At 66.4% G+C, this 112729-nt stretch carries 98 protein-coding genes and 1 pseudogene (1 of these 99 cut by a window edge); 53 read left to right on the top strand and 46 right to left on the bottom strand.

Translation table 11 applies throughout. The features are described from left to right. Position 1 precedes the first annotated feature (1 nt). From ACSLUQ_RS02975 to ACSLUQ_RS02965, 3 genes are read left to right on the top strand one after another with little or no spacing between them, the layout of a single operon-like run. Positions 2-109, top strand: coding sequence for a phosphoribosylformylglycinamidine synthase-associated small membrane protein (locus tag ACSLUQ_RS02975; RefSeq protein ID WP_417770819.1), 108 nt, complete (start codon positions 2-4; stop codon positions 107-109). 38 nt (positions 110-147) lie between these two features. Next, positions 148-822: a phosphoribosylformylglycinamidine synthase subunit PurQ gene (gene purQ, locus ACSLUQ_RS02970; protein ID WP_461807665.1), complete on the top strand. Its 675-nt coding sequence runs from the start codon at positions 148-150 to the stop codon at positions 820-822. Between the two features lie 43 nt (positions 823-865). Further along, a complete protein-coding gene (locus ACSLUQ_RS02965) occupies positions 866-1126 on the top strand; it encodes a DUF2164 domain-containing protein (protein WP_461807664.1) in 261 nt (86 codons plus the stop codon). A 4-nt stretch (positions 1127-1130) separates the two neighbouring features. Here the strand turns inward: ACSLUQ_RS02965 and yegS are convergent, their stop codons facing one another. Beyond that, positions 1131-2039 (bottom strand): lipid kinase YegS, encoded by a 909-nt coding sequence (gene yegS / locus ACSLUQ_RS02960; RefSeq protein ID WP_461807663.1) that lies wholly within the window; start codon positions 2037-2039, stop codon positions 1131-1133. A 121-nt stretch (positions 2040-2160) separates the two neighbouring features. On the opposite strand from yegS, the gene purL reads away from it, so the two are divergent. The 4 genes from purL (at position 2161) to ACSLUQ_RS02940 (ending at position 5529) form a co-directional block, all read left to right on the top strand. Next, positions 2161-4368: a phosphoribosylformylglycinamidine synthase subunit PurL gene (gene purL / locus ACSLUQ_RS02955; RefSeq protein WP_461807662.1), complete on the top strand. Its 2208-nt coding sequence runs from the start codon at positions 2161-2163 to the stop codon at positions 4366-4368. Positions 4369-4420: 52 nt separating this feature from the next. Continuing rightward, entirely contained in the window at positions 4421-4654 is a 234-nt protein-coding gene (locus ACSLUQ_RS02950; protein WP_417770824.1) for a BolA family protein, read from the top strand. A 63-nt stretch (positions 4655-4717) separates the two neighbouring features. After that, positions 4718-5050 carry a Grx4 family monothiol glutaredoxin gene (gene grxD / locus ACSLUQ_RS02945; protein WP_417770825.1) on the top strand — a complete coding sequence of 111 codons (333 nt, stop codon included), beginning with the start codon at positions 4718-4720 and terminating at the stop codon, positions 5048-5050. 200 nt (positions 5051-5250) lie between these two features. Then, positions 5251-5529, top strand: coding sequence for an antitermination protein (locus ACSLUQ_RS02940; protein WP_417770826.1), 279 nt, complete (start codon positions 5251-5253; stop codon positions 5527-5529). Positions 5530-5544: 15 nt separating this feature from the next. Here the strand turns inward: ACSLUQ_RS02940 and ACSLUQ_RS02935 are convergent, their stop codons facing one another. The 6 genes from ACSLUQ_RS02935 to ACSLUQ_RS02910 all read right to left on the bottom strand — a co-directional run bounded on the left by ACSLUQ_RS02935 (position 5545) and on the right by ACSLUQ_RS02910 (position 11741). Continuing rightward, positions 5545-6813: an Hsp70 family protein gene (locus ACSLUQ_RS02935; protein ID WP_417770827.1), complete on the bottom strand. Its 1269-nt coding sequence runs from the start codon at positions 6811-6813 to the stop codon at positions 5545-5547. Positions 6814-6919: 106 nt separating this feature from the next. After that, positions 6920-7840, bottom strand: a complete 921-nt coding sequence (gene ttcA / locus ACSLUQ_RS02930) for a tRNA 2-thiocytidine(32) synthetase TtcA (RefSeq protein WP_417771204.1) — start codon at positions 7838-7840, stop codon at positions 6920-6922. A 189-nt stretch (positions 7841-8029) separates the two neighbouring features. Beyond that, on the bottom strand, positions 8030-9028 hold the full coding sequence (locus ACSLUQ_RS02925) for an MBL fold metallo-hydrolase (protein WP_461807661.1): 999 nt from the start codon (positions 9026-9028) through the stop codon (positions 8030-8032). A gap of 161 nt (positions 9029-9189) precedes the next feature. Continuing rightward, a complete protein-coding gene (gene rpsD, locus ACSLUQ_RS02920; protein WP_417770829.1) occupies positions 9190-9807 on the bottom strand; it encodes a 30S ribosomal protein S4 in 618 nt (205 codons plus the stop codon). Positions 9808-10057: 250 nt separating this feature from the next. Further along, positions 10058-10885, bottom strand: coding sequence for a glutamate racemase (murI, locus tag ACSLUQ_RS02915; RefSeq protein ID WP_461807660.1), 828 nt, complete (start codon positions 10883-10885; stop codon positions 10058-10060). A gap of 37 nt (positions 10886-10922) precedes the next feature. Continuing rightward, entirely contained in the window at positions 10923-11741 is an 819-nt protein-coding gene (locus ACSLUQ_RS02910; RefSeq protein ID WP_461807659.1) for an RNA methyltransferase, read from the bottom strand. A gap of 179 nt (positions 11742-11920) precedes the next feature. Between ACSLUQ_RS02910 and ACSLUQ_RS02905 the strand changes: the two genes are divergently transcribed. Beyond that, positions 11921-12484, top strand: coding sequence for an HdeD family acid-resistance protein (locus ACSLUQ_RS02905; protein ID WP_461807658.1), 564 nt, complete (start codon positions 11921-11923; stop codon positions 12482-12484). Between the two features lie 36 nt (positions 12485-12520). On the opposite strand, the gene ACSLUQ_RS02900 is transcribed toward ACSLUQ_RS02905, so the two are convergent. Further along, on the bottom strand, positions 12521-13951 hold the full coding sequence (locus ACSLUQ_RS02900; protein WP_461807657.1) for a sensor histidine kinase: 1431 nt from the start codon (positions 13949-13951) through the stop codon (positions 12521-12523). A gap of 195 nt (positions 13952-14146) precedes the next feature. Further along, a complete protein-coding gene (locus tag ACSLUQ_RS02895) occupies positions 14147-14692 on the bottom strand; it encodes a putative pterin-binding protein (protein WP_417770834.1) in 546 nt (181 codons plus the stop codon). 242 nt (positions 14693-14934) lie between these two features. Between ACSLUQ_RS02895 and ACSLUQ_RS02890 the strand changes: the two genes are divergently transcribed. After that, positions 14935-16149, top strand: a complete 1215-nt coding sequence (locus ACSLUQ_RS02890; RefSeq protein WP_417770835.1) for an NADP-dependent isocitrate dehydrogenase — start codon at positions 14935-14937, stop codon at positions 16147-16149. A 105-nt stretch (positions 16150-16254) separates the two neighbouring features. After that, entirely contained in the window at positions 16255-16716 is a 462-nt protein-coding gene (locus ACSLUQ_RS02885; protein WP_461807656.1) for a hypothetical protein, read from the top strand. Between the two features lie 37 nt (positions 16717-16753). Here ACSLUQ_RS02885 and ACSLUQ_RS02880 read toward each other — a convergent pair whose 3' ends face one another. The 4 genes and pseudogenes from ACSLUQ_RS02880 to recA all read right to left on the bottom strand — a co-directional run bounded on the left by ACSLUQ_RS02880 (position 16754) and on the right by recA (position 22377). After that, positions 16754-17404, bottom strand: coding sequence for a cyclic nucleotide-binding domain-containing protein (locus tag ACSLUQ_RS02880; RefSeq protein WP_461808460.1), 651 nt, complete (start codon positions 17402-17404; stop codon positions 16754-16756). 93 nt (positions 17405-17497) lie between these two features. Next, positions 17498-18067: pseudogene (locus tag ACSLUQ_RS02875) on the bottom strand (ion transporter); the annotation flags it as partial. Positions 18068-18271: 204 nt separating this feature from the next. Next, positions 18272-20950 carry an alanine--tRNA ligase gene (gene alaS / locus ACSLUQ_RS02870; protein ID WP_461807655.1) on the bottom strand — a complete coding sequence of 893 codons (2679 nt, stop codon included), beginning with the start codon at positions 20948-20950 and terminating at the stop codon, positions 18272-18274. A 341-nt stretch (positions 20951-21291) separates the two neighbouring features. Continuing rightward, positions 21292-22377, bottom strand: a complete 1086-nt coding sequence (gene recA, locus ACSLUQ_RS02865; protein WP_417770838.1) for a recombinase RecA — start codon at positions 22375-22377, stop codon at positions 21292-21294. Positions 22378-22658: 281 nt separating this feature from the next. On the opposite strand from recA, the gene ACSLUQ_RS02860 reads away from it, so the two are divergent. The 6 genes from ACSLUQ_RS02860 to ACSLUQ_RS02835 all read left to right on the top strand — a co-directional run bounded on the left by ACSLUQ_RS02860 (position 22659) and on the right by ACSLUQ_RS02835 (position 29307). Then, a complete protein-coding gene (locus ACSLUQ_RS02860; protein ID WP_417770839.1) occupies positions 22659-23567 on the top strand; it encodes a PfkB family carbohydrate kinase in 909 nt (302 codons plus the stop codon). A gap of 179 nt (positions 23568-23746) precedes the next feature. Then, the gene (locus ACSLUQ_RS02855; protein ID WP_461807654.1) at positions 23747-24679 is read left to right on the top strand and encodes a pseudouridine-5'-phosphate glycosidase; all 933 of its coding nucleotides are present in this window, start codon (positions 23747-23749) and stop codon (positions 24677-24679) included. Positions 24680-24885: 206 nt separating this feature from the next. Continuing rightward, on the top strand, positions 24886-26067 hold the full coding sequence (locus ACSLUQ_RS02850) for a cell surface protein (RefSeq protein WP_417770841.1): 1182 nt from the start codon (positions 24886-24888) through the stop codon (positions 26065-26067). 127 nt (positions 26068-26194) lie between these two features. Continuing rightward, the gene (locus ACSLUQ_RS02845) at positions 26195-27136 is read left to right on the top strand and encodes a DUF6384 family protein (protein ID WP_417770842.1); all 942 of its coding nucleotides are present in this window, start codon (positions 26195-26197) and stop codon (positions 27134-27136) included. Positions 27137-27176: 40 nt separating this feature from the next. After that, positions 27177-28607: a coiled-coil domain-containing protein gene (locus ACSLUQ_RS02840; protein WP_461807653.1), complete on the top strand. Its 1431-nt coding sequence runs from the start codon at positions 27177-27179 to the stop codon at positions 28605-28607. A gap of 208 nt (positions 28608-28815) precedes the next feature. Further along, positions 28816-29307 (top strand): hypothetical protein, encoded by a 492-nt coding sequence (locus ACSLUQ_RS02835; protein ID WP_417770844.1) that lies wholly within the window; start codon positions 28816-28818, stop codon positions 29305-29307. A gap of 162 nt (positions 29308-29469) precedes the next feature. Here ACSLUQ_RS02835 and cckA read toward each other — a convergent pair whose 3' ends face one another. From cckA to flgB, 7 genes are all read right to left on the bottom strand, one after another. Further along, positions 29470-32013 carry a cell cycle histidine kinase CckA gene (gene cckA / locus ACSLUQ_RS02830; protein ID WP_461807652.1) on the bottom strand — a complete coding sequence of 848 codons (2544 nt, stop codon included), beginning with the start codon at positions 32011-32013 and terminating at the stop codon, positions 29470-29472. A 73-nt stretch (positions 32014-32086) separates the two neighbouring features. Further along, the gene (gene flhB / locus ACSLUQ_RS02825) at positions 32087-33160 is read right to left on the bottom strand and encodes a flagellar biosynthesis protein FlhB (RefSeq protein ID WP_417770846.1); all 1074 of its coding nucleotides are present in this window, start codon (positions 33158-33160) and stop codon (positions 32087-32089) included. Between the two features lie 4 nt (positions 33161-33164). Then, positions 33165-33938, bottom strand: a complete 774-nt coding sequence (fliR, locus tag ACSLUQ_RS02820) for a flagellar biosynthetic protein FliR (protein ID WP_417770847.1) — start codon at positions 33936-33938, stop codon at positions 33165-33167. 4 nt (positions 33939-33942) lie between these two features. Beyond that, entirely contained in the window at positions 33943-34209 is a 267-nt protein-coding gene (gene fliQ / locus ACSLUQ_RS02815) for a flagellar biosynthesis protein FliQ (RefSeq protein ID WP_417770848.1), read from the bottom strand. A 114-nt stretch (positions 34210-34323) separates the two neighbouring features. Then, on the bottom strand, positions 34324-34638 hold the full coding sequence (gene fliE, locus ACSLUQ_RS02810) for a flagellar hook-basal body complex protein FliE (RefSeq protein ID WP_417770849.1): 315 nt from the start codon (positions 34636-34638) through the stop codon (positions 34324-34326). Positions 34639-34686: 48 nt separating this feature from the next. After that, positions 34687-35097: a flagellar basal body rod protein FlgC gene (flgC, locus tag ACSLUQ_RS02805; RefSeq protein ID WP_417770850.1), complete on the bottom strand. Its 411-nt coding sequence runs from the start codon at positions 35095-35097 to the stop codon at positions 34687-34689. A gap of 58 nt (positions 35098-35155) precedes the next feature. Then, the gene (gene flgB, locus ACSLUQ_RS02800) at positions 35156-35563 is read right to left on the bottom strand and encodes a flagellar basal body rod protein FlgB (protein ID WP_417770851.1); all 408 of its coding nucleotides are present in this window, start codon (positions 35561-35563) and stop codon (positions 35156-35158) included. A 412-nt stretch (positions 35564-35975) separates the two neighbouring features. On the opposite strand from flgB, the gene ACSLUQ_RS02795 reads away from it, so the two are divergent. Both ACSLUQ_RS02795 and fliP read left to right on the top strand, forming a co-directional pair. Then, positions 35976-37478, top strand: coding sequence for a flagellar biosynthetic protein FliO (locus tag ACSLUQ_RS02795; protein ID WP_461807651.1), 1503 nt, complete (start codon positions 35976-35978; stop codon positions 37476-37478). Next, positions 37475-38272, top strand: coding sequence for a flagellar type III secretion system pore protein FliP (gene fliP / locus ACSLUQ_RS02790; protein WP_461807650.1), 798 nt, complete (start codon positions 37475-37477; stop codon positions 38270-38272). Before ACSLUQ_RS02795 ends, fliP begins: the two co-directional genes overlap by 4 nt. A 55-nt stretch (positions 38273-38327) precedes the next feature. Here the strand turns inward: fliP and ACSLUQ_RS02785 are convergent, their stop codons facing one another. From ACSLUQ_RS02785 to ACSLUQ_RS02760, 6 genes are all read right to left on the bottom strand, one after another. Beyond that, the gene (locus ACSLUQ_RS02785) at positions 38328-42164 is read right to left on the bottom strand and encodes a tetratricopeptide repeat protein (protein WP_461807649.1); all 3837 of its coding nucleotides are present in this window, start codon (positions 42162-42164) and stop codon (positions 38328-38330) included. A 142-nt stretch (positions 42165-42306) separates the two neighbouring features. After that, entirely contained in the window at positions 42307-43047 is a 741-nt protein-coding gene (locus ACSLUQ_RS02780; protein ID WP_461807648.1) for a MotE family protein, read from the bottom strand. Then, positions 43044-43535: a DUF6468 domain-containing protein gene (locus tag ACSLUQ_RS02775; protein ID WP_417770855.1), complete on the bottom strand. Its 492-nt coding sequence runs from the start codon at positions 43533-43535 to the stop codon at positions 43044-43046. The genes ACSLUQ_RS02780 and ACSLUQ_RS02775 overlap by 4 nt, the downstream gene beginning before the upstream one ends. Further along, positions 43532-44758, bottom strand: a complete 1227-nt coding sequence (gene fliM / locus ACSLUQ_RS02770; protein ID WP_417770856.1) for a flagellar motor switch protein FliM — start codon at positions 44756-44758, stop codon at positions 43532-43534. Before fliM ends, ACSLUQ_RS02775 begins: the two co-directional genes overlap by 4 nt. A 12-nt stretch (positions 44759-44770) precedes the next feature. Then, complete coding sequence (locus ACSLUQ_RS02765) at positions 44771-45280, bottom strand: flagellar basal body-associated FliL family protein (RefSeq protein ID WP_461807647.1); 510 nt, start codon at positions 45278-45280, stop codon at positions 44771-44773. A gap of 63 nt (positions 45281-45343) precedes the next feature. Then, positions 45344-45565 (bottom strand): hypothetical protein, encoded by a 222-nt coding sequence (locus ACSLUQ_RS02760; protein ID WP_461807646.1) that lies wholly within the window; start codon positions 45563-45565, stop codon positions 45344-45346. On the opposite strand from ACSLUQ_RS02760, the gene flgF reads away from it, so the two are divergent. Genes flgF through flgH form a run of 4 tightly spaced genes read left to right on the top strand, consistent with a single transcriptional unit; the run spans position 45564 to position 48879 of the window. After that, on the top strand, positions 45564-46301 hold the full coding sequence (gene flgF, locus ACSLUQ_RS02755; RefSeq protein WP_417770858.1) for a flagellar basal-body rod protein FlgF: 738 nt from the start codon (positions 45564-45566) through the stop codon (positions 46299-46301). The two genes, ACSLUQ_RS02760 and flgF, sit on opposite strands and share 2 nt — an antisense overlap. A 26-nt stretch (positions 46302-46327) precedes the next feature. Continuing rightward, positions 46328-47110, top strand: coding sequence for a flagellar basal-body rod protein FlgG (gene flgG / locus ACSLUQ_RS02750; protein WP_417770859.1), 783 nt, complete (start codon positions 46328-46330; stop codon positions 47108-47110). A 12-nt stretch (positions 47111-47122) separates the two neighbouring features. Continuing rightward, positions 47123-48106: a flagellar basal body P-ring formation chaperone FlgA gene (flgA, locus tag ACSLUQ_RS02745; protein ID WP_461807645.1), complete on the top strand. Its 984-nt coding sequence runs from the start codon at positions 47123-47125 to the stop codon at positions 48104-48106. Beyond that, complete coding sequence (gene flgH, locus ACSLUQ_RS02740; protein WP_417770861.1) at positions 48106-48879, top strand: flagellar basal body L-ring protein FlgH; 774 nt, start codon at positions 48106-48108, stop codon at positions 48877-48879. The genes flgA and flgH overlap by 1 nt, the downstream gene beginning before the upstream one ends. Before the next feature lie 183 nt (positions 48880-49062). On the opposite strand, the gene ACSLUQ_RS02735 is transcribed toward flgH, so the two are convergent. From ACSLUQ_RS02735 to ACSLUQ_RS02725, 3 genes are all read right to left on the bottom strand, one after another. After that, a complete protein-coding gene (locus ACSLUQ_RS02735; RefSeq protein WP_417770862.1) occupies positions 49063-50247 on the bottom strand; it encodes an HD-GYP domain-containing protein in 1185 nt (394 codons plus the stop codon). Positions 50248-50477: 230 nt separating this feature from the next. Then, a complete protein-coding gene (gene dksA / locus ACSLUQ_RS02730) occupies positions 50478-50894 on the bottom strand; it encodes an RNA polymerase-binding protein DksA (RefSeq protein WP_417770863.1) in 417 nt (138 codons plus the stop codon). A gap of 169 nt (positions 50895-51063) precedes the next feature. Beyond that, positions 51064-51477 (bottom strand): flagellar assembly protein FliX, encoded by a 414-nt coding sequence (locus tag ACSLUQ_RS02725; protein ID WP_461807644.1) that lies wholly within the window; start codon positions 51475-51477, stop codon positions 51064-51066. Positions 51478-51724: 247 nt separating this feature from the next. Here ACSLUQ_RS02725 and ACSLUQ_RS02720 point away from each other — a divergent pair, with 247 nt between their 5' ends. The 5 genes from ACSLUQ_RS02720 to ACSLUQ_RS02700 all read left to right on the top strand — a co-directional run bounded on the left by ACSLUQ_RS02720 (position 51725) and on the right by ACSLUQ_RS02700 (position 56451). Further along, on the top strand, positions 51725-52843 hold the full coding sequence (locus ACSLUQ_RS02720) for a flagellar basal body P-ring protein FlgI (protein WP_417770865.1): 1119 nt from the start codon (positions 51725-51727) through the stop codon (positions 52841-52843). Next, positions 52843-53199: a rod-binding protein gene (locus tag ACSLUQ_RS02715; protein WP_417770866.1), complete on the top strand. Its 357-nt coding sequence runs from the start codon at positions 52843-52845 to the stop codon at positions 53197-53199. The genes ACSLUQ_RS02720 and ACSLUQ_RS02715 overlap by 1 nt, the downstream gene beginning before the upstream one ends. 2 nt (positions 53200-53201) lie before the next feature. Next, complete coding sequence (locus tag ACSLUQ_RS02710) at positions 53202-53699, top strand: flagellar protein FlgN (RefSeq protein ID WP_417770867.1); 498 nt, start codon at positions 53202-53204, stop codon at positions 53697-53699. Between the two features lie 333 nt (positions 53700-54032). Further along, complete coding sequence (locus tag ACSLUQ_RS02705; protein ID WP_417770868.1) at positions 54033-54419, top strand: flagellar protein FlaG; 387 nt, start codon at positions 54033-54035, stop codon at positions 54417-54419. A 175-nt stretch (positions 54420-54594) separates the two neighbouring features. Then, positions 54595-56451, top strand: a complete 1857-nt coding sequence (locus ACSLUQ_RS02700; protein ID WP_461807643.1) for a tetratricopeptide repeat protein — start codon at positions 54595-54597, stop codon at positions 56449-56451. Here the strand turns inward: ACSLUQ_RS02700 and ACSLUQ_RS02695 are convergent. Beyond that, positions 56442-58685 carry an N-acetylneuraminate synthase family protein gene (locus ACSLUQ_RS02695; RefSeq protein WP_461807642.1) on the bottom strand — a complete coding sequence of 748 codons (2244 nt, stop codon included), beginning with the start codon at positions 58683-58685 and terminating at the stop codon, positions 56442-56444. The two genes, ACSLUQ_RS02700 and ACSLUQ_RS02695, sit on opposite strands and share 10 nt — an antisense overlap. Beyond that, a complete protein-coding gene (locus ACSLUQ_RS02690; protein ID WP_417770871.1) occupies positions 58682-59365 on the bottom strand; it encodes an acylneuraminate cytidylyltransferase family protein in 684 nt (227 codons plus the stop codon). The genes ACSLUQ_RS02695 and ACSLUQ_RS02690 overlap by 4 nt, the downstream gene beginning before the upstream one ends. Positions 59366-59589: 224 nt before the next feature. Between ACSLUQ_RS02690 and ACSLUQ_RS02685 the strand changes: the two genes are divergently transcribed. From ACSLUQ_RS02685 to flaF, 5 genes are all read left to right on the top strand, one after another. Next, positions 59590-60975 (top strand): flagellin N-terminal helical domain-containing protein, encoded by a 1386-nt coding sequence (locus ACSLUQ_RS02685; protein WP_417770872.1) that lies wholly within the window; start codon positions 59590-59592, stop codon positions 60973-60975. Between the two features lie 216 nt (positions 60976-61191). Beyond that, positions 61192-62580: a flagellin N-terminal helical domain-containing protein gene (locus ACSLUQ_RS02680; RefSeq protein WP_461807641.1), complete on the top strand. Its 1389-nt coding sequence runs from the start codon at positions 61192-61194 to the stop codon at positions 62578-62580. Positions 62581-62898: 318 nt separating this feature from the next. Continuing rightward, positions 62899-64287 carry a flagellin N-terminal helical domain-containing protein gene (locus ACSLUQ_RS02675; protein ID WP_461807640.1) on the top strand — a complete coding sequence of 463 codons (1389 nt, stop codon included), beginning with the start codon at positions 62899-62901 and terminating at the stop codon, positions 64285-64287. 113 nt (positions 64288-64400) lie between these two features. Further along, the gene (gene flbT, locus ACSLUQ_RS02670; protein WP_417770874.1) at positions 64401-64838 is read left to right on the top strand and encodes a flagellar biosynthesis repressor FlbT; all 438 of its coding nucleotides are present in this window, start codon (positions 64401-64403) and stop codon (positions 64836-64838) included. Beyond that, entirely contained in the window at positions 64777-65145 is a 369-nt protein-coding gene (gene flaF / locus ACSLUQ_RS02665) for a flagellar biosynthesis regulator FlaF (protein WP_417770875.1), read from the top strand. The genes flbT and flaF overlap by 62 nt, the downstream gene beginning before the upstream one ends. A gap of 269 nt (positions 65146-65414) precedes the next feature. Here the strand turns inward: flaF and ACSLUQ_RS02660 are convergent, their stop codons facing one another. From ACSLUQ_RS02660 to ACSLUQ_RS02650, 3 genes are all read right to left on the bottom strand, one after another. Further along, positions 65415-66950: a flagellin N-terminal helical domain-containing protein gene (locus ACSLUQ_RS02660; protein WP_417770876.1), complete on the bottom strand. Its 1536-nt coding sequence runs from the start codon at positions 66948-66950 to the stop codon at positions 65415-65417. 5 nt (positions 66951-66955) lie between these two features. After that, positions 66956-68839 carry a flagellar hook-associated protein FlgK gene (flgK, locus tag ACSLUQ_RS02655; RefSeq protein WP_461807639.1) on the bottom strand — a complete coding sequence of 628 codons (1884 nt, stop codon included), beginning with the start codon at positions 68837-68839 and terminating at the stop codon, positions 66956-66958. A 75-nt stretch (positions 68840-68914) separates the two neighbouring features. Beyond that, positions 68915-70330 carry a flagellar hook protein FlgE gene (locus ACSLUQ_RS02650; RefSeq protein ID WP_417770878.1) on the bottom strand — a complete coding sequence of 472 codons (1416 nt, stop codon included), beginning with the start codon at positions 70328-70330 and terminating at the stop codon, positions 68915-68917. A 280-nt stretch (positions 70331-70610) separates the two neighbouring features. On the opposite strand from ACSLUQ_RS02650, the gene ACSLUQ_RS02645 reads away from it, so the two are divergent. The 10 genes from ACSLUQ_RS02645 to ACSLUQ_RS02600 all read left to right on the top strand — a co-directional run bounded on the left by ACSLUQ_RS02645 (position 70611) and on the right by ACSLUQ_RS02600 (position 80681). Then, positions 70611-71456 (top strand): AAA family ATPase, encoded by an 846-nt coding sequence (locus ACSLUQ_RS02645; protein WP_461807638.1) that lies wholly within the window; start codon positions 70611-70613, stop codon positions 71454-71456. A gap of 25 nt (positions 71457-71481) precedes the next feature. Then, positions 71482-72045: a hypothetical protein gene (locus ACSLUQ_RS02640; protein WP_461807637.1), complete on the top strand. Its 564-nt coding sequence runs from the start codon at positions 71482-71484 to the stop codon at positions 72043-72045. A 426-nt stretch (positions 72046-72471) separates the two neighbouring features. After that, positions 72472-73050 carry a DUF2975 domain-containing protein gene (locus ACSLUQ_RS02635; protein WP_461807636.1) on the top strand — a complete coding sequence of 193 codons (579 nt, stop codon included), beginning with the start codon at positions 72472-72474 and terminating at the stop codon, positions 73048-73050. A gap of 9 nt (positions 73051-73059) precedes the next feature. Next, complete coding sequence (locus ACSLUQ_RS02630) at positions 73060-73284, top strand: helix-turn-helix domain-containing protein (protein ID WP_417770882.1); 225 nt, start codon at positions 73060-73062, stop codon at positions 73282-73284. Positions 73285-73393: 109 nt separating this feature from the next. Then, positions 73394-73945: a SixA phosphatase family protein gene (locus ACSLUQ_RS02625; RefSeq protein WP_461807635.1), complete on the top strand. Its 552-nt coding sequence runs from the start codon at positions 73394-73396 to the stop codon at positions 73943-73945. A 103-nt stretch (positions 73946-74048) separates the two neighbouring features. After that, positions 74049-75491, top strand: a complete 1443-nt coding sequence (locus ACSLUQ_RS02620; RefSeq protein ID WP_417771207.1) for a YcjX family GTP-binding protein — start codon at positions 74049-74051, stop codon at positions 75489-75491. After that, a complete protein-coding gene (locus tag ACSLUQ_RS02615) occupies positions 75488-76591 on the top strand; it encodes a YcjF family protein (RefSeq protein WP_461807634.1) in 1104 nt (367 codons plus the stop codon). Before ACSLUQ_RS02620 ends, ACSLUQ_RS02615 begins: the two co-directional genes overlap by 4 nt. A 121-nt stretch (positions 76592-76712) precedes the next feature. Beyond that, a complete protein-coding gene (locus tag ACSLUQ_RS02610; RefSeq protein WP_417770885.1) occupies positions 76713-77018 on the top strand; it encodes a hypothetical protein in 306 nt (101 codons plus the stop codon). Positions 77019-77128: 110 nt separating this feature from the next. After that, positions 77129-78304 (top strand): vWA domain-containing protein, encoded by a 1176-nt coding sequence (locus ACSLUQ_RS02605; protein WP_461807633.1) that lies wholly within the window; start codon positions 77129-77131, stop codon positions 78302-78304. A gap of 283 nt (positions 78305-78587) precedes the next feature. Then, positions 78588-80681, top strand: coding sequence for a methyl-accepting chemotaxis protein (locus tag ACSLUQ_RS02600; protein WP_461807632.1), 2094 nt, complete (start codon positions 78588-78590; stop codon positions 80679-80681). Between the two features lie 174 nt (positions 80682-80855). On the opposite strand, the gene ACSLUQ_RS02595 is transcribed toward ACSLUQ_RS02600, so the two are convergent. From ACSLUQ_RS02595 to ACSLUQ_RS02585, 3 genes are all read right to left on the bottom strand, one after another. Beyond that, positions 80856-81572 (bottom strand): phytanoyl-CoA dioxygenase family protein, encoded by a 717-nt coding sequence (locus tag ACSLUQ_RS02595; protein ID WP_461807631.1) that lies wholly within the window; start codon positions 81570-81572, stop codon positions 80856-80858. A 1-nt stretch (position 81573) separates the two neighbouring features. Then, positions 81574-82338, bottom strand: a complete 765-nt coding sequence (locus ACSLUQ_RS02590) for a TylF/MycF/NovP-related O-methyltransferase (RefSeq protein WP_417770889.1) — start codon at positions 82336-82338, stop codon at positions 81574-81576. Between the two features lie 75 nt (positions 82339-82413). After that, the gene (locus tag ACSLUQ_RS02585) at positions 82414-83865 is read right to left on the bottom strand and encodes an aminotransferase class V-fold PLP-dependent enzyme (protein ID WP_461807630.1); all 1452 of its coding nucleotides are present in this window, start codon (positions 83863-83865) and stop codon (positions 82414-82416) included. Positions 83866-84033: 168 nt separating this feature from the next. Here ACSLUQ_RS02585 and ACSLUQ_RS02580 point away from each other — a divergent pair, with 168 nt between their 5' ends. Further along, a complete protein-coding gene (locus ACSLUQ_RS02580; RefSeq protein ID WP_461807629.1) occupies positions 84034-84498 on the top strand; it encodes an Lrp/AsnC family transcriptional regulator in 465 nt (154 codons plus the stop codon). 389 nt (positions 84499-84887) lie between these two features. Here ACSLUQ_RS02580 and ACSLUQ_RS02575 read toward each other — a convergent pair whose 3' ends face one another. Next, a complete protein-coding gene (locus tag ACSLUQ_RS02575) occupies positions 84888-85664 on the bottom strand; it encodes an AraC family transcriptional regulator (protein WP_461807628.1) in 777 nt (258 codons plus the stop codon). Positions 85665-86050: 386 nt separating this feature from the next. Between ACSLUQ_RS02575 and ACSLUQ_RS02570 the strand changes: the two genes are divergently transcribed. After that, entirely contained in the window at positions 86051-87280 is a 1230-nt protein-coding gene (locus tag ACSLUQ_RS02570; RefSeq protein ID WP_417770893.1) for an MFS transporter, read from the top strand. A 252-nt stretch (positions 87281-87532) separates the two neighbouring features. On the opposite strand, the gene ACSLUQ_RS02565 is transcribed toward ACSLUQ_RS02570, so the two are convergent. Together ACSLUQ_RS02565 and ACSLUQ_RS02560 are read right to left on the bottom strand one after the other, a co-directional pair. Continuing rightward, a complete protein-coding gene (locus tag ACSLUQ_RS02565) occupies positions 87533-87853 on the bottom strand; it encodes a 2Fe-2S iron-sulfur cluster-binding protein (RefSeq protein WP_417770894.1) in 321 nt (106 codons plus the stop codon). A 146-nt stretch (positions 87854-87999) separates the two neighbouring features. Further along, entirely contained in the window at positions 88000-88404 is a 405-nt protein-coding gene (locus ACSLUQ_RS02560) for an Hpt domain-containing protein (protein ID WP_461807627.1), read from the bottom strand. Between the two features lie 831 nt (positions 88405-89235). Between ACSLUQ_RS02560 and ACSLUQ_RS02555 the strand changes: the two genes are divergently transcribed. Both ACSLUQ_RS02555 and ACSLUQ_RS02550 read left to right on the top strand, forming a co-directional pair. Then, entirely contained in the window at positions 89236-95133 is a 5898-nt protein-coding gene (locus tag ACSLUQ_RS02555) for an apolipoprotein A-IV repeat region-like domain-containing protein (RefSeq protein WP_461807626.1), read from the top strand. A gap of 267 nt (positions 95134-95400) precedes the next feature. Continuing rightward, positions 95401-97464, top strand: a complete 2064-nt coding sequence (locus ACSLUQ_RS02550) for a potassium/proton antiporter (protein WP_461807625.1) — start codon at positions 95401-95403, stop codon at positions 97462-97464. Between the two features lie 153 nt (positions 97465-97617). On the opposite strand, the gene ACSLUQ_RS02545 is transcribed toward ACSLUQ_RS02550, so the two are convergent. After that, entirely contained in the window at positions 97618-98601 is a 984-nt protein-coding gene (locus tag ACSLUQ_RS02545) for a ChaN family lipoprotein (protein WP_461807624.1), read from the bottom strand. 150 nt (positions 98602-98751) lie between these two features. Continuing rightward, positions 98752-99945: an acetyl-CoA C-acyltransferase family protein gene (locus ACSLUQ_RS02540; protein ID WP_461807623.1), complete on the bottom strand. Its 1194-nt coding sequence runs from the start codon at positions 99943-99945 to the stop codon at positions 98752-98754. On the opposite strand from ACSLUQ_RS02540, the gene ACSLUQ_RS02535 reads away from it, so the two are divergent. After that, the gene (locus tag ACSLUQ_RS02535; protein ID WP_461807622.1) at positions 99899-101866 is read left to right on the top strand and encodes a hypothetical protein; all 1968 of its coding nucleotides are present in this window, start codon (positions 99899-99901) and stop codon (positions 101864-101866) included. The two genes, ACSLUQ_RS02540 and ACSLUQ_RS02535, sit on opposite strands and share 47 nt — an antisense overlap. Positions 101867-101885: 19 nt before the next feature. Here the strand turns inward: ACSLUQ_RS02535 and ACSLUQ_RS02530 are convergent, their stop codons facing one another. Next, entirely contained in the window at positions 101886-102470 is a 585-nt protein-coding gene (locus ACSLUQ_RS02530) for a TetR/AcrR family transcriptional regulator (protein ID WP_461807621.1), read from the bottom strand. Positions 102471-102627: 157 nt separating this feature from the next. Between ACSLUQ_RS02530 and ACSLUQ_RS02525 the strand changes: the two genes are divergently transcribed. Then, the gene (locus ACSLUQ_RS02525; RefSeq protein WP_461807620.1) at positions 102628-103872 is read left to right on the top strand and encodes an MFS transporter; all 1245 of its coding nucleotides are present in this window, start codon (positions 102628-102630) and stop codon (positions 103870-103872) included. Between the two features lie 104 nt (positions 103873-103976). After that, a complete protein-coding gene (locus ACSLUQ_RS02520) occupies positions 103977-104279 on the top strand; it encodes a hypothetical protein (RefSeq protein WP_461807619.1) in 303 nt (100 codons plus the stop codon). A gap of 387 nt (positions 104280-104666) precedes the next feature. On the opposite strand, the gene ACSLUQ_RS02515 is transcribed toward ACSLUQ_RS02520, so the two are convergent. Beyond that, positions 104667-106166, bottom strand: a complete 1500-nt coding sequence (locus ACSLUQ_RS02515) for a CoA-acylating methylmalonate-semialdehyde dehydrogenase (protein ID WP_417770904.1) — start codon at positions 106164-106166, stop codon at positions 104667-104669. Positions 106167-106430: 264 nt separating this feature from the next. Between ACSLUQ_RS02515 and ACSLUQ_RS02510 the strand changes: the two genes are divergently transcribed. Next, positions 106431-107312, top strand: a complete 882-nt coding sequence (locus ACSLUQ_RS02510; RefSeq protein WP_417770905.1) for a LysR family transcriptional regulator — start codon at positions 106431-106433, stop codon at positions 107310-107312. A 14-nt stretch (positions 107313-107326) separates the two neighbouring features. Here the strand turns inward: ACSLUQ_RS02510 and ACSLUQ_RS02505 are convergent, their stop codons facing one another. Then, a complete protein-coding gene (locus tag ACSLUQ_RS02505) occupies positions 107327-108187 on the bottom strand; it encodes a DMT family transporter (RefSeq protein WP_461807618.1) in 861 nt (286 codons plus the stop codon). A 119-nt stretch (positions 108188-108306) separates the two neighbouring features. Between ACSLUQ_RS02505 and ACSLUQ_RS02500 the strand changes: the two genes are divergently transcribed. Continuing rightward, entirely contained in the window at positions 108307-109716 is a 1410-nt protein-coding gene (locus ACSLUQ_RS02500; RefSeq protein ID WP_461807617.1) for an aminotransferase-like domain-containing protein, read from the top strand. 29 nt (positions 109717-109745) lie between these two features. Here the strand turns inward: ACSLUQ_RS02500 and ACSLUQ_RS02495 are convergent, their stop codons facing one another. After that, positions 109746-110873 (bottom strand): Gfo/Idh/MocA family protein, encoded by a 1128-nt coding sequence (locus tag ACSLUQ_RS02495; protein WP_461807616.1) that lies wholly within the window; start codon positions 110871-110873, stop codon positions 109746-109748. Between the two features lie 343 nt (positions 110874-111216). Between ACSLUQ_RS02495 and ACSLUQ_RS02490 the strand changes: the two genes are divergently transcribed. Next, positions 111217-111837 carry a class I SAM-dependent methyltransferase gene (locus tag ACSLUQ_RS02490; RefSeq protein WP_461807615.1) on the top strand — a complete coding sequence of 207 codons (621 nt, stop codon included), beginning with the start codon at positions 111217-111219 and terminating at the stop codon, positions 111835-111837. A gap of 103 nt (positions 111838-111940) precedes the next feature. Next, positions 111941-112729, top strand: the 5' portion of a protein-coding gene (gene iolG, locus ACSLUQ_RS02485; protein ID WP_461807614.1) for an inositol 2-dehydrogenase. It continues 210 nt past the right edge of the window; 789 of the gene's 999 nt are visible here — the first part of the coding sequence; its start codon is at positions 111941-111943; the stop codon falls past the right edge of the window.

The raw sequence follows: 112729 nt of genomic DNA, 5'->3' as shown, positions 1-112729 counted from the left end.
CATGGACGATGACAGCGCCCGGGCGATCCGCTTTCTGCTGATCAAGGCCGCGTTGTTCATCGTTCTGCCGGCCGCGCTCGCGCTCGCCGCCGCGATCTTTCTGGTCTGACCCGTTTCCGCCCCGCGCTCCAAGGGAGACAAGACGTCATGAAGTCCGCCGTCATCACCTTCCCCGGCTCCAACCGCGAGCGCGACATGATGCACGCGCTCAGGCTCGCGACCGGTGTCGAGCCCGTCTCCGTGTGGCATGCCGACACCAGCCTGCCCGACGTCGACCTTGTCGTCCTGCCCGGCGGCTTTTCCTATGGCGACTATCTGCGCTCCGGCGCGATCGCCGCACGCGCGCCCATCATGGATGCGGTGCGCGACTTCGCGGCGAAGGGCCGCCTGGTGCTCGGCGTCTGCAACGGCTTCCAGATGCTCACCGAGGCTGGCCTGCTGCCCGGCGCGCTGATGCGCAACCAGGGACTGACCTTCGTCTGCCGCGAGGTTCTGCTGGAGACCGCCTCGACCGCGAGCCCCTTCACCCGCAACCTGACGAAGGGCGACGTCTGGCGCTGCCCGGTCGCCCACCACGACGGCAACTATTTCGCCGACGCCGAGACGCTGAAGGCGCTGGAAGACGCGGACCGCGTCGCCTTCCGCTATGCGAAGGGCACCAACCCGAACGGCTCGGCCCATGATATCGCCGGCATCGTCAACCAGGCCGGCAACGTGCTTGGCATGATGCCGCACCCGGAAAACTACGTCGACAGCCTGCAGGCGTCGACGGACGGCGCCGCCTTCTTCGCCGGAATCGCCGGGGCGCTGGAGACGGCGTAACGTCCTGCGCGCCCGCGGCCGCACTCCCGGAGGTCCGTGCCTTATGGCGAAACTCGAACTGTCCCGCGACGAGACCACGGCCATCGCCGACTGGCTGCGCACAGCACTTGAGGAAGAGACCGGCTCCGCCATCGGCCCGTTCGAGGCCGAAACGCTGGTCGGCGCCCTGGTGCGCGACATCGCCGGCCACTTCTACAACCGCGGCCTCCACGACGCCCGCGCGGCGATCTCCGCCCGCCTCGACGAGGTCGGCGAGATCGTCTACGCGATGGAACAGGCAAACGTTCTGGAGCGTGGGCGCTAGCCTCTCAGCCGGTCACAAAGCGGATCGCCCCCGGATCAACCTCGATCTCCAGCACTTGCGCCGCCATCGGCTCGCCGTCGAGATTGACCGCGAGGTCCTCGTCCGCCTCGACCGTCAGCCGCGTGAAGCGATGGGTGCGCGCATAGCCCTGAAGGCCCGTCTCGTTCTCCTTCACCAGACTGGAAAGAAGCGCCATCATGTGATCCGCGTCAGGCTTGGGAAACAGCGAGAGATCGAGCTTGCCGTCATCGACGCGGGCGTCCGCGCACAGCGCCACGCCGCCGCCGGCCAGTCGGCCGTTGCCCACCGCCAGCGCCATGAACTCTCCGTCGAAGGAAAAGCCCTCGCCCGAGATCCGCGCCCGCGTGGGCGTGAGCTCGGCGAAGCGGCTGGCGCCGGCGATCAGATAGGCCGCCCCGCCCAGCAGCCGCTTGGCGCGCGGATCGGCCTCGCGGGTGATTCTCGTCACCGCCCCGGCGCTGGCGACATTGACGAAGACCCGCCCGTTGATCCGCCCGACATCGATCGGCTTTGCCGCGCCCCGGGCGCACAGCAGCAGCGCCGAGCCCATGTTGTCCACCGGAAGGCCGAGGCCGGCGGCGAAATCATTGGCCGTCCCCAGCGGCAGCACCGCGAAGGCACAGGGCGGCGCGGGCCGCGCCTCGAGTGCTGCCGCCACCACCTGATTGAGCGTGCCGTCGCCGCCACCGGCGACGACCACATCTGGCAGGTCATCGCCCTCGCGCCCGACCACCTCGCGCGCGAAACGAGCCGCATCGCCAGCATCATAGGTCACCCGCACCTCCACCCGGTGCCCGCGCCCGCGCACCGCCTCAACCGCCGCGCGCACATCCTCGCGTTGCGCCGACTTGCCATTGAGGATCAGATGCAGATGCCGTTCGTCCTGCGCCATGGTGTCCGTTTTCCTTGCTTGCGAGAGGCCGCGAAATACCGCGGATGAATGTCTGCAATTCCATTTGTGCGCCCGGTTTGCTAAACGGGCGCATCTTCCGTTTCCGAGGTCCGAACCGAACATGATCCCCAACGACATCGCGATCACGCCCGAGCTGATCGAGGCCCACGGCCTGAAGCCCGACGAGTACGAGCGCATTCTGGCGCTGATCGGGCGGACCCCGACCTTCACCGAGCTTGGCATCTTCTCGGCCATGTGGAACGAGCACTGTTCCTACAAGTCCTCCAAGAAGTGGCTGAAGACGCTGCCGACCACCGGCGAGCGCGTGCTCCAGGGCCCGGGAGAGAACGCGGGTGTCGTCGACATCGGCGACGGCGAGGCGGTGGTCTTCAAGATGGAGAGCCACAACCACCCCTCCTATATCGAGCCCTATCAGGGGGCGGCAACAGGCGTCGGCGGCATCCTGCGTGATGTCTTCACCATGGGCGCGCGTCCCGTGGCGGCGATGAACGCGCTGCGCTTCGGCGCGCCCGAGCATCCGCGCACCCGCCACCTTGTCTCCGGCGTCGTTGCCGGTGTCGGCGGCTACGGCAACTCCTTCGGCGTGCCGACGGTCGGCGGCGAGGTCGAGTTCCACGCCCGCTACAACGGCAATTGCCTGGTCAACGCCTTCGCTGCCGGCATCGCCCGCACCGACGGCATCTTCCTCTCCAAGGCCGAGGGCATCGGCCTGCCCGTCGTCTATCTCGGTGCCAAGACCGGCCGTGATGGCGTCGGTGGCGCGACCATGGCCTCGGCCGAGTTCGATGAGACCATCGAGGAGAAGCGCCCGACCGTGCAGGTCGGCGACCCCTTCACCGAGAAGTGCCTGCTGGAGGCCTGCCTGGAGCTGATGCGCACCGGCGCCGTTGTCGCGATCCAGGACATGGGCGCGGCCGGCCTGACCTGCTCGGCGGTGGAAATGGGCGCCAAGGGCAACCTCGGTATCGACCTGGATCTCGACAAGGTGCCGGTGCGCGAAGAGCGCATGACCGCCTACGAGATGATGCTCTCCGAGAGCCAGGAGCGCATGCTCATGGTGCTGAAGCCGGAGAAGGAGGACGAGGCCAAGGCGATCTTCCGCAAGTGGGGTCTCGACTTCGCCATCGTCGGCGTCACCACGGACACGCTGCGCTTCGTTGTCCGCCACCAGGGCGAGACCGTGGCCGACCTGCCGATCAAGGAACTCGGCGACGAGGCTCCCGAGTATGACCGTCCCTGGGCGGAAACCGTGAAGCAGCCGACGATCCCGGCCTCCGAGATCGCGGAGCCGGCCGACTACGCCGCTGCCTTGCTGACGCTGGTCGGCAACGCCAACGGCGCCTCGCGCCGCTGGGTCTACGAGCAGTATGACACGCTGGTCCAGGGCAACACCATCGCCTCCCCGGGCGGCGATGCCGGCGTCATCCGCGTCGGCGACACGGGCAAGGCGCTCGCCTTCGCGGTCGACGTCACGCCGCGTTACGTCGAGGCGGACCCCTTCGAGGGCGGCAAGCAGGCGGTCGCCGAATGCTGGCGCAACCTGACGGCCGTGGGCGCGGAGCCGCTCGCGGCCACCGACAACCTCAACTTCGGCAACCCGGAGCGCCCGGAAATCATGGGCCAGCTCGTCGGCGCCATCAAGGGCATCGGCGCGGCCTGCGAGGCGCTCGACATGCCCATCGTCTCGGGCAATGTCTCGCTCTACAACGAGACCAGCGGCGAAGGCATCCTGCCGACCCCGGCCATCGGCGGCGTCGGCCTGCTGGCGGACGTGACGAAGCGCGCCACCGCCTCCTTCAAGGCCGACGGCGACGTCATCGCCGTCATCGGCGGCAATGGCACCCACCTTGGCCAGAGCGCCTTCCTGCGCGACATCCTGGGCGCGGAGAAGGGCGCACCGCCGCCCGTCGACCTCGCCGCCGAGCGCCGCCGCGGCGACTTCGTGCGCGACCTCATCCGCGAAGGGCGGGTGACGGCGGTGCATGACATCTCCACCGGCGGCCTCGCCGTGACGCTCGCCGAGATGGCCATGGCCGGCCGGCGCGGCGCGCGCGTCAAGGTCGAAGGACCGGCCCATGCCGCCCTCTTCGGCGAGGACCAGGGCCGCTACGTGCTGACGCTGAACGCCGAGGAAGCTGACAGCGTCGTCGAGGACGCCCTCGACGCCGGGCTGGAGATCGCCGAGATCGGCCATGTCGGCGGACAGGATTTGACGGTTGAGGACATCCTCACCATATCCGTTGCAAAGCTCGCCGAGAGCCACGAGACTTGGTTCCCGGACTACATGGAAAAGACGCGCCAGGACTAGGCGCACGGAGCCGGCGGCCGATGAGGGCGCCGGCGGGCACAAGGACAGCACTATGGCAATGCAGGCACGCGAGATCGAGGCTCTGATCAGGGAGACATTTCCCGATGCCCGGATCGAGATCCGCGACCTCGCCGGCGACGGCGACCATTATGCCGCCGTCGTGGTGTCGGAGGCCTTCCGCGGCAAGTCTCGGGTGCAGCAGCACCAGATGGTCTATCAGGCGCTGAAGGGCAACATGGGCGGCGAGCTTCACGCCCTCGCACTGCAGACGAGCGCGCCGGACTGAGCGCCGGCCGACAGCAGGAACGAAACGCCGGACCTTGGACCCGGCGGAACGAAAGGACTGACCATGAGCATTCAGGACTGGATCAAGAACGAGGTCGGCGGCAATGACGTCGTCCTGTTCATGAAGGGCACCCCGGCTTTCCCGCAGTGCGGGTTCTCCGGACAGGTCGTGCAGATCCTCGATTACGTCGGCGTTCCCTACAAGGGCATCAACGTGCTCGAGGATGACGAGCTGCGCCAGGGTATCAAGACGTTCTCCAACTGGCCGACGATCCCCCAGCTCTACGTCAAGGGAGAGTTCCTCGGCGGCTGCGACATCATTCGCGAGATGTTCCAGAGCCAGGAGCTTCAGCAGCACTTCACGGACAACGGCATCGAAATCCGTCAGTCCGCGTAAGGCAGAGGTTAACAAATTGTTAACAAGGGGCGGATCGCAGTCGATCCGCCCTTTTATTTTGCAATTTTTACGAACTAGGAAATTTTTGCCGAATCAGCCTAAGATGAACACAGAATGAATACCCGTTTCAGCTTCCACTCAGCGGATACGGGGTAGTCCTCGGTCGTACCAGGGGTTCCCGGCACCGAAAGGATTGACAGATGCGGATCGCGAAACTCGCCGTCACCGGTATTGCGCTCAGCCTTGTTCTGGGTCTTGGGTCAATGGCTCAGGAATCGGATGCGGGCCTTCGCCGCATCTCCTGCGTCAAGCTCATGGTCTTCGCGCCCGCCAACGGCATCAGCGACGCGGATACCTGCCGCGCCCATGGCGGGCTTGCCGAGGCCGGCGCCGCCGCCGCCCCCGCTGCTCTCGTCATTCTCGTGCGCAACCGGCCGGCCGGCTCCGACCGCGGCCTTACCGCAAAAACCGGATCGTAAGTCCCGCTCGGCGGTTCACGCCGGGCCGTATTTGCGCACCGCGTCGAGTGCAAGCCCCGCGCCGACGCTTCCAAACACATCGCCCTGCACCACGCGCGCACCGGGAAACAGCCCGGTCAGCCGCTCGCGCACGAAGGGAATGGATGCCGAGCCGCCGGTGAGAAACACCGACGAGATCGCCTCCGCCCCGACGCCAGCCTGTTTCAGGCAGCCGGCAAGCGCACCCTCGATGCCGCCAACGGACTGCCCGATCGCCGCGACCAGATCCGCGCAGGCCACCTCGATGTCGAGATCGGTGTCGCGCAGGGGAAACCGCAGACGGTGGAGATCCTCATCGGAAAGCGCGATCTTCGCCTCCTCCACCGCACCGGCGAGCGCGTGCCCCTGACGCTCGGCGACCAGTTCCATAAGCCGTTCCACCAGTTCGGGCCGCGCGGCATCCTGCCTCAGCGCGCGCATCCGCGTATCGACCTGCGGCGCGTAGAGAAAATTGATCCGGTGCCAGGTGGCCAGCTCGAAATAGGCCCAGTTCGGCAGGTCGCGTCTGGCATCGCGCGACGGCGTTCCGTAGCCAAGCGCAGGCATCACCGTCCGCAGGCTGAGCAGCCGGTCGAAATCGGTACCGCCGATATGGATGCCGGTGCTGGCCAGGATGTCATCACGACGGTCGGGCTTGCCGCGACGCTCCGGCGACACCCGCACGATGGCGAAGTCGGAGGTGCCGCCGCCGAGATCGACGATCACGGCGAGTTCCTCGCCCGAAACCGAGCGCTCATAGTCGAGCGCCGCCGCGATCGGCTCAAACTGGAAGGCAACGGAGCTGAAGCCGGCGGCGCGGGCAATCGCCTCCAGTTCCCCCTCCGCGCGCAAGTCGGCCTCCTCGTTGTCATCGACGAAATGCACCGGACGGCCAAGCACGACGGCATCAAGTTCCCTGCCGGCGGCGGCTTCGGCGCGGTGCTTCACCTGCCCCAGATAGAGGCCGATGATTTCCGAGAAGGTCCAGCGCTGCGCCTTGATCATGGTCTTTTCGGCCATGGTGCTGGATCCGAGCACGCTCTTCAGCGAGCGCATCAGCCGGCCTTCGACGCCCTCGACATAGGCACTCACGGCCTCACGGCCGAAGCGGACATGCGTGTCCTCGAAAGAAAAGAACAGCGTGCTCGGCAGCACCACGCTCTCGCCCTCCAGGGGAAGAAGATGCGCAGCCCCGGCACCGTCGAGGATAGCGGCGGTGGAATTGGACGTGCCGAAGTCGATGCCGCAGGGCATTTGGGTGGTCATGGTCGGGCTCCGGAAGAAGAGGCGCCGGGGAGGGCGGCGCGAGAAACACGAAACCGGGGAAGGTGCGCCCTCCCCGGCTCCAGCGGTTGGTCTGATATGGAAGGGTCTATTCGGCGGCGAACATCGCCTGCGTCATGGCAAGGCCGGCGCCGCAAGGATCCGCGTCCTCGCGCGCATCGGCCGGCGTTGCGGAGCCTTCCGGCACCAGGCCGGCGAAATCGAACAGGCGCGGATCGTGGAGATGCGAGGGACGCACGTTCGCAAGCGCCCGCGCCATCACCGAAAGCCGCCCGGGGTGGGCGCGCTCCCACTCCTGAAGCAGCTTCTTCACCTCCGCCCGCTGCAGCCCGTCCTGGCTGCCGCACAGGTCGCAAGGAATGATCGGAACATCAAGCGCCTTGGCGAAACGGGCGATATCGTCCTCCGCGCAGCCGATGAGCGGGCGCAGCACCATGAGATCGCCGTCGTCATTGACGAGCTTCGGCGGCATGGAAGCGAGCCGCCCGCCGAAGAAGAGGTTCATGAACAGCGTCTCCAGCGCGTCCTCCCGGTGGTGGCCGAGCACGATCGCCTGGCACCCCTCCTCGCGCGCGGTGCGGTAGAGCAGGCCGCGCCGCAAACGCGAGCACAGCGAGCAATAGGTCTTGCCTGCCGGGATCTTGTCCGTGACGATGGAATAGGTGTCCTCGCGCACGATCCTGTGGGCAATGCCGTGGCGCTCGAAGAACTCGGGCAGGATATGCCCCGGAAACCCCGGCTGCGCCTGGTCGAGATTGCAGGCCAGCAGGTCGACCGGCAGGAGGCCGCGCCACTTGAGATCGAGCAGGACGGCAAGCAGCGTATAGCTGTCCTTGCCGCCGGACAGGCAGACGAGCCATTTCGGCGTGGCGCCGCTCGCCTCCACCATGGCGGCGGAAGAGATCGTCTCGCGCACCTGCCGGAGCAGGCGCTTACGCAGCTTCTTGAAGCCGACCGACGAGGGTGCATCGCGAAACAGCGCCGGACAATCGCCCTGCGGCCCGTCCATGTCGTCCCGCACGCCCGGCTCATCGGGGGCGATCTGTACGGTCTCGAGGCTCGTCATCGCGCTGGCACCATGGTCCTTGGGGCGGAAAGTCGCGGCAACATGCCAAAGGCTGCGCGCCGAGGCAAGGACGGCCGCGCGGCCGTCCCCGTTCCCATGCTCCGATTGCCCGGCATCGCTCCCGCGACGGCCTCATCCCTCGGCGATGTACCGCCAGGCGTTGCCCTTCGCCTCCACACGGCCGACGCCCGGCCAGGGCAGATGGTAGCCGATGAGAAGCAGCCCATCGCTCGCCGCCCGGTCGAGCAGGGCCCTGCGCGTCTTCACCGCGACCTCCGGCACCTGATCCGTCGACGGCTGCCAGTCCGGCCGCTCAAAGGAGACAGCCGGATGGGTCAGTGCGTCGCCGGTGACGACGAGTTGCTCGCCGCCATCCTCGACGAGAACCGACATGTGTCCCGGCGTGTGCCCGGGAGTGGCGATCATCGTCACGCCGGAGACGACGGCGTGGTCCGCGTCAACACGGGTGACCTTCTCCGCGACCGCGCCGAGATTGCGCTGCGCCCCCAGGGCAAAGGAATGGATCTGCTCCGGGTTGTTGGCAAGGAAGTCCGGATCCATCCAGAAGTCCCACTCCACCGCGCCCATCAGGTATTCGGCGTTGGGGAACCGCTCGCTCTCGTCGAAGTCGTCGATCACGCCCCAGACATGGTCCGGGTGGCCGTGGGTGAGCACGACATGGGTCACCGCCTCCCGGTCGAGCCCGGCCTCATCGAAGCTGTCGGCGAGCTGCCCGGCCTCGGCGAAGAAGTTCATGCCGGCGCCCGTGTCGATCAGGATCAGCGCATCGCCCTTGCGGATCAGCGTGATGTTGAGAGCGCTGTGCCGCACGGCGCTGTCGAAGCCGGCGGCGGTCAGAAACGCCCCCCGCTCCTCCTCGCCGACATTGGCGGCAAGCGTCGAGGCCGGCAGCACCAGCGCGCCGTCGCTCAAGACGGTGAGCCGCGTGTCGCCAAGCGTCAGCGAGTGTGCCGCGTCCGCCGCCCGGGCGCCAGGCGCCACCAGCGGCAGCCCGGCTGTCGCGCCGCCCATGACAAGGCCGGCCCGCGCAACGAAGGGCGCGGCAAGCCCCGCCCCCAGCACCTGACGCCTTGAAACCCGCGGGTTTCCGCTTCGATCCATCCTCGACATCGCATCCTCCTCCCCGGCCTTGCGGTCGACTCGTTCCGCCCATCATATTCGACTTGGCGAATATCAAAAGCCCGCATCCGTGAAAGGCCGCGCGACGCGAAACGAAAAAGGGGCGCATCCTGCGATGCGCCCCTTCGGATTTCGCTTCGAGAAGCGACAGATCAACGCGAGTAGAACTCGACGATGAGGTTCGGCTCCATCTGCACCGGATAGGGCACATCGCCCAGACCCGGAACACGCTGGAACGTCGCGGTCATCTTGCCGTGGTCGGCGACGACGTAGTCGGGAACGTCACGCTCGGCGAGCTGAGTCGCCTCGATGACGATCGCGAGCTGGCGCGACTTCTCACGAACCTCGATCACGTCGCCGGGCTTGCAACGGTAGCTACCGATGTTGACGCGACGACCATTGACCTTGATATGGCCGTGGTTGACGAACTGACGAGCGGCGAAAACGGTCGGCACGAACTTGGCGCGGTAGACCACCGCGTCGAGACGGCACTCGAGAAGACCGATGAGGTTCTCCGAAGTGTCACCCTTCATCCGCGAGGCTTCCACGTAGGTACGGTGGAACTGCTTCTCGGAGATGTTGCCGTAATAGCCCTTGAGCTTCTGCTTGGCGCGCAGCTGCACGCCGAAGTCGGAAAGCTTGCCCTTGCGGCGCTGGCCATGCTGGCCCGGGCCGTATTCGCGGCGATTGGCGGGAGACTTCGGACGACCCCAGATGTTTTCGCCCATCCGGCGGTCAAGCTTGTACTTTACACCATGGCGCTTCGACATGCGCGGTTCCTTCGCTAAAGGCGTCTAAAGGAAACACGCCCTCCTTTCCTGCTGCCTTCCGGGCTGCAGGCGACAGGACTCCCGGCCAAACAGCGCCGGCGCGGGTGTCCACGGGTGTGTGAAATGCAAAGCGGGCCACCAAGGCCTGCAGAGCCCGGTCTGCCTAGCCCAAAGCCGGGGGTGAGTCAAACGAATGTCGCCGGAAACGGGCATTTGACCGCCCCCCGGGACCGCGGAATTCCGCCGCCCCTCAGCCCTCCCGCGCGAGCAGTCGGGCCAGCAGCCCGGCGAGGTCGCGCCCGTCGGTCGAGACCGCCGCGTCGCCCCCGCCCTTCCGCCTGCCGCCGACCGCTCCCGGGCCGCCGAGCACCTCGACGAGACGCCGGGCAATCGCCGGCGCCGGGTCGATCCACTCCACCGGCCAAGGGGCCAGTTCGGCCAGGACATCGACCAGAAGCGGATAGTGCGTGCAGGCAAGCACCACGACATCCGTGCGCCGCCCGTCCTTCTCGACGAAACAGGGGGCAATCTCGGCGGCGATCGCCGCCCGGTCCGCGACACCGCCGGCGAGACGGTCCTCGGCGAGTGCGGCAAGTCGCCTGGAGCCGACGAGCGTCACCGCCACCTCGGAGGCGAAGCGATGGATCAGGTCGAACGTGTATTCCCGCTTCACGGTGCCCGGCGTCGCCAGCACGCTGACAAGACCGCTGCGGGTGTGCTCGGCCGCCGGCTTCACCGCCGGGACCGTGCCCACCACCGGAATGTCGAGCACGGCGCGCAGCGGCGGCAGAACCAGCGTCGAGGCTGTGTTGCAGGCGATGACCACCGCACGCGGCCGGTGCGCCTCGACAAGCCCGCGCACCAGTGCGACGCAATGCGTCGCAAGCGCCTCCGGCTGCCAGTCACCATAGGGAAACCCGGCGCAATCGGCAGCATAGAGAAGCGGAAGCTCCGACGCTGCGGCGCGGATCGCCCGCGCCACGCTCATGCCTCCGACACCGCTGTCGAAGACCAGCACGGGCCGTCCGTCGGCCCGGTCTTGGCCGGCCTTGCCTGCGGTCTGCGGGGTGTCTGTCATGACATCCCTCCTCGCCGCCGATTGCGGCGGATGCGTGTCAGCTCTCGCCGGCCTCGCCGTCGACGCCCGCATCCTTGCGCGGTCGCGTCTTGCGGCCCTCGAGCGCGGCGATGACGCCGCGCAGGGTCTTCACCTCCTGATCGGTCAGCGAGGCCTTCTGCAGGATGTTGCGCAGGTTGCGGACAATCGAGGGACGTTTCTCGCGCGGACGGAAGAAGTTGACCGTGTCGAGCGCGCCTTCCAGATGCTCGAAGAGACGCTGCAGGTCATCCTTCGAGGCCGGGGGATTGGCCTCCACGTCGAGGCGGAACGGCAGCGCCCCGCCATTCGCCTTCACCCGCCACTCATAGGAACACACCAGAACCGCCTGGGCGATGTTGAGCGAGGCGAAATCCGGATCGACCGGCAGCGTGACGATCTCGTCGGCGAGTGCCACCTCGTCGTTGTTGAGGCCCCACCGCTCGCGGCCGAACAGGAAGCCGACCTTCGTCCCCTGGACGCCGAGGCGCACCGACGTCGTCGCCGCCTCGTCCGGCCCGCTCACCGGCTTGGCGATCTCGCGCGAACGCGCCGTCGTGGCGAAGACGAAGCCCAGATCGGCAACCGCCGCCTCGACACTGTCGAAGACCTGAACGGCGTCGATGACATGGTCGGCACGGCTCGCGGCCGCGCGGGCCTTCTCGCTCGGCCATCCGTCACGCGGATTGACGATGCGCAGGTCCGAAAGGCCGAAATTGGCCATGGCGCGGGCGGCTGTGCCGATGTTCTCGCCAAGCTGCGGTTCGCACAGGATGACGCAGGGCGGAACGGGCGCGACGTCGCGCGCGGCCGGATCGATGTTGGCATTGCGTGTCATGGCGCGCAAATAGCCCAAGCCGCACCGTTTTTCCAGTGCCCAGAACGCAGGACATCCTCGCGGACAAGCAGCGCGTGCTGTAAGCTTTTGTTACGCCTTGTCGAAGAGTCTCGCGGAGCCGGAGTTTCCGTCCCGGTCTCGACGTCCGCACAGCCTGCCACACCGCAAGGAAATCAAACATGACGACACCCGCCGCCCCTGTCTCCGTTACCGATACCGTTCGTGCCAAGTGGGGCTGGTTCCTCGCGCTCGGCATTGCCCTGGTCATCGGCGGCGGACTGATGATCGCCCTGCCGCTGGCAAGCTCTATCGCCGTGACCCTGGTCATCGCCATGGTCTTTGCCGTCGCCGGCGTCCTGCAGATCTGGCACGCCTTCTCGGTCAAGGCCTGGTCCGGATTCCTGTGGAGCATCGCCACCGGCCTGATCGCGCTGATCGGCGGCGCCGCCGTCTATTTCAACCCGCTGGTCGGCACCTTCACGCTGACCCTGGTCGTCGCCGGCATCCTGCTGGCCCAGGGCATCACCCAGATCCTGCTCGCCCTCAAGGTGCGTCCGCACGACGGCTGGGGCTGGCTGCTGGTCGCCGGAGTGATCTCGCTCGCCGCCGGCCTGTGCATCTGGTTCGAGTTCCCCTCCTCAGCGCTGTGGGCACTCGGCTTGATGGGCGGCATCGCCGTTCTCATGAACGGCTGGAGCTATATCGCCATCGCGCTTGCCGCCCGCCGGCTCTCCAGCTTCTGACACACCGCGCCGGCAGCCTTGCCGGGCCGGAGAAGATCAGGAACGGCCGTCCGCCTCGCGGGCGGCCGTTTCCGTTGCGGCGGGCGGATCGAAATCGATGGTGAACCGCGAGCCCTCCCCGGGGATGCTGTCCGCATCGAGTTCCCAGCCGTGGCGCCGCGCGATGGCGGCGCAGATCGCCAGGCCCATGCCGGTGCCCGCATAGCGCTCGCGCGGATGCAGCCGGCGGAAAGGCTCGAACACAAGTCCCTTGTGGCGCATGTCGAAGCCAATGCCATTGTCGCTGACATGAACCTTCAGCGGCTTCCCCCCCTCCGCCCTTTCCACCTGGATGCGCACATGCGGCGGACGGTCGGGATCCGCGAACTTCACCGCGTTGCCGATGAGATTCTGGAAAAGCTGCTCCAGAAAGACCGCATCGCCGGCGATCTCGCCGGCCTGCGGATCGACGTCGATCCTCGCATGGCGTTCGCGGATAAGCTCCGACAAGCTGTCGCAGACCCGCTCGACGAGCGTGTCGATGCGCACCGTTTCCGCTTCCAGCGGCCGTTCGGACGCGGCGGAATAGGTGAGAAGATTGGAGATCAGCGCCCGCGCCCGACCGGCGGAGGCACGCATCACGCCGGCCGCGTAGCCGATCATCTCCTTGTCGCCGCTTTCCACGCCCTCCAGCAGCAGGTCGCTAAAGACCGCGATCTTGCGCACCGGCTCCTTCAGGTCATGGGAGGCGAGATTGTTGAACTGGCTAAGCCGCTCATTGGCCGCCCGCAGCTCCATGTTGGCGCGGGCAAGCTCGGCCGTGCGTTCCGCCACCCGCCGCTCCAGTTGCTCGCCAAGGCGCAGCAACTGCTGGCGCTCGCGCACGAGCAGCCCCCCCATCGACGCGCCGGCGACGAGAAGGCCGATGATGAGAAAGAGCACGAGATTGACGGTCTGCCGCAACTCCTCGCGCTGCTGCGTCGCCGCCGCCAGTTGGAGCCGGTAGACGGAGGAGCGAAACGAATCGAGAATCGGCTGAAGCGCAAGGAAGTCGGCACGGATCTTCTCGGCCATCGCCACATCGCCGGAGACCGCCTCCGCCAGCCGGTCGTCGGCAGCACGAAGGGCCGACGCCAGCGCCGACATGAGTTCGGGTGCGCCCTCGACCTCGCCGAACTCGCGCCCGGCCTCGCCTTCGTCCAGCCGGATCGCCCGGCTCCAGAGAATGTCGAAACGCGCAGAGACCTCCTCTCCATCGGCCGAGCGTCCGCCGTGGACGATGAAGGTGTCGAGCGCCTGCAGCAGATCCTGGAACTCGACGACGAGCTGGGCCGTGTACCAGATCATGCTCTGCCGGTATTCGGAGCGGTCGTCGTTGTTCTGGCCGTTGAGGATCGACAGCACGAAGAACAGCGAGCCGGTAATGATCGCCACCCCGACAAGAAGCGACAAATAGAGCGCGCGAACCCATCTCTTGCCGTGATCCATCGCGATGCGGGCCCGTGTTGCGGGCGCCGGGACGGCGCCTCCAGTTCCGGCGGAGGGCGAAAGGCCCTCCGGCCGGCTGAACCTTACAGGCCGCTCCGGAACGAGAAAAGGCCGCGCATGCGCGGCCTTGCTGCAGAAAGACAGGCCCCTCGCAGGGCGGAGAAAGAGCGCCTGGCCGGGGCGCGACCGCGTGCCTCAAGGTTTGACGATCACTTCCTTGAGCTGCCAGATCGCCCGCGAATAGTACAACTCGGAGCGCATGTCCTCGCGCGTGTCCCAGGGATAGATCACCCACAGCGGGCCGCGCTCGCGCACGCCGATAGACTTGCCGTCGACCCTGAGCGCCAGAATCATGTCGGATGAACGCGGGTCCTCCATCGGAATCTCGACCCGGTAGTCGTTGAGCGCCACGGCCTCGATCCGCGTGCCTTCGGCGCGCGCGGCGTCGAGCACGTCGCGCAACAGCGGTCCCTCGAACAGGGTGGCGGCATCCGTCCAGGGGGTATCGGCGCGAACGGAATGAATCCCCAGAGCGACCAGATCCTCGCGGGTGAAGACCACCGGCGTGCCGCCCGGCACGTTCCCGCTCACCACAAGGATCTCCTGCGCGGCGCGAGCATCGCGCGTTGCAAGCGGGGAAAGGACGAGCGTCAGGGCGAGAAAGCCAAGGAGCATGAGCCGCATCGACAACGACACGGGTGACTGCAGGCAGAGCGCGGCCTTGCGTTTCAGGGCTGGCATGACTGCCTCCTATCCGAATTCTTGACAGTATGACCTATGCGCCGAATTGCCATATCTGGCAAGCATGACGCGTCCGTCATCCTCAATCGCGTAGAATGACGAAAGGCCGACTTTGCGTTTGGCCGGCCCTTTGCTATAGGGGCCGCACGGCATTGTCGGCGGCGGTTCGCGCTGCCTGACAGGACGAGCGGAATCGGGCGCAGAAGCTGCGCACGCCACCCCAGACGCGAGGTCATCAGCACATGGCGAAGATTAAGGTTGTCAATCCGGTTGTCGAGCTCGACGGCGACGAGATGACGCGGATCATCTGGCAGTTCATCAAGGACAAGCTGATCCATCCCTACCTCGACATCGATCTGAAGTATTACGACCTCGGCATCGAGAAGCGCGACGAGACCAACGACCAGATCACCGTCGACGCAGCCAACGCGATCAAGAAGTACGGCGTCGGCGTCAAGTGCGCCACGATCACGCCGGACGAGGCGCGCGTCGAGGAATTCGGCCTGAAGAAGATGTGGCGTTCCCCGAACGGCACGATCCGCAACATCCTCGGCGGCGTGATCTTCCGCGAGCCGATCATCATCTCCAACGTTCCGCGCCTGGTGCCGGGCTGGACCCAGCCGATCATCGTCGGCCGTCATGCCTTCGGCGACCAGTACCGCGCCACCGACTTCAGGTTCCCCGGCAAGGGCAAGCTGACGATCAAGTTCGTCGGGGAAGACGGTGCCGAGATCGAGCACGAGGTCTTCGACGCGCCGTCGTCGGGTGTCGCCATGGCGATGTACAACCTCGATGATTCGATCCGCGATTTCGCTCGCGCCTCGTTCAACTACGCCCTGCAGCGCGGCGTTCCCTGCTACCTGTCGACCAAGAACACCATCCTGAAGGCCTATGACGGCCGCTTCAAGGACCTGTTCCAGGAAGTCTTCGACGCGGAGTTCAAGGAGCAGTACGAGGCCGCCAAGATCTGGTACGAGCACCGTCTCATCGACGACATGGTCGCTTCAGCGCTCAAGTGGTCGGGCGGCTACGTCTGGGCTTGCAAGAACTACGACGGCGACGTGCAGTCGGACATCGTCGCCCAGGGCTTTGGCTCGCTCGGCCTGATGACCTCGGTGCTGATGTCCCCGGACGGCAAGACCGTCGAGGCGGAAGCCGCTCACGGCACCGTCACCCGTCACTATCGCCAGCATCAGCGCGGCGAGGAGACCTCGACCAACCCGATCGCCTCGATCTTCGCCTGGACCCGCGGTCTCGCCCACCGCGCCAAGCTCGACGACAACGCCGATCTGGCGAAGTTCGCCCTGACGCTCGAGCAGGTCTGCATCAAGACCGTCGAGGATGGCAACATGACCAAGGATCTGGCGCTGCTCGTCGGCCCGGACCAGAAGTGGCTCACCACCAGCGGCTTCCTCGACAAGATCGACGAAAACCTGCAGAAAGCGATGTCCGCCTGACGGCCACGCCGAGACGTGAACCCGGAAAAGGCGCCCGTGTGGCGCCTTTTTCATGTCCGCCCGGCAGCATCGGGTGGACGGATTTTCTTCCTGGAGGACACCCCGTTGCACTCGTTCACGTCATTGCTTCCGCGGATCGCGCCGGTGCGCGCGGCCCTGGCGCTTGTCGCCATGCTTGCCCTGTGCGCTTCCCCTGCCCTTGCCCAGAGCGCGCGCGAGCCCGCCCGCGGGTCGGCCGAGCGATCCGCGATCATGGACGCCATCCGGCCGCTGGTGGAGGTGCGTGTCGGCGCCCCGGTCGAATTCGTCGTAGACCGGCTGAAGGTTGCCGGCCCCTGGGCCTTCGCCATCGTCAATCCGCAGCGCCCGGGCGGCGGGGCGATCGACCTGGCCACCACCACCTTCGCCGAGAACGCGGAATACATGGACGGCCTGACGACCTACGTCCTGCTCTATCAGGCCTATGACCGCTGGAACGTCGTCGATCAGGCCATCGGCCCGACGGACGCCTTCTGGTATGGCGACCCGCTCTATGAGCGACTGCCCGCGGGCCTCGTACCAAACTGACAGGCGAAAGCCGGACGGCACGCGCGCCCCGAGGGCCTCAGGCAGGCCGGATCCGGTCGCCCGGCACCGTGTCGTCCGGCAGATCGTCATCCGGCGTTTCTTCGTCCCGCGCCTGGGCGTCCTGCTCGCCGTCTTCCTCTCCGGAAAGGTCCGGCTGGGGGTCCTGCGCGAAAAGATCGGGCATGGTCTCCTCGACCTCCGGCATCGCCGCCTCGGTCGCGGGCTCTTCGCCGTCCCCGGCATCGCCCGCGCGTCTCCTGTCGACGGTGTCGGCCTGCGCGGCGACGATTTCTTCTTCCAGCATGTCCCCCCCCGAAGCATCGCGCCGGCGCATGACCTCATCGAGAACATGGCGGGCAACCGCGGGCTTGCGCCGCATCAGGCCGCGCAGATCATGAGAGTCGAGGACAAGAAGCTGGGTCGGGCTCACCGCAGATACGGTTGCCGTACGCCGCCGCTCGGCGAGCAGGGCCATCTCGCCGAAGAACGCCCCCTCCTCAAGCCGCATGCGCGATGTCTCGAAAACCGCCTCGACCGCTCCCGAGGCGATGAAATACATGCTGTTCGCAGGCTCGCCGCGCCGACTGATGACCTGCCCGGGCGCGGCCGACTGGGCCCGCAGCAGCTTGGTGATCTCGGCGATCTCCGCCGCCTTGAGGTCCTGGAACAGCGGCACGCGCGCAACCATGCCCCAGGTGATGGCGAAGTCGCGCGAATGAATCTCGCGGGCAAAGGCGGTGGCGACGATGCCCACCGGCAACGCGAACAGCCCATAGCCGAGCAACATCACCAGCCCGCCGATCATCTGGCCGATGCGCGTCACCGGCACCACATCACCGTAGCCGACGGTCGTGACCGTGGTCAGCGCCCACCAGATGGCGGCGGGAATTGTGCCAAGGCTGTCCGGCTGAACATGCCGCTCCGCCATGTACATGGCGGTCGCCGCCACCATGACCACGCCAAAGATGATGATGAGGCTGGCGCCGATGGCATGCCGCTCGGCAAAGACCGCGTTGGCGAGCGAGCGCAGCGCGGGCGAGTAGCGCGCGATCTTGAAGAACCGCGCAAGGCGCAGGAAGATCAGGACCTTGAAGTCGCCAGCGGACAGCAACGGCGCAAGCAGGAAGGGCAGAACGGCCAGCAGGTCGATGAGCGCCACCGGCTGCAGGGCGTAGCGAAGGCGTGCACCCAACGGCGTGTAGCGGCGGAAGGGCGGATGCAGGTCAGCGATCCACAGCCGCGCCAGATACTCCACGAGGAACACCGTGCCGATACACAATTCGGCAAACGCGAAGAGGTCTCCCCACTGCTCCTCGAAGTCGGGCTCGGTCTCAAGAGCAACGAGAAGCACGGCCGAGATGACGAGCGCAATCAGCAGCCGGTCCACCCAGCGCCCCTGCGCATCACCGGCGGGGCCGACCTCCAGCCAGCGGTAGACGCGGCGGCGCAGGCGCTGATAGGCCGACAGCCGCGTCTCGGCAGGCCGGGCGTGGTCCGTCGGGCGGGCCGGGTCGTCCGCCGCCTCCAAGCGAGGCTCGCGACCCGGCGCCACGCGTCAGGCTCCCGCGGGGCTCGCGGCGGCCTGCAGCCCCGCCTCGATGGCCGCGAAGGCCTCATCGGCGCGCGAGGCGTCAGAGCCGCCGGCCTGGGCCATGTCCGGCCGGCCACCGCCGCCCTTGCCGCCAAGCTGTTCGGCGGCAAGCCGCACGAGATCAACCGCCGAAATCCGGTCGGTCAGGTCTGCCGTCACCGCAACGACCACGGCCGCCTTGTTCTCCTCGCCACGGTTGACCAGCACAACCACGCCGGATCCAAGCTGGCCCTTCGCCTCATCGGCAAGCCCCTTGAGATCCTTCGGGTTTAGCCCCTCGACAACGCGGGCGAGCAGCTTGATGCCGGCGATATCCTTCGGTGCACCGGCCTCGCCGGCGCCGCCACCGCTCATCGCGAGCTTCTTGCGTGCATCGGCAAGCTCGCGCTCCAGACGGCGCCGCTCCTCGACGAGCGTAGCGACACGCGCCGCCACATCCGCAGGCGCCACCTTGAGCGCACCGGCGACGGCGCGCAGCCGCTCGTCCTGGCCGGAGAGATACTGGCGCGCGGCAGCCCCCGTCAGCGCCTCGACGCGGCGAACGCCCGCCGCGACCGCTCCTTCCGAGACCACCGTCACAAGACCGATGTCACCGGTGCGCGCGACATGAGTGCCGCCGCAAAGCTCCAGCGAATAGGTCTTGCCGGCCTTGTTGCCCTCAATCGCGCGGCCCATCGACACAACGCGCACCTCGTCGCCGTATTTCTCGCCGAAGAGCGCCATCGCGCCCTCCTCGATGGCCTCATCGACGCCCATCAGGCGGGTGGAGACCTCGCCGTTCTGCAGCACGATGGCATTGGCGAGATCCTCGACCCGCTTCAGCTCCTCCGCCGACATCGGCTTGGGATGGGAAAAGTCGAAGCGCAGGCGCTCGGGGCTGACCAGCGAGCCCTTCTGCGCCACATGGCCGCCGAGCACCTCGCGCAGCGCCTCGTGGACAAGGTGCGTGGCGGAGTGATTGGCGCGAATTCCGCTGCGGCGGCCTCCGTCGACCAGAAGCTCCAGCGCCACACCGACCGCAAGCGTGCCAGACACGACCTTGACCTCATGAACAAAGAGGCCGTCGGCTTTCTTCTGCGTGCCCGTGACCTCTATCTCGACGCCCTCGCCGCGCATCCAGCCGGTGTCGCCGACCTGACCGCCGGACTCGCCGTAGAAGGGTGTCTGGTTGAGCATAACCAGACCGGTGTCGCCGGCCGCGAGCGTCGCGACCTCGGTCCCGTCGCTGACCAGCGCGGTGACAACGCCCTCGGCCGTCTCCGTGTCGTAGCCCAGGAAATCGGTGGCTCCGAGCCGGTCCTTCAGCGCGAACCAGACCGTGTCGGTCGCCGCCTCGCCGGAGCCCGACCATGCGGCGCGCGCCTCGGCGCGCTGACGCTCCATGGCGGTGCGGAAGCCATCGGTGTCGACACCGATGCCGCGGGCACGCAGCGCGTCCTGGGTCAGATCCAGCGGGAAGCCGTAGGTGTCATAGAGCTTGAAGGCGGTCTCGCCGTCGAACTCCGCGCCCTCTCCCAGATCGGCACTCGCCTCGTCGAGCAGCGACAGGCCACGTTCCAGCGTCTTGCGGAAACGGGTTTCCTCGAGCCGCAGCGTTTCGGTGATCAACGCCTCGGCGCGGCCAAGCTCCGGATAGGCCCGGCCCATCTCGCGCACCAGCGTCGGCACCAGCCGCCACATCAGCGGATCGCTCGCGCCCAGCAGGTGCGCGTGGCGCATGGCGCGGCGCATGATGCGGCGAAGCACATAGCCGCGCCCCTCGTTCGAGGGCAGCACGCCGTCGGCAATCAGGAAGCTGGTGGAACGCAGGTGATCGGCGATCACCCGGTGGCTGGCGCGCGCGTCGCCTTCGGCCTCGACGCCGACTGCATTGACGGAAGCCGCGATCAGCGCCCGGAACAGATCGATATCGTAATTGTCATGAACGCCCTGCAGAACGGCGGCGACGCGCTCCAGTCCCATGCCCGTGTCGATCGAGGGACGCGGCAGGTCGACGCGCTCGCCGGGAAGCTGCTCGTACTGCATGAAGACGAGGTTCCAGATCTCGATGAACCGGTCGCCGTCCTCTTCCGGCGAGCCCGGAGGGCCGCCCCAGATGTGCTCGCCATGATCGAAGAAGATCTCGGAGCACGGCCCGCACGGGCCGGTGTCGCCCATCGCCCAGAAATTGTCGGAGGTGGGGATGCGGATGATCCTGTCGTCGGAAAGCCCCGCAATCTTCTTCCACAGGGCATGCGCCTCTTCATCCTCGGAGTAGACGGTGACGAGAAGCTTGTCCTGCGGCAGTGCGAACTCCTTGGTGATCAGGTTCCAGGCAAGCTCGATGGCCCGGTCCTTGAAGTAGTCGCCGAAGGAGAAATTGCCCAGCATCTCGAAGAACGTGTGATGGCGGGCGGTGTAGCCGACATTGTCGAGGTCATTGTGCTTGCCGCCGGCGCGCACGCATTTCTGCGCCGTCGTCGCGCGCTGGTAGTCGCGCTTCTCGAGCCCGGTGAAGACGTTCTTGAACGGAACCATGCCCGCATTGGTGAACATCAGGGTCGGATCGTTGCGCGGCACCAGCGGCCCGGACGCCACGATCTCGTGACCGTTCTTGGCGAAATACTCAAGAAACGCCGACCGGATTTCGTTTACACCGCTCATGAAGCCGCCCATTGCTCGCTGGCGAAACGCGGACCCGCAGCCTCCCTGTCGGCCGCCCCTGACCCGCCTTGCGCCTTGTCTGAAGATCTTCGGCCGCTTTTATCCGCCGGGAACCGACAAGTCCAGCGCGCGCAGGACGTTCAACCCGACGTCGAAAGGCCGTGACCGGCGCGTCCAAAGCCATGGACAGGGCGCGGCTCCGTCAATGAAAACGCCCGCGGTCTCGTCTGCCGCATGTCACGGCGCGAGAACGCGGGCGCTTCGATCACAAGCCTGGACCAACCGCGAGCACGGGGCCCACCGGCCTTACGCGATCCGCCAGACAGGGCAACGCCGGGCGATCACTCGCCGACGACGCCGTCCTCGTCCGCCTCGGTCTCCGAGAAGGGCTCGGTGATCCGCTCGGCGATGAGGCCGGCGTTCTGGCGGATCGCCAGCTCGATCTCATTGGCGATCTCGGGATTGTCGCGCAGGAACTGCTTGGAGTTCTCGCGGCCCTGCCCCAGGCGCTGACTGTTGTAGGAAAACCAGGCGCCGGACTTCTCGACCATGCCGCCCTTGACGCCAAGGTCGAGCAGCTCGCCCATCTTGGAAACGCCCTCGCCGTAGATGATGTCGAACTCGACCTGACGGAACGGCGGAGCAAGCTTGTTCTTCACCACCTTGACGCGTGTCTGGTTGCCGACCACCTCGTCGCGGTCCTTGATCGCGCCGATGCGACGGATGTCGAGACGAACCGAGGCATAGAACTTGAGCGCGTTGCCGCCCGTCGTCGTTTCCGGCGAGCCGAACATCACACCGATCTTCATGCGGATCTGGTTGATGAAGATGACCATGCACTTTGAGCGCGAGATCGAGGCCGTGAGCTTGCGCAGCGCCTGACTCATGAGGCGCGCCTGCATGCCCGGCAGGCTGTCGCCCATCTCGCCGTCAAGCTCGGCCTTTGGCGTCAGCGCGGCGACCGAGTCGACCACAAGCACGTCGATCGCGCCCGAACGGACCAGCGTGTCGGCAATCTCGAGCGCCTGCTCGCCCGCATCCGGCTGCGAGATCAGCAGGTCGTCGATGTTGACCCCGAGCTTGCGCGCATAGATCGGGTCCAGCGCATGCTCGGCGTCGATGAAGGCACAGATGCCGCCCTTCTTCTGGGCCTCGGCGATCGTGTGCAGCGCCATCGTCGTCTTGCCCGAGGATTCCGGGCCGTAGATCTCGACGACGCGCCCGCGCGGCAGGCCGCCGATGCCAAGAGCGATGTCGAGCCCGAGCGAGCCGGTCGAAACAGTCTGCACCTCGACGACCTGGCCCTGGCCCATCCGCATGATGGAGCCCTTGCCGAACGCCCGTTCGATTTGCGAAAGCGCGGCGTCGAGCGCCTTTGTCTTGTCCATCTTAATGCCTTCGACCAAGCGGAGTGAATTTTGCGACACAGGAGCATCCTTATTCCACGCCGGGGACGGCGTTTCAAATCGCGCGTTTGTACCATTTTTGTTCTCACCCCGCAATGCAAGCTGAAGTATTGAAACAGAACGTTGATTTGGCTCGTGTTCGAGCTTCGTTCACGTTCGGTGGACAACTTGCGTCACGCCGGAATTACGGTCCCGCCTGACAGGTGGCGGGCAGCGGGAGAATCACCGCGCCGCCACTTCCCCCCATGCCGGGCGGCGTGCGATGTAGTCGTCAGCTCGAAATCCGCTCAGGTTCCCCAGCCATGTCCGTCTGCTGCTTCGGCGCGATCCATCTCGACACGCTCGCCCACGCCACGCGCGAGGTGCTGCGGGAAACCTCGACGCCGGCGGCCTTTTCCAGCCGCCCCGGCGGTGTCGCGACCAATGTGGCGCGTGCGTTGCTCAGGCTCGGCGTGCCGGTCTCTCTTGTCGGTGCCCTTGGCGACGACGCCGAGGGGCGCACGCTGCTCGAGCGCCTCGCCGACGAGGGGGTCGATGTCCGCCCCGCAATTTGCCCCGGCGTCCCGACCGGCCGCTACATCGCCATCCATGATCCCGACGGCTCGCTGCCCGCCGCCGTCGTGGACGGACGCATCACCGACGGACTGGCCGTCGACGCACTCGACGAAGCCCTGCCGGCCGCCGCTTCGGCCCGCCTGTGGTTTCTTGATGCCAATCTGCCGGCACCACTTCTGGAGCGGCTGGCCTCGGCCGCGGGTGAGCGGCGCCTTGCCGCCGACACCGTGTCCCGGGCCAAGGCAGGCCGGCTTCGCGCGCTGCTGCCTCGTCTTGACCTTCTCTTTTGCAACCGCGCGGAAGCAGCGGCGCTGACCGGCCACGACGAACAGGAGCCGCTTCCCGATCCGGAAGTGCTTGCGCGGACGCTGCGCGCGGCCGGGCTGCGCGCCTGCTGCCTGAGCGACGGCGCCGCGCCGCTGCTGCTGATGGAAGGCGGTGACATCGCCCGGCTCGACGTGGAGGTGGAGCCCGGCGCGGTACGCGACGTGACGGGCGCGGGCGACGCACTCATCTCCGGAACGCTTGCCGGTCTCGATCATGGCCGTGACCTGAGGGGGGCCGTTGCCGCCGGTTTGCGCGCGGCCGCGCTGACCCTGCGCTGCGACGGTGCGGTCGCCGCGACGCTGTCCTGGCCGGCGATCGCCGACGGCTGAGGGATGCGCCCGGATGGCACACCCGCGACCGCGCGCCGGCGCTCGACTCGGCCTGCCCCCACCCCTATAAGCGCGCCAGGGAACACGTCTTGCGAATGTGACTGTGGGGAGACACCGGGGGAGAGGCACCCCGTCCGCGCCAAAGGCCGGGCGGTCCGACGAGAGGATCTGAAGAGCGCATGAGCGAAGCGGCAGAAACAGGCACGAACGCGCCCATCGTTTTCGGCGAGGAAGTGGCAGCGGCCCGCGCCGCCGGCAAGCCCGTCGTCGCACTGGAATCAACCATCGTCACCCATGGCATGCCCTGGCCGCGCAACGTCGAGACGGCCCGCCAGGTCGAAGCCGACATCCGCGCCCATGGCGCGATCCCCGCCACCATTGCAATTCTCGACGGCGCTCTGCACGTCGGCCTTTCCGACGCGACGCTCGAACGCCTCGCCCGTGCCGAGGGCGTGATGAAGTGCTCGCGCGCCGATCTTGCCTTTGCGCTGGCCACCAAGCGCCCCGGCTCGACCACCGTCGCCGCGACGATGATGGCCGCCCACGCCGCCGGCATCGAGGTCTTCGCCACCGGCGGCATCGGCGGCGTCCATCGCGGCGCGGAGACGACATTCGATGTTTCCGCCGATCTGGATGAACTCGGGCGCACGCCGGTCTGCGTCGTCTCCGCCGGAGCCAAGGCGCTGCTCGACCTGCCCAAGACGCTCGAGGTGCTGGAAACCAAGGGCGTGCCCGTCATCGCCTATGGCACCGACGTCTTCCCCGCTTTCTGGTCCCGCGACAGCGGCCTTGCCGCGCCCTACCGGCTCGACACGCCGCAGGAGATAGCGCGGCTGATGGCCATGCGCGACGCCTTCCCGGGCCATGGCGGGCTGCTCGTCGCCAACCCGGTTCCAGCGGAAGCCGAGATCCCCGCTGGCGAGATGGCCGGCGCCATCGAGCGCGCCGTGCACGAGGCAAGCCGGCGCGGTGTCAGCGGAAAGGACGTCACGCCTTTCGTGCTGTCGTTCATCCTGGAGCTGACACAGGGCCGCAGCCTGGAAACCAACATCGCGCTGGTGCGCAACAACGCCGGCCTGGCGGCGCGCATCGCGGTCGCGCGCGCCGGCTAGAGACGGCCAGGCGGCGGCCGCGCATTCGGACCGCTCGTGAATGGTGCCACCGGCGGCGCGAATGTGTTTAACTCGCCCTGGCCGCGGCGCGCCACCTTCGTCACGATGCGGTCGCGTTTGCCGTCGAAAAATCGGGCGTAACACGATTGCCACCGGAACCTGGATGCGCGTTCGCACCGCCGGGGCAGGGAAACAGAGGACGGACTATGGCGGATACGACACCTGCAACCGCGCTTTCCCCCATACAGTATCTGGACCGGGCCATGGGCGCGCTGCGCGACATGGGCCTGATGCCGGGCAGCACCGCCGAGGCGCCGATCAACGCGCTGCTTGAGAAGATCTCCGACCTTTCTCCGGACAAGATCGCCGTCATCACGCGCACGCTCGGCCAGTCGCAGACCTTCAACGAGGTGGTGCGTAACGAGATCCAGGCGATGAGCATCGGCGAGCGCTACGAGGGGATCACCGAGGCGTTCAACTCGATCCGCGACGACGCCAAGGGCATGGTCGACCAGCTCGCCGACGGCAAGATCTCCTTCATGGAGAACATTTCCAACAAGTGGCGCGACATGACGCGCGGCACCATCTCCGACCGCTTCGGCAAGATCCGCGAGACCTATCTGGACGTCGCCCGCGACACCAAGGACCAGATCGAGCGCGAGCAACGCATCCTCGAGGCCTATCGCGACTTCCGCGGCGCACTGAAACAGGCGGAGGTTCTGGCGCTGGAAGTTCTCGGCTCCGCCTCGGACCGTCTCGACGCGGCCAAGGCCGCGCTTGAGAGCGCCAACGGCAAGGTCGAGGCCTATACCGGCGACGACGCGGCCGGCAAGGCCCGCCTGGAGCTTGCCCGCGACGAGACCATGCGCACCATGCAGGACGAGGAAAAGCGCTACCAGATCGCCAAGGACCTCTCCGACAACCTCACCATCGGCTACAACACGTCCGAGGTGATCATGGCGCGTCTGATGCAGACGACAAACGCCAAGGAGCGGGTCTATTCGCAGGCGGTCAGCTTCTTTTCCACCAACGACTCGGTGCTGACGGCGCTCAACGCCTCCTTCACCGGCCTTCAGGGGCTGCACGAATCCACCGAAACGCTCAACGCCATGAAGGAAGGTGTGTCGAAGTCGCTGGAAACGCTTGCGGAGATCGGCGATGCGGTGCAGGAAGCGGCGCTGAAAGCTGGCTATGGACCGACCGTCCAGGCGGCCGCAGTCAAGAAGCTCGTCGATTCCGTGATCAACTTCCAGGTGAACTCTCGCGAGATCATCCAGGAGATGCGGAAGATGTCGACCAAGAACTCCGAAGAGATCCGCGACGCGGTGGAGGACGGCAAGCGCCGGCTCGCCCGCCTCGCCGCCCAGGGCAACGCCCTCGGCGCCTAGGCAATGACGTCACCCGGCGGCTACCGACGGCCGCCGGGCGCTTGCGCCGACCTCCCGGCCGGCCACATATGACAAGCGAGTCCGGCGTCACCGGGTTCGCCCGACCGGCCCCAACGGGAACGAAAGCATGCCCCCCGAAAGCGCCTCCCCGACCAAGGCCCCGCTCGACGACCTGATGATGGCAATGGATGTCGTCGACACGCTGCGTCATGACGAGCGGATTGCGGTCAAGGAACTCGATTCCGACCAGCGCGACGCGCAGATGATCGAGCGGCTGCGTCAGATCTACAAGAGCCAGGGCATCGAGGTTTCCGAGCGTATCCTCGCCGAGGGCGTGGAGAACCTGAAGGCCAACCGCTTCGTCTACACTCCGCCGGCTCTCGGTTTCCAGCGCACGCTGGCGACGCTCTATGTCACCCGGGGCCGTTGGGGCAAATGGCTGGCCATCGCCCTCGCCCTTGCCCTCGCCGCCGGTCTTGCCTGGCATTTCCTCGTGGAAGTGCCCCGCCAGCGCGCGGCGCAGGACCTGCGCATCGAGCTGAGCGAAACGCTGCCGCAGACCTACGACACACTGGTCGAGCGCATCGCCGCCGTCGCCGAGGAGCCGCAGGTCGCCGAGGACGCGCGCGCCATCGCCGCCACCGGCAGGGCAGCCGCATCCACGGGCGATGCGCCCGCGGCTCGTCAGGCCGCAGATCGGCTGCGCGCGCTCGAGGCCAGGCTGCTGCAGACATTCCAGGTCCGCGTGGTCTCGCGACCGGGAACGCCCTCGGGCGTCACCCGCATTCCCCAGGCCAACCGCGCGGCGCGAAACTATTACCTCATCGTCGAGGCCATCGGCCCGGACGGGAAAGTCGTCTCCCAGGACGTCACCTCGGAAGAGGACGGCGAGGTCAAGCACGTCGACATCTGGGCCCAGCGCGTGTCGAAGGGCACCTTCGACGCCGTGCGCCGGGACAAGGAGGACGACGGCATCGTGCAGGATCCGGTGCTCGGCGCCAAGGCGCGCGGACGCCTCGAGCCGGACTGGTCGAAGCCGGTAGAAACGGGGGCGATCACCAAATGGTAGGCCAGCCGAAGACGCATGACAGGTCGAGGTGGACACGGGAATGGTGAGCGGACGGCAGACCCTGGGCTCTATCGAGCGCACGCTCAGCGAGCTTCGCCGCGAGGAAGCCTCGGTCAAACGCACTGTCGAACTGGCGATGAGCGACATCGCCGACCTGCGCCGCGCGGAGCTCGATGCGTTCCGCGAACTGGCGCGCTTCCGCCTGCGCGACGCGGGCGAGCACGCCTTCGGCCAGCGGATCGACAAGGACGAGGCGGAGGCCCGCAAGCGGCTCGAGCAGCGCGACCTCGCGCAGTCGTCGCTGCGCGCCGAGCATGACGCGCTCACCTCCGAGATCACCGAGCTGACCGAGGCGCGGCGCAAGCTCACCCGCGACCGCGACGCGGCCAGCGACCGCCTTGATGCCATTCTGGACGAGGTCGACACACGGCTGGAGGCAAACCCCGAGTATGCCGGCCAGCGCATCCGCGCCGAAGAAGCCCGCAAGACAGCGGACGCGGCCCGCGAGAAAGCGAAGCTCGCGGCAACCGACCGCGCCGAGAAGGGCCGGGCCTACGAGCGCGACCCGCTCTTCCTCTATCTGTGGCAACGCGGCTTCGGCACCCCCGCCTACCGTCACGGCGGGCTGGTGCGCCTGCTCGACCGCTGGGTCGCCGGGCTCATCCGCTATCAGGACGCGCGCCCCAACTACGCCATGCTGGTGGAGATTCCCGAAAGGCTCGACGGCTATGCCAGCGACCGCGAGGCGGAAGCCGCCGCCGAGCAGGCGCGCCTGGGGGAATTCTCCCGCAAGGTCGCCGCCGAAATCGCCGGCACGGATCTGGCCGGCATCATCGAGACGGCGGAGACCGGCATCGAGGAAACAACGGCGCGGCTGGAGAAACTCGAGACCGAACTTGAGGACGTCACCCGCAGGGAACAGCCGTTCCTCGCCGGCGAGGATGCGGACTACCGCAGCGCCGAGGACGCCCTGCTTCGGTCGCTGCGCTCCGAGGAGCTGTCCCAGCTCTGGAAGGAGGCCCTTGCCACGCCATCGCGCGAGGACGAACAGATCGTGCGCCGCCTGCAGGACCTCGAGGCACGGATCGATCAGGCCACGGGCACGCTCGAGAGCGAGCAGCGGAGCCTGCGCGACCTTGAACGCCGGCGCGACGAGCTGGTCAAGGTAACCCGCCAGTTTCGCCGCAAGGGGTATGACACCTGGGATTCGACCTTCAACGATGACAGCCTCACCGGCGTGCTCCTCGGCGAACTGGCCAAGGGCGCATTGTCAGGTGCCGACTACTGGGCCAAGGCGGAGAAATCCCGCCGCAAGCGCAGCCGCCACGGGCGCGACATCGGCTTTCCCGGCGGCATCGGCCTGCCTGGCTCCATGGGCGGTGAACGGGGCGGCGGCTCGTTCGGCGGAGGCGGCTTTTCCGGCGGTGGGTCCTTTGGCGGTGGCGGCTTCGACACAGGTGACAGCTTTTAGGCTCCACTCCCCTCCTGAACGAACTGCCAAGGGTGCCACCTCACGCAGGGTCTGTTAACTTGCGCGGGCGCATCCTGATGGATGCCGGACCGGAAGCAGGGCCGGGCCGAAGGAACCGTTTTCCGTGACATCCGTTGTGATCGTACCGGAAGGCAGAAAATCCGCTTGTCCGATTGCATGCGCAATGCCGCAGAAGGATGGATTTGAAATGTATCTTCGATTGACCGTTCTCTTCGTCGCCGCCCTCGCTCTTGCGGCCTGCGACACAGGACGGAGAACCAGCCGCCCGACAACGCCGGACGCCCCCGTTCTGACCGTGCCCGCGGGCGCTCAGTCCCTTCGCGTGCGCGCCCAGCCGGAGACCGTGCGCCAGACCATCGTCGCCAATGCGGTCGAACGCGGCACGGCCATCGCCCAGAACCAGCCGAACATGGTGGTGCTCGAGCGCACCGTCACCCAGGCCAACCCTGCCCTCGACAGCGAGTTCGGCCCCTCCGACAACGGCCCGCGCAAGTTCCGCATCCGCGTCCGCTTCCAGGGCGCGAACTGCGACACGCTCGTCGTTCAGGACGTCGCCGTGGTCAACAACGCCGGCACCGCGCTGGAGCAGGTCTTCACGCTCACCCAGCCGCAGTACAACAACCGCGAGAGCCTTGTCGGGCTCAAGACCAAGGCCGAGGCGGCATCGACCTGCAACTAGGAAGCCCGGCCCTTATGGGCCGGACACTGTCGTTTCTTCCCCGCAAAACGAGAAAGGCCGCCGGCTGATGCCGGCGGCCTTTTTTGCTTTCTTTCGTTGTCCCGGTTCCAACCGGTTCCCATCCTCGCCCCCTTGCGCGCGGGCCGCAAAGCCCGCCGCGCATCAGCTGGACAGGACGTCCTTCACCACGGTCGCAAGCTGCTTCAGCGTGAAGGGCTTCGGCAGGAAGGAGAACTTCTGGTTCTCCGGCAGGTTCTTCTCGAAGGCATCCTCAGCATAGCCGGAAACGAAGATGATCTTGAGGTCCGGCCGGGTCTTGCGCAGCTCGCGCAGAAGCGAAGGACCATCCATCTCCGGCATGACCACGTCGGAGACGACCAGATCGACGTCGCCTCCCGTCTCTTCCATGATCTCCAGGGCTTCCGCGCCGCTCGAGGCCTCGTGCACGGTGTAGCCGCGCGAGGTCAGCGCACGGGCGGCGAAGGCCCGTACCGCCTCCTCGTCCTCGACGAGCAGGATGGTGGCCGAGCCGGTGAGATCGGTGAGCGGCGTCTGTTCGACCGGCTTCACCTCCACCTGCTCCGCCTCGTTGCGCACATGGCGCGGCAGGAAGATCCGGAAGGCGGTGCCGACATCAATCTCGCTCGAGCAAAAAATGAAGCCGCCCGTCTGCTTGACGATGCCATAGACCGTCGAAAGGCCGAGCCCGGTGCCCTTGCCCACGTCCTTGGTCGAGAAGAACGGCTCGAAGATCTTCTCCATCACCTCCGGCGTCATGCCGGTGCCCGTGTCGACCACCTCGATCAGCACATAGTCCGAGGCCGGCATGCCGCGGGTGTTGTCGTAGGAGCGCGACTGTTCCTCGTCGACGTTGAGCGTGCGGATGGTGAGATGCCCGCCCCTGGGCATGGCGTCACGCGCGTTGACGGACAGGTTGACGATCACCTGCTCGAGCTGATTGAGGTCGGCCATGATCGGCCACAGATCGCGGCCGTGCACGACGCTGAGCTCGACCTTCTCGCCCAGCAACCGGTCGAGCAGGATGGAAAGATCCGCGAGAACGTCGTTCAACGCCAGTTCCTTCGGCCGCAGCGTCTGGCGGCGGGAGAAGGCAAGCAGCTGACGCACCAGGCCTGCGGCCCGGTTGGCGTTCTGCTTGATGTTCATGATGTCCTGGAAGGACGGGTCGCTCGGCCGGTGGCTGGCCAGCAGCAGGTCGGAAAAGCCGATAATCGCTGTCAGGACGTTGTTGAAATCATGCGCGACGCCGCCGGCGAGCTGGCCGATGGCCTGCATCTTCTGCCCCTGCGCGAACTGCACCTCGAGTGCGCGCTGCGCCGTCGTCTCCAGCACGTAGACGATGGCGACGTCGCCATCCTCCTCGCCGTCGCGCACCGCCGAGACATAGACGGTCGCCGAGCGCCCGTCCTCGCGCTCATCGAGCCGAACGTCGAGCGGCAGGATCTCGCTCTGCCCGTCGGCCGCGGCGACGAGAAGCTCGCCAAGGCGCTGGCGGGAAGCCGGCGCAACGAGGTCGACCAGCTTGACGGCCGCCTCCCCGCCATCCGAGGTGCCGAACAGCCGAACGAAGGGGGCGTTCGTCTTGCGAATGTCGCCGCTGCGCGAGATCGAGGCGATGGCAATCGGCGTATTGTTGAAGAAACGCGCGAAACGAACCTCGGAGGAGCGCAGCGCCTCGGCCGAATCTTCTCCCTTGGAGCGATTCAGCACAAGTGTCCGGCTCTCGCCCGCCCGGCCTTCGGCGTCGAAGGGCACCCGGTGCAGGATACGCACCGGAACGCCGCGCCCGTTGCGCGCGACAAGGTCCAGGTCGAAGGTCTCACTCTTGACCTCCCCGGCACGTCCCTGAAGCGACAACAGCAGCCCCGCCCCGTCGCCCCTGATGAAGTCGGAAAGGCGCAGCGTTCCGGCCTCGAACTGGACCAGATCGTAGCCAAGCCAGTCGGCAAGCGTGGCGTTGAGATAGACCACCCGACCGCCGCCGTCGCAGGAGAAGAAGCCCGCCGGTGCATGGTCGAGGAAGTTGATGACCCGCTGCAATTCCTGGAACGAGGTTTCCTGCTCGGTGCGGTCGCCGCTGATGTCGGCAAGCTGCCAGACGGTGGCGGCCGGGCCGCGTCGTGTTCCGCCCGGCAGGTCGATCGGGCGCACCTTGACCCGGTACCAGCGCGGGTCGCCGTCGCTGTGCCCGAGCGGATGCGGCAGACGGACCTCCTCCTCGCCGCTGCCTTCCTCGGCAACTGCGCGCGACAGGCGGAAGATCGCGTCGGTCGCGGACGGATCGGAGGAGAAGACCCGCTCGACGCCGCGCACCTCGGCCGGGGTCTCCGCGCCGATCAGTTCCGCATAGGCACTGTTGGAATAGACGATGCGCCCGTCGCGCTCGCAGATGAGGACGCCATCGTCGAAGGAATCGAGAAAGGCGGCCGGCAGCGGACTGGCCGACTGGCGGGCGCTGAAGCGCACAAGCCCGATGGCGCCCGCGAACAGCGAGAACACGCCGACCACGGCCAGCACCCCGAGCAGGGCAAGCACAAAGGGTTCCGCCGCATCATGCGGCAGAAACGCCAGACCCGCCGCAGCCGCCACGAGCCCGAGCGCCAGGACGATCAGAAGGCCGATGCTTCCCGAGCGCTCGGGCCGTTCCACGACCGCGCCACGGGACATCGGTTCGATCTCACTCATTCCAACCCCCGAAGGACGCCCGGTCAGGCTCCGCGCTCCCGACACTGGACGATGGACAACCGGTCACTGGCAATCAACTGCGCCAGGATCTGCGTTCCCGCATTCGATAAACGAATCCGATGACTTCCGCCACAGCGCGATACTGATCTTCCGGCACTTCCTGATCGATGTCGATGGCCGCGAACAGCGCCCGGGCGAGTGGCGGGTTCTCGACCACCGGCACCTCGTTCTCCCGCGCGAGCTCGCGGATGCGCAGTGCAATCCGGTCCGAGCCCTTGGCAACGCAGATGGGCGCCTGCATTCCCTGCTCGTATTTCAGCGCAACGGCGAAGTGCGTCGGGTTGGTGACGACCACCGTCGCCTCCGGCACCGCGGCCATCATGCGCTTGCGCGACCGCTCCATGCGCAACTGCCGGATCTTGCCCTTGACCAGCGGATCGCCTTCCGTCTGCTTGTATTCGTCCTTGATGTCGCGAATGCTCATCTTCTGCTTCTCGAACCACTTCTGGCGCTGCCAGAGGAAATCGAGCGCGGCCACAACCGTCATGACCGACAGCAGGGCGATGATGAGCTGCAGCACCAGCCCGCGCACTTCCTCCAGAAGAACGCCGGTATCGCGCATGATCATCGTGTCGATCTCGTCACGCCGGGGCCACAGAACCGCGGCCATCAGCCCGCCGACGACAAAGATCTTGACCAGCCCCTTCGCGAAATTGACCAGGCTTTCGGACGAGAACAGCCGCTTGAAGCCGGCGGCGGGAGAAATCTTCTCCATCTTCGGCTTCATCCGCTCCGTGGTCCAGATGAGGTTGTGCTGAACCATGTTGCCGGCCACCGCGAGCACCAGCAGCATCAGCAGCGGCAATGCGAGAATACCGGCGATCTTCAGTCCCGTGTCGCGCCACAGCAGTGTCAGTCCGGCGCCGTCGACCGGGATTTCATGCGCATGGACCAGATACCCGCGCAACGCCGTGTAGACCCCCTCGGCCGCTCCCGGCGCCATGATCGCGATGACCAGGCCGGTGCCGAGCATGGCGAACCAGGTGGAGACCTCCTGGCTCTTGGCCACGTCGCCGCGTTCGAGCGCGTCGTCGAGCTTTTTTTGCGTGGGGTCTTCTGTTTTTTCGGAAGCGTCTTGCTCGGACATCGCCCTATCCCGCGATGAACCGGCCCAGGGCCGTTTCGAAGTGCGACAGGTACCACATCATCATCGTCACCAGCAGGGCGAAGAGCATGAGCCCGCCAATGGCGATGTTGAGCGGCATGGCGATGAAGAAGATCTGCATCTGCGGCATCAGCTTGTTGAGCAGGCCGAGACCGAAATAGAAGACGAGACCGACGACAAGGAACGGAGCCGAGATGCGCATGGCGATGCCGAAGATCTCGCCCACCATATCGGTCGCCATCTGGGCGAAATCGCCCACCGGCATCATGCCACCTGGCGGAAACAGGCGAAAGCTGTCGTTCATCGCCGCAATCGTCAGATAATGCAGGTTCGTCGCGAAGATCAACGTCACCGCGAGCAGGCTGAGGAAAGCACCGATCACCGCACCCTGCTGTCCGTCCATGGTCGGGTCCGTGGCCATGGCGAAGGCAAGGCCCGACTGGTTGGCGATGATCAGGCCGGCGATGGAAAGCGCATAGGTGATCATCCGCGCGCCCAGCCCGATGAAGAAGCCGATACCGAATTCCATGGCGAAAAGCTGAAGGATGCGCGGCATGCTCGAGGCCGCGTCGACCTGATACAGCGGCTGCGCCATGGGGAAGAAAACCATCGTCAGGATCAAGGCCAGCGACAGGCGGACCCGTGAAGGGATCGAGCCTTCGCCGAGCGCCGGCATCAGCATCAGCATCGTGCCGATACGTGCGAAGATCAGCATGAAGACCAGGGCGACGCCGGGAAGCATCTGGACGGAGAACTGCATGATGCTAGCCGCCCGCGATGATCAGATTGGCGACCCGTGCCGTGAAGGCAGACAGCACCTGGCCCATGAAGGGCAGCGTGATCAGCAAGGTGAGGAAGATAGCCAGGATCTTGGGAACGAAGACGAGCGTCATTTCCTGGATCTGGGTCAACGCCTGGAAGAGCGCGATGACCACGCCAACCAGCAGTCCGACGACCATCGGCGGGGCCGATATGATGATCAGGGTCCAGACCCCTTCCCGCGCGATATCCAGAACTTCAGGTCCGGTCATGCTCGCATCCGTCTTGTCCGGCTCGGCCCGCAGCGTGGTCCGTCGGCATTTCGCCGTGAGCCCCGCGCGCCCGCGCTTCCGTCGCCGCGCCGGCCAGCCGATCCGCGCGGTGCGTCAGATCGGCATGCGCATGATCTCCTGGTAGGCGGAGATCACCCGGTCACGCACGGAGACCAGCGTCTCCATCGCGACCTCGGTCTCGGCGACCGCCGTCACCACATCGACCACGTTGGCCTTGCCCTCGGCAAGCGCCATGGCCTGCTGGTCGGACTTCTTGCCCTGGTCGACGACGTTTTCCACCGCCGACTTTACCATGCCGGCAAAGTCGGGGGCACCCATGGAGGTGGCCTTTGCCTGCGTATCCTGATTCGCGCCGGAAAGGGCCGACGTGATGCGATAGGCATTCGCGGCGATCGACGGGATGGACATGGCTGCGGCTCCGTTGGCTCAGAATTCTTGTGACGTGGACAGCGCCGATCAGGCGCGCAGGATCTCGAGGGTCTTCTGGACCATGCGCCTTGTGGCGCTGATGAGATTGAGGTTCGCCTCGTAGGAGCGCTGCGCCTCGCGCATGTCGACCATCTCAACCAGCGTGTCGACATTCGGCGTCCGCACGGTACCGCTCGCATCGGCGGCCGGATGACCGGGCTCATAGCGCGTCTTGAAGTCGCTCTTGTCGACCTCGACGGGCCCAAGCTCCACGACTTCCGCCTTCAGCTCGCGATCGAGCGTGGCGTGGAACGTCGGGATCTTGCGCCGATAGGGATCCTCGGTCGGCGAGCGGCCGGTCGAATCGGCGTTGGCGATATTCTCCGCGATGATGCGCATCCGCCCGCTCTGGGCCTTCAGGCCGCTCGCAGCGACGAAGATCGACTTGACGAAATCCATGTCTCACTCCTTCGGACCCGGCGGGCGCAGAGACCCGCGCCCGCCCGACTCGCGGGGATTAACCGTTGCGCGACAGCGCGGTTCGGATGAGGCCGAGGCTCTTGGAATAGAGCGAAGCGACAGCCTGATAGTCGAGCTGGTTCTCGGTCACCTTCATCATCTGCTCCTCGAGGGTCACCGAGTTGCCATCCGGCGTGACCTCGAAACCGCCGACGGGCTTGACCTTCGACCCGCCTGTCTCATGCACCATCGAACCGGCCAGATGACCGGAAGAGGTCCGCGCCGTTTCAAGGCCGATGCTTCCGTGCTGCATCGCGTCATCGAAACTGAAGCTCTTGAGATCGCGCCCCTCGTAGCCGGGTGTATCGGAATTGGCGATGTTCTCGGCGAGCACGCCCTGCCGCGTCTGATGCCATTGCATCTTCGACTTCAGCATCTGGAAGAGAGGCAGGTTCGTGACCGACATGGCCGGGCTCCGTGGGCGATTTTTCGAACTAGGCAGATCCTGCCGCCCATATGGTTAACACCGGGTTAACGATTAACCGACTGGTAAGAATTGAATGGCGGTTCTCCTGCGCCAGCCAGGACACCTCGGCCGCAAGATGGCAGAATGCGAAGCGATATCGGCACTTTTTGCCCGGATTCGATCCTGCTTGCAGCTTCCCTCTTTGAGGGAATCGCGCAAAACGGATAAAGAAGAGCGTTAATTGAAGGATTCGCACCGCTTGCGAAGAACCGTCACGGGCATCTTGCTCGGGCGCCTCGCAAGCGGCATGCACAAGAAGGAAGGAGGCGCCGCCCGCCGGCGCTTTCACAAACCAGGGTACGGACGCGCGCACCGGCGCCGATCCGCCGCCGAGAAGAAAAGGCCGTTGGGCATGACAAGTTGGCTGGTCGATACCTTCCAGATGGAGCCGGGCTGGGCGCGCGGCATCGGCTTCTTCATCGCCGTGATTATCGTCCTCGCGCTCATCTCCATCTTTGTCTGGGTGCTGAGACGCATCGCAAGCACGCGCGCGCTCGGCGGACGCTCTCGGCAGCCGCGTATTGCCGTGATGGATGCGGCCGCTCTCGACGCCCGGCGCCGTCTGGTGCTGATCCGGCGCGACAATGTCGAACACCTGATTCTCGTCGGTGGGCCGAGCGACGTGGTCGTCGAGCAGAACATCGTGCGCGGCGTTCCCGTTGCGCAGGCCTATCCGCGCCAGCAGAACGCGGCCTTCGTTCCGCCCCCGATGGAAACCCCGGCGGTTCCCGTCGAGCCGGCGACCGCCCCGCAGGCCGCGACGCCCGCGCCCGTCCAGATGGCACCTCAACAGCCCGCGATGCAGCCGGAAGCGCCGTCGGCACGGATTGCCACGCCGCAGAGCGCGCCCGTCCGGCCCGCCGCCGCGCCGCAGGCTCCCGCCCAGCCGCGCGCGCCCGTTGCCGCGCCGACCCTGCGCCCGGTGACGCCAACACAGCAGCCGCAGCCGCAGCCGCGCGCACCGCAGCCGGCTGCGGGCGAAGCAGCCTCCGCCGCACTGCGCCGCACCGGCGCCTCGGCCGCCGCCGCGGGATCTGCGGTTGCCGCCGCCGGCGCCGCCGTTGCCGGCCTGGCCCGGCGTGCGACAACCCGCGCCGACACCCCCGCGACGGGCGAGGCCAAGGCGCCCGAGCCGGCGCGCCCGGCACCGGCCGCCGAGCCGTCCTGGCGTCGCGACCCCGCTCCCATGCGCCGCACGATCACCCCGCCGTCCTCGGGACCGGCGGCCAATGCCCGCACCGCCTATCCGCACGCAAGCAATCCGGCGCGCGACGCCGACGGTGCGGAGACTGGCGCCGAAAAGCCGGTGGAGCCGTCCACTGAAAAGCAGGACGACACCACCTCTGCGCGCGGCAGTCTCGCCGGCGTGAGCCCGACCTCCGCACGCCCCTCCGCACCTGCCGCCAGCAGCTTCTCCAGCCTCGGTGGTGCATCGCGCCCCGCCCCGAAGCCGGCTGATAGCGCCCCTGCCCGCCCCGAACAGGCCACCACGCAAGCAGCCGCCGAGGTGAAGCCCCCGGTCGCTTCCGACCACGCCCTGGACAGTTCGCTCGAAGATGCGCTTCTCGCCGAGCTCGGCAGCTCCGTCGAAAAGACAGAGCCGGCCCCCAGGCAGCCGGTGGAAGAGGAGCGGAAAGCTCCCTCCGTCACCGAGCCCGCCGCAAGCCAGGACAAGCCGGATACACCGGCCGCCGCCGCGACCGAGGCCAGCTCGGAAAAGGGCGACGACGCAACGCCGGACGCGGCAAAGGACGAAGCGGCACCCGCCCGTACCGGTCAGGCCACTTCGATGGATGCGATCGAGGAAGAGATGGCGCGCCTTCTGAGTGAAATCAGCGGACCGCGCAAATCATGAGCGAAAGCCGCGGAGCCCCGGCAGAGGGATCCGGTCCCCGGACCGGGCTCCGCGCACGCCGTGTGAAGGTCGCCGCGCTTGCAATCGGTCTGGCGACCGTTGGCCTGGCCGCGCCGGCCTTCGCCCAGGACATTTCCATCGGCTTCGGCGAAGGAACCACGCTGACCGAGCGCGCGGTGCAGCTCGTCGCGCTGCTGACGATCCTCAGCCTCGCTCCGTCCGTGCTCGTCATGGTGACGAGCTTCACCCGGATCGTCGTGGTGCTGTCGCTGCTGCGCTCGGCCATCGGCCTGCAGACCGCACCGCCCAACGCCGTCATGACGTCTCTGGCGCTGTTCCTCACCGCCTTCATCATGATGCCGGTCTTCGAGACGGCCTATAACGAGGGCGTCCAACCGCTGGTCGACGGAAACATCGAGCTTAGTGAAGCGTTCGAGCGCGCCTCGGTTCCGTTCCACGCCTTCATGCGCGCCAATGTGCGCGAAACGGACGTGCGGCTGTTCGTCGAGATGTCCGGCCAGCCAGCCCCCGCCACGCCGGAGGAGCTGAGCCTGCGCATTCTCGTGCCCGCCTTCATGATCAGCGAGTTGCGCCGCGCCTTCGAGATCGGCTTCCTGCTCTACCTGCCGTTCCTGATCATCGACCTTGTGATCGCCTCGGTGCTTATGTCGATGGGCATGATGATGCTGCCGCCGGTGGTGATCTCCTTGCCGTTCAAGCTCATCTTCTTCGTGCTGGTGGACGGCTGGAACCTGATCGCGGGAAGCCTCATCCAGAGCTTCGCCACCGGATAGACGCGACACGCGCGGGCGGCCTCGTGCCGGGGCAGGCTCAGACCTCGGGCGGACTTCAGGTCTTGCCGGCTGCCGCGGCGACCATGCCGCCGTCCGCGCCATTGTCGACCGTCTTGTCCTGCGGGCTCTCGAGCGGCGTACCATCATCGACGCCCGGCACGCTCGGATGCAGGTACTTGCGCTGGTATTCGGCCAGGAACACGTCGAGCGAGTCGATCCCGTTGAGGTTGTCGAGAACCGACAGAAATTCGGTGCCGCGCTCGTCAGCCGGACGCGTCACGACGCTGAAGGCCTTCGCGTCCGGGCTGTTGCTCATCTTCTCCCCGAACTTCGACTGCAGCCTGCTCAGGCTGAAGGCATCGTCGGCGAGCGAATAGGCGATTGCCGCGCGCAGGATGTCCGTGCGCTCCTGGTCGGCCAGCGGCACGTCGTCGGACCAACGCCCACCGAGAAGACCTTCCAGCTGCTCGCCCGCCTCGCGCCAGCTTTGCGCCGCCCAAAGCGTGTCGGCCCGCAGCCGCTCGACATCCTCGCCGCGCATGTTGCGCACGATCTCGAGCGCAAGGTCGGGGCGGCCATTCTCCGTCAGGGCTCGCGCCTCGACGATGTTGCGCTGGCGCTCCAGCTCGCGGGGAAGCTTGGCCTGGCGGGTCTGGTTGAGAATGCGCAACGCCTTCTCCGGCTTGCGGTCCATCAGGTAGACCACCCCAAGGTCGGCAGCGACCTGGGCGCGCGCCGCGCCCTTGAGCCGGTGATCGATCTGGTGGCGCAGCAACTCGCCCGCCTGGTCGAGCAGATCCATCGCAACCAATCGGTTCGCAAGGCGACGCACCATTTCATCGCCGCGTCGTCCAACTGGCGTCATCTCGCGGAAATCGTAGAACAGCGCCAGCGCCTTGATCGGCTCCATCTTGTCGGCCCCGCCCCGCAGGAACAGGTTGCTGAAGACAGCCCCCATCTCATCCTGCAGCAGCCGTGTCGTTTCTGCTCCCGCGTTCGCCTGCAGGGCGGACTGCATCGCCTCGAAGGCCTCGCGATAGTTGCCCGCCTGCGCCTCAAGCTGAGCGAGGAACCGCAGTGTCTTCAGCTCGGTCTCGTCGCCGCGCCAGGACGTGGCGAGACCGCCGAGCTGATCGATGGCATCGGCGGTGTCGACCTCTCCGTCGCGATGACGGATGCGCAGCGCCCGATAGGTCGCCTCGGCGGCGAGCGGGCGCACGTCCGAGCGCTTGACCAGATCGAACGCGGTCAGCGCCTCGCGCGAGCGGCCGGAGGCATCGGCGATCTGGCCGCGAATGATGTCGTAGCGCGCCGCCTGCGCGTGGGTGGCAAGGCTCGGGTCGATCTCCGCGAGCACCGCCGCCGCCTGGCCATAGTCGTTGATCTCGACCATCGTCTGCGCTGCGGCGAGATTGAACTCGGTCTGGATGAAGACGGGATAGTTGCCAACGACGGCGCGCCCGCGCGGCAGGGACAGGCGGGCCTCGTTCCAGTCGCGCTGCCCCGCGCTGGCGATCGTCCGCCAGATCGCGGCATCGGGGCTGTTGAGAAGCGCCGGCTTGTTCAAAAAGGCAAGCGCCTCCTTCGGACGGGCGGCAAGCACCTGCGCCGCGCCCATCAGCAGGTTGAAGGTCGCATCGCGTTCGAGCAGCGGATCCTCCTCGGAGGCAAGCCGCATCAGTCCCAGCGCCTCATGCGCGAACCCGTGGGCCAGGTAGAACCGAGCCATGTTCATGCGCGGCACGCGTCGGGCGCTCTCCGGCGTGTTGGCGATGTTGAACTCCATCGCCTTGATCTTCAGCAGAAAGTCCTTGGTGTCGCTCGACATGATCTTGCCGAGGTCGATGTGGCTCGCCGCATTCGGATCAGCCGTCGGCTTGAGGACCCGCGTTCCTTCATCGAGGCTGCCATGCGACACATACAGTCCGCGCGGCCTCTCGAGCACGATCGTGTCGCCCTCCGTGGCGACCGAAAGATCGTCGGTCTTGCGCACCACGGCGACACCATGCGCCGACATCAGAGCGTCGAATTCGACAAACCGCTGCGGCTTCAGAACACCGCGCGCCGGCCCGAAGCCGGTGACGACCGTGACCATGTCGCCAACAAAGGGATCGTGAACCTCACGAACCTTGCCGGGCTCGCGGAAAGGAATGGTAATCACGGTGCCGCCGTCGCCGCGCACCGTACGGTCAAGCGTCAGCGGGCGCGACGGCTCCAGAATCGTGTCGCCGATGGTCATGATCCAGGAACTGCCGTCGACGCCGACCGTCGCCAGCGCATCCTTGCCGAGATCGATGCGGATCGTCTGCCAGCCGTTGCCGCCGTCGCCATCGACCTCCACCGCATCGACCATGTCCGACAGAACGGAGCGCATGCCGCGTACGTCGATGGGATCGCTTGTGTCGAAAACCAGGAAGAAGCTCTGGTGACGACGGAACACAGCGGAGGAAATGCGCTCCGAGAACGGGAAGACCACACGAACCATGTCGCCGATGCGACGGGCCTCGACCGCAACGAAGCGACGGCTCTCGTCGTCATATCCCACCGGCGGACGCTCGGGCGAGGCAGCGGGCGGCGTTGACGAGGCATTGGCATCCGCCGGCGAGGCGCCACCGATCTTCGTCAGGTCGATTGCCGGAGGCAACGCGCCGCCACCACGCGCCACGCTCTCTCCCGCAGCCGGGGCAGCAGGCGGCGCCACCATGACATCGGCGGTCGAAATCGGTGTAGCCGGAGGGGCTGCCTCGGCGACGGTCTCCGGCGCGGGGTCGGGAGCAGGCGTAGGAGGAACCGGCAGAGCCGCGGCTTCGGCGGATGCCGGCTGCGGGGCGCGCCTGGCTGCGGCATCGCCGGCCGCCGGCGGCGCGGTCTCGATATCAGGACCGGCAACCTGGCCCGCCGGGGCCGTCACCGCCGGCGCCCTGCCCGGCGCCTCGATGACACCGGTCGGAGCGCTTGCAACACCGGCGTCGGCGTTCAGCGCCTCGTCGATTGCCGCATTCACCGGATCCTTGGGCATCTGCGGAGGCGTCACGTCGACGACATAGCTGTCGCCCTCGCGAAACGCGCGGATGTCGACCGCGGGCGCAACCCTCAGAAGAAACTTGAGCTTGCCCTGATCACTGAAGGACGTTGCATCGATCACCCCGGGGGGGAGATGCGCCTTGAGATCGGACAGATCGAGCGGGGCATCCTGATTGAAGGTGAGCTTGACCATGTCGCCCTCGCGCACGAAGGCGGAATCGAAGTTCACGTTCCAGTCGAAGGACAGCCTGGTGAACGTCGGATTCGTGCCGACGGACAGCTCGACGGTCGGCTCCTCCTGCCCCTTCAGGCGCGCCTGCTCGAGCGCGCGGGCGCGGCGGATGGCTTCCTCCGCCCGTCGGGCGAGCTCGCGCACCACGTCGTCCGGAAGCCCGGGAGGCAGGCCCTGCCAGCTTGCGGGCAGAAGATCGATAAAGAGCTTTTCGCCCGCCTCCATGGTGTTCACGCGGAAGTCGCGCATCAGCGCGAAGCGGATCGCAGATCCGTCCGGGTCGCGCCGGGCAATGGAGACATACTGCGGCATGTTGACAGGCACGCTTTCGACCTGGGCCATGACCACGTCGCGAAAACGGATGCGCAGCACGCCATTGGCCGAAAGAGCGTCATATTCGGGAAGCAGCGCCCGGTCCCGGAAGGTGATGACGATCCGACCGTAGCCCTTCTCCTCGCTCGCCACGATATCGGCGTTGAGTGTCTCGGCGGAGGCTATGGCCGGAACCAGCACGAGCACGACCGCAAGGATCGAAAGAGCCGCCCGGACCGGCGACAGGCAGGCACGCCAAAGCCCCGCGGCGGCGATGCCGCCGGCGGAACGAAGTGTCTGCGTTCTCCGGCCGACTGTACTCACCGGGCTCCTCATCGCGCATGAAATGAAGCCGCATCCTACCGGCTTCGGCTTAACGCCCTCTTTAACCGATGGCAGGAAACAAGGCTCAACGCCCGACGCGGCACGGCGGCGAGCGGAGCGGACGGGACGCGCTGCGGCGCCCTCAGTTGCCCATGATCTTGGGCAGCGCCTGGGTCATAGGCGCCTCGGTCTTTTCCTCGGGTAGATGCCCGGTGACAAGCGCGACGGTGAGCCGTTCGCTGGCATCGGGTGACATCTTCGCCATGACGTCGGCAAGCTTGCGCGGCTTCATCTGACGGGTCACCTTGAGCAGGATCTCGAGATCGAGGCGGTCGAAGATGCGCGCGGCGTCCTTCGGCTTCATCGCCTCATACATGACGATGAGCCCCTTGAGTTCCTCGTTCTTCTTCTTTTCCTGCTCGTCGCGCATCGACTTGATGCTCTGCTCGAGCGCGGTCATCTCGTCGACCTTCTTCTGCAGCCGGTCCTCGGTCGCCTTGAGAAGCTGCTGGCGCAGATCCGCCTGCTTCTCGCGCTGGTCGAGTTCGCGGCGCCGGCCGGAGAGGGATTCCAGAACCTTGCGCTCGGCGATCGAGCTGCCGACCTCGAGCCCCTGTGGCAAAACCTCGCCATCGGCGCCGACCTGGCCCGCGTCGCCCTGCATCATGTCACCGGCCGCGGAGTCGAGCGGCGTCGGCGTTCCTGCGGTTGCCGCCGGCGCGCCGGCATCAGCCGAGGCAGCGCCCGCGGCGCCTGTTTCCTGCGCCATCGCCATGCCGATGGAAGTCGGATGCTCTCCGTCCAGCACGAAGGCAAGCAGCTTCACGCCCAGAAGAGCACTCGCCGCAAGCAGAAGTGTGGGAAAGAGACGCAGGCTTGTCATGCAGCCTGCTCCGCTGTGCGCTTGCGGAAGTGCTCGAGACGCGCCGTCGCCTCGATTGCGGCGGAGCGGATGTCGCTGGCCCGCATCGCAGGGGCCGGGCGCGCCGGCTCCGCCGGAGCCTGCACGGACGCGGCGGCGGCAGCGGCACTCTGGACGGGCTTCGCCGCCTCGGTGATCTGGGTGATGCGGTCAAGCACAACATTGCCCTTCGCGACCTGCTCGGCGAGATCGTGCGACATGCGCTCGGCGTCGACCAGCCGCTGTCCGAGGGTCCGGTCGGCCTCGCCAGCCGTCGCCTTGAGCCCGAGAATGGCGCGTTCGGCGATTTCCGACGCCGTGATCAGCTCGGAAATGGTGGCCCGCAGCGCTTCCTCGTCGGCACGCAGCCGCTTCAGGCGCTTGTTGAGCACGACGCAATACCCGATCGTGACCATCAGCAGCACGGCAACGAGGGTTTCGATGATCAGTCCGAGGGGCAGCGTGCTCATGTCGGATCCATTTCCTTTTGCATCGCGCGCTCGAAAGCGGCCAACGTCATTTTCGGTTTTTGCAGGCCGCGGTCGACGCGAATGGCAATCGAATCCTCGTCCTTGCCCATCGTACCCTGAGTGAGCGGGATGCCGCCGCACTTGATCGACACGGGATCGTTCGGCGACACGTCGAAAAGCAGGGTTTCCCCAACCTTCAGGTCGAGAACCCGGCCGAGCGGCACATGCGTCTCGTGCAGCACCGCATCGACATTCACCTCGGCCGAGAAGATCTCGGTCGCCAGATGGCCTTCCCAGATCGGATCGCGGCCGAACTTCTCGCCCATGAACATCTGCAGGAGCAGATCGCGGATCGGCTCGAGCGTCGCGTAGGGCATCATGATCTCGATCTTGCCGCCCCGGTCCTCCATGTCGATGCGAAGCTCGACAAGGATGGCCGCGTTGGCAGGACGGGAGATCGCCGCGAAACGCGGATTGGTCTCCAGCCGTTCGAGATTGAAGTGGACCGGAGACAGTGGCGAGAACGCCTGCTCCATGTCGTGCATGATGATTTCGATCATCCGGCGCACGAGATTGCTCTCGATCGTCGTGTAGGGACGCCCCTCGACGCGCACCGCCGACATGCCCCGGCCACCGCCGAGCAGGACGTCGATGATCGAATAGATCAGGCTCGATTCCACCGTGCAGAGACCGAAGCCGTCCCATTCCTCGGCCTTGAACACGCCGAGGATCGCCGGCAGCGGGATCGAGTTCAGGTAGTCGCCAAAACGCACCGACGAAATCGTGTCGAGCGACACCTCGACGTTGTCCGAGGTGAAATTACGCAGGCTCGTCGTCGTCAGGCGAACCAGACGGTCGAAGACGATCTCGAGCATCGGCAGACGCTCGTAGGAGACCATCGCCGAGTTGATCAGCGCGCGGATGCCGCTCTGGTCGGCGGCAATCGTGTCCTCGATGTTGAAGCCGAGGAGGTTGTCGATCTCTTCCTGGTTGAGGATACGGTCGGCGCCGCGCGTGGCGTTCTCGAGCTCGGGCTCGTTGTCGTCGATCATCGCCGCCCATTGGGAGGCCATGTCGTCGCCGGCGGCGACACCCTGCTCCTCCAGCGCGGCACCCCACGCGGCGGCAAGATCGTCGTCTTCCTCGCCTTCGTCGCCCATCTGCTCGGCAAGCGCCTCGCCCCAGGCTTCGTCGATGTTGTCGAGATCGTCGTCTTCGGCCATTGACCCAAAGTCCTACTGAACGAGGATTTCCTTGAACAGGACGCCTTCGACCCGCGCCGGATAGACAGCGGTGTTGATGCGTCGCAGCAGCTCCTCCTTCAACCGGAAGAGCCCAGACGAGCCCTCCAGGTCCGCCGGACGAAGCTCGCGCAGATAGACCTGGAACGCATCGAGGATGCGCGGCAGATACGGCTCGATCTTGGACAATACATCCGAGTCTACAACCTCAAGAGCGATACGTACCTTCAGGTATGTCGCGCGACCGCCGGTCGAGAGGTTCACGGTCATCTCGGGAAGGTCGTAGAACACCGCCGGCTTCTGCGCCGGGGGAGCCTCCGCTCCGCCTTCCGCCGGCACCGCAGCCGGCGTGCCGCCGCCCAGGAAGCCGAGGAAGTAGGCCGCTCCGCCACCCCCGCCCAGGAGCAGGACCAGACCGGCCGCGGCAATGATGATCAGCTTCTTCTTGGACTTGCCACCGCCTTCGGTGGCCTCGGCCTCGGCCGCATCAGCATCAGCTGTCATCTTGCTATCTCTTCCGCTGCGCATCCCTCCCGCGCGTATGCTTAATTTCTAAAGCGGAAATGGTTAACGAGAAGTTACCAAGCCCCTGGCGTTTTGCACGACAAGGCAAATTTTGCCGCCCGGCAAGCCTACCGGCTCGAAACTGCCGTGCAGGGCCAGCCCCACCGAGGCGAAATCGGCTGAATTCCGCGAATCCTCAAACTGGCACGATGTCTGCTTGATGGTTAACGGCATCTGATCTGGGGAGACCAGATGCTCGCTGGGGAGCATAGGAACAAACGTCATGGAGAATTCACTCCTGATCGGACTGTCGCGTCAGGCGGCACTTCGAAACCAGTTGAATGTGGTGGCCAACAACCTGGCCAACTTGAACACCAACGGCTTCAAGGCCCAGCGGCTCCTGTTCGAGGAGTACCTGATGCCTGTGGCCGAGGCCTCGAACTTCGAGCAGCCGGACCGGGAGCTGTCCTACGTTCTCGACTATGGCGCAGCGTCGAACTTCGAGCCCGGCGACATCTCGTTGACCGGCGGCACGCTCGATCTGGCGCTTGAGGGTGACGGCTTTCTCGCCGTGCAGACGCCCGACGGTGAGCGCTACACCCGTGCCGGCTCGCTTCACCTCGACAACACCGGCCAGTTGGTGACCGCCGACGGCCTGCCGGTTCTCGGCGAGGGCGGCCCGATCGTTTTCGATGCCAACGAGACCAACCTCACCTTCGCCAAGGACGGCACCATCAGCACCTCGGCTGGCGTGAAGGACACTCTGCGCGTCGTCGCCTTCGAAAATTACCAGTATCTGAAGCGGATCGGCGACAATCTCTATTCCGGTGAAAACCCGCAGCCTGCCCAGCAGGTCCGCGTTCTCCAGGGCGCCATCGAGAAGTCGAACGTCTCCGGCGTCGTCGAGGTTTCCCGGATGATCGAGATCACCCGCAGCTACACATCGATCTCCAAGATGATGCAGGACGGCGACGACCTGCTTCGCAAGGCGATTGAACGCCTCGGCTCCCTACAGGCCTGACGGCAGCGAGAAGGAAGGATCCCACCATGAAGGCACTTCACATCGCGGCGACCGGCATGCGAGCCCAGGAGCTCAATGTCGAGGTCATCTCGAACAACATCGCCAACATGCGCACCACTGGCTACAAGCGCCAGCGGGCCGACTTCCAGGATCTGCTCTACCAGAACCTGCGCCGCATGGGCACCAACACCTCGTCCACCGGCACCATCGTGCCGACCGGCGTGCAGATCGGCTCGGGCGTCAAGACGGCCTCCACCGCCCGTATCATGACCCAGGGCAATCTCAGCGAGACCGGCAAGGACCTCGACATCGCCATTCGCGGCGAAGGCTTCTTCCAGATCCAGATGCCGGACGGCACCACCGCATACACTCGCGACGGCTCGTTCGAGCGTGATGCCAACGGCCAGCTCGTCACCGTCGACGGTTACGCCGTCGCCCCGGGCATCGTCATCCCCCAGGAAGCGCGCGACACGACGATCTCCGCCGACGGACAGGTGCAGATCATCGACGCCGCCGGCGCCGTGCAGCAGCTGGGCCAGCTCCAGACCGCCCGCTTCATCAACAAGTCGGGCCTCGAAGCCATCGGCGACAACTTGTTCCTCGAGACGGAATCGAGCGGCGCGGCCGTTGTCGGCGTTCCCGGTGAGGACGGGTTCGGCGATCTGATGCAGAAGCACCTGGAAATGGCCAATGTCGAGGCGGTCTCTGAGATCTCCGACCTGATCGCCGCCCAGCGCGCCTACGAAATGAACTCCCGCATCATCAAGGCAGCCGACGAGATGTACGGCACGACCTCGAACCTGCGCTAAGGAGGCCGGATCATGACCAGCCTTGCCACAACCGCGGCCCGCCGCATCGTGCTTGCCGCAGCCATCGTCGCGCTCACCGCCGTTCAGGCCGTTGCCGCCGGTGCGCTGCGCTCCGAGATCCGCGTCACCGGACCCGTCGTCACGCTCGGCGACTTCTTTCCCGACGCCGGTCGCCATGGCGCCACCCCGCTCTTCCGCTCGCCCGATCTCGGCACCCGCGGCAACGTCCCCGCCTCGCTCGTCGTGGAGCGTGCCCGCGCCGCCGGCTACGAGGAGGCCGACACGGACGGCCTGCGCAGCGTTTCGGTCGAGCGACTGGCCATCACCATCGGCGCCCGTGAACTCGAGGAAGCCCTGCGGGAGCGGATCGTCGAGCGCTATCCGAACGTCGACGCCAAGGCGCTGGAGGTGAATGTCGCCGGCATGCACGCTCCGGTTCTCGTCGATGCCAGCGAGACCACGCCCGTGCGCGTCGACATGCTCGACTGGAACCCGGCCTCCGGCCAGTTGCGCGCCACCGTCCGCGTTCGTGGTGAGCACAGCCGCACCCTGACTCTCACCGGCTCGGCGATGGAAACCATCGAGATCTTCACCGCCACACGCCCGATCGACCGCGGCGCCATCATCTCCGCGTCCGACCTTGCCGTCGACCGGATGCCGCGCCAGCGCCTTGCTCCCAACCAGGTCACGGACCGGGAAGCGGTCGTCGGCCTTGCCGCGCGGCGCAACATCCAGCCGGGCCGTCCGATCTTCCGCAGCGATTTCGAGGAGCCGATCCTCGTGCGTCGCGGCGAGCGCGTCACCATGATCTACCGCGTTGCCGGCATGACGCTGACGACCGTCGGCCAGGCCATGGAAAGCGGCTCCGCCGGCACCATGATCGACATCCTCAATCTCCAGTCTCGCCGCACCATCACCGCAACCGTTCGCGGGCATGACCAGGTCGAGGTGGGCTTCTCGCCCCGCCGCCTCGCCCAGCTCCAGGAGACGAACTGATGACCTTCCGCACATGCGCCCTTCCGGCGGCACCGCGCCTGGTCCGCCCCCTCCTTGCCCTGACGCTCGCCGCGACGCTCGGCGCCTGCGGCTCGGCAGACCGGCTCGCCAACGTCGGCAAGGCCCCCGCCCTGTCGGCCATCCAGGATCCGACGACGACGGCCGGCTACCGCCCCGTGCAGATGCCGATGCCGACGCCTCAGTCGGTGCACTACAACTCCAACTCGCTGTGGCGGTCCGGCGCGCGCGCCTTCTTCAAGGACCAGCGCGCCGCCCGCGTCGGCGATATCCTGACGGTGCTGGTGACAATCTCCGACAAGGCGGAGTTCGACAACGCCACGGAGCGCAAGCGCGAGGGATCTGAGAGCAGCGGCACGGGCGGCGCCGTCGGCGCGGCGATCAACACCTTCATTCTGCCCGCCGGCACCGCCTCCGACAACATCGCCTCGGCCAATGGCGCATCCGCCTTCAAGGGCAGCGGCAAGGTCGACCGCACGGAAAAGCTGACGACCAAGGTTGCTGCGGTCGTCACCCAGATCCTGCCCAACGGCAACATGGTGATCGAAGGGCGCCAGGAGGTTCGCGTCAACTTCGAGGTGCGCGAGCTGATCGTCGCCGGCGTGGTGCGGCCGGAAGACATTTCCGCCAGCAACACCATCGAGAGCGAGAAGATCGCTGAGGCCCGCATCGGCTACGGCGGACGCGGCCAGATCACCGACGTGCAGCAGCCGCGCTATGGCGCACAGGTGCTCGACATCGTCCTGCCCTTCTGAAGGGTGCGGGCAGCTCCCCTGCCCGCCTCCTCGACGCCCGAGCACTCCCCAGGCAAAGGCGTCGGAAACTCCCCAGGCCGTTTCGCGCTCCCCAGGCAAGAACGGCAAGCGGGCACGGTCCCTCCGCTCCCCGGCGGGCCGTGCCCGTTGCTTTTTCCGCAACCCTCAGGAAGACGAGGGAACCTACGCGCCCATTCGTCGAAGCGCCGTCGGCTGGCTCCCCCGGTCGAGCGGATGCAGCCCGATGCGCAGACTCGCGCAGCCGGACCGGGCCCGCTCTTCGCGCAGGGAGCGACTTGCGGCGAACGCAGGCTCCAGGATCATCTTCCGGAACTCGGCCAGCAGCCGCTGGTCGAGCCGCGTCTTCATCTTGGCCAGCTCCGCAATCGCAAGGCGCGGCGTCATCGCCTCCTTGTAGGACCGCTTCTCGGTCAACGCGCTGTAGATGTCGATGATCGTCAGCATGCGCACCAGCGGGTTGATCGCGTCGCCCGAAAGCTTGTCCGGATAGCCGGTGCCGTCGAGATATTCATGATGCGAACGGGCAGCCGAGATCAGGATGGGATCCGTCACCCCGCTCTGGACCAGCGCCTCCGCGCCGCGCTGGGGGTGCAGGGTGATCAGCGCCCTCTCGGCATCCGAGAGCGCTCCGGGCTTCTCGAGTACGGCAATGGGGATGAAGAGCTTGCCCACATCGTGGAGCAGGCTGCCCTCGGTCATCAGCGCCCGGTCCGCATCGTCAAGCCCCAGATGATTGGAGAAACTCGCCGCAAGGCCGGCCACGTTGAGGACGTGGCGCAACGTCTGGCTGTGATGCGACTGCACGGCGTTGAGCCAGGTGGCAAGCCCGTCCCCGAGCACCGCTTCGTTGATCGCCGCGCTGCAGCTGAAGAGGCCGTCGAGGCGCAGCGGCTGGCGTCGCCGCATGGCGATGCCGATGCCATTGAACAGCGTGTCCGTCGCCTTCACCGCCTTGGTGATCCCGCTTCGGAAGCTGACAAGACGCACGCTGAGATCGTGGTTCAGGATGTCGCGAATGGCCGCGCGCACATCGTCAAGCGAACGGTGGGAAGGCAGAATGCGGCCAATGCCGCTCGCCTCCGCCTGAACCACTCCGACGCGCTCGGCCGTTGGCGCGACATAGACGACATTCGCCAGCCGCCAGTCCGCGGGAATCGCCTCGCTGATGCGCGCGAGATCCTGCGGGCGCCTGAGCTCGGAATAGATCACGGCGGAGCGCACTTCACCCAGCAGCGTGCCGTCGAACTCCGGAAGCGACTGCACGACACAGGTAAAGGATGCCGCCATCGTCCGGACCAACTCGTCGGCGCTCGTGGTCGCGTCTTTCAGGATCAACACGTCGTACATGCCTGATACCCGAACCTTCCCTGACAAACCTCGTTCTTCGTTCCGGGAATGATAGACGGCGTGTGTTTTTCAATTCTTAAATGGATCCTCCATTGCGGCTTAATGATTCCTTTCCCGAATACCCCAGGGGAAGGCAAAACACCGGAAAGGACTTAAAAAACAAAGACCCGGGCAAAACGCCCGGGCCAGGAGAAAACCCTGATAATTTTACCAAGTGCCGATCAGGGAACTCAATCGTCCCTGTATACCTTCTCACGGCGCTCGTGCGCTTCCTGCGCTTCAAGCGACAGGGTTGCAATCGGACGGGCTTCCAACCGCTTCAGAGAGATCGGCTCTCCGGTCTCGACGCAGTAGCCGTAAGATCCGTCCGCGATCCGCTCGAGGGCAGCATCAATCTTTGAGATCAGCTTGCGCTGCCGGTCGCGCGCGCGCAGTTCGATCGATCGGTCCGTCTCCGAGGACGCGCGATCAGCAATGTCAGCGTGATTCTGGTTTTCTTCCTGAAGGTTCGTCAGCGTCTCGCGACTCTCCTTCAGGAGATCCTCTTTCCACCGCAACAGCTTGTTCCGGAAATACTCACGCTGACGCTCGTTCATGAAAAGTTCGTCCTCATTCGGACGATACTCGGCATCCAACTCAACCGTCATGTTCCACTCCGGCTCCCAACTAGGCCGCGCGGAATATAGCCCTCAACCGGCCAACGGACAACGCCGCCGGACAGGAAAATACGATCAAATTTATGGCAGAATATTCAGCTAGTTACGCAGAGGATTGCGCCATTCTCGGACAAATTGGTGACATCACCTACATCGCGGATCAGTAGTGACCGAGCTTGGCGAGTTCCACCCGGGCGCGCAATTCGATCTCGTCGATGACCTGCTCAAGATCGGGATTTCCGCTGTCCTCGCGCCGCGAGAGCAGCAGCGCGATCCGCCCGAGGCGGTCGGGCGACACCTGGCCGGCCAAGAGGTCCGTCTTCAGATTCTCGAGCGTGTCGAGCAGGTCGTTTCCTCGCCGCGTGGCCTTGCGGCGACCAGTCAACGGGTCATCGACCTCCTGAAGCGCGAGCAGCCCGCCGATACCGAAGACACCACCGGCCGAGCCGGTCGCCTCCGAAGCATGCGACTGCTCGCTCGAGCCGACATCGAACGCGCCTCCGGTTCCCCCGGCACGCTTCTTGGACTTGCCCCCCGACACGCCGGAGAGCGGGCTGTAGCCTGAGATCCTCATAAGGACGCCGATCCTGGTCGAGTGCAGCACATCATGGGCTACACAATTTTCCGAGTTGGTAAATGAAGCGTTAACACGCCGGCAATTCTTGCCGGGCAGGCCTGCTAAAAAACCGCAGACGAACGCTAGCTTAAAAAATATATCTATAAATTTCAATGAGTTACAAAATTGCGCGCTGCCTCAAAAAAACTGGCACGCCAATCGCATTCCGCGATCATGTCACAGACCCGCACGCGGACCATTCGACATGATGCTGGCACGAACCATCCTCGCTCTGCTGCTGTCCCTCATTGCCGCGAGCCTCGTCGTCCCCTCGGCGCAGGCCGCTTCGCGCATCAAGGACATCTCCGATTTCGAAGGCATTCGCGACAACCAGCTCATCGGCTACGGTCTCGTCGTCGGCCTGCAGGGTTCGGGCGACAGCCTGCGCAACGCGCCCTTCACGCGTCAGAGCCTTGAAGCCATGCTCGAGCGCCTCGGCGTCAACACCCGCGGCTTCGACCTCAACACCAACAATGTGGCCGCGGTGATGGTGACGGCGAACCTGCCGGCCTTCTCCACTCAAGGCACGCGGATCGACGTATCCGTCAGCGCCCTTGGCGATGCCAAGAGCCTGCAGGGCGGCACGCTTCTGGTCACCCCGCTGCTCGGCGCCGATGGCGAGGTCTACGCCATCGCCCAGGGGCCGCTGGCCATCGGCGGCTTCTCCGCACAGGGCGACGCGGCCACCGTGGTACGCGGCGTGCCGACCTCGGCGCGGATCGCCAACGGCGCGCTGGTCGAGCGCGAGATCGACTTCAAGCTGGCCTCGATGACCAGCCTGCGACTGGCGCTGCGCAACCCCGACCTGACGACGGCGCGGCGCATGGCGCTCGCCATCAACGAACTTATCGGCCTGCCGACCGCGGAGCCCCTCGATCCGGCGACCGTTCGCATCGACCTGCCGCGCCAGTTCGAGGGCAACATCGTCGACCTGTTGACCGACATCGAGCAGCTCATCGTCGAGCCGGATCTGCCCGCACGCATCGTCATCGACGAGAATTCCGGCATCATCGTCATGGGCCAGAACGTCAAGGTTTCGACCATCGCCATCGCCCAGGGCAACCTCACCGTCACGGTCGCAGAGACGCCGCAGGTGGTGCAGCCGCTGCCTTTCGCCAACGGCGAGACCGCCATCGAGCCGCGCACCAGCATCCTTGTCGACGACCAGTCCGACAACAAGCTTGCCGTGGTCCCCGAGACCGTGACGCTGCAGCAGCTCGTCGACGGGCTCAACGCCCTCGGCATCGGCCCGCGCGACATGATCTCGATCCTCCAGGCCATCAAGGCCTCCGGGGCTCTCCAGGCCGATATCGAGGTGATGTGATGAGCGCACTTTCCATCGACACCGCCCTTGGCGCCGCCCAGAACCGCACGCCCGCCGCCAGCGCCTCCTCGCTCATGAGCCAGGCGCGCGGCGAGGCCTCCGCCCGCGGCTCCTCGATCCAGGACACCACCCGTCACAGCGCGGAGCAGTTCGAGTCCGTCTTCATCAACACCATGCTCCAGTCGATGTTCGCCGGCCTTGAGGACAGCGCCGGCACCTGGGGCGGAGGCACCGGTTCCGACGCCTGGCGCGGAATGCTGGTGGAACAATATGCCGACACCATCGCCCGTTCGGGCGGCCTCGGCATCGCAGACAGTGTGCAGCGCGAATTGATCGCCTTGCAGGAAGGGTCCTGACGATGAACCTTGATACGAAGCAGATCGCGGAACTGGCACCGGAGTTCTTCTCCGGGGCAATTGCCGATGCCCGCGCGGCGGAGGCAACCTGCCGGCGGCTCGAGGACGCAATGTCCCAGTTGCTGGCCATCATCGAGCGCGAGACCGAACTCGTCCGCCTCGGCAAGCTGGACGAGGCCGGCCAGCTCCAGCCTGACAAGGCAAAGCTGGTCAGCATCTACATGCGCGGTATGACCCATATCCGCGACCAGACCATCGCCCTCGGCAATCTCGCGCCCGACGCCGTCGACCGGCTGAAGCGCCGCCACACGGAGTTCCAGCCGGTGTTGCGGATCAACCTGGCGGTTCTCGCGACCGCGCGCGAGGTCGCCGACAACCTCCTGCGCAAGGTTGCCCAGGGAGCCGGAGCAACACGGGCGCCGACCACCTACGGTCCCGGCGGCGCCGCCCCGCGCCCCCACGACGCTGTCGACGGCATCGCCTTCAACCGCTCGCTCTGACCAGAGCTGGCGCACAACAAAAGCCCGCCGACACAACGTGTCGGCGGGCTTTTTCATGCACCTTGACGTTCCGCCTTCGTTCTGAAAAAGAAGAAACCGAACGAATCAGGATCAAACAGACCTCGTTAAAATTGTAACCAAATCGTTAATCTTCGATTCACTTCCATATCATATTCTGATTACGTGAAGTTCGCTTGCGGTAAAAATAAAACGCAGGATCTCTTGCAGTCGTCACGAGAAGTGGCCATGCAAATCCAAGAGAAGCGATGGCTTCAGCGAACAGACTGACGCCGGTCACCCAAGGACGGTCCCATCCGGCGCGGGAGTGTGAAAATGGAAACTGGAGCAGTAAGACCGCCCGTCTTCGTGCAGCCGCCCACGGCAAAACCTGCCGAGCCGGAAAACGCACCCGCAATCGTCACGGAAATTGCCCCCGAGAAGGCGGTGATGCCGGCCAATGACGCCCAGTCCTTGCGCCCCCGCAACGAGAACGGCTCCACGTCCGAGCAGGAGCGGCCGCAACCAGTCGAGAAGAGTGACATCAAGCGCGTGGAATACCGCGACAAGATCACCGACTCCCTCGTCTTCCGCGCCATCGACACCCAGACCGGCGAAGTCGTCCGGCAGATCCCCGAAGAGGCCCTTTTGCGCCTGCGCCGGGCCTTCGCCGCGACAACGCACCAGGAAATGACCGGCCTGGACGTCAACCGCAAGCTCTAGGCAGCAGACACGCGCGCAGCCTTTCGGCACTCCGCCCGCGAGCCTGAGCCTCCCGCGCGCGGCGCATCTTGCACGCGGCCGGCCCTCTCCGGACGATATGTCTGGCGAGCATCGAAGCAGCTTTCCCGAATCGGCTATACTCCGCGCATCTTGGCTCGACCGATCGGACTACTGGATGCCGGCTTCCTCCCCCGCGACACTCGACCTCATGCGCAAGGCGCTGCTGCTCCAGCGCGACGGCAAGCCGGCGCGCGCGCGTCCGCTCTACGAGAAGATCCTGAAGACGGAGCCCGGTAACGCCGAGGCCGCCAACCTCCTGGCCCTTTGCTTTGTCGAACAGGGCTTCCCCCGCCGCGCCATCGCCATTCTCGCGCAATTGGTCGCCCATCCCGGCGCCACCTCCCGCCACCTCGCCAATCTGGTCGACCTTGTCGCCGAGCAGGACGGCGCCGCAGCCGCCCTTGTCGTTGCCGACCGCTCCCTTGCGCACATCGACGGGGATGCCGATCTGCTCGCCCGCCTGGCAGTACTGCGTCGCGACGCCGAGGGCGCGCTGGCGGCGCTCGCCGATTTCGACCGGGCATTGCGCGCGGCGCCCGGCAACGCCGATCTCCTGGCCGACTACGCCAGAACGCTGTCCATGGCGGGCCGGCAAGCTGAGGCGGTGAAGGTCGCGGAATTCCTGCTCCAGTCGATCCCGAACCACAGGACCGCCATTCTGGTGTGCGTCGACGCGCTTATCGCGCTCGACCGCGGGGACGAGGCGCTCGCGCTTCTGCTCGAGCAGGACGAGAGCCTGTGCACGATCCCCGACGCCGCCTACCGACTGAGCCGGGCGAATGCCTTCTGGTCGAACGCCCGCTACGAAGAGGCCTTGAGCGAAAGCACCGCCGCGCTCGCCCTCGGCGCCAATGCCCCGCTTGTCCATCTGGTCCACGGCAAGACGCTGTTCAGGCTCGGTCGTTTCGATGAGGCGGTCGCTGCGATCGAGACGGGCCTGGCGCTGGAACCGGAAAACCCCAATCTCGCCTCGACCCTCGGCTTCGTCGAGGTCCGCAAGGGCAATCTCGCGCGCGGATGGGAGCTTCTCGAGACACGCTTCGCCACCGAGCTGCCCGGCCTGATCCACCGCAACTTTGTGCAGCCCGTCTGGGATGGCACGCCAGTCGCAGACGGCGCCGTTCTGCTCTGGTCTGACCAGGGCGTCGGCGATGTCTTCCGCGCCGCCACCATGCTCGAGGAGGCGGCAGCGCGCACGCCGAACGTCATCGTCGAATGCGGCCCCAAGAACCTTCCGATCCTGAGCCGGAACTTTCCCGCGCTCGTCTTCCGCGCCAATGCGCTCGACAAGGCAAGCGGGCGCTCGCCGCACGCAGACTTCGCCGCGCAGATCTCGCTCGGATCGCTGCCCCGCCTGCTGCGCCCGACGCCGGACAGCTTTCCTGACCGGGCCAGGGTCATTGGCGCTGAGCCGGAGCGGCTCGAGCGGTTCTCCCAGCTCCCCGTCTTTTGCGACGGACGTCCGGTGGTCGGGCTGTCCTGGCGCTCGCTGCGAGCAAACAAGCGCCACGCCCACCTCTATATCGGCCTCGAAAGCCTGCGGCCGATCCTCGAGCGCGACGACTGCGTCTTTCTCTCGCTGCAATATGGCGACACCGCCGAGGAACTCGACGATTTCACCGCACGCACCGGCATCGTGATCCACCGCTACGACGAGATCGACATCTTCGACGACCTGGAGAACGCCGCCGCCCTTGCCGCACTGACCGACCTTTACATCGCCCCCGACTGCACCGGCGCGGATATCGCTGCGGTTCTCGGTGTCCCGGTCTGGCGCTATTCGGGCACAACGAGCCCGATCCTCGTCGGCGACGGAAACGCGCCCTGGTATCCCTCGACGACCATTTACGAGGTGCCGCCGGGCGCGCATGCGGACGTGCTGATGCCGCGCATGGCCGCCGACTTCGACAAATGGCGGGCGACATATCCCGGCCGCGCGGCAGTCATCCCCGCCCGCCTCGCTCAGAAATAGGCCTCAAGCCGCTCCAGCGCGATCCAGAAGCCCTCGCCTTCGTTCTTGTGCCCCTGCCACACCTCGGGCACGAAGGACGCCTGCGGGCAGGTCTGGTCCAGCGTTTCGGCGAGATGGGCGAAGTCGATCTCGCCCTCGCCGATCTGAAGCCCCTCGCCGTCGACGCCTTGCGCATCGACCAGGTGCAGATGCGCCGCGTGCGGCCCGACCTCCGCCAGGAAGGCGGAGAAAGACGTGCGCGCGTGGGCACAGGCGAGCTTCGAGTGGGAGACGTCGAGGCAGACGCGCATTCCGTGCTCGGCACAGAACCCGGCAATCTCGCCGCCATCCATGAAGAGATTGTGGAAGCGCTGGCCGCCGAAGTGCCAGGGGAACGGCGGCATCGTTTGCGGGATCAACTCGACGCCCGCCCCGCTGAACCGGGCCAGCGCCTCGCCGACCAGATCATAAAGCCTCTCGCGTTCACCCGCCGGCAGGAACCGGTCCTGGGTGAAGCCGCCGACATTGACGATGACGAGCGGCCGCCCGGTGGTGTCGAAGCGCGGCGCCAGCGCCTCGGTGAGACGCACGACCCGTTCGAGCTCGGTGATCGACTGCCGCCGGTAATCCGCATCGCGGCTCGCCAGATCGAGCACATGGTCGCCGGCAAAGAGCTCCGGGGCATGGACCACGACCCCGAGCGGATAGCGCTCGCGGGTCAGGAAGTCGCCCGGGTCGAGTTCCATGTCCTTGTAGCTGAGGTGAAACTCGACAAGGTCGCAGTTGGTCCGCTCCGCCAGCCGGTCGACATCGTGGAAGCGCACCGGGAGGCCGAAGGGCCGACGGAACGAATAATCCCGCGCGACAACCTCGGGCCGCTCGAGATCGGCGGGAAAGAAGGGCGCGCCCGCCGCCAGGTCGCGTCGCAACACGACGCCGACGAGCCGGTCCCGCTGATAGGGCGGCAGACCGTTGCCGGGGCTGCGCACCGCCACGTCCGCCTCGCCGACGACCGTCCCGCTGGAAAGCGCCCGCGCGGCGACCAGGCTCTTGCCCAGTGTCTCGCGGTTCATCATTTCCCCTTGCGTGACGCGCCTGGGTTTCTGCGAGCCGAGCGCCGCCTCCACATCGCGCGCGCCGTCGACGAAGCGCGCGAACTCGTCCGGCAACAGGCTAACCCGGTGGTCGTTGCCTTCCTGGTTCCGGTCGAAGGTGAAGTGCTTCTCGACGATCGCCGCGCCGCGCGCCACCGCCGCAAGCGCGATGGCGATGCCGCGCTCATGCCCTGAATAGCCGACAGGCGCGCCGCGCCCGATCTCGGCAAGCCGGGCCATGTAGGCGAGATTCACATCCTTCGCCGGCGCCGGATAGGTGGAATTGCAATGCAGCAGCGCATGGGAGGCGCCCTCAAGGCGCAGCAATTGCACCGCATCGACGATCTCCGCCTCGCTCGACATGCCGGTCGAGACGATCATCGGCTTGCGCGTCGCGGCGATTTCCGCAAGCAGGTCGTGGTTGGTGAGGTCGGCCGAGGCGACCTTGTAGCCGCCAAGCCCGTAGCGCTCGAGCCCGGCGAGGCTGGCCCGGTCCCAGGGTGTGCACAGCGCCACCAGGCCGCGGGCGCGCGCATGGTCGAACGCGCGGAAGAGATCGTCGTCGGAAAGCTGGAACCGCGCCAGCAGGTCGAGCGTGTACTGTGCGCCGAGGTCCTGCCGGTCGGCGTCGAGCCGGCCGTAGACTTCCTCCATGTCGCGCATCTGGAACTTGACGCAGTCCGCCCCGGCCGCCGCCGCCGCATCAACGAGGGCAAGGGCCGTCTCCAGGCTGCCGTTGTGGTTGTTGCCGATCTCCGCGATCAGGAACGCCGGATGCCCCGGCCCGATCTCGCGCCCGTCGATGGCAAGGCCCTGCGCGCTGCGGCTGGCGATCGCCACAAGCCGACGCTGCCGGTCAAGAAGCGGAACATATTCGATGCGCTCGGAGAACAGGTCGGCGATGTCGCTCGCGCGCCGCGCCGCCGGTGCCGAGACATATTCCCGGTTCATCGCCTCGCGCACGGGCAGGTCCAGCCTCAGCTCACGCGAGGCAAGCAGCCAGCGACGGAAGTCGCCGTCGGTCAGCACGCCCTCCAGCACCCCGCCCTGGGTCACCGCGAAGACAACGCCCTTGCGGTTGTCGCCGATCTTGTTGAGCGCATGGCCAAGCGTATCGTCGGTGAAGACCACGAAGGGCGTGATGTTGCGCTCAATGATCATGAACAGGCGTGCCTCATCAGTGCCTCGACGACAACCGCGTCGGAGAGGTCGTCAATTTCCCATGATTCGCAAGGCTGTGTCGCGAACATCGCGATCTTGCCGCCAAGCCGGTTGCCGCTCTCCAGCAACACGCTCGCGCGGGTGACGTAGATGGAGCCGGTCTCGCGATAGCGGCGCTCCGCCTCCGCGATGTCCTGGCGGCGCGGCCGGTTCATGTAATCGTAGTGGGCGCGCGGCTCCGCAGGATTGCTCCAGAAGAAGGCATGGCTCTCGCACACCGAGACGAGCGAGTCCGCCCCTTCCCCGACAAGCCGCGCCACAGCCGCGTCGAGCGTGCCGGCAAGTCTTAACGGAGAGGTCGGCTGGAGAAGCATCACCAGAGCCGGAAGGCCTTCCGGACACCAGTTCTTCAGGACGTGAAGCAGAACCGGCTCCGTCGCCGTGTCGTCGCGGGCAAGTTCGGCGGGGCGAAGCGCGGGCACCTCCGCCCCCGCCCTCAGCGCCACATCGGCGATCTCGGCACTGTCCGTGCTGACCACGACCCGGGACACGCTGCGCGCCGCAAGCGCCTGCTCGATAGACCAGACGATCAGCGGCTTGCCATTGATCTTGCGAAGGTTCTTGCCGGGAAGCCCCTTCGAGCCGCCGCGCGCGGGAATGATTGCCAGCACGTCTTCCATCCAGATCTCTCCGCGCAGATTCGCCCTCCCCTTTTTAGCGCCGCCATGTCGGGAAGGCGACCGGTCGCAAGACCTTGATTCAAATGCCTTTCGCTACGGCAACCATGAGTTAACCTTAACCCTCGTTAACCAATTGTTTTTACATGTGATTCTGCTTTCGACGCTTATTCTGGTCCGGCAACGAGGATGCGTTGCACGTTACGGATACCAGAAAGGTACAGAAGATGAGCGTTACTCTTTCCGCTGGCGTGCGTCAGAACCTGCTGACGCTGCAGAAGACCGCCGACATGATGTCGTCGACCCAGAACCGCCTTGCCACCGGCAAGAAGGTCAACTCGGCCCTCGACAACCCGACGAACTTCTTCACCTCCCAGTCGCTCGGCTCGCGCGCCAACGAGCTGTCGAGCCTGCTCGACGGCATCTCCAACGCGACGAAGACGCTGGAAGCTGCCGACAACGGCATCAAGGCGATCTCGAAGCTCGTCGAGAGTGCTCAGTCGACCGCTCGCCAGGCTCTTCAGGATGGCGGCGCCGGCTCCGGCACCGTGGTGGAGAGCTCCTCCTCGATCTCGACCAACGGCCTGACGCCGCAGGCGGGTGAGTCGATCCAGGATCAGGCCAAGCGCCAGACCCTGTCCAACCTCGGCTTCGCCAACGGCGACACCATCACGCTGCAGTCGACCGACACGGCCACCGGCACGGTCTCGAACATCAGCATCACCGTTGGCACCACCCAGAAGGTGGATGGCACCGGCGCTGTCGCGACCGTTCAGGACGCCGTCGACGTGATCAACGCCTCGGGCGTTGCCGCTGCAGAGGTCACCGATGCCGGCAAGCTCAAGGTCACGGGCTCCGACACGGACACGCTGAACCTGTCGATCGTCGACACGGGCGGTGACGCCTCCACGGCGACGACCCAGGCGACCTCGCTGGCCGCCAGCCTCGGCTTCGGCACCAACTCCAACGTCGACCTGTCTTCCCCGGCCGACGGCGACTACACGGATGCCGGCGAAACCGCGGTGACCTTCACCGACGGCGCCACCGCCGGCGATGCCGACACCCTGTCGATCACCACCCAGGCCAACCCGGCCGCGAACTCCGCCACGCGCCAGAAGCTCGTGTCGCAGTTCAACGAGATCCTGGGCCAGATCGACAAGCTTGCCGCCGACTCCAGCTACAACGGCGTCAACCTCATCGACTCCTCCTCGTCGAAGCTCACCGTGGCCTTCAACGAGAAGCGCGATGCGACCAACAAGTCCGAGCTGACCATCTCCGGCAAGGACCTGACGTCTTCGGGCCTCGGCCTGACGAGCGCCTCGACCCTGAGCAACGACGAGGCAAACGCCGCGCTCGACTCGCTCTCGAACGCTCTGTCGACGCTGCGTGAGTCGTCCTCGACCTTCGGCTCGAACCTCAACACCGTGTCGGTCCGCAAGGACTTCACCAAGGACCTGATCAACACCCTGCAGACGGGTGCGGACAACCTGGTGCTCGCCGACACCAACGAGGAAGGCGCCAACCTTCTGGCCCTGCAGACCCGCCAGTCGCTGTCCACGACAGCCCTGTCGCTGTCCTCGCAGGCCGACCAGGCGGTGCTCCGCCTCCTCTAAGGACGGACCGAAAGCACAAGACGGGCGGCGGGATTTCCCGCCGCCCGTTTTTTTGATTCGCTTACCACATGGTTAACAAAGTCCTTGTTGTACTTGCAAAAATCAGGATCGGAACAACGGCCGGTTAACCTTAACTTAGTCATTCGGGACCTACTGTGGCGGTGAGCTTCAGAACGAAGCTTGAGTTCGAATTGGACAGCCCGAAAGGATTTCCGAATGTCCGGCATCACTCTTTCCGCTGGCGTGCGTCAGAACCTCCTGACGCTCCAGAGCACCGCTGACATGATGGCCTCGACGCAGAATCGTCTGGCCACCGGCAAGAAGGTCAACTCGGCCCTCGACAACCCGACCAACTTCTTCACGTCCCAGTCGCTCGGCGCCCGCGCCAACGATCTGAACAACCTGCTCGACGGCATCGGCAACGCCATCAAGACCATCGAGGCGGCCGACAACGGCATCACCGCGATCACCAAGCTGGTCGAGAGCGCCCAGTCGACCGCGCGTCAGGCTCTGCAGGACGGCTCCGCCGGTTCCGGTACCGTGGTGGAGAGCTCCTCCTCGATCTCGACCAACGGCCTTGCTCCGGTCGCTGGTGAATCGATCCAGGATCAGGCCAAGCGCCAGACCCTGTCGAACCTCGGCTTTGCCAATGGCGACACCATCGCCCTGCAGACCACCGACACCAGCTCGGGTGCTGTCTCCAACATCACCGTGACTGTCGGCACCACCCAGAAGGTGGATGGAACCGGCCCGGTCTCGACCGTTCAGGACGTCCTCGACGTGATCAACGCCTCGGGCGTTGCCACGGCAGAGGTCACGGACGCCGGCAAGCTCAAGATCACCGGCACGGACAGCCAGACCGTCAACCTCTCGGTGACGGACGCGGGCGGCGATGCCTCCACGGCAACGACGCAGGCGACCTCGCTGGCCGCCAGCCTCGGCTTCGGCACCAACTCCAACGTCGACCTGTCCACCCCGGCCGATGGTGACTACACGGATGCCGGCGAAACCTCGGTGACCTTCACCGACGGCGCCACCGCCGGCGATGCCGACACCCTGTCGATCACCACCCAGGCCAACCCGGCCTCGAACTCCACCACGCGCCAGAAGCTCGTGTCGCAGTTCAACGACATCTTGGGCCAGATCGACAAGCTTGCCGCCGACTCCAGCTTCAACGGCATCAACCTGATCAACACCTCCTCGTCGAAGCTCACCGTCGCCTTCAACGAGAAGCGCGATGCGACCAACAAGTCGGAGCTGACCGTGCAGGGTGAGGATCTCACCTCGACGGGCCTCAGTGTCTCCAAGGTCTCCAGCCTGAGCAACACTGAAGCCAATAACGCCCTCGACGAACTGTCCCAGGCGCTGGTCACCCTGCGCGAGGCCGGCTCGAAGTTCGGTTCGAACCTCTCCACGGTGCAGGTCCGCAAGGACTACACCAAGGCATCGGTGAACACCCTGCAGACGGGTGCGGACAACCTGGTGCTCGCCGACACCAACGAGGAAGGCGCCAACCTTCTGGCCCTGCAGACCCGCCAGCAGCTGTCCACGACAGCCCTGTCGCTGTCCTCGCAGGCCGACCAGGCGGTGCTGCGTCTCTTCTAAGAGGCCGGCAACAGGACGCGCATACGACACGGACACCGGCTCGAAACGACTCGATCCGTGCAAAATACGAAAGGGCAGTGAGTCGCGACTCACTGCCCTTTTTGCATGTTCAGCCGAACTCCAGACCGATCCCCGCTCGCGATTGCACGCCTGAGGCCGGGATTCAGCCCCGATTCCGGTAACCTTTGTTGCGTTTCTCTAAATTTCCGCAAGATGCAAGACGCCCGTTAACCTCTTGTTAAAGATAATCTCAGAACGTCGTTAACGAACCTTAATATGGGGCAGCCCGTCCAAGGGGCGTCGCGAGAGGATTACCAAATGTCCGACATCACGCTTTCAGCTGGCGTGCGTCAGAACCTGTTGACGCTTCAGAAGACCGCCGACATGATGAATCTTACCCAGAACCGCCTTGCGACGGGTAAGAAGGTCAACTCGGCTCTTGACAATCCGACCAACTTCTTCACCTCGCAGACGCTGGGTGCCCGCGCCAACGATCTGAGCAACCTGCTCGACGGCATCGGCAACGCCATCAAGACCATCGAGGCGGCCGACAACGGCATCACCGCGATCACCAAGCTGGTCGAGAGCGCCCAGTCGACCGCGCGTCAGGCCCTGCAGGACGGCGGCGCCGGATCCGGTACGGTCATCGAGAGCTCCTCGTCGATCTCCACCAACGGCCTTGCGCCGGTTGCAGGCGAGACGATCCAGGATCAGGCCAAGCGCCAGACGCTGGCCAACCTCGGCTTCGCCAACGGTGACACGCTGACGGTCAACACGACCAACACCGACACCGGTTCGGTCTCGAACATCAACATCACCGTCGGCACCACCCAGAAGGTGGATGGCACCGGCCCGGTCACGACCGTTCAGGACGTTCTCGACGTGATCAACGCCTCGGGCGTTGCCACGGCAGAGGTCACGGACGCCGGCAAGCTCAAGATCACCGGCTCCGACGCCGAGACGGTCAACCTGTCGATCGTCGACGCGGGCGGCGACGCCTCCACGGCAACGACGCAGGCGACCTCGCTGGCCGCCAGCCTCGGCTTCGGCACCAACTCCAACATCGACCTGTCGACCCCGGCCGATGGCGACTACACGGATGCCGGCGAAACCTCGGTGACCTTCACCGACGGCGCCACCGCCGGCGATGCCGACACCCTGTCGATCACCACCCAGGCCAACCCGGCCTCGAACTCCTCCACGCGCCAGAAGCTCGTGTCGCAGTTCAACGACATCCTGGGCCAGATCGACAAGCTTGCCGCCGACAGCAGCTTCAACGGCATCAACCTGATCAACTCCTCGTCGTCGAAGCTTACCGTCGCCTTCAACGAGAAGCGCGACTCGGCGACCAAGTCGGAGCTGAAGCTGAGCGGCGAGGACCTGACGGCCTCCGGCCTCAGCATCACCCAGGTCTCCAGCCTGAGCGACTCGGAGGCGAACAACGCCCTCGACGAGCTGTCCGAGGCGCTGATCACCCTGCGCGAGGCCGGCTCCAAGTTCGGCTCCAGCCTGTCGACGGTGCAGATCCGCCAGGACTTCACCAAGGCCGCCATCAACACCCTGCAGACGGGTGCGGACAATCTGGTGCTCGCCGACACCAACGAGGAAGGCGCCAACCTTCTGGCCCTGCAGACCCGCCAGCAGCTGTCCACGACAGCCCTGTCGCTGTCCTCGCAGGCCGACCAGGCGGTTCTCAAGCTCTTCTAATCGTGAAGTACACGGCAAATATTACCGGGCGGCAAGGAAACTTGCCGCCTTTCTTCTTTACAAGAAGCCGTTTATTACTTGCAAGAATCGAAGCCCTGTGAGAATCTAATTTCATGGCACTGAAGATCGAACTTCGTCCTCGCGAGCGTTTCATAGTTGGCTCCACGGTCATCACCAATGGAGACCATCGAACGCATATCTTCATCGAGGGCAACGAGCCGATCCTTCGTGAAAAAGACATCTACACGGCTGAAACGGCGAACACGCCGGCCAGGCGTATCTACCTGGCGGTGCAGCTCATGTACCTCAACCAGGACATCGAGCGGCACAGGCAGATCTACTTCGAGCTGATCAACGACCTGATCCAGGCGGCCCCCAGCGCCATGAAGCTGGTGGATGCAATCAATAATGAGATCTTAACCGGATCTCTCTACGCTGCCCTGAGACGGGCTCGCGACTTGGTCGAGTACGAACGGGAACTGATCGCACATGCACAATCTGGCAACGGCAGCATATCAGCAAACGTCGCAGAAGACGGCAAACCCGCGTGAGCTCGAGGCAACGCTTCTGCTCAGGGCCGCGGCTCGTCTGCAGGCTGTAAAGGACGACTGGGAGGCGGATACCCCCTCCTCGCTCGACGCAGCCCTGTCCTACAACCGGCGTCTGTGGACCATCCTCGCGACCTCGGTCACCAGCAACGACAACCCGTTGCCGGTCGAGATCAAGCAGAACCTCGGCTCCCTCGGCGCCTTCATCTTCAAGCATACGCTTGACGTGATGGCCGACCCGAAGCCCGACAGGTTGACGACACTGATCCAGATCAACCGCAACATCGCTCTGGGTCTGCGCGGCAACTGATCCGCTCATGCGGCGCGCCTGGCGCGCATCACACATGCTCGCGAACGCCGGCCTCCTCCTGGGCCGGCGTTCGTGTTTCTGCAGGCCGCCTGCCCCCGTATTCCCTACCCCGGCCCCTCCCGACGCCTGCGGCACGGTCCAGCAGGCTCGCTCCTTCTTCTCCCCTCTCCAAAAGCAGGGGCTGAGACCATGTCCCGGCGCAAACGAAAACCGCCCCCCGGAGTGTTCCGGGAGGCGGCAGGATGTCGCGAAGAAGGCTTCCGCCGGCTTCAGAGATACTTCGACAGGGACATGTTCAACGTGATGCTGGTCGCCTGATAGCTCACCTCCAGCGAGGTTCTGAGCGTCAACAGCTTCACCGCCGCGGCATCCTTGTCGACGCCCTCGATGCCGTCGATGGCGGCATTGAGCGTGCTCTCCTCGATCTTGTAACGGCTCTTCGCATCGGCGACAGCCCGCTGGGCGGACACGAACTCCATGTGATTGGAGCGAATGCCCGATGCCTGATCGCCGTCCGGCGTCAGCCCGTTGTAGGAGCGCTTCGCCATCGACTTGTAGAATTCCTGGTTCTCCGTCGTGGAGTTGGAGAAATCGGAGGCGACGAAGGCGGCCAGCGACTGCACCACCTCCCGATAGCCGTCCTCATTCGCCCTGGCGCCGTAGCGCACGGTCAGGTTCTCGTCGATCTGGGAGCTCATGTCGGAGCGCGCGCTGGTCGAGGAATTGTCACCGGAGTACCAGGCCACGGTGTCGGCCGTGCCGTCGCGCACGGTCGTCGCCGTGGTGAAGTCGACCGGAGGCCCGGCGCTCGGCACGACGCGCGCCAGCGGCTGGTAGCCCGGCGGCACCGGCGACTTCGGAGCGGTGTCGAACACCGCGTCGGAGGCCCGCATCGTCGAGGCCGCCTTCAGCTCCGTGTTCGCCACCTTGGACAGGGCGCTGTCGAGCGCCGTCTGGAAGTTCGCCGCCGTGTCGGCCGGCGTCGCTCCGCGGTTGAACGTGAACTCGTTGGCCTGCTCGCCGCCGGCGACCGCCAGCTTCACCTCGGTCTGGCTGCCGTCCGGCAGGTTGACGAACACGCGGATCGCCTGCCCGGGTTCGGGCTGGCCGGTGAAATCGACATCGAGCGAAGCCGGCGGCCCCGCTGTCTGGGTCACCGTGGCGTTGGACAGGCCCGATGCGACGCTGTCGATCTTGAAGCCGAAGGGATGCGCCCCGTCCTCGGACAGCGTCACCTGGGTGCCGGCCGTCGCAGTCGTCATCCGGCCGTTGCCGAGCGCACCGAGATCGGCCTGATTGTATTCGGAGATCACCGTCTTCAGGCCGGCGAAGTTGCCGTCGCCCTCAAGGATGTAATCGAGGCTCTGGACAGGCGTCGTGTCCGCGGCCTTGCCCGAGAACAGGAACCGCCCGCCCACGTCCGTGTTGAGATGCGCCATGAACTCCCGCAGCGAGATTTCCGCCGAGGTCTGCGAGGAACTGCGGCCGTTGCTGAAGAGCTCGAAATTGTTCTGGTCGGTCGAGGCCTTCGCCTCGATGCGGATGGCCTCCAGTCGTTCGCTGGTCTTGTCGAGCGTGTCGAGACGGAGGCTCGCCAGGTCGATCGTCTGCTTGTAGACGCCAATCTGAGAAAGCTGCTGCTTGATCGACAGGTCGAGCACGCGCTCCGACCCCAGGCCGCCATATGTGGTGGCGCGCTTGCCGGTGCCGATCTGCTCCTGCAGCGTGTCCATCTGCGAACGAAGGTTGGTGAGATAAGAAACCTGCGAAGGCATCGCAAGGCTGCCATACATGTTGATCGCCATGGGTCCTAACTCCGCATCAGAATGTCATAGAGCTCGCGCACGACCTGCATCACCCGGGCGTTGGCCGCATAGGCGTTCTGCAACTGCACAAGCTGCGAGAGCTCTTCGTCCATGTTGACCTTGGACGAGCTGTCGAGCCGCGTCTTGAGATTTGCCGTCACCACGTCCTGGCCGGTCGCGGTGGCGTTGGCCTGGGAGGCCTTGCTGCTCTGGTAGGAGACCGAGGCGGTGACGAAGTCGTTGATCGTCCCCTTGAAGACGGAGTTTCTTCCGCCGATCTTGGTGCCCGGCGCATAGGCGAAATCGGTCTTCGTCAGCTTGTCGAGGATCGCCTGCGGCCGGGTCGTGTCGCCGTTCTCGACGTCCGGCGCGTACTTCACCAGAAGCGAGGGGTCGTCCAGGATCTCCTGGGAAACGCGGATGCGCGCCGCGAAGCCGGTGACGTTCGGTCGACCGTCACCGATACCGGTGAAGGGCTGGCCGTTGTCATCGACGAAAAGGGGCAGCGCGTCCGCGGCCGTGCCGGTGCCGGAAACCGTTTCCTGCGCGGCGGCCGAGGTGATGCGCGTCGCGGCCGGCGTCGCCGCCTCCATCCGCAGCGTCGTTCCGGCCGGATTGGTGAAGTTCAGCACGCCCGCGCCGATGCGCGAATCGCCGTCGACCGCCGCCTGGATGCCGGCGGCGATGGTGCCGTAGTTGCCGCTGGAAAAATCGACGGCAAGGAAGATGTCGTCACTGTCGGAGGTCTTGGTGAGCGCCGGATCTTCCGTGCCGTCGCTGCGATAGACCGTCACCGACTTGGTGCGCCCGGTTGCCACATCCTTGACGTCGAAGGTCAGGCTGTCGCCGGGCTGCATGTTGGCGAGATCGAGCTCGTAGCCCGTCTGCGTTCCGGTCGCCGGATAGGGCGTGCCGGCCTGTTCGTGCGTCGAGAAGGCGCGCGCCATCGTCGCCGCGAGCGCGTCGAGCTGCGCCTGCGCGTCGGTCAGCGCCTCGTCGCGCATACTGACCAGCCCGAGAAGCGATCCGCTTTTCAGCGAACGCGTCGCCAGCAGGTCGATCTGGCTGCCCTCGGCGTTTTCCAGCACGATCGTGCCGACGCCCCGGTCGTTGCCATCGATGGAATAGAGCGCGTTGGCATTGATGCTGCCGCGTCCATCGAACTTCATCTTCATCACGTCGACGTCGTAGAGGAGCGTGCCGCCACCCGTGTGGATGCGCACGCCGCCCTGTTCGGTCGGTTTCACCTCGATGTCGAGATAGGTCGAGAGCTCTTCGAGCAGCATGTCGCGCTCGTCCATCAGCCCGACCGGCTGTTCGCCGTTCTGGCTCGAGGCGACCACCTGACGGTCGAGCTTCTGGATCTCGCCCAGAAGATCGTTGACCCGGGTAACCTGTTCACCGATCTGCGCTTCCGTTTCCTGGCGCATCGCCTGGATTTCGGAGGACATGTCGTTGATGCGGTTGACCAACGTCTGGGCGTTGCGCATGACGTCGAGCCGGTAGCTCTGGTCCTCGGGACCGGAAGCAAGCTGCGACATGGATGCGACGAAGCTGTTGACCCCAGACGAAATCGAGCTGGGATCCTGGATCGTGCCGAAGAGCTGGTCGAGGCGCGACGTGTATTGCTTCGCGACGCTCGAATACCCCTGCTCCGCCAGCGAGGTCCGGTACTGGGTCTGGATCGCCTTGTCGAGGAAACGGCTCATGGTCGTGGTGTCGACGCCCGTGACCCTGCCGTTGCCGTCATAGGCAACAGTCGCCGAGAGGCTCTTGCGCGTGTAGCCGATCGTGTTCGCGTTGGCGATATTGGTCGACGTCACTTCGAGCTGGCGCTGATTGAACCCCAGTCCGAGCAGAGCTGTATTGAGAGCGCTACCTAGTCCCATTGCCGTACCCGCGCCTGTCCTGGTGCACGTGTCCGCCCGGCCACGATCGGCCGGGCGGTGGAGTGATCACGCCGATCAGCGGATCATGTTGATCGCTTCCTTGAGCATCTGGTCGGCCGAGGTGACGATCTTGGTGTTCGCCGAATAGGCCTGCTGCGTCACGATCAGCTGCGAGAACTGGTCGGCGATGTCGGCATTCGATGCCTCGAGCCGCTTGCCGACGATCTTGCCGGTGGCGCCGGCGATCGGCTCGCCGGACTCCGGCGTGACCTCGAAGACACCGCCGTCGCGGCGCTCAAGCCACGCCTCGCCGGAGAACGACACGAGCGAGATCTCATAGAGTTCGCGCGTGCGGCCGTTCGAGTAGGAGGCCACCAGACGCCCCGCCTCGGACACGGTAACGCCGGTCAGGTCACCCGAGGGATAGCCATTCTGCGTCAGCTTGGAGATGTTGGAGGTACCGTTGCTGTCGGAATACTGGGTCAGCGCGTTGGTGCCGAAGTCGAGCGTCACGTCGCCAACCGTTTCGCCGTCGACGGAAAGGTTGGTGAGCGCCATGTTGTTGCTCGCCGGAACCAGCATGCGGCCGCCGTTGGTCGTGCCGGAATCGAACTGGGCGTCGGAAACCTTGGTCCACTTCGTGGCGGTGCCGGAGGCATCCGAATCCGTCAGGTAGTAGAGCGACCAGGTGTCTTCCTGGGTGCCGTTGGACTCGAAGGTTTTCGCCCAGCGCATCTGCACGTTCACCGGCGTGCCGCTCGAGTTGTAGACGGTGATCGCCTCGCCGGCGATCGAGGAGTTCAGGAACGAAACCTCGTCATCGGCGCTGATCGTGTCGACGCCGACGATCTCGCCCACGGCGGCGGCATCAGGCGCGGCACCCGTCGAGGCCTTGGTCAGCCCGGTGGCGAGCAGATCGTCGCCGCCGGCAAGCTTTGCGCTCGTCTGCGGCACCGTCGGCAGGTTGCCCTCGTAGCGGATACGGTCGGTCTGCACGGCCGGGATCACCGACGTGTCGATCGTCATGATCTCGGGAACCGAGCCGGAGACGTTCTTGGTCACCGGATCGATCGGCTGACCCATCAGGTAATAGCCGGCCTTGTTGACCAGACGGCCTTCCTTGTCGACCTCGAAGTCGCCGCGGCGCGTGTAGAGATCATTGCCGGTGAAGATCGACCGGCCGTCGACCTCGCCCGCCCGCGCCTGGACGACAAAATAGCCGGAGCCATTGACCGCCATGTAGGTATTGACGTCGACCTGCTGAAGATCGCCCTGCAGGCCGTTGGTCGCCCGCGAACTGGCGGACACGGTGCCTGCGAGCTGACCGGTCTGAGCGCCGGTGCCTCCGCCGACAAGATCCGAGAACGACGTGTCGAGACGCTTGTAGCCCGTCGTCGACGCATTCGCGATGTTGCCGGAGATGTTCTCCAGCGCGTAAGCCTGCGCGGTCAGGCCGGAGACCGCCGCATTCAATGCACCAAAAACACCCATCTGAACCTCCAGGACGCATGGATGGCCATGCCGGCGACAAATCCCTGCCGGCCTCGGCTGAGCAGTTCGCAAACCCTGTGCCAATCCGGAAAAATCACTCAACAAATTGAAAATAAAAGCTTTTCTAAAAAACCGCCTCTCATCGCCGGCGGCAGGCGGCAGCTTTGACCAGATCTTCCCCGGCAACAAATGCCGGCCGGGCGGCGCATCCCGGCAGGTCTTGCGCGTCTCTGGCGCGCCACCTACTGTGCCGGCGGACAGAACGGATCAGGGGAATTTCATGCGTTTCGAGGGCACCTCCGGCTATGTGGCGACCGAGGATCTGCGCATTGCCGTCAACGCGGCGGTTGCGCTTCAAAGGCCGCTTCTGGTGAAGGGAGAACCTGGCACCGGCAAAACGGTGCTCGCTCAGGAAATCGCCGATGCCCTCGGGTCCAGGCTCCTCGAATGGCACATCAAGTCGACGACCAGGGCGCAGCAGGGGCTTTACGAGTATGACGCCGTCTCGCGTCTGCGCGACAGCCAGCTCGGCGACGACCGGGTGCACGATATTTCCAACTACATCCGCAAGGGCAAGCTCTGGGAGGCCTTCGCGTCCGAGGACCGACCCGTCCTGCTGATCGACGAGATCGACAAGGCCGACATCGAGTTTCCCAACGATCTTCTCCAGGAACTCGACCGCATGGAGTTCCATGTCTACGAGACCGGGGAGACCGTGAAGGCGCGCCAGCGCCCAGTGGTGATCATCACCTCCAACAACGAGAAGGAGCTTCCCGACGCGTTCCTGCGCCGCTGCTTCTTCCATTACATCTCCTTCCCCGACACCCAGACGATGCGCCAGATCGTCGACGTGCATTTCCCCGGGCTCAAGGAGGCGCTTCTCGCCGAGGCTCTCAAGACCTTCTACAATCTGCGCGATCTGCCCGGCCTGAAGAAGAAGCCCTCGACCTCGGAGCTGCTCGACTGGATCAAGCTGCTCCTCAACGAGGACATCGACCCGGCGACCCTGCGCGAGACCGATGCAAAGAAGCTCATTCCGCCGCTTCACGGCGCACTGCTGAAAAACGAGCAGGACGTTCATCTCTTCGAGCGCCTCGCCTTCCTCAATCGGCGCGACGGGCGCTAGGACACGAAAAAGGGAGGCCGACGGGATGCACCACAACGCCAGAGGCCGCGACAACGCGGCCCGCAGCATCCTGACCGCCGCCGCCATCGTCGCGACCGCGGTCTGCCCCGCAGCCGCGCAAAGGTCGGGATCGGCCCTTTCCGACGCCGGCTGGAAGACCGTCGCCAACGGCATGCGCCATTTCACCGGCCTCACCTGCCCCGACCGCGTCGGCTCGCTCAGCCGGCTGCAGGTGCTTCCAAGCTCGGCCGACCGGGTGGCCGGCTGCATCTACCAGAGCGACACGGGCATTTCGGCGATCCTGCGCAGCCACCCGAGCGGCAACAGCGCGCAGGCCGCACGGGAGTTCGAGACCCGCTACGGCGAGGCCGGCTTCTCGCGCCTGTCCGCCACCGGCGCCGCCGCCAGCGGCATCTCCTTCAAAACCGGCGAGACCCGCAACGGCACACGCTGCGAGACGCTCTGGCGGTTCCACGCCCGCGCGTCCGACTACACCTTGTGGATGTCCTACACCCTGCCCCAACAGGAAACGACGATCGGCCCGCTCGTCACTGCCTTCGCCGCCCAGCTCGCCGAAAACGGGCGCTGAGAGCGCGCCTCACGCCCGTCGAGACACAAGGCGACCGAGCACGGTGCGCCCGCGCCGGCCCACCCGGCTGTGACGCCGAAGAGAGAAAACCCGGAGCCCTCGCGCCGCTCGCCTTCTCGATCTGGCGCAACACCATGACCGCTCCGCCCAGGCCGGCCCCGCATCCGTTCCAGATATCCGACCACCACTTCCACACGCCCAGAATCAGTCGCACGCAGATCGAACTTGCGCAATGTGACCGCGCTCGACAGCGGCATGCGCGAGCAGGCCGAGGCAAGGAGGAGCACGGCGGACAGTCAGGCCGCACGGACCAACGAAGACGGCTTGACTGAAAGCTTGCGCATGACGAAGTCCGTTTCCCCAGGTCTGAAAAACTCGATTGACAGAAAATAATTATTGTAAAACAATAAATTTGAAAACCAGAACATGAAGGAAACTGAAATGGCCTCCAACTACATGCCCAACGATGCACGCCGTATGGCCCGGATCATCCGCATGAGTCGTGCCATGGCCTGGGTGACGCTCGCCGTTGCGGTCGGCCTGCCGCTCGCTCTGGCCATCACTGCGGTCGCCGACCCTGCGGGGTTTGACCGCTGGCTTGTCGACGCCCTCTCCGCCGGCAGCGGCACCATCCTGACCCCGACCGCGCGGATCCTCTGCATCGCGCTCGGCGTCATCCCGCTGACGCTCATCGTCACTGGTCTCCTCATCCTGCGTCGGCTTTTCCTCGGCTTCGCGCGCGGCGCCGTGCTCGTCCCCGAAAGCGGACGGCGGCTGAGGCGCATCGGGGTCATCGTTGCCCTGCTCGCTCCGGTGACCATCCTAGCCGGCAGCCTTGCAAGCCTTGCCGCGACCTGGGCGAATGCTCCGGGCAGCCGCGAGCTTGCCGTCGGCCTCTCCGGGAATGACGTGCTTGCCGTGATCTCCGGCGCACTTCTCGTGGTGCTCGGCTGGACACTCGAGGAAGCCGCGCGAATTGCGGACGAAAACCGTCAGTTCGTGTAAGGAAGCCGCATGGCGATCATCATCAACCTCGATGTCATGCTGGCCCGGCGAAAGATGCGCTCCCGCGAACTTGCCGAGCGCATCGGCATCACCGAGCAGAACGTCTCGCTGCTCAAGTCGGGCAAGGTGAAGGGCGTGCGTTTCGAAACGCTCGAGCGCATTTGCGAGGTGCTCGACTGCCAGCCGGGCGACCTCCTGGAATACCGTCGCGCGCCGGAAGACGCCGACGCCTGAGCCGGCGTCCGAACCGGCAGCAAGCGTCCGCATTCCGCACGACGCGCCGCCGCGCATGTGATTGAATGGCGGCGCAAGCCCCTCCCCCGATCTCTAGCCGGAGCCCTCGATGCTGCGACTGATGCTCTTGCGCCACGCCAAGTCGGACTGGACGGCGGATGCGCCCTCGGACTTCGAACGCCCGCTCAACGGACGCGGACGCGCCGCAGCGCCTATTGTTGGCGCCCACATGCGCCGCCACGGCCTGGAGCCGGACCGCATCCTGTGTTCGCCAGCCCTGCGCACCCGCCAGACGCTCGACCTCATTCTCCCGCACGTGGGCGCCGCAGCGCGGCTCGACATGCCCCCGGCGCTCTACGACGACGGCGACCTCGATTATCTCGAGGTGATCCGCGCGCTTGGCGGTGATGCCCGCTGCCTGCTGGTCGTCGGCCACAATCCGGCGACACAGGAGACGGCGCTGGAGCTTTCCGGTCGCGGCGAGGAGCGCCTGCTCCACACCATCGCCGGCAAATACCCGACCGCCGGCCTTGCCGTGATCGACATCGACATCGACGACTGGCGGAGCCTGAAGCGGGGAGACGGACATCTCGTCGCCGTCGCCCTGCCGCGCCACCTGAACGAGGCGTCCGAGCTCTCGGCCATCGGCCCCGCCGACTGAGCCGCGCCCCCGCCTTCCCGGCGTTCCGCTTGCGCTGCCCCGCCATCCTCCCCACATGGCGGCACGGAGACGATACGTGACGCAAGACAGCTTCCTTACCCGCATGGCCGACGAGCTGCGCTACTCCTTCGACAATCTGTCGGAGACGGTCGGCGATCTCGGCACCCCCACCGTCCGCCTCGGCGTCACTGGCCTGTCGCGCGCCGGCAAGACGGTGTTCATCACCGCACTGGTGCATAATCTCGTCAACGGTGGCCGGCTGCCCCTGTTCGAGGCGGCGGCGGGCGGGCGCATCGCCGGCGCGCATCTCGAGCCGCAGCCCGACGACGCCGTCCCCCGCTTCGACGTTGAAACCCATGTCGACACCCTGCTGAAGGAGAGGCTGTGGCCGCACTCGACGCGCCAGATCGCCGAACTGCGGCTCACCATCGACTATGCCTCCGCGAGCTTCTTTTCGCGCACCCTCGGGCGCGGAAGGCTCCATCTCGACATCGTCGATTATCCGGGCGAATGGCTGCTCGATCTGCCGCTCCTTTCCAAGGACTTCAGGGCTTTCTCGCAAGAGGCCGTCGAGCTGGCGCGAAAGGGCGGTCGCGAGGAGATCGCCCGGCCGTTCCTCGAGGCCCTGGCCGCCGCCGACCCCTTCGCCGAGGCGGAGGAGACCACCGCGCGGGCCCTCGCCGACCGCTTCAAGCGCTACCTCGCCGCCTGCCGGGAAGACGAGCGCGCGCTGTCGATGCTGCCTCCCGGGCGCTTCTTGATGCCCGGCGACATGGAAGGCTCCCCCGCCCTCACCTTCGCCCCCCTGGACCTGGGCGAGGAGACGCGCGCCATCCCCCCGGGCTCGCTCGCCGCGATGATGGAGCGGCGCTATGAGAGCTACCGCAAGCACGTCGTGCGCCCGTTCTTCCGCGACCACTTCGCCCGGCTCGACCGGCAGATCGTGCTGGTCGACGCACTCGGCGCGCTCAACGCGGGCGCCGAGGCGCTCGCCGACCTCGAAACCGCGCTCACCGAGATCCTGCAGGCCTTCCGCCCGGGACGCGTCTCGCGGCTGTTCTCGGTCTTCACCCGGCGCATCGACCGCATTCTCTTCGCCGCCACCAAGGCGGATCACCTGAACCGCGCCGACCATGACCGGCTCGAAGCGGTGCTGCGCCGCCTCGTCGCCCGGGCCATCGAGCGGGCCGAATACGGCGGCGCAAAGGTGGACGTGCTGGCGCTCGCCGCGATCCGCGCCACCCGCGAGGCCACCCTCACCCACGGCGGCGAGGAGATGCCGGCGATCCTTGGCACGCCGCTTGCCGGCGAGCGCGTCAACGGCGAAACCTATGACGGCAAGACCGAGATCGCCCTGTTTCCCGGCGACCTGCCGGACGATCCCGAAACGCTGTTCACCGGCGAGACGACGGTGGACGCGGGCGTGCGCTATGTCCGCTTCCGTCCGCCGGAACTCCAGAGAACGGCGGAGGGCATGACCCTGTCGCTGCCGCATATCCGTCTCGACCGCGCGCTCCAGTTCCTGATCGGAGACCATCTGGCATGACCGAAAAGCCGAGCTCACCCGGCCAGCGCCACCCGCGACGCCCGACGGCCGTGCGCCTCGACACGGCCCGCATCGCCGACGCGGCCGACGACGGCGGCGCCGGCTTCGACGAGCCTTACGTGCGGCCCAGCGCCGATCCCGACGCACTTCCCGTCGTCGTCGCTCCCCCTCCGGCGACAGGCGGGATCCGCTGGGGGCGCTGGCTTGCCGCCGGCCTCGGCGGCCTCGTGTCGCTCGCCGTCGGCCTGTCGGTCGATGCGTTGATCCGCGATCTTTTCACCCGCACCGACTGGCTCGGCTGGCTCGGCGTGGCGCTTGCCGCGCTGGCTCTCGTCGCCGCGCTCGGCCTGACCGTCCGCGAGATCATCGGCATCGCGCGCCTGCGCCGCATCGACGAAACCCGAACAGCACTGGCGAAGGCTGCGGAGGCCGACGATCAGGACGCCGCCCGCACCGCCCTGCGCCAGATGCTTGAGCTCTATCGCAACCGACCGGAAACAGCGCAAGGGCGCGCCGCCGTTGCCGCCCATCTGCGCGAGGTGATCGATGGCCGCGACCTCGTGCGCCTGGCCGAGCGCGACCTTCTGACACCGCTGGATGCACGCGCCGTGCGCATCGTGCGCGACAGCGTCAAGCGCGTCTCGGTCGTCACCGCCATCTCGCCGCGCGCCATCCTCGATCTCGCCGTCGTGCTCGTGGAGAACCTCCGGATCATGCGCCGCCTCGCCGTGCTCTATGGCGGCAGGCCCGGCTTCCTCGGTTTCCTGCGGCTTGCCCGCCATGTCGGCGCCCATCTGGCGATGACCGGTGGCATGGCTGCCGGCGACAGCCTCGTCTCCCAGCTTCTGGGCCACGGCGTCGCCGCCCGGCTTTCCGCCCGCCTCGGCGAAGGTGTGATCAACGGCATGCTCACCGCCCGCGTCGGCATCGCCGCCATCGCCGTCTGTCGCCCGGCCCCCTTCGTCGGCCACGGCGGGCCGACGGTCTCCGACGTCATGGGCGAGATGTTCCGCTCCGATCCGGAGGCGAAGGCCCTGCTGGACAGCGCCTCGGGACGGGCAGCCGCTTCGACGGCAGGACAGCCCCCGAAACGCAACTAAAAATAGTATTTTTTGACTAAACGTATTTTTAATAGTAAATTTGCGAAATCAGGAAAATTCCTCTGCGTCACTCTATGCAGCCCTGATGCAACAGATCTTTTCAGCGAAAAGGATTTTCAAGATGGCAACATGCGATGCCGGTCACGGCTGCTCCATTTCCTGTAGCAACGGGTGCGGAGCCATTTACAACCATGGCACGGGCCAATGCTCCAAGTGGTGCGAGGCATCCGCGACAAAGCTCGACCCGAAGGAACTCGACGGAACATTCAGCATCGAGGTCAACGACATGTCGGTGTCCGTTCTCGCCTCGATCCTCGGCGAGAAACTGCTCGGCGACCGATACGCGACGCTTGCCGGCGCTGACAAACGGGTCTCCTTCAAGTTGGAGTCCACCGACCTGGGGAAGATGCTGACGTCCCTCTCCTGAGGGCCGCGTGCCCGGTCCCGATCAACGATCGGGCACGCCGCGACCGAAGCAGGCCTTGCCGGGACGCCAAGCCGCTGGTCTCGGCCGGCAGGCTTTTCTATAGTCGCTCCATGTTCATCACCTTCCTCACGAATCTGCGCGGCGCCGGCGTCCCGGTCTCCCTGCGCGAGTACCTGACGCTGATGGAAGCGTTGCAGGCGGACCTGGCCGGCAAGCAGGTGGAAGATTTCTACTTCCTCGCCCGCGCGCTTCTGGTGAAGAACGAAGCCAATCTCGACAGGTTCGATCAGGTCTTCGGCCAGACTTTCAACGGTCTGGCGCTTGGCGAGGCGATCGAGGCGGAGGACCTTCCCGAGGAATGGCTGCGCAAGCTTGCCGAGAAACACCTGACGGCGGAAGAAATGGCAGAGGTCGAGGCGCTCGGCGGCTTCGACAAGCTGATGGAGACCCTGCGCAAGCGCCTGGAGGAGCAGAAAGGACGACACCAGGGCGGCAGCAAGTGGATTGGCACCGCCGGCACTTCTCCCTTCGGCGCCTATGGCTACAATCCGGAAGGCGTGCGCATCGGCCAGGACGGCAGCCGTCACCGGCGCGCGGTCAAGGTTTGGGACAAGCGCACGTTCCGTGATCTCGACGACACGGTCGAACTCGGCACCCGCAACATCAAGGTCGCGCTGAAGCGCCTGCGCCGCTTCGCCCGGCAGGGCGCGGCGGACGAGCTCGACCTCGACGGCACGATCCGCTCCACCGCCCACAAGGGCATGCTCGACATCCACATGCGCCCGGAGCGGCGCAACGCGGTCAAGGTGCTGCTGTTCTTCGACATCGGCGGGTCCATGGACGACCATATCCGCGTCTGCGAGGAGCTGTTCTCGGCCGCGCGCACCGAGTTCAAGGTGCTGGAGTACTTCTACTTCCACAACTGTCCCTACGAATACGTGTGGAAGAACAATGCCCGCCGCCACGCGGAACGCATTCCGACCCAGGAGCTGCTTAACAAATACGGACCCGACTACAAACTGATCTTCGTCGGCGACGCCTCCATGAGCCCCTATGAGATCGCCTATGCCGGCGGCTCGGTCGAACACTGGAACGAAGAGGCGGGGGCCGTCTGGATGCAACGGCTGACGCAGCAGTTCCCCCGGTCCGCCTGGCTCAATCCGGTCTCCGAGCGACACTGGTCCTACACCCACTCGATCCAGATGATCCGCGAGCTCATGGACGGCCGCCACTACCCGTTGACCCTTGAAGGCCTTGATGAGGCAATGCGCGATCTCGTTCGCTGAACGCGGCCAGACATCTTTTTTATGGTGCAGCGCATTTTTTTTCGCGCGGAGCGGGAAGCTAAATAATTAAATCATATGGCATATTTCACGCCGGACAGCGCACGGTAAACGGCGTCACAAAACCCTGATAAAACTAACTATTCAATATTAACTTCAGCGTAAGGGATCCTGCACATTCTGCCAATATGCCCCAAGGTAAGAGAGTGGCGCGATCATGGTCTCCCTGAGAATTTCACAGAAAATCCCCCTTCTCGTTGCGTCGGCTGTCGCAGCGGCAACCATCGTGACGAGCATCGTCGGCTATCAGGCCTCGCGCTCACATCTCTATGACGCCTCTCTCGAAGCGATGCGCTCGACCGTGTCCTCGCGACAGGCCGAAGTGGAGAGTTATCTCGCCAGCATCAGGGAAGACATCGCGCTCACCTCGGAAAATGCTGCGGTGCACGACGCGCTGCGCGCGTTCCAGGACGCCTATCTGGCAAGCGCACCGAGCAAGGAGCGCGGCAACGAGGCCCTGCGACGCGCCTATATCGACGACAATCCGAACCCGCTCGGCGAGAAGCATAAGCTGGACGCAGCGGCCGACGGCAGCGACTACAGCCGGATCCACGCCAGCTTCCACCCCTGGTTCCGCGACTATCTCGAGCGACGCGGCTATTATGACATCTTCCTCGTCGATGCCGCAGGCGACGTCGTCTACACGGTGTTCAAGGAAGCCGACTTCGGCACAAACCTGCTTGCCGGCGAATGGAAGGACACCGACCTTGGCGCCGTCTTCCGCCAGGTGCGCTCGGCCCACTCCATCGACGACCTGGCATATGCCGACTTCGCACCCTACGCCCCCTCCAACGGTGCGCCGGCCAGCTTCGTCGCCGCACCGATCCTCGACGCCAAGGGCACCTTCGAGGGCGCGCTGGTCTTCCAGATGCCGATCGACCGCATCAACACGATCATGACCCGTTCCATCGGCCTGGGAGAGACCGGCGAGACCTACATCGTCGGCGAGGATCACCTGCTGCGCTCGGAGAGCCGGTTCCGCAAGGAAGGCGATCCCACCACCATCCTGGCGCGCAAGTCCGACACCTCTTCAGTGAATGCGGCGCTGGCCGGCGAGAGCGGCGTCGCCGTCTCCACCGACTACCGTGGCGCAGACGTTCTGGCCTCCTACACGCCGCTGACCTTTGTCGGCACCAAATGGGCGCTTCTCGCCGAGATCGATCTGGCCGAGGTCGAGGCACCGATCAACCGGATGGCCTGGCAGTTCCTCGTCATCGGAGGTCTCGTCGTGTTCGTCATGGCGCTGGCCGGCTTCTTCTTCGCACGGACCATTTCCCGCCCGATCGGCCGGATGAGCGGCGTCATGCGCTCCATTGCCGGAGGCAACCTCGAACTCCAGGTTCCCGATACCGGGCGCGCCGACGAGATCGGCGAAATGGCCGGCGCCGTGCAGGTCTTCAAGGACAACGCCATCGAGGTGAAGCGCCTCGAGGCCGAGCAGGCAGCGGCCGAAGCGCGCGCCGCCGAGCAGGCCCGCGCGGCGCGCCACAAGCTCGCCAACGACTTCGAGAACGCCGTTGGCGGCATCGTCGGCACCGTCGCCTCCGCGGCGACGGAAATGCTGGCGGCGGCACAGACCCTGTCGAGTGCGGCGAGCGACACCTCCGAGCGCTCGACCGTCGTTGCCTCGGCGGCGGAGGAGGCCTCCTCCAACGTCCAGGCCGTGTCCGGCGCTGCCGAGGAGCTGACCAGCTCGATTGCCGAGATCAGCCGCCAGGTCGAGGATTCCCAGTCGATCTCGCAGATCGCGGTGGAGAACGTGGGAAGCACCAACGAGAAGGTCGGCACGCTCACGATCGCCGCCACCCGCATCGGCGAGGTCATCGCCCTCATCACCGACATCGCCGAGCAGACCAACCTGCTGGCGCTCAACGCCACCATCGAGGCGGCGCGTGCGGGCGAGGCCGGCAAGGGCTTCGCGGTGGTCGCCGCCGAGGTGAAGAACCTCGCGACGCAGACGGCGCGGGCGACCGAAGACATCAACGACCAGGTGAAGGGCATCCAGAGCTCGACCCGCGACACCGTCACCGCGATCGATTCGATTGGCGAGACCATCGAGCAGATGCGCGCCGTCGCCACCGCGATTTCCGGTTCGGTCGTCCAGCAGGGTGCGGCGACCCGCGAGATCGCCGGCAACATCGAGCAGGTCGCGATGGGCATGTCCGACGTCACGTCGAATATCTCGACCGTCAATTCCGCTGCACAGGAGACGGGTGCCGCAAGCAGCCAGCTCCTGGCCTCGGCGAACGAACTCTCTGGCCAGGCAGAAATGCTGCGCAGCGAGGTGGATCGCTTCCTTTCGGAGGTCCGCGCCGCCTGAAGAGAGGGGGCCGCGGGCCGCAAGGCCCGTCGCCCCAAAGGCTCCAAAGTCCCTTGTCTACTGCCTCCCAAACTTCAAAGGCCGCCGGCTCCTGCCGTGCGGCCTTTTTTTTCGTTCGCGCGCGCTTTTCCGTTCGCGGCGTGGCGCGAGACGCCCGGTTTCAGGCGCCAGCGGTCAGGAGGTCTCGGCGTCGATGTCCTGGCGTGCGCCCACCCTCAGCAGCATCGTGCAGCGCACGAACGGGCCTTCGTTGACGCCGCTGCGGTGCTTGAGCAGGAAGGTGATCACCTGGCTCTCGCCCTGCACCGTCTCGGCCACGACCTCTTCGGCCGGCGGCGTGCAGATCACCCGCTTGTGACGCTGGCGCGCCTCGTCCATGAAGACGGTCGAATGGGTCTCGTAGCCTTCCAGATGCGATCCCGGCCCGACGACCAGTGCGCCGTCGGAGGCTTTGCAGTCGAACAGCGGGGTCGAGATCACCAGGCTTTTCGTCGAGCAGTCGCCCTTCGGCAGATAATAGTCCGCCTCCTGGTGCCAGGGCAGGTTCAGCCGCTTTTCGTCGGCGGAAAACCGTGTCGGCAGGTCGATGCGCAGGTGCGGGAAGGCGGTGACGAGATCCGCCTCACGGCAGCCGACGAGATCGGCCGCGAAACCTCGCATCGGTGCCGAGGCGACGATCTCCGCGAAAACGTCGGAGGCGACGAAGGCGTCCTGAGTCTCGGCGGCAAGCTGGCCGCCAGCCTCCCGGTCATCGATCAGCGCCCGCGAGAACGAGGCCCGATCGTGCGTGCCCGTGTGCGCGTAGAGAAAGCCCAGGCTTTGCCGGATCGCCGCCTCGAGCCCGCCGGCCGCGACCGTGAAGCCGGCCGGAAACCGCGTCAGGAACGTCATCTCACTCCCCCTTCACGCAATAGGCCGCCATCGAGGCGCAAGGCACCCGACGCAGCCGCAAGGACCCGAGGCCGAGCGTCTCGCGCACGGCAATCGTCTCGCCTGGATAGTCGGGATGATTGAGCTCGTCGAAAACCACCACCGCGCCGCGCGCCATGCGATCCCAGGCAAGCTCGAGAACGTCCCTGGTCGGCTTGTAGAGATCCAAGTCGAGGTGCAGCAGGGCAATCGTCGCCGCCGGCTGGCGTTCCAGATAGTCTTGAAACGTCTCGGAAATATCGCCGCGCACCAGCTCCACCTTGGCGATGTTGCCGATCATCCGGTTGCCGTCGAACTGACGGATCGCCTCGCTCAAGAGTTCATGGGAATCATACGCAAGCCCGCCCTTGCGCATGTGCGCCGCCCCCGAGGAGAGATCCTCCTTCGACGGTTCGGTGAACCCCTCGAACGTGTCGAAGCCGACAATCTTGCGGGTGTAGTGATGCGGTTCGAAGATCGACGAGAAATGCGCCATCGCCATCAGGAAGTTGCCCCCAGCGACGCCGCACTCGACGATATTGCCCGGCAAGTCCTTGATCAGGTTCCAGTATTCATGAGTCTCCAGAAACCGCGTCACGGCCTGGCGGGTGCTGAAGACCGGCATCATGTCGACAAGCCGATGGGCCGGGATGTCGCCGCCGTCGAGATAGGCCGCCCGCTCCTCGTACCAGGAAAGCTGCCGTTCCGTGTTGCGGTTCTTCTCGATGTTCTGAAGCGTCGATTCCATCGCGATTTCCTGCGGCTCTGCTGGTTTGGGCAAAGCCTAGCCGGAATTCGTTAACCATGTTCCAATCCCGTGCACTCAGCTTGCCACCGAGAAACGCGCCGTCGCCGGATCGCACGCGTAGAGCGGCTTCAGCTCCGTTGCCCTCGTCGCCAGTTCCGCAACGCTGTCAATGATGTAGCCGACCGTTGCGTCGTCGCAGAGATATCCGAGATTGAGCCGGCACCAGCCCGGCTTCTCGATCTCGCGCCCCGCGGCAATCGCCCCGCGCAAGGCCTCGGAGGTCTCCTGGTCGATATCGAGCAGCCGATGCGCGTAGGGACCGGCGCAAGCGCAGCCACCGCGCGCCTGGATGCCGTAGTGATCGCTCAGCATCCGCGTCACCAGTTGCTGGTGGATATACCCGCCCGCCGGATCCTTCACCCGGAAGGAGAAGATCGGCAGTCGCCCGCGCTTGTCGCACGCCAGAATCTCCAGTTCAGGAACCTTGTCCCAGACGGAAAACGCCCGCTGCGCCAGCGCCTTGTCCCGCGCGACGATGGTCTCGCAGCCAACCGCCTGCTTGACGAGAAAGGCCAGCGCGGCACGGATGTCGCCCAGCATGTCGGGCGTGCCGGCTTCCTCGCGCGCGGTGAGCGAGGTGGAGTAATCCTCCCCCCAGGGCGAAACGAAGGAGACCGTGCCGCCGCCCGGCCAAGCCGGCCGCACGCGCCGCACCACCGCCTCGCGCAGGGCGAGAATGCCGGACGCCCCCGGACCGCCCGGAAACTTGTGCGGCGAGATGACGATCGCGTCGATCTGCGCGTCGGGCGCCGGACGCATGTCGATGGGCAGATAAGGCCCGCCACCGGCGTAGTCCCATACGGCAAGCGCCCCGTGTCGCTTCAAGAGACGTGTGACTTCAACAACATCCGTCTCGATGCCGGTAACGTTCGAGGCAGCCGAGAAAGCGCCGATGATAAGCGGCCGGCCGGACGCGGACCCCAACACGCGTTCGAGCTCCTGCATGTCGGGCCCGCCGCCTTCCGCCTCCCCGACCTCGACAACATCCGCCCCGCTCTCGCGCCAGGGCAGGATGTTGGAGTGATGCTCGTAGGGACCGTGGACAACCAGCGGACGCAGGCCCCCTTCCCACAGCGCCGGCGAGATCCCGGCCTCGGGGATAAGCAGGGCAACGAGACGGTTTATCCCCGCGGTTGCCCCTGCCCCGGCAAAAATCACGGATATCCCCGGCCCGGCGTTCAACTCCCGCGCTATCACCGCACGCGCCTCGGCCCGCGCCCGCGTCATGAACGCTCCGCAATGCGAGGCCTCTGTATGGCTGTTGGCATAGAACGGCAGGATGTGCCCGGCGATGAAGGCCTCGACCTGGGCAAGCGCGCGGCCGGAGGCCGTGTAATCGGCGTAAACCAGCTTGCGCCGTCCGAAAGGCCCGTCGAATTCCATCCCCTCGCCGATGAGGCCGGCACGCAGCGCCGGCATCAGGGCCTCGCCCTCCGGCAGGCTTTCGGTGAACCGCGACAGGATCATGATCTATTCCCCGACTGTCCCCGCCGGGAGCCGGAGGGGCACTGAACGAATCTCGAGCTTTATTTTCGAAATTTTGCCTTGTCGGGAGCCTGATTTTGGTCTTTTTGACGCGAAATATGGCTTTTTCGATGTAGCAATGATCGACAAAATGACAAGGAGACGGGGATAATGATCGACCAGTTCAACGCGGCCATCTTGCGCCTGCTCCAACGCGACGGCGCGATCACCCAACGCGCCCTCGCGGAGAAGGTGAACCTGTCGGCCAATGCCTGCTGGAACCGGATCCAGGCGCTGAAGAAGGCCGGCGTCATCACCGGCCAGAGCGCCCGACTCGACCGCGAGAAGCTCGGCCTCGACCTCGTGGTGTTCATGATGGTGCGCACCCGGCACCATTCGCTGGACTGGCTGACGCGCTTCCGCGCCCATGTCTCGACGATCCCGGAAGTGATCGACTTCTTCCGCATCGGCGGCGACTACGACTACCTGCTGAAGATCGTCACCCGCGACATGGCCAGCTACGACGCAGTCTACCAGAGGCTGATCGCCGGGGTGGAACTCGATTCCGTCACCTCCTACTTCGCCATGGAGGCGATCGAGGAGCAGCGCCCGCTGCCGATCCGCGAGACCGCCTGACATACCGAACGCCCCCTCATCCCCTCCCGCACCTGCATCCCGCACCGCGTCTCCCTTGCTCGTCGGTCACACCGCGCCCTTGCTCGTCCGTCGCCCCTCCCTCGCTCATCCGCCGCCTCGGGCTTGGCCCGGGACCCAATCCACGTCGCGGTTGGCGCGGCGGCGGCTGGTTCGCCGGAGCTATCCGCAGGCCCGGAGCCCACGTCGCCGGCGCCCCGGGAACGAATGGGCCCCGGGTCAAGCCCGGGGTGACGGTGGTGCGGGGGGGGGGGGGGCGGCGATGCGGGCGGTGGCGGCGGTGCGGGGAGAGGCGATGTTGGTGAGGCGACAGCAGCGGCCGGGCGGGCGCGGTGGTGAAAGTCCTGTACCTCGCGTTCGGCGCAGCCGCCTCAAGGGCCGGCGAAATAGCGCCCCGGAGTGACGCCGAAGGCCTTCTTGAAGGTGGCGACGAAGGCGCTCGGCCCCTCGTAGCCCAGCCGGTCGGAGACCTCCCCGACCGGCAGCCCCTGGCCGAGCCATTCCACCGCCTTCATCAGCTTCGCCTGCTGTCGCCAGGCGCGGAAGGTGAGCCCTGTCTCGGAGGAGAAATGCCGCTCGAAGGAACGCAGCGAGAGGCTGGCCCGCGCGGCGAGATCGCCGACGGAGAGCCCGGCGGCCGGATCCTCGACCAGCGGTGCCAGCGCGGCGCGCAACCGTTCCGCCTCCGGCATTGGCAGATGCAGCGGCGCGACCCGCGAGGCGGAGATCTGGTCGACCAGAACGGCGGCGAGGCGCGCCGTCGGCCCGTTGCCGGCATAGTCCGGCGCCGCCTTCATGAAAGCCAGGATCAGCTCGCGCAGCAGCGCCGTCACCTGCACAACGAAAGGCGCGCCCGGCAACGCCGGCAGGCCGTCCACCCGCATGTAGAGAAAACGGACCTCCGTCTCGGTGTGATAGGTCGAAGAATGGGTCACGCCGGGCGGAATGAAGATCGCCCGTTCCGGCGGCACGACGAAGCTGCCCGCCTGGGTCGTCACCGTCACCGCCCCGCGCTGGATGTGAAACAGCTGCGCCCGCGCATGCGCATGCGGCGTCGTCACCGTCCCCGCCCCTTCCGTGCCCACATAGGAAATGATCGGATCGGGATGCTCCTCGGGAAGCTTTTGAAGGCGGGCGGGGTGGATCATGGCCAGACCTTGCGCAACCGGGAAGCACCGGCTCGGTGCAGATCCCGACGTTTCACCGACATATTTTGACAAAATGACGATAACACGCAAATGCCGGTCCGGGCTATGAAAAGGCACGTCAATGCCGTCCGGCCCGGCGGGTTGATCGCGAAACGCGGCAGGCCAACGGCAAGCGGAGCGCGCAGGCAATGCCGCTCCCCGGGGCGACGGCCGACAGCGCCGCCCTGGCCCAGTGTCTCGCGTTCAGCTTTCGCGGGGCCACCTCTTTCGGGGGGCCCTCTTGCGCGCCCCGCCCCGCAGCGACGGGTGACGGCAGAAACTGTTTTCCAGGGCGCCCGCCACGGCGTCTTTCCGACCAGTGTTCAAAGCGGATTTCGACAACGACCATGACAGCCCCCCTGCCCCCCACCGCTCCCGAGGTTCGTTCCGGCTGGCGCTCGCCGCTGATGCTGTTGATGATCATGGCCGGCGCGATGCAGCTTTCCTTCGCTGCCTGGTGGAACCTCATGAACAATTTCGCCGTTCACGAGCTCGCCTTCACCGGCAAGGAGATCGGCATCCAGCAGTCGATCCGCGAGATCCCCGGCTTTCTCGCCTTCACCGCGATCTATGTGCTGCTGCTGATGCGCGAGCAGACGCTGGCCTATGTGTCGCTGGCGTGCCTGGGCATCGGCGTGGCGGCGACGGGTTACTTCCCGACGCTGTGGGGCTTCTATCTCACCACCCTCGTGATGTCGGTGGGCTTCCACTATTACGAGACGATGAGCCAGTCGCTGTCGCTGCAGTGGCTGCCAAAGGAAACGGCGGCCGCCGGCATGGGCAAGATCCTGTCCGTCGGTGCCTTCGCCCAGCTCATCGCCTATGGCATGATCTTCGTCGCCTGGAAGACCTTCGAACTGGAGTTCTCGACCGTCTTCCTGATCGCCGGCATGCTGACGCTGGTGGTCGTCGCCTTCCTGCTCATCGCCTTCCCGCAGTTTCGCGAGGGTGTGCCCCAGCGCAAGACGCTGGTGCTGCGCCGGCGCTACTGGCTCTATTACGCACTGACCTTCATGGGCGGCGCCAGACGGCAGATCTTCACGGTGTTCGCCGGCTTCCTCATGGTCGAGCGCTTCGGCTACGAGGTGCACGAGGTGGCGGGCCTGTTTCTGATCAACGGCGTCTTCAACATGCTGCTGGCGCCGAAGATCGGCTCATGGATCGGCAAGGTCGGCGAGCGCACGGCGCTGACGGTGGAATACATCGGGCTGATCGCCGTCTTCCTGACCTATGCCTTCGTCACCAACCCGCATCTGGCCGCCGGCCTCTACGTGATCGACCATGCCTTCTTCGCGGTCGCCATCGCCATGAAGACCTATTTCCAGAAAATCGCCGACCCGGCCGACATCGCCCCCACCGCCGGCGTCGCCTTCACCATCAACCACATCGCGGCGGTGTTCATCCCCGCCCTCTTCGGGCTGATCTGGCTGGTGTCACCGGCCGCCGTGTTCCTGATCGGTGCGGCCATGGCCTGCGTCAGCCTGGTGCTCGCCCGGCTTGTCCCGCGCGACCCGGACGAGGGCAACGAGGTCGCATGGCCCGGCCGCGGCAAGCTCGCCGCCAGCCCGGCGGAATAGGCGCGCAAACCCGCGAGGCGGGCTGGCGGACGCCGGCCCGCCGCACTGCGATGCGGTCTCGATGTGGGGTGAGATGCCGTCGCCGTCTTGTGACGGCAGCGCATGGTGTTGGCAAAAAGCGAAGGGCGCTGGCGGAGGAATTTCCGCCGCGCCCGTTCTCGCGACAATCAGCCCCTTCCCAAGACAGTCGGTCAGGGCACGTCAGTCAGGGCATGGCCTGGAGCGGCGCGCGGGCGTGCTCCAGGCCGCGTGTCAGGCCTGGCGCTCGGGAATGCGCACGACGAGGCCGTCGAGCGCGTCGCTCATCTTGATCTGGCACGAAAGCCGCGAGGTCGGCTGGACGTCATAGGCGAAGTCCAGCATGTCCTCTTCCATCGGCTCCGGCGAGCCGGTCGCCGCAGCCCAGGCATCGTCGACATAGACATGACAGGTGGCGCAGGCGCAGGCACCGCCGCATTCCGCCTCGATGCCCGGCACCATGTTCTTGATGGCATTCTCCATCACGGTGGTTCCGACGGCGGCTTCGACGGCGGTCTCGGAGCCATCGGCGGTGATGTAGGTGATCTTCGGCATGGGATGCTGTCTCGGCTGGGTGCGGTGAAAGTGTCCGTGGTCGACTTGCCGGGATCCTGTGTCGGACCGGTCGCCTTCGACATACCCTCTCACTGAAAAACGTCAAGCAGCGAGACCTCACTGCGACATGCGCACGCGTCCTGCCGTCACTCGGCGTCGAGCGTCATGGCGATGAAATCGCGGGCCTCGTCGAGCGCCGCGTTGAGCGCCGAGGCGTCGCCGGCCTTGCCGCCGCGAAGGGCCGCCTCCATCGTCTCCGCCGCCTCGGCCACCTTCCAGGCGCCGATGCCTCGGGCCGAGCCCTTGATGGTGTGAACCGCCCTGGCGCGCTCGGCCGGGTCGCCCTCCTCGCCGAGGCGATGGCGAAGCTGCTCCGCCTGACGGGCGAAAAGGCCGAGAACCTCGCGCGCGAGGTCGCGGTTGCCAAGCGTGTGGCGGTCGAGATGGACGAGATCCAGCGGCTCCCCGTTCATCGTTTCGCGCGCCACGGCGGGCTCCGCCGCCGCGTGCTCGTCCTCCGCTGCAAGCGGCTGTGCCGTTCCCTGAGCCATAGCCGAATTCTCCTTCGGTCTCGGGTCGCAACCGGCATCAGGTCTAGCCCGCCGGCAGGCACAAGGATCGGCAAAAACCACGAAACCGGGGTTAAGGCACCCGGATTTCCCCGAACGCCCGCCAACAAAGTGAATCTTTGGTTAATACGCATTCAGACATTTTCACGAGGTTCGCTCCGGCGCGAAGCCCCCGTGCCAGCACATGGACGCAGCGCTGTCCGCGAGCCGCCCCCCGCGGCAGCCGTGCACGCCAGGCGGCGCGGCGTGCGGCGATTTGCCTGCCAGACGCACGCCTCCCTCACCGTTTGCCGGCGCACGAGTCGAATGGGCGGGATCAGGTTGGAAAACCAAGGCTCTGCCGGTTTGACGGGCCTGCGGTCGTGGCCCCTGATACCGCCACCCAGGGCCAGTTTCAGTCGAAAGGCAGCGGCCTGGCGCCCGCCTTGCCAGGCCCGGGCACCCGCCACGGCGCCTGGTCCCGAGGCGGCGGACGCCCCCGGCGCAGCGTCGTTTCACGATCTTCCGGTGGCCTCCGGCGGGTGTCCCGGCGGCCCCGGAGACCGCCTTCCAGCTCCCGCTCTTGGCGCCCATCCCCTTGGACTGACTCTGCAAATTCTTGTTCGCCAGTCTGGATTGTGTCATTAGCTTTAAGGGTGCGGCAAGTTTGGGAGACGTATGCCTTGCGCCAGAGGCCGGCGCTGGCACCCATATCTCCCGACGTTCCGATCCCGGCGCGTTGATCGGGATGCCCAGCCGCGCATGGTATGGCGGCGCGTGTTCTGCGCCGTACCATCCGATGTGTAACGAGTACGGACGCGAGGCGAAACAAACATGGCACATCCCCCGAAGGCGAAGGACCCGGCCGAGGCCGCCCTCAGTGCTGTCGAGGAAGCGCTGAAGATCGATTTCGGCGACACGGCGGCGAGCGGCGAAACCGCCTCCGGCGGCAGCGCCCAGCGCAACGAAGGCGCGCGTCCGACCGCGTCGTCGTCCGATGCCGGCGATACGTCCGACAGCGACAGCCGTCGCGGCAACGGCCGACGCGGGCGCGGCGGCAGCCGCCCCGGTTCGGCCGCCAACGACGACCGGCGCACGATCGGAAATCTCATCTACGCCTTGCAGCGGCGCCCGACCTCGGCGCCCTTCTGGTTTGCCTTCGCGCTCTCGATCCTGTGGGTCGCCGGCGGATGGTGGCTCGCCTCGGCCGCCTTCTCCTCCGACCTCGCCGCGGTGCAGACCACCGGCGACATCCTGTCCTCGCCCTCGCTGCTGATGTCGAGCGTCGCGGTCATCGTGCCTGTGCTCTTCTTCTGGGCAATGGCGCTGATGATCTACCGCGCCCAGGAGATGCGCATCGTCGCGCGCGGCATGACCGAGGTGGCGCTTCGCCTCGCCGAGCCGGAAGACGTCGCCAAGGAATCGATCCTGAGCGTCGGCCAGGCCATCCGCCGCGAGGTTGCCGCAATGGGCGACGGCATCGAGCGCGCAATCGCCCGCGCCAGCGAGCTTGAGGTTCTCGTGCACAACGAGGTGTCCTCGCTCGAACGCTCCTACAATGACAACGAACTGAAGATCCGCTCGCTCATCGACGAGCTCGTGACCCAGCGTGAGGCGGTCGTTTCCAACGCCGACCGTGTCCGCGACACGATCTCCGGCGCGCACGAGGGCCTCGCCGCGCAGCTCGCCGAGACCTCCGAGAAGATCAGCCACATCGCCGATTCCGCGACGGACCGCCTGACCGGCGCCATCGACAGCCGCGTCTCCGACTTCACCGGCGCCATCGACGGGCGCGTCAGCGAGCTGACCGGTGCGATCGACGGCCGCGTCTCCGAGCTGACCAGCGCCATCGACGGCCGCGTCGCCGAACTCAACGGCTCCATCGGCGGTCGCGTCTCCGAGCTCCACAACGCCATCGACAGCCGCGTCAGCGAGCTCAACGCCACGGTCGACGGCCGCGTGCGCGAGATTGCCGAGACCTTCGACACCGCCGGCAGCCAGCTCGTCGACACGCTGACCAACCATGGCGACAGCTATGTCGAGCGCCTGACCGGAACCGGCGAGATGCTGGTGGAGTCCATGAACCGGACCGGCCACGAGTTCACCGAGACGCTGGCGACCCGCGGCGCGGAGGTCAACGACCGTTTCGCGACCACCGCGACCGGCTTCATCGACACGCTGACCAGCCGCGGCGACGAAATCACCGCCAACCTGTCGCTCACCGGCGGCAAGCTGATCGACACCATCACCACCCGCACCGACAACCTGCTGTCGACCCTCGACACGCGCGTTTCCGGCCTCGACAGCTCGCTCGCCGAGACCGGCGACCGCGTCGTGGAGAGCATCTCGCTGCGCGGCCAGGAGGTCACCGACACGATCTCCGTCAAGGGCGCGGAAATCGTCGAGACGCTGTCCTCGCGCACCAACGAAGTCGCCGAGATCCTGCGTGGCACCGGCGAGTCCATCGTCGTCGACCTGTCGCTGCGCGGCGGCGAGATCGCCTCGAAGCTGGACGAGACCGCCGGCAGCCTGACCGAGACGATCACCGTGCGCGGCACCGAGCTTGCCGACCGCCTCGGCTCCGTCGGCGACAAGATCCACGAGGCCATCACCATCAACGGCGAGGCGCTGGACGAACGTCTGGCAAGCCGCTCGCGCGAGATGGCCAACCTCATCGACGGCCAGGCGCAGAACTTCCGGTCCGCGCTCGAAAGCGCCTCGACCGAGATCACCGCCTCGCTCGAGAGCCAGACGTCCGGCTTCGCCCGCACGCTGGCGGAAACCGGCACCGAGCTTGCTCACCTCATCGGCTCGCGCGGCGAGCGCGTCGCAGGCGAGCTGACGGCGATCGGCGATCGGCTCGACGCCACGCTGGACGAGCGCGGCGGCGCGCTGCAGCACGGCGTCTCCGTCTATCTGGACCGCATGGAAGGGCTCATCGGCGAACGCGGCGAGAAGCTCGTGTCCTCCTTCGAGCTGCGCACCGCCGAACTCGGCGAGACGCTCGACGGACGCATCGAATCGCTCAACACCACGCTCGACCTGCGCGCCGGCGCCATGGCCGATTCGCTCGACACCCGCATCCAGGGTCTCGACACGACGCTGGCCGGCGGTCTCGAGGCGCTCACCGCCTCGCTCGACAGTCGCGCCGGGTCGCTGGCCGAAACGCTCGACAGCCGCATCAAGGGCTTCGACACGACGCTGACCGGCGGCATCGAGACACTCACCTCCTCGCTCGACAGCCGCGCCGGGTCGCTGGCCGAAACGCTCGACAGCCGCATCCAGGGCTTCGACACGACGCTGACCGGCGGCATCGAGACACTGACCTCCTCGCTCGACAGCCGCGCCGGCTCTCTGGCCGAGACGCTCGACAGCCGAATCCAGGGCTTCGACACCACCATCACCGGTGGTCTGGAGCTCCTCACCTCCTCGCTCGACAGCCGCATGAAGAGCTTCGACGCGACGATTTCCGGCGGTGTGGAGACGCTCACCAGCTCGCTCGACAGCCGCACCGGCTCGCTCGCCGAGACGCTCGACAGCCGTATCGAAGGCTTCGACACGACGCTGGCCGGCGGCATCGACCGTCTGTCGACGACGCTCGAGGCACGCACGGGTCAGTTCGAGACGACCCTCAACGAGCGCACCGTGGCGCTTTCCGATCTGCTCGAGGACCGCTCCCAGGCGATCACGCTCAAGCTGTCGACCAAGGTCGACGAGGTCGGCGAGACGCTTGGCAGCCGCGCCGAGGAGATCGGCAACAGCCTGTCCGAGCGTTCGCGCATCATCGGCGAGAACATCGAACGCCATCTCTCCACGTTCGAGAGCACCATCGGCGAGAAGGTCGAGCTGGCGGCCGTGTCCATGTCGGACAAGGCCGAGCATCTGGCCAACACCATGTCGGTCGGCACCGAGCGTATCGACCAGGCGCTTGACGCCCGCGCCCGTCAGATCAGCGAGACGCTGATCGCCCGGACCCGCGAGATCGCCTCTGCCTTCGTCGAAGGCCAGGGCGAAATGTCAAAGGCACTGGACGAGCGTCTCACCGACGCCGGCCAGGTGCTGTCGCGCCAGAGCCAGGATCTCACCGACACGCTGTCCGACCGGATCGCGGAGATCAACGTCTCGCTCGGCTCGAAGGTCTTCGAGGTCGCCGAGACGCTGGACAGCCGCTCCGCGGAGCTGGAGCGCGTGCTGGCCGAGCGGCTTGCCGCGATTTCCGGCACGCTGACCTCCGAGAGCGACCGCGCCCGCGATCTGCTCGCCGAGGTCATGACCGAGGCCGGATCCACCATCGAACGCCTGTCCGGCACGCTGTCGGGCGAAAGCGGTCGCCTGCAGGAGATCGTCGAAACGACGCTTGGTGCGGCGACCGAGAAGCTCCAGGGCGAGGGCACCCGCCTGCGCCAGATCGTCCTCGGCTCCGTTGGCGAGGCCCGCGGCACGCTGCAGGCCGAAAGCGAGAAGGCGGCCGACATCATCGTCCAGTCGCTCACCGAGGCAACCGGCACCATGGCCGGCGAGGGCGAGAAGATGCGCGCCCTGCTCGTCGAGGCGGTCAGCGAGGCGGCCCGTTCGCTCGCGGCCGAAAGCGAGCAGGCCCGCACGGCCTTCCTCGGCAGCCTGTCGGAGATGAGCGGTGCGCTCGGCGGCGAAAGCGAGAAGGTTCGCGAGGACCTGACCCGCACCGTCGCGGAAGTCACCGGCGCCCTGGCCAGCGAAAGCGAGCAGGCCCGCATGGTCCTGGCCCGCACCATCGAGGAAATCGGCAACATGGTCTCCGGCGAGGCCGACGGCGTGCGCTCGCGCGTTGCCGGCGCCGTGCGCGAGGCGGCTGACCTCCTGTCGGAGCGCGGCAACGCCGTGGCCGAGGATCTCATCGCCCGCGCCGACCAGCTCAACGCTGCTCTCGAAGCCCGCTCCGGCAAGCTTGCCGAGCTCATCGGCACCGACGGCAACGAGCTTGTCGCCAGCATCGAGGAACGCGCCCACGGGCTCACGACCCGTATCGCGGAGATCCACGAAGCCATCCTCGACGCGATCACCGTCAAGGGGCGCGACGTTACCGACGGCTTCGCCCGCACCGGTCTCGACGCCACCCGCAAGCTGGTGGAGGCGGGCGACCAGCTCGTCGCCACGCTCGACGAGCGCAGCACGTCGGCGGCCGACATCCTCCACCGCACCCGTTCGGAACTGGAAATCGAGATCAGCGGCCTGCTGAATCGTCTTACCGAGTCCAACGGCCAGCTCTCCGAGGTGGTCGCCAACGCCGGTGAGAACCTGGGCAGGATCGAGACCTCGCTGTCGCGCAGCGCCGGCGAGTTCCGCACCGCCATCGACCGCGCCGTCACCGACACGACCGCCTCGAGCGGCACGCTCAAGGAGCAGACCTCGGTGCTGCGCGAGGTGTCCGACACCGTGCTTTCCGACATTTCCTCGCTGTCGACCCGGCTCGAGGAGCATGGAAAGATGCTGTCCGACGCCGCCCGCAACCTCGAGGAAACGAACCGCGACGTGGAAAGCCGCGTCGGCGAGCGCAAGACCGCCATCGAGGATGTTGCCGACACGCTGCTGGCCAAGACCGAAGCTGTCGACAGCCTGATGCGCGGCTTCGCCGGCCAGCTCGAGCAGATGCTCGAGGCGGCGGACGACAAGAGCCGCGACGTCACGCAGCAGCTCACCGCTGCCGCCGAGGCCGCGACCCGCGCCGTCACCGAACAGTTCGAGTCCATGCGTCTGTCGGCCGGCCTTGAGGGCAAGAAGGCCCGCGAGGAAGTCCGCGCCGCCCAGGACGAAGTCGTTGCCGAGATGTCGAAGACCCTGTCCGACGCATCCGAGCGCTTCACCGAGGCGACCACCCGCATGCGCGACGTCGCCCGCGACGTCCATCGCGAACTGGAGAAGACCCGCAGCGAGCTGAAGCGCGGCATTCTCGACCTGCCGGAGGAGGCCGAGCAGTCCGCTTCCGCTCTGCGCAAGGTGGTGAGCGAGCAGGTCCGCGCCCTGACCGAGCTGTCCGAGATCGTCTCGCGCCAGTCGACCACACTCGACACCTCGCGTGCCGGAGAGCGTACGCTTGCGACGGCCGCCGTGGCCGCCGCACCACGCGCCGAGCCCGCACCGGCACCGGCCCCCGCACCGGCGCAGCGCGCGCCGGCCGCCAAGGCCCAGGCCCAGGCCCCCGCCTCCGCTCCGGCCCAGCAGCCGCGCGGCGAGCTTCGCGGCGACATTCGCCGCAAGACGCTGAGCGACTTCGAGCCGGCCGGCCGCCAGTCCGGCGGCGAGCGCGCCGCGCCGCAGCAGGGCAAGGGCTGGGTCAGCGACCTGCTTCGCCGCGCCTCTCAGGAGGAAGCCGGCGACGAAGCGGCGGCGGAAGCCCGCTCGCCGCTGCAGATGGTCGAGTCGCTCAACTCGCTGTCGATCGACATTGCCCGCGCGATCGACCACGAGACGTTCATCGATCTGTGGGAGCGCTACAAGCGGGGCGAGCGGCATGTGTTCACGCGCCGTCTCTACACGCTGCAGGGCCAGCAGACCTTCGACGAGATCCGCCAGAAGTACGCGCGTGACGCGGAATTCCGGGGGGCGGTCGACCGCTACCTGAACGACTTCGAGCAGCTTCTGGCCCAGGTCTCGCGCAACGACCGCGACAACATCATGAGCCAGACCTACCTGACGTCGGACACGGGCAAGGTCTACACCATGCTCGCCCACGCAAGCGGCCGCCTCGACTGAGGCAACCGCCTGCGGGAAACCGCAGTCTGAAACACGACGCGGGCGCGGCCGGAAACGGGCGCGCCCGCTTCCGTTTCAGCCTTCCACGGCGCGAGGAAGCAGGAAAGTCACAGGGCATCCTTGCGCAGCCACCCGGAAGCCACTGAAAATACAGCCCCCTGGTCGCTTGCGTGGCCTCACGGCCACGGTTCGGGCAAACTTGCCCTATAGTTGTGCAAGCAGATGATTCCGCTGTTCAGCGGATCACACCGCCGAAAGCCGCTGCCCATGCTCGAAACGCTGAACCTGGTGATCCTGATCTCCGCCGGTCTCGTGGCCGTGTCGGTGTTCACGTCGCTGGTCAGCTTCCGCATCGGCGCCCCGCTGCTGCTGGTCTTCCTGCTGGTCGGCATTGCCGCCGGCGAGGACGGGCCCGGGGGCATCGCCTTTTCCGACGCGCGCGCGGCCTATTTCATCGGCTCCATCGCGCTTGCCATCATCCTGTTCGATTCGGGCTTCCGCACCCGGATGGGAACGCTGAAGCTCGCCGCCGCCCCGGCGCTGGTGCTGGCGACCGTCGGCGTCGGGCTGACCGCCGGGCTGGTCGGCGCCGCCGCGCACTATCTCTTCGGCTGGCCCTGGACCGACGGCCTGCTGCTCGGGGCCATCGTCGGCTCGACCGATGCGGCCGCCGTGTTCTTCCTGCTTCGGGTCGGCGGCGTGCATCTGCGCGAGATGATCTCGGCGACGCTGGAAGTGGAATCGGGATCGAACGATCCCATGGCGATCTTCCTCACCATGACGCTCGTCGGACTGATCACCGCCGGGACGGTCGACGTAGATGCGGGTCTCGGCGCCGATCTGGCCAAGGAGCTGGTGCTCCAGATGGGACTTGGCCTCGTCGCCGGTCTTGCCGGCGGCTATGCCATCGTCCAGATCGTCAACCGGATCGGGCTCGAGCCGGCGCTCTATCCGATCGTCGTTCTGGCGCTGGCGCTGGCGCTGTTCGGCGCAACCTCCCTTGCCGGCGGCAGCGGCTTTCTCGCCGCCTATGTCGCCGGCATTCTGTGCGGCAATGTGCGCATCCGCCAGCAGCCGGCGCTGAAGAACTTCCAGGGAGGCATGACCTGGCTCGGCCAGATCGGCATGTTCGTGACACTGGGGTTGCTTGCCACCCCATCCCAGTTCGGCGAGGTCGCCCTGCCCGGGCTCAGCCTCGCCCTGATCCTGATCTTCGTCGCCCGCCCGGTCGCCGTCTGGCTCTGCCTGATGCCCTTCGGCTTCACCCGCAGCGAGATTGCCTTCGTTTCCTGGGTCGGCCTGCGCGGCGCGGTCTCCATCCTGCTGGCCATCCTGCCGCTGGTCGGCGGCCTTCCCAATGCCCAGGAAATCTTCAACGTCACGTTCCTGATTGTCCTGACATCGCTGATCCTGCAGGGCTGGACGATCCGCCCGATCGCCAAGCGGCTGAAGCTGACGGTGCCGCCGCGCATTGGCCCGGTTGAGCGCATCGAGCTGGAGCTGCCCGGCGGACAGGATCACGAGCTTGTCGGCTACACTGTCAATCAGGCCAGCGCGGTGGCGCGCGGCGAGCGCATTCCGCGATGGGCACGACCGGTGCTGATTCTGCGTGACGGCCGGCCACTGCGCCTGCAGAAGGCCGGCAAGCCGCAGCCTGGCGACCGGATGTACATCCTCGCCACCGGCCGCCAGGTGCCCGTCCTCGACTCTCTCTTCGCCGGCGCCGCCGCCGAGGGGCACGATCCCGCGCTTTTCGGTGACTTCGCCCTAGACCCGGACGCCCGCCTTGCCGATCTCGGCGCCATCTACGGCTTCCGCGTCGAGAAAGCGGACGCCGAACGTTCGGTGCGCGAGGTGCTCGCACGCGAGCTCGGCGACGACATCGAGCCGGCCGACCGGGTCGCCTATGGAGACATCGACCTCGTCGTGCGCGATATCGACGATGACCACGGCATCACCGCCGTCGGACTGGCGGTCGAGCATGTCGAGCCCGACGAGCCGGTGCTGCCTTTCTTCTTCTCCCGTCAGGACATCGCCGGTGCGGCACGCAGCATCGCGCGCAGGGTCAAGCGCCGGCGTGGCCGCGCCAAGGTCATGGCGCGGCGCAAGGCAAGCTACGACAAGCCGGTTCCGGACGACCATGGCGACACCGCGCGGATCGCCGGTCCCACGCCCGCTCCGGCGGCGCGGCCGGAAAGCGAAGCCCGCACGCGGGAAGCTCCCGACAACCCGGCTTCACAGGAGAAGCCGGCGGACGCGGAGGCGGAAGCGGAGACGGGGGCCGGGCGGGACCAGGAAGAGCCGGACATCTATCGCGGTCCGCTGTCCTGAGACGACCGCCCTCGCGCCGATGGATCGCGGTTTGCTCCGCGGTCGGGCAACCGCAAGGTCACGGCCTGAAAAGCGGTCCTTGCCCCTTGTTTCCGCCGACCTTGCCCCTCTTGCGGGAACGAGCGGATATGGCGTCGCACCCGCAAGAGGCCCTTATTTGCCCTTCTTGCCGAAACGCTCCTTGAGCCCTTCGCACGGATCGCCGCGCGCCACGCCGGGCGTGAACCAGACGAAATCGTAAGGCGCGGCCGTCTCCCTGCTTCCGCCGGCATAGGCGGCCGGGTCGTCCTCGCCCTCGCGCACCTCGACGAAGGCGAGCGAGACCGAGGAGGCCTCGGCCAGGCGCGCGGAAAGATACCAGGGCACGCCGAGATCGCGGCGCGTGTGCCCAGCCCCGGCAATCAGCACCGCGCCGGCATCGCCCCTCTCGTCGGCGGCGATCATCGCCTCGGCGAGCGTCGCGTCGCGAAGCCTCTGCACCAGGAGCAACGGCCTCAGGCTCTCGCGCGGCATCAACGCACAGTGGCTCTCGAACAGCGTGTCGAGCATCTCGGCTTCGGCTGCCTCACCAAGCGGCCGGTCGAGCGCAAGCCGCCCGGCCCGCTCCGCGCCAAGCGCCGCGATCCCCTCACCCGCCACTGCGCGACGCTCCGGCTTCGGCGTATCGGCGGCGACAATGGCAAGCCCCTTGCCGATGGCGACCTCCAGAACCGGGCGGTAGATCCCGTAGTCGGGCCAGCCGAGATCGGCCCAGCCGACCGCCGCGCCAAAGCCCTCCGCGGTACCGCCGCCGGCGAGATAATCCGCCACCTTGGGGGCGAGATCGCGCGGCAGCATCTCGAAGACGACCGCCGGCTTGCGGGAACTGGATGCCTGATCGAGCAAATAGGCCTGGAGCCTGTGGTGATCGGGATTGTCATGCGTTTCGCCAAGCAGCACGAACCGCGCATCGGCAACCGCCTCGTCCACCACCCGCGGCGCAACGAAGGCGCCTTCGCGTGTCGACCAGATCCGGCCGGCGAGCGGATGGTCGTGCCCCGGGTCCTGGGTGAAGGCCGGCGGCCCCTCCGCCAGGGCCGGGGCGAGCGACACCAGAAAGGCAAGCGTTGCAAGGACGGGTGTCGTGGCGGGCTTCATCGTCTGTCGCATCCTCTGACCGGCAACCGGCTCGACGCACCCGCGCGGTGCGGCGATTCCAGCTGGACCATAGGCGAGAACCCGCGCCCATGCACGAGCGCCGGCGCTGACGCGCGAAACAACGCAGGAAGACGTCGACGGGCAAAAGCCTCAGTTGGCGCTCAGGTTCTCCACCGCCAGGGCGATGCCCTGGCCGCCGCCGATGCACATGGTGACAAGTCCGTAGCGTCCGCCGGTGCGTTCCAGCTCGTAGAGCGCCTTGACCGTGAGAATGCAGCCCGTCGCGCCCACCGGATGGCCCAGTGCGATGGCGCCGCCGTTGGGGTTCACCCGGTTGGAGGGCAGGCCAAGCTCCCGCATGACCGCGCAAGCCTGGGCGGCGAAGGCTTCATTCGACTCGATCACGTCGAAATCCGCCGCCGTCAGGCCAGTGCGCTGGAACAGTTTCTGCACCGCCGGGATCGGGCCGATGCCCATCACATCCGGCTCGACGCCGGCGTGGGCATAGCCGACCAGGCGTGCCATCGGCTTAAGCCCGCGCGCTTCCGCCTCGCTTCGCTCGGCCAGAACCACCGCGGCCGCGCCATCGTTGATGCCGGAGGAATTGCCGGCCGTGACCGACCCGTCCTTGCGAAAGGCCGGCCTGAGGCCGCTCAAGGTCGCGTGTCCTGTGTCGGGTCGGGGATGCTCGTCGGTATCGAAGCGTGTCATCGTTCGGCCGGCCTGCACATCAATCGGCAGGATCTGATCGACGAAACGCCCGTCGCGAATGGCCAGGTCCGCCCTGTGCTGGCTGTCGACCGCAAGCGCGTCCTGCGCCTCCCGGCTGATGCCGTAGCGCTCCGCGACATTCTCGGCGGTGATGCCCATGTGGCCTCCGCCGAAGGGATCGTTCAGTGCGCCGAGCATCATGTCATGGAACGGCGCGTCGCCCATCTTGACGCCGAAGCGCGCGCCAGGAACCGCATAGGGCGCGCGGCTCATGGACTCCGCCCCGCCCGCCAGCGCGAAATCCGCATCCTCTAGCAGGATCGCCTGCGCTGCCGAAACGATCGCCTGCGCGCCCGAGCCGCACAGCCGGTTGACCGTCAGCGCCGGGGCCTCGGCGGGGATGCCCGCCTCCACCGCCGCGACACGGGCGAGATACATGTCTCTCGGCTCCGTGTTGATGACATGGCCGAAGACCACCTGGCCAACATCGCCAACCTCGATCTGCGCCCTGCGCACGGCTTCCGCGGCAACTTTCGCACCCAGCGTCGAGGGGGGAACGGACTTGAGCGAACCTCCGAAGCTGCCGATGGCGGTGCGCACACCGGACAGAAAAACAACTTCACGCCTCGACATTCCGTTCACTCCACGCAATTGGCAAAAAGCCAGCGGGAGCGTATCCGCCGCTCCACCTTGCGTAAAGGGAAATACCAATGTGCTTTCCGCGCCACGCCCGGCTGGCGAACCGCTAAAAACGTTTCTAGACTGCCCCGGGTTCGGGCTTCGGATGGGGTGGGGCAAGATGGCATCGGGGAAGATCAAACAACTCTTCAGCCCGCGCGACGACGCGCTTTTTCCAATCACGGTCGAAACGGTTCATGTCGCCGTGGGCGCATCGGTCACCGCCGGTGACGCCCTGCTGACCTTCCGCACGGCGACCGAAAAGACCCTTGTCATGCGCACGCCGCTCGACGGCGTCGTCGAGACGATCGGCGCGGGTACCGGCGACATGCTGGCGCGCCCGCGCGTGCTCGTGACGGTCGCGCAGCACGACGAAGCGCCTGCGGCGCCGGAACAGGCTACGGCGACGCCCGCCGCCAATCCGGGCGAAGCGAGCGCCCCGGCCGGCGAGATGACGCTGGGCGACTGGGAAATCTCCGATCCCGACCCTGTTCCCACGGCGGCAAAGGCAGCACCACGCGACACCGCCGCGTCGCAGGGGACGACCTCGCCAGGCGCGCCCGCCGCGAGCGCGAGTGGATCCGCGCGAAAGCCGCTCATCGCCGCAATCGCCGTAGTGGCCGCGCTCGGGCTCGGCTACGTGGTGTTCGCCCCCGCTCCAAGCTCCCCGCCTGAAGCCGCGCCCCAGACGAAGACTGCCGCCCCCGCCACCAGCAAGCCTGCCGCTAGGCCGGCCGCGCAGCCGGCCTCCTACTCCGGGCCGCTGTCGCGCGCGCGCATGCTGGCGCGCGACCTCGGCGACAGGACCCTCGGCTGGGCCTCGCAGGGAAATCTCCTCGGGCATGGTATTTTGCGGATAGAGAAGGACGGCGCGCCCAGTTCCTGCCCGGCGGTTCTGATTTCCAAGCGCTATGCCATCTTCTCGCGCATGTGCCTTGATCCGAAGGCCTCCTCCAACCAACGCGAGGAGGGAGCGCACGCCTATTTCGAAACGATCCGCCCCTTCCGCGCGCGCAGCGGCAAGGACTGGAAGGAAGTGTCGGGCTTCTGGAACATCTGGCAGCTCGATGTGAAGGCGCTTCATTTCTGGAAGGACGAGGTCGTCGACGGCTCGCCGTCCTCGATCGGCGTCGCCGAGCTCGCGGAAACCGCGCCGGGGGGGATTGGCTTCGCCGGACACTGGCGCATCACGTCGCAGAGCGCGCCGGGAACCCTCGATTTGCGCAGCTACGCGGCCTTCGAGCCCAGCAAGTACTACTCTGGCGGCGTGACCTGCCGGTACTGGCTGCACCACAACGCCAGCCGCGCCGACGACACCAAGGGGCTTCCCCTCACTGTCGACCCGGACTGCGAGGACGTCATCGACATCCGCTCCGGCGCGTTCGAGGTCCGCTATACCAACGGCAAGGACTATCTCGGCGGCTTCTTCAGGATCGGCGCGCGCGACGGCAAGCCCAGCATCTTCGCCGTGTCGTTTTCCAAGAGCGACGACGCGATCATCCGCGGCGCCAAGGACGGCAAGCTGCCGGGAGGCTGGATCACGATCTCACCGACCGAGCGACACAAGCCCGACGACATGGCCCGCTTCCTCCTGGCGAACCCGTGCAGCGACGGTCCGACCGAGTTCAACGTCATCGCAACGGACACAAAAACGGGAGACAAGTTGCACACGCGCTTCACTCAGCCGAGCCAAACCTATGGCTGGAGCAAGGCGGACATCGGCCGGAAATTCGACCGGATCGCCATGAGCGAATTCGAAGGCTCAAAGCGCTTCGGCACCAGCAGGGTCACCTTGAGGGACAAGACCTTCGAAGCGCTGGAAGTGCCCAACAAGCCCGGCTTCAAGATGCTGATCGAAAGCGAGTGCCTTTTCTGACGAACCCGGAACGCGACCGTCACCGGTCGCGCGCGAGGAGGCGTCCGACCAGCCCCCGACAGAAGGATGCCTCCGGCGGTGTGTCGAACAGGATGCGATAGACGACCGGGGCCACCAGATGGTCGATCACCGCTTCCGGATCGGGAAACGCCTCGCCCCGGTCGCTGGCGCGCGCGGCGATGATCGCGATCTGCTCGCGCACCATGCCGCAGCACTGCGCCGCCCTGCCCTCCGCCCGGCTAGCCAGCACGTCGCGGATCAGGTCGCGGCCCAGATCGGAGGCCATCTCGTCGCTGTATTGCTCGATCCAGACCGTCAGGTCCGAGACGGCCGATCCCGTGTCGACAGGCCCGGTGTCCGGGCGGATCCGCTGTACGGCGACATCGGCGAACAGCTCCTGCAGGTCGCCCCAGCGGCGATAGATCGTCGAGGGCGTCACACCGGCCTTCGCGGCAATGGCGGGCACAGTGACGGCCGCGCGCGGCATCGTCGCCAGCAGTGCCTCCGTCGCGGCGTGGACAGCAGCCTGCACGCGCGCGCTGCGACCACCCGGACGCACACCCGAGACGACCGCTCCCGCCTTCCTCGCCTGGTCTTCGCTCACCGCCAACCTCGTTTGCATCCAGCCGAAATGCGCCACGGACACCTCGTGTCCGAAGCCGGGCCCGACAAGTCGCCCCACTAACGCTAATAATTTGCGTTTAAAGGCATCCTCGCCTACACCTAACGCAACAACTTTGCTTTAAGGTGCAACACCCCACATGTCCAGCCCGATGCCCCCCTCCGCCATGGACCGTCCCGTGCCGCCCGCTGCCAGGAGCGGCCAGAGCAGGCAGACGCTTCTGGCCTTCACGCTGACGCTTGCCACGATCTACGCCGCCGCCGGCGCGCCAACGCCGATCTACCGCATCTATCAAGAGCTCTGGCAGGTCAGCCCGGTGCTGATCAGCCTGATCTTCGCCGTCTACGCTTTCTCGCTTCTTGCCGCCCTGCTCATTGCCGGATCGCTGTCCGACCATCTTGGCCGGCGTCCGCTTGTCCTTGCCGCGCTGGCTGTCCAGATCTGCGCCATGTCAACGTTCCTGATCGCCGACGGCCCCTACTGGCTTCTGGCGGCGCGCATCCTGCAAGGCGTGGGGACCGGGCTTGCGGCCAGCTCGCTCGGCGCCGCAATCGTCGATGTGGACGAGACCAACGGCCCGACCATCAACAGTCTCGCGCCGATGATCGGCATGGGGCTCGGCGCGCTTGTCTCCGGCGCGCTCGTCTCCTTCGCTCCCGCCCCGACACTTCTCGTCTACGCGCTGATCCTGTCGCTCAACGCCCTGCAGGCGGTGCTGGTGTGGCGCACGCGGGAAACGGTCACCCGCCGCCCCGGCGCACTCGCCGCGCTCGATCCGCGCATCAGCGTTCCACCGGCGGCACGACGCACCCTGCTGCACATCACCCCCTTCAACGCCTCGCTGTGGACCCTCGGCGGGTTCTTCATGTCGATGATCCCGAGCGTCGTCGCCCAGACCACCGGCATCGAGACACCTTTCCTCGGCGGGCTCATGGCCTCGATGCTGATGCTCTCCGCCGCCAGCGCCGTCTTCACCCAGCGCGGCCGCTGCGTTGCCCGCCTCGCCGACATCGGCGCCGCCGGCATATCGCTGGGCGTCATCACCCTGGTCGCAGGTGTCGTCCTCGGCGAGATCGCCGCGCTGGTCGCCGGAACGCTGCTCGCCGGCTTCGGCATGGGGGCAAGCTTCTCAAGCAGCACCCGCGCCCTGCTGCCGCTCGCCGCCCCCGAGGAGCGCGCCGAACTTCTGGCCGCCTTCTATGTCGAGTGCTATCTGGCCTTCAGCCTCCCGGCAATCGCCGCCGGCTTCCTCGTTCGCAATCTCGGCTTCGTTGCGACGGCGGAAATCTTCGGGGCTGTCGTGCTCGCGCTCAATCTCTCCGGCTACCTGCTGCTGCGGCGCTCGCACGTCTTCGCCCGCCCCTCCCTTTGCCCTGCCGGTTAGTCGGGCGCGCATCGCGGCTGCTGACGCCATGCTGTCAGCAGCCTGCCCCTAGAAGGAAGCGACCGCCCCACCCCGGGGCCGGACCATCCCTTCAAGGAGCTGACATGAGCGAAAGATGCCTCGAACTCGTCGTCTACACCGTCCGCGACGCCGATGACGCGACCCGCATCCGTCGGGAGGCCATGGGCCACATCAAGACCATGCCGGGCTTCATCTCCTGGACGGCGGTACGCGGCTGCGAGGACGACGCCACCTTCGCCGATCTGGCCGAATGGCAGAGCCTGGCCCATGCGCAGGCCGCCGCCGAGGCCTTCGTCAAGGACGCCCGCTTCGCCGACTTTCGCGCGGCGATCAGCGGGATGATCCACATGAGCCACTTCACGACGGATGCGTCCGTCGCCGTCTGAACCGGAAACGCACATGCAAAAAGACCCGCCCCGGCAAGCCGGAGCGGGTCCCTGTTCATTCAGATGCGGCACGATCGATCCGGCCCCGCAGGGCCGGACCGGGAGGGGCGGTCTCGACGCGGACTTACGCCCGCTTACCCTCGACCGCGTTCGCCCCTTCGGGGTTGCAGTCTCGACGCGGACTTACGCCCGCTTGCCCTCGACCGCGTTCGCCCCTTCGGGGTTGCGGTCTCGACGCGGACTTACGCCCGCTTACCCTCGACCGCGTTCGCCCCTTCGGGGTTGCGGTCTCGACGCGGACTTACGCCCGCTTACCCTCGACCGCGTTCGCCCCTTCGATCGTGCCACCGGCACGATCGATCCGGCCCCACAGGGCCGGACCGGGGCTCACTTCATCGTCGGGATGGAGAACTCGGCGCCGTCCTTCAGGCCCGACGGCCAGCGCGAGGTCACCGTCTTCGTCCGCGTGTAGAAGCGGAAGGCGTCCGGGCCATGCTGGTTGAGATCGCCGAAGCCGGAACGCTTCCAGCCACCAAACGTGTGATAGGCCAGCGGCACCGGGATCGGCACGTTGATACCGACCATGCCGATGTTGATGCGGCTGGCGAAATCGCGCGCCGTATCGCCGTCACGGGTGAAGATCGCCGTGCCGTTGCCGTACTCGTGGCTCATCGGCAGGTCGAGCGCCTCCTCGTAGGTCTTGGCGCGCACCACCGACAGCACCGGACCGAAGATCTCGTCCTTGTAGATCGACATGTCCTTGGTGACATTGTCGAACAGGCAACCGCCCATGAAGTAGCCGTTCTCGTAGCCCTGCAGGGTGAAGTCGCGGCCGTCGACGGCAAGCGTCGCGCCTTCCTTCACGCCCTGATCGACGAGGCTCTTGATCCGGGCCAGCGCCTGGGCGGTGACGACGGGGCCGAAGTCGACGTCATTGCCGGCCGTGTAGGGGCCGATCTTCAGCGCCTCGACGCGCGGGACAAGACGCTCCATCAGCGCGTTGGCGGCTTCCTCGCCAACCGGCACGGCAACCGAGATCGCCATGCAGCGTTCGCCGGCCGCGCCGAAGCCAGCGCCGATCAGCGCGTCGGCGGCCTGATCCATGTCCGCATCCGGCATGATGATCATGTGGTTCTTGGCGCCGCCGAAGCACTGCACGCGCTTGCCGTTGGCGCAACCGCGCGAATAGACGTACTCGGCAATCGCGGTCGAACCGACGAAACCGACGGCCTGGATCGTCGGATCGTCGAGAATGCCGTCGACGGCCTCCTTGTCGCCGTTGACGACATTGAGAACGCCCGCAGGCAGGCCGGCCTCGAGCATCAGCTCGGCCAGCATCATCGGCACGGACGGATCACGCTCGGACGGCTTCAGGATGAAGGCGTTGCCCGCGGCGATGGCCGGGCAGAACTTCCACATCGGGATCATCGCCGGGAAGTTGAACGGCGTGATGCCGGCAACGACGCCAAGCGCCTGACGCATCGAGTACATGTCGATGCCCGGGCCGGCGCCTTCGGTGAACTCACCCTTGAGCAGATGCGGCGCGCCGATGCAGAACTCGGCGACCTCAAGGCCGCGGATCACGTCGCCCTTGGCGTCCGGGATGGTCTTGCCGTGCTCGCGCGACAGCGCCTCGGCCAGCTTGTCCATGTCGCGGTGCAGGAGGTCGACGAACTTCATCAGCACGCGGGCGCGGCGCTGCGGGTTGGTCGCGGCCCAGCCCACCTGTGCCTCGGCGGCATTGGCGATGGCCGCGGAAAGCTCCGACTGGCTCGCCAGCGCGACCTTGGCCTGAACTTCGCCCGTCGCCGGGTTGTAGACGTCGGCAAAACGCCCCGAGGTGCCCTCGACATGCTTGCCGCCAATGAAATGTCCGATTGTCTGCATGGGTCGTCTCTCCCTTTTTCCGCCCCTCGGGAACCGCGCGGCGTGCGTATCGCCGCTGTCTTTCCCGGGTCCGGTCCTGCCAGCCGCCGGAAGCATAGCCGGGCGCGCACTGGCGAATCCACCCGCAGGACAGGCGACACCGTGCCGCGCTCCTCCGGTCCCCCTGTTATTGCCTTTAATAATTGTACTAAGCAACAGTATGAATGCCGCATCCGTTGTGCGAAAATTATAGTCGATGACCTGCAATGCGGAGACGCCGACGCCATGAACTGGGACGACACGCGCATCTTCCTGGCGGTGGCGCGCACGGGGCAATTGCTTGCCGCGGCCAGGGCTCTCGGGCTCAACCACGCCACCGTTGCCCGCCGGCTGTCGGCGTTGGAGGAGGATCTCGGCGTCAAGCTCGTCGACCGGCGCACCACCGGCTCGCTGCTGACGCCCGCCGGCGACCGGTTTCTCGTCACCGCCGAACGGGTCGAGGCGGAAATGCTCGCGGCCCGCACCCAGATCGGTGGCGCGGATGTCGCTGTCGCCGGCAGCGTGCGCATCGGCGCGCCCGATGGCTTCGGCGTCGATTTCCTCGCCCCCCGGCTCGGCCTTCTGACCGAGCGCCATCCGGACCTGACATTGCAGCTCGTGCCGGTCTCGCGCGCCGTCTCCCTGTCCCGGCGCGAGGCGGATATCGCCATCACCGTCGAGCGGCCGGACCATGGCCGGCTCGTCGCGCGCAAGCTCGTCGACTACACGCTCGGCCTCTACGCCACCCGCTCCTATCTCGAGCGCGCCGGCGTTCCGCGCAGCCCGCAGGAACTCAAGGGCCACGCCCTCGTCGGTTATGTCGAGGATCTCGTCTACTCCGCCGCGCTCGCCTATGCCGACGAAATCGACCGCGACTTCCGCCCGCGCTTCGAGATCGCCTCGGCACTTGGCCAGGTCGAGGCGGTGCGCGCCGGCGCCGGCATCGGCATCCTGCATTCCTTCATCGCCCGGCGCGATCCCGACCTCATCCCCGTGCTGCCGGAACGCATCATCCGCCGCAGCTACTGGCTGGTGCTGCACGAGAGCGTGCGCGATGTCGCGCGCGTGCGCGCCGTCGCGGATTTCATCGCCGAGGAGGTCGAGAGGACCCGGGCAAGCTTCGCCTGATCCCTTGGTTCGGCTCAGGCGAAGCGCCGGGCGCCGACAACGCAGGCGACGACGAAGACGGTGACCCCGATCATCGACGGCACCACCGGCTCGTTCAGCACGAACCCGGAGAGCAGCAGTCCGAAGAACGGCTGAAGCAACTGCAACTGGCCGACGCCGGCGATCCCGCCGAGCGCGAGGCCGCGATACCAGAAGAAGAAGCCGACCAGCATCGAAAACACCGACACATAGGCCAGGCCGAGCCAGGCCGGCGCGGCAATTCCGGCAAGGGTCTGCGGGTGCGCGACAAGCGCCAGCGGCGCCATGACCGGAAGAGCGAGCACCAAGGCCCAGCAGATCACCTGCCAGCCGCCGAGCCGGCGCGAAAGGCGTGCGCCTTCCGCGTAGCCGAACCCGCAGACGAGGATCGCCGCCAGCATCGGCAGATCGCCGGCGAGCGAGATCCGCGCATTCTGCCACAGCGCGAACACCGCCACCGCCAGCGCCCCCGCACACGAAAACAGCCAGAACAAAGGACGCGGCCTCTCGCCTCCCCGCAGCACGCCGAAGAGGGCGGTCGCAAGCGGCAACAGGCCAATGAAGACCACGGAATGGGCGGACGTGATGTGCTCAAGCGCCATCGCCGTCAGCAACGGAAAACCCACGACAACGCCAAGCGCGACCAGCACAAGCGGACCAATGTCGCCGCGCGCCGGGCGCTTCTCGCGCAGCACCGCAAGCAGCGTCGCGGCAAGCAGCGCCGCCAGCACCGCCCGCGCCGAGGTGAGAAAGAGCGGAGAGAACCCCGCGACGGCGACACGGGTCGCCGGCAACGAGCCGCTGAAGATGAGCACGCCGAGGAGACCGTTGCCCCAGGCGGCGAGAGGTGACTGCATGATCGCGCTCCTGTCCGTCCCGTCCGGTGTGGCGCGATTGGGCTGGCGGAGACAGCAACAGATCAATACAATTCATCCAAACTGTACTGCACTCACTCCCCATACACCCGGGAAGCAAGATGACGCCCCCCACCCGTACGCAAGAGGTGATGGCGGCAATCCGCCGCCGGATCGAGGCGCGAGGCCTGACGCCGGGCGAGCGCCTGCCCTCGATCCGCGCCTTCGCGGCGACGATGCACGTCTCGCCGTCGACGGTGGTGGAGGCCTACGACCGGCTCGCGGCGGAAGGACTGATCCAGGCCCGGCGCGGCGCGGGGTTCTTTGTCCGCGACACGCCGCAGCCCCTGCAGATCGCCGCCGCCGGCCCCCGTCTCGACCGGGCCATCGATCCCTTCTGGGTCTCGCGCCAATCGCTCGACGCCGATCCCGCCCTGCCAAAGCCCGGCTGCGGCTGGCTGCCGGCGGACTGGATGCCCACCGCCTCGCTGCGGCGCGCACTGCGGGCGCTGTCACGCGCCGACGACGAAGTGCTCACCGATTATGGCTCCGTTCAGGGGCCGGCCGGGCTGCGCCGCCTGATCGCGCGCGCGCTCGGCGAGCAGGGTCTGGAGCTGCCGCCGGACAGGATCCTGCTCACCGGCTCCGGATCCCAGTCGATGGACCTTATCTGCCGGCTGCTGCTGCGTCCCGGCGACACGGTGCTCGTCGACGATCCCTGCTATTTCAACTTCCAGGCGTTGCTGCGTGCCCATCAGGTGCGCCTCGTGCCGGTTCCCTACACGCCGCAAGGACCCGACATCGCCCGCTTCGAGGCGGTGCTCGTTGCGGAAAAGCCGCGCCTCTACCTGACCAACTCGGCGCTGCACAACCCGACCGGCGCGACCATCTCGGCACAGATCGCGCACCGGGTGCTGACGCTGGCCACGCGCCACGACCTGACAATCATCGAGGACGACATCTTCGCCGAGTTCGAGCCGGAGCCCTCGCCGCGCCTGGCAAGCCTTGACGGCCTCGAGCGGGTGATCCGCATCGGCAGTTTCTCAAAGACGCTCTCGGCGTCCATGCGTTGTGGCTATATCGCGGCGCGGCCGGACTGGATCGCCGCGCTCGTCGACCTGCAGGTGGCGACAAGCTTTGGCGGCCCGAGCCCGATGGCGACACAGCTCCTGCACGCGGCGCTCGCCGATGGCGGCTACCGCAAGCACATGGCGGCGCTGCGAGCCCGGCTGGCGCGCGCGCGCCGCCAGACCGCGACGCGCCTTGCCGCGCTCGGCATCACCCCCTGGCTCCTGCCGCGCGGCGGGTTCTACCTGTGGTGCCGGCTGCCGGAAGGGACGGACGCGGCAGATGTCGCCCGCGCGGCGCTGCGCGAGACCATCGTGCTGGCGCCGGGCAACGCCTTCAGCGTCACCCGGTCGCTTCCGGACTTCATGCGCTTCAACGTCAGCCAGATGGGCGGGCCGGAGGTCGATGCGGTGCTTGCCCGCGCACTTGCCCAGGCACATCGCGTTCAGGCATACCGCGCCTAGCCAGACCGCGCCTGCCTGGCGGCCTTGCCTCAGACCTCGACCCAGCCGCCGGCCTCGAAGGCGCGCGCGGCGGCATCGACGGTGCGCTCGATCTCCAGCCCTTCCTCGAAACCGATGGTGACGGAGGTCTCCCCCGCGATCCGCCTCAGAAGTTCCCGGCACTCGATCACCTTGAGATCGTTGAAGCCGAGCCCGTGTCCGGGCGCCGGCACGAACCGGTCGTAGGGCGGATGCGCGGGGCCGGCGAGAATGCGCGAGAAGCCCTGGCGCGCCACCGGCCCCTCCGCCCTGTAGAGTTCCACCTCGTTCATCCGCTCCTGATCGTAGACGATCGCCCCTTGCGAGCCGAACACCTGCACGGCGATGCGCCCCTTGCGCCCCCAGGCGGAGCGGTTGAGCAGCAGGCTCGCCTGCACCCCGCCGGCAAAGCGCAGGAGCACATTGGCCATGTCATGGGTCTCGACCGCGCGGGCCCCCTCCGCGTCGGGGCGCGTTGCGAAGGGTCTTGCCATGTCGCAGAAAACGCGCTCCGCCTTGCCGAAGAGACGATGGGCGAGCGACAGCGGATGTACGCCAAAGTCATCGAGCGCGCCGTGTCCGGAACTCGACGCGCTCTTCCAGTTGAAGGGCGTCGCGGGATCGGCCATGAAATCCTCGTCCATCTCGGCGCGAAGCTGGAACGGCGTGCCGATGGCGCCCCCGGCGATCATCGCTTCGATCTCGCGAAACATCGGATTCTGGATGTAATTGTAGCCGAGGATCGCCACCCGCCCGCTTTCTCGCGCGGCCCGTGCCATGGCACGCGCATCGGCAAGCGCCGGCGCCATCGGCTTTTCGCACCAGACGTGCTTGCCAGCCTCAAGTGCGGCAATCGCCATCTCCGGATGAAACTGGTTGGGCGTGGTGATCGAGACGACATCCACCGCTGGATCGGCGACAAGCATCCGCCAGTCCGCGCCCGCGCGGGCAAAACCGAGAGCCGCCGCCCGCTCCCGCGCCAGATCCTCGTTCACCTCGCACAGCATCTCCAGACGCGGCCGCGCCACATCCCCGAAGACCGCCGCGACCGCATTCCAGGCAAGCGCGTGACACTTGCCCATGTAACCGGTTCCGATGAGGCCGATACCGAGCGGACGCCCGCCCTCCTTGCGTGTCATGCGCCCCTCCCAGGCCCGTTGCGTTGCGCGCCCGGCAATTCACCGGCCGGCGCGCCAGCGCATGAAACGCGAATTCCATATTCTCGTCAATATGGAACGAATGTTCCTTTTTAGTCTCCCCCGGCAGAGCCACATGCCCGCGCCGTCGCGACGAATCCGGCCGCCAGCGCGTCGCATGCAGCACGGATCCTGCGGCTTGCGGGCAGTTCGCGACGGGTGGAGGAGCGCCGGTTCATAGGCGCTTGCGTCTCCGTTTCACGAAGTTTGGCTGTCAGAACCGGCAAGGACGCATATATTGCTTTGGTCAGGCTGATGCCCGACGTCCACTGCCCGGGAAGCCGAGATGACCAGCCCGCCCCCGAACGTCCTCTTCTGGGACCGCGTCGCAGAAAGATACGCGGCGCGCCCGATCAAGGACGTACCCGCCTATGAGGCGATGCTCGACGCGGTGCGCTCCACCCTGCGGCCGTCCGACAATGCCCTCGAGCTCGGCTGCGGCACCGGAACCACCGCGATCAGGCTCGCACCCTGCGTGGCGCAGCTCACCGCCTCGGACCTGTCGCGCAGGATGATCGGCATCGCGGGGCAAAAGCCCGCGCCGCTCAACCTCACCTTTCGCCATGCCGACGCCGCCGACCGGATCGAGGGCGCCCCCTTCGATGCGGTCATGGCCTTCAACCTGCTTCATCTGGTCCCAGACCTCGACGCGGCACTCGCTGCTGTCGGCAGCCAGCTCAAGCACAGCGGCAGGTTCATCTCCAAGACCCCTTGCCTGGGCGAGGTGTCGCTGCCGCTACGCCTCGTCGTGCGGGCCATGCGCGGTGTCGGACTCGCGCCCCCCGTCTCCTTCCTCACGGCGCCGGCGCTCCGCCAGGCCTTCGCAAAGGCCGGGTTCGAGATTGTCGAGCACCGCGTCTTCGGGAAAACGCGGGCCATCCACTATTTCGTCGCACTGAAATCCTGAACCGGGCCTGCCCGCTTGCACTGACGAAACATGAATTCTATGTTCCGCCAGATATGGAACATACGTTCCTGAGGCGACCCATTCTCCAGCAAGGGAGGCGTCCGTGCTTTCAATCGCCGTCATCGGGGCGGGACGGATCGGCCAGATCCACGCCGCCAATCTCGCCGCGCGCGCCGCGGAGGTCGGCGACGTGCGTCTCGCCGGCATCTCCGACGCACTCGAGGACGCCGCGGGCGCGCTGGCCAGCCGCCTCGACGCGCCCGTCCTGTCGCTCAAGGAGGTGCTCGAGGGCGACAGCTCCGACGCCGTTCTGATCGCCTCTCCGACGGACACGCACGCCGATTTCATCGAGCGTGCGGCGCGGGCTGGCAAGGCCGTCTTCTGCGAGAAGCCGGTCGACCTCTCGTCGGACCGCATCGAGCGGGTCATGGAGGTGGTCAAGGGCACTGGCACGGTCGTCTTCATTGGCTTCAACCGGCGGTTCGATCCGAATTTCGCCAGCCTGAAGGCGCGGATCGACCAGGGGCGCGTCGGCGCTGTCGAACTCGTGACGATCCTCTCGCGCGATCCCTCCCCGCCCCCGGTTTCCTACATCGCGCGCTCCGGCGGCCTGTTTCGCGACATGATGATCCATGACCTCGACATGGCTCGCTTCCTGCTCGGCGAGGAGCCGATCGAGGTTCACGCGGTCGGCTCCAGCCTCGTCGATCCGGCGATCGGCGAGGCCGGCGACGTCGACACCGCAGCCGTCCTGTTGAAAACGGCGAGCGGTCGCATCTGCCAGATCTCCAACTCGCGCCGCGCCACCTACGGCTATGATCAGCGTGTCGAGGTGCATGGCGCGCTCGGCCTCATCAAGGCCGGCAACCAGCACGAGACCACGGTGGAGTTG

This window comes from Stappia sp. ICDLI1TA098, assembly GCF_054880955.1.
The sequence above is the reverse complement of the archived record's forward strand: the minus strand, read 5'-3'. Positions and strand labels throughout refer to the sequence as shown.

Excerpts from the sequence above, each read along its gene's own strand:
- ACSLUQ_RS02975 (WP_417770819.1), top strand. The coding sequence starts at position 2 with ATGGACGATGACAGCGCCCGGGCGATCCGCTTTCTGCTGATCAAGGCC.
- purQ (WP_461807665.1), top strand. The coding sequence starts at position 148 with ATGAAGTCCGCCGTCATCACCTTCCCCGGCTCCAACCGCGAGCGCGAC.
- ACSLUQ_RS02965 (WP_461807664.1), top strand. The coding sequence starts at position 866 with ATGGCGAAACTCGAACTGTCCCGCGACGAGACCACGGCCATCGCCGAC.
- yegS (WP_461807663.1), bottom strand. The coding sequence starts at position 2,039 with ATGGCGCAGGACGAACGGCATCTGCATCTGATCCTCAATGGCAAGTCG.
- purL (WP_461807662.1), top strand. The coding sequence starts at position 2,161 with ATGATCCCCAACGACATCGCGATCACGCCCGAGCTGATCGAGGCCCAC.
- ACSLUQ_RS02950 (WP_417770824.1), top strand. The coding sequence starts at position 4,421 with ATGGCAATGCAGGCACGCGAGATCGAGGCTCTGATCAGGGAGACATTT.
- grxD (WP_417770825.1), top strand. The coding sequence starts at position 4,718 with ATGAGCATTCAGGACTGGATCAAGAACGAGGTCGGCGGCAATGACGTC.
- ACSLUQ_RS02940 (WP_417770826.1), top strand. The coding sequence starts at position 5,251 with ATGCGGATCGCGAAACTCGCCGTCACCGGTATTGCGCTCAGCCTTGTT.
- ACSLUQ_RS02935 (WP_417770827.1), bottom strand. The coding sequence starts at position 6,813 with ATGACCACCCAAATGCCCTGCGGCATCGACTTCGGCACGTCCAATTCC.
- ttcA (WP_417771204.1), bottom strand. The coding sequence starts at position 7,840 with ATGGACGGGCCGCAGGGCGATTGTCCGGCGCTGTTTCGCGATGCACCC.
- ACSLUQ_RS02925 (WP_461807661.1), bottom strand. The coding sequence starts at position 9,028 with ATGTCGAGGATGGATCGAAGCGGAAACCCGCGGGTTTCAAGGCGTCAG.
- rpsD (WP_417770829.1), bottom strand. The coding sequence starts at position 9,807 with ATGTCGAAGCGCCATGGTGTAAAGTACAAGCTTGACCGCCGGATGGGC.
- murI (WP_461807660.1), bottom strand. The coding sequence starts at position 10,885 with ATGACAGACACCCCGCAGACCGCAGGCAAGGCCGGCCAAGACCGGGCC.
- ACSLUQ_RS02910 (WP_461807659.1), bottom strand. The coding sequence starts at position 11,741 with ATGACACGCAATGCCAACATCGATCCGGCCGCGCGCGACGTCGCGCCC.
- ACSLUQ_RS02905 (WP_461807658.1), top strand. The coding sequence starts at position 11,921 with ATGACGACACCCGCCGCCCCTGTCTCCGTTACCGATACCGTTCGTGCC.
- ACSLUQ_RS02900 (WP_461807657.1), bottom strand. The coding sequence starts at position 13,951 with ATGGATCACGGCAAGAGATGGGTTCGCGCGCTCTATTTGTCGCTTCTT.
- ACSLUQ_RS02895 (WP_417770834.1), bottom strand. The coding sequence starts at position 14,692 with ATGCCAGCCCTGAAACGCAAGGCCGCGCTCTGCCTGCAGTCACCCGTG.
- ACSLUQ_RS02890 (WP_417770835.1), top strand. The coding sequence starts at position 14,935 with ATGGCGAAGATTAAGGTTGTCAATCCGGTTGTCGAGCTCGACGGCGAC.
- ACSLUQ_RS02880 (WP_461808460.1), bottom strand. The coding sequence starts at position 17,404 with ATGGTTGCGCGCGTGCCGCTGTTCCAGGACCTCAAGGCGGCGGAGATC.
- alaS (WP_461807655.1), bottom strand. The coding sequence starts at position 20,950 with ATGAGCGGTGTAAACGAAATCCGGTCGGCGTTTCTTGAGTATTTCGCC.
- ACSLUQ_RS02860 (WP_417770839.1), top strand. The coding sequence starts at position 22,659 with ATGTCCGTCTGCTGCTTCGGCGCGATCCATCTCGACACGCTCGCCCAC.
- ACSLUQ_RS02855 (WP_461807654.1), top strand. The coding sequence starts at position 23,747 with ATGAGCGAAGCGGCAGAAACAGGCACGAACGCGCCCATCGTTTTCGGC.
- ACSLUQ_RS02850 (WP_417770841.1), top strand. The coding sequence starts at position 24,886 with ATGGCGGATACGACACCTGCAACCGCGCTTTCCCCCATACAGTATCTG.
- ACSLUQ_RS02845 (WP_417770842.1), top strand. The coding sequence starts at position 26,195 with ATGCCCCCCGAAAGCGCCTCCCCGACCAAGGCCCCGCTCGACGACCTG.
- ACSLUQ_RS02840 (WP_461807653.1), top strand. The coding sequence starts at position 27,177 with ATGGTGAGCGGACGGCAGACCCTGGGCTCTATCGAGCGCACGCTCAGC.
- ACSLUQ_RS02835 (WP_417770844.1), top strand. The coding sequence starts at position 28,816 with ATGTATCTTCGATTGACCGTTCTCTTCGTCGCCGCCCTCGCTCTTGCG.
- cckA (WP_461807652.1), bottom strand. The coding sequence starts at position 32,013 with ATGAGTGAGATCGAACCGATGTCCCGTGGCGCGGTCGTGGAACGGCCC.
- flhB (WP_417770846.1), bottom strand. The coding sequence starts at position 33,160 with ATGTCCGAGCAAGACGCTTCCGAAAAAACAGAAGACCCCACGCAAAAA.
- fliR (WP_417770847.1), bottom strand. The coding sequence starts at position 33,938 with ATGCAGTTCTCCGTCCAGATGCTTCCCGGCGTCGCCCTGGTCTTCATG.
- fliQ (WP_417770848.1), bottom strand. The coding sequence starts at position 34,209 with ATGACCGGACCTGAAGTTCTGGATATCGCGCGGGAAGGGGTCTGGACC.
- fliE (WP_417770849.1), bottom strand. The coding sequence starts at position 34,638 with ATGTCCATCCCGTCGATCGCCGCGAATGCCTATCGCATCACGTCGGCC.
- flgC (WP_417770850.1), bottom strand. The coding sequence starts at position 35,097 with ATGGATTTCGTCAAGTCGATCTTCGTCGCTGCGAGCGGCCTGAAGGCC.
- flgB (WP_417770851.1), bottom strand. The coding sequence starts at position 35,563 with ATGTCGGTCACGAACCTGCCTCTCTTCCAGATGCTGAAGTCGAAGATG.
- ACSLUQ_RS02795 (WP_461807651.1), top strand. The coding sequence starts at position 35,976 with ATGACAAGTTGGCTGGTCGATACCTTCCAGATGGAGCCGGGCTGGGCG.
- fliP (WP_461807650.1), top strand. The coding sequence starts at position 37,475 with ATGAGCGAAAGCCGCGGAGCCCCGGCAGAGGGATCCGGTCCCCGGACC.
- ACSLUQ_RS02780 (WP_461807648.1), bottom strand. The coding sequence starts at position 43,047 with ATGACAAGCCTGCGTCTCTTTCCCACACTTCTGCTTGCGGCGAGTGCT.
- ACSLUQ_RS02775 (WP_417770855.1), bottom strand. The coding sequence starts at position 43,535 with ATGAGCACGCTGCCCCTCGGACTGATCATCGAAACCCTCGTTGCCGTG.
- fliM (WP_417770856.1), bottom strand. The coding sequence starts at position 44,758 with ATGGCCGAAGACGACGATCTCGACAACATCGACGAAGCCTGGGGCGAG.
- ACSLUQ_RS02765 (WP_461807647.1), bottom strand. The coding sequence starts at position 45,280 with ATGACAGCTGATGCTGATGCGGCCGAGGCCGAGGCCACCGAAGGCGGT.
- flgF (WP_417770858.1), top strand. The coding sequence starts at position 45,564 with ATGGAGAATTCACTCCTGATCGGACTGTCGCGTCAGGCGGCACTTCGA.
- ACSLUQ_RS02760 (WP_461807646.1), bottom strand. The coding sequence starts at position 45,565 with ATGACGTTTGTTCCTATGCTCCCCAGCGAGCATCTGGTCTCCCCAGAT.
- flgG (WP_417770859.1), top strand. The coding sequence starts at position 46,328 with ATGAAGGCACTTCACATCGCGGCGACCGGCATGCGAGCCCAGGAGCTC.
- flgA (WP_461807645.1), top strand. The coding sequence starts at position 47,123 with ATGACCAGCCTTGCCACAACCGCGGCCCGCCGCATCGTGCTTGCCGCA.
- flgH (WP_417770861.1), top strand. The coding sequence starts at position 48,106 with ATGACCTTCCGCACATGCGCCCTTCCGGCGGCACCGCGCCTGGTCCGC.
- ACSLUQ_RS02735 (WP_417770862.1), bottom strand. The coding sequence starts at position 50,247 with ATGTACGACGTGTTGATCCTGAAAGACGCGACCACGAGCGCCGACGAG.
- dksA (WP_417770863.1), bottom strand. The coding sequence starts at position 50,894 with ATGACGGTTGAGTTGGATGCCGAGTATCGTCCGAATGAGGACGAACTT.
- ACSLUQ_RS02725 (WP_461807644.1), bottom strand. The coding sequence starts at position 51,477 with ATGAGGATCTCAGGCTACAGCCCGCTCTCCGGCGTGTCGGGGGGCAAG.
- ACSLUQ_RS02720 (WP_417770865.1), top strand. The coding sequence starts at position 51,725 with ATGATGCTGGCACGAACCATCCTCGCTCTGCTGCTGTCCCTCATTGCC.
- ACSLUQ_RS02715 (WP_417770866.1), top strand. The coding sequence starts at position 52,843 with ATGAGCGCACTTTCCATCGACACCGCCCTTGGCGCCGCCCAGAACCGC.
- ACSLUQ_RS02710 (WP_417770867.1), top strand. The coding sequence starts at position 53,202 with ATGAACCTTGATACGAAGCAGATCGCGGAACTGGCACCGGAGTTCTTC.
- ACSLUQ_RS02705 (WP_417770868.1), top strand. The coding sequence starts at position 54,033 with ATGGAAACTGGAGCAGTAAGACCGCCCGTCTTCGTGCAGCCGCCCACG.
- ACSLUQ_RS02700 (WP_461807643.1), top strand. The coding sequence starts at position 54,595 with ATGCCGGCTTCCTCCCCCGCGACACTCGACCTCATGCGCAAGGCGCTG.
- ACSLUQ_RS02695 (WP_461807642.1), bottom strand. The coding sequence starts at position 58,685 with ATGATCATTGAGCGCAACATCACGCCCTTCGTGGTCTTCACCGACGAT.
- ACSLUQ_RS02690 (WP_417770871.1), bottom strand. The coding sequence starts at position 59,365 with ATGGAAGACGTGCTGGCAATCATTCCCGCGCGCGGCGGCTCGAAGGGG.
- ACSLUQ_RS02685 (WP_417770872.1), top strand. The coding sequence starts at position 59,590 with ATGAGCGTTACTCTTTCCGCTGGCGTGCGTCAGAACCTGCTGACGCTG.
- ACSLUQ_RS02680 (WP_461807641.1), top strand. The coding sequence starts at position 61,192 with ATGTCCGGCATCACTCTTTCCGCTGGCGTGCGTCAGAACCTCCTGACG.
- ACSLUQ_RS02675 (WP_461807640.1), top strand. The coding sequence starts at position 62,899 with ATGTCCGACATCACGCTTTCAGCTGGCGTGCGTCAGAACCTGTTGACG.
- flbT (WP_417770874.1), top strand. The coding sequence starts at position 64,401 with ATGGCACTGAAGATCGAACTTCGTCCTCGCGAGCGTTTCATAGTTGGC.
- flaF (WP_417770875.1), top strand. The coding sequence starts at position 64,777 with ATGCACAATCTGGCAACGGCAGCATATCAGCAAACGTCGCAGAAGACG.
- ACSLUQ_RS02660 (WP_417770876.1), bottom strand. The coding sequence starts at position 66,950 with ATGGCGATCAACATGTATGGCAGCCTTGCGATGCCTTCGCAGGTTTCT.
- flgK (WP_461807639.1), bottom strand. The coding sequence starts at position 68,839 with ATGGGACTAGGTAGCGCTCTCAATACAGCTCTGCTCGGACTGGGGTTC.
- ACSLUQ_RS02650 (WP_417770878.1), bottom strand. The coding sequence starts at position 70,330 with ATGGGTGTTTTTGGTGCATTGAATGCGGCGGTCTCCGGCCTGACCGCG.
- ACSLUQ_RS02645 (WP_461807638.1), top strand. The coding sequence starts at position 70,611 with ATGCGTTTCGAGGGCACCTCCGGCTATGTGGCGACCGAGGATCTGCGC.
- ACSLUQ_RS02640 (WP_461807637.1), top strand. The coding sequence starts at position 71,482 with ATGCACCACAACGCCAGAGGCCGCGACAACGCGGCCCGCAGCATCCTG.
- ACSLUQ_RS02635 (WP_461807636.1), top strand. The coding sequence starts at position 72,472 with ATGAAGGAAACTGAAATGGCCTCCAACTACATGCCCAACGATGCACGC.
- ACSLUQ_RS02630 (WP_417770882.1), top strand. The coding sequence starts at position 73,060 with ATGGCGATCATCATCAACCTCGATGTCATGCTGGCCCGGCGAAAGATG.
- ACSLUQ_RS02625 (WP_461807635.1), top strand. The coding sequence starts at position 73,394 with ATGCTGCGACTGATGCTCTTGCGCCACGCCAAGTCGGACTGGACGGCG.
- ACSLUQ_RS02620 (WP_417771207.1), top strand. The coding sequence starts at position 74,049 with ATGGCCGACGAGCTGCGCTACTCCTTCGACAATCTGTCGGAGACGGTC.
- ACSLUQ_RS02615 (WP_461807634.1), top strand. The coding sequence starts at position 75,488 with ATGACCGAAAAGCCGAGCTCACCCGGCCAGCGCCACCCGCGACGCCCG.
- ACSLUQ_RS02610 (WP_417770885.1), top strand. The coding sequence starts at position 76,713 with ATGGCAACATGCGATGCCGGTCACGGCTGCTCCATTTCCTGTAGCAAC.
- ACSLUQ_RS02605 (WP_461807633.1), top strand. The coding sequence starts at position 77,129 with ATGTTCATCACCTTCCTCACGAATCTGCGCGGCGCCGGCGTCCCGGTC.
- ACSLUQ_RS02595 (WP_461807631.1), bottom strand. The coding sequence starts at position 81,572 with ATGACGTTCCTGACGCGGTTTCCGGCCGGCTTCACGGTCGCGGCCGGC.
- ACSLUQ_RS02590 (WP_417770889.1), bottom strand. The coding sequence starts at position 82,338 with ATGGAATCGACGCTTCAGAACATCGAGAAGAACCGCAACACGGAACGG.
- ACSLUQ_RS02585 (WP_461807630.1), bottom strand. The coding sequence starts at position 83,865 with ATGATCCTGTCGCGGTTCACCGAAAGCCTGCCGGAGGGCGAGGCCCTG.
- ACSLUQ_RS02580 (WP_461807629.1), top strand. The coding sequence starts at position 84,034 with ATGATCGACCAGTTCAACGCGGCCATCTTGCGCCTGCTCCAACGCGAC.
- ACSLUQ_RS02575 (WP_461807628.1), bottom strand. The coding sequence starts at position 85,664 with ATGATCCACCCCGCCCGCCTTCAAAAGCTTCCCGAGGAGCATCCCGAT.
- ACSLUQ_RS02570 (WP_417770893.1), top strand. The coding sequence starts at position 86,051 with ATGACAGCCCCCCTGCCCCCCACCGCTCCCGAGGTTCGTTCCGGCTGG.
- ACSLUQ_RS02565 (WP_417770894.1), bottom strand. The coding sequence starts at position 87,853 with ATGCCGAAGATCACCTACATCACCGCCGATGGCTCCGAGACCGCCGTC.
- ACSLUQ_RS02560 (WP_461807627.1), bottom strand. The coding sequence starts at position 88,404 with ATGGCTCAGGGAACGGCACAGCCGCTTGCAGCGGAGGACGAGCACGCG.
- ACSLUQ_RS02555 (WP_461807626.1), top strand. The coding sequence starts at position 89,236 with ATGGCACATCCCCCGAAGGCGAAGGACCCGGCCGAGGCCGCCCTCAGT.
- ACSLUQ_RS02550 (WP_461807625.1), top strand. The coding sequence starts at position 95,401 with ATGCTCGAAACGCTGAACCTGGTGATCCTGATCTCCGCCGGTCTCGTG.
- ACSLUQ_RS02545 (WP_461807624.1), bottom strand. The coding sequence starts at position 98,601 with ATGAAGCCCGCCACGACACCCGTCCTTGCAACGCTTGCCTTTCTGGTG.
- ACSLUQ_RS02535 (WP_461807622.1), top strand. The coding sequence starts at position 99,899 with ATGGCGGTGCGCACACCGGACAGAAAAACAACTTCACGCCTCGACATT.
- ACSLUQ_RS02540 (WP_461807623.1), bottom strand. The coding sequence starts at position 99,945 with ATGTCGAGGCGTGAAGTTGTTTTTCTGTCCGGTGTGCGCACCGCCATC.
- ACSLUQ_RS02525 (WP_461807620.1), top strand. The coding sequence starts at position 102,628 with ATGTCCAGCCCGATGCCCCCCTCCGCCATGGACCGTCCCGTGCCGCCC.
- ACSLUQ_RS02520 (WP_461807619.1), top strand. The coding sequence starts at position 103,977 with ATGAGCGAAAGATGCCTCGAACTCGTCGTCTACACCGTCCGCGACGCC.
- ACSLUQ_RS02515 (WP_417770904.1), bottom strand. The coding sequence starts at position 106,166 with ATGCAGACAATCGGACATTTCATTGGCGGCAAGCATGTCGAGGGCACC.
- ACSLUQ_RS02510 (WP_417770905.1), top strand. The coding sequence starts at position 106,431 with ATGAACTGGGACGACACGCGCATCTTCCTGGCGGTGGCGCGCACGGGG.
- ACSLUQ_RS02505 (WP_461807618.1), bottom strand. The coding sequence starts at position 108,187 with ATGCAGTCACCTCTCGCCGCCTGGGGCAACGGTCTCCTCGGCGTGCTC.
- ACSLUQ_RS02500 (WP_461807617.1), top strand. The coding sequence starts at position 108,307 with ATGACGCCCCCCACCCGTACGCAAGAGGTGATGGCGGCAATCCGCCGC.
- ACSLUQ_RS02495 (WP_461807616.1), bottom strand. The coding sequence starts at position 110,873 with ATGACACGCAAGGAGGGCGGGCGTCCGCTCGGTATCGGCCTCATCGGA.
- ACSLUQ_RS02490 (WP_461807615.1), top strand. The coding sequence starts at position 111,217 with ATGACCAGCCCGCCCCCGAACGTCCTCTTCTGGGACCGCGTCGCAGAA.